The organism is Bacillus sp. 491mf, assembly GCF_900112415.1.
Lineage (GTDB): Bacteria > Bacillota > Bacilli > Bacillales > Bacillaceae_G > Bacillus_A.
The window spans coordinates 57672-170086 of the sequence record NZ_FOLV01000006.1 but is presented as its reverse complement, the minus strand read 5'-3'; the positions used below and the strand labels follow the sequence as shown (position 1 = coordinate 170086).

Genomic DNA, 112415 nt, shown 5'->3' with positions numbered 1-112415 from the left:
GAACAGCTCGCTTTCTTGAAAAGTTTTTTGTTTACTATGTTCTGTTGAGTGGATCGTGACTGAATACGTTTTTGATTTTGCGCCTTCTTTATAACAGCCTTCTTTAAAAGGGCATCGTTTACATTTTTCTATATCAAAGTAATAGGTATCTCTCTGATTTTTACCTGTATTTTTCTTTCCTTCTCGTGCTTTACGAATGGCCATATGCCCAGCTTTACACACGTACATGCCGGCATCCTTGTTAAACTCGAATTCATCTTCTTTTTGACGTGTGCCTTGTGTGATATTTGGATTTAATTTTGATACTAATTGTAATTTATGTTCGTTCGCATATTGAATATTCTCTTTTTCCGAATAAGCGGTATCTCCAATAATTGTATCGATTTTCATACCTGTTTCTTGACTCTTTTCAATCAATGTTTGAAGGTATTTTCCATCGCTTTTTTCACCCGTTGTAATTACGGCAGCTGTAATCATACGTTCTTCGTTCATCGCAATATGTGTTTTATATCCAAAGAAGGAGGAGTCGGCTGTTTTATGCCCAATTCGTGCATCAGGGTCTTGTGAAAATTGAAGGTGTTCTTGGTGATCTTCTACAATTTCCTTCAAATAGTTGAGTTTTTCTTTCACATTTGGATATTTACGAATCATTTCTTCTTTTTCTACCGCTTCAATAACTTTTTGACAATATTCAAGTTCATCACCTAATTCATTCGTCGTTGTTTTAGGTGGGAATTTTTCTTTCATTCCTTCATCAATTTGATAAACCGCTTTGCGGAGTAGTTTTGATTTCTCCATTAAAAATTCTTTCGGTGATTTTTGATTGAAGCGTGCTTTTGTATGTGTAGCATCAACAATAATGGATTTACTTTGAATCAAGTCCTTTTCCAGTGCAATTTCTACTGTTTTTTGGATGAGCATGTCAAGTAACCCTACATCTTTTAAACGAAGCTTGCGAAATTTCGTTAACGAACTAGGGTCGATCACCATATCTTCTGGCGCCATATCTAAGAAATATTTAAAAGACATATCATATTTTGAGCGTTCGACAACATCTACATCGGATAAATCAAAAATGGATTTCAACAATAAATATTTGAACATACGAACGGGCGGCACTGCATTGCGACCGTTATCGAGACAATATTTATTCTTTAATTCCTCTAACACAAAAGAAAAATCAACCATTTCATTAAATTGACGAAGCATATTATCTTTTGGCACGACGATATCGTAAATCGCCATGAATGGGCTAAGGTTAAGAGGTTGTTGTTTTGAAATCATCCGAGACACCACCTAGAGTTAGTACAACCATTATACATAAAAAAAGTGAAAGCTTCCTCGATTTCATCGGGGAAGCTTTCACTTTTTGAACTATGAGGACTTTTTCAGTGGCCTCGTCGGGGGCGTGGGTGTCCTGCGATTCTGAGCAAGCCGCTTCCGCTTTTTTAGGGAAGATAGATAGGTAGGGGATAACTGCCCGTAAAAGCCCGATTGGGCGGGCTAACCATCAGTGGGAGATGAAAAAACTCTCCACTGATGGAAATTTCACTTTATGACGATAAAGATAAAGAAGGAGAAAATTTCAAAATAGAGCGAGTTGTAGCTTTGAAATAAAGTTTCTTCAAAAATACCTCGCAAACTGTAAATCAGGAGTTTGTATTTGATACTTCTACAATACATACGAATCCTCATACAAACGAAGAGGATGAAATTAACGTCGAGGTAACTTTGAGATGAAATCCAAAAGTATTTATTTAATAAAATTAAGAAGCATAACTTCGCATTTTATGCAGGTTTATGCTTCTTTTTATGCAAGAATGTGTTTTTCAAAAGTTATGTAAAAAAGACTCTTGTTATTGTTTTTAAATTCTTATTGAAGATATCGCGTATTAAGTGGGTATAAATTTGTCATTTAATTTGCATTCAAACTCATGCATCAGAACTCATATTTTCGTTCCTGCTTTTTGGAAATATTTCATTACTTGTAACTGTACTTTTACTTGAAGAGTTCGTAATCACAAAAATCCCCCCCATAACCAATAGCATACCGAAAATATGATACCAGAAAAGAGGTTCATGTAAGATAAGGGCTGATAAAACGACGGTGCTTATCGGCATTAAAGCAGTAAATACTGCTGCGGTTCCCGCTGATACTACTTCTAATCCTTGGTTCATTAATAGAACTGCTAGCACAGTAATTACAATCCCCGTATATAGTACTAGCGACCATATCAATGGAGAGACAGTAAAAAAGTTAAAATGTAAGGACTGATACATTGCCAAAGGCAAAAATAATACGGCGCCTGTCAAACTCATAATTGTCGTTATTGTTAAAGGTCTTAAAGATGTGGAAATTAATTTTCCAAATGAAAAGAAAACTGCTTCTCCAATAACAGCGCAAAAGATTAGTATATTTCCTATTAATGAATGGGAGTTTTCATTAAAATTTAAAAACTGTCCAAAAACATTAATAGATAATGTACCTAAAATGGTTAAAAGAATTCCTCCTATTTTATGAATTCCTAGTTTTTCTTTTAGAAAAAAATAAGAGATTAAAGCCATTATTGCAGGTGTACAACTCATAATAATGCCGCTGTCTAAAGCTGTTGTTTTTCTTAGTCCATATAACGTGCATATGCTAAATAAGAACACACCTATAAAACTTTGAAGAAAAAATATGATGTAATCCTTTTTTACGAGTTTCGGCATTTTTTCTCCTTTATATAAAAATAAAGGAAGTAGTATGAGGCAAGCAATTAATAATCTAAGCTCAGAAGCAATAAATATGGGAAGTTCTTTAATAATGAATTTATTAACAACCACAAAGCTTCCAATTGCAATCATTGCAAATGAAATTTGAATATAAGCAAGTGTTTGTTTAGACATAAAGAATTCCTTTCTTAATAAATTTTCACTATTAAGGATTTTTATTTGTAATGTTGCTTGTTGTTGTTTTGATATTTAACTGTTTACATACGATTAAATTATTTTTGGATTTCTATAAGTTGGAAAATTCTTTCGCGTATATAAACCAAAAATTTCTAAAAATCATAACTAACCGTAGCATAATATAGCTTAGATTTGCAAAATAAAAAGTTGAATATAATTTGAGAAATTTATCCAGAGTAATTACTCATAAAACAGAAAAAATGTTATGTGGTTATATTTTAAAAAAACTCCTATTTTAGAATCGTATGTATATCCCTTTGTTTTATTTGAATGCTTTTATTTTCAATAGATTTTCTAGGTATTCACTTTAATGTTGAGAAAAATAATTATATTCAAAATATTTATTGACGATTCGTTTTACTAATAATACCATTAACAACGTGATAGGCAAGTTTCAAATTGGCAGCTAAACTTTATGAAATGGCAGTGTAGCCAAGTGGTAAGGCATAGGTCTGCAAAACCTAATTCCTTGGTTCAAATCCAAGCACTGCCTCTATCCATTTTAAGGGGGATAACATATGTCAAATTCAATTCATGTAAAAAAGAAAGGAATTCATCAATTAGTTGCATCAGAAGAAGAAATGATCAAATTAATCAGTGAAGAATTAAAAAATACCACTCAAGAAAAATTAGTAATTATGTCAGGACATTTTATGCTTTTCTTTAATGAAGAAACGAATAACTTAACTCCTGGAATTACCGAAGAGCAGAAAACAGACGTAATGAAAGAGAGAATTTCACGCAGAGTAGGTATATTCCCTATGTATACTTGGGATATTGGAATTCAGTTAGGGGAGCAATTTTATGAACAATTTAAAGACATTAAATTCCTGTTATTAATTAATGATTGGCAATATGTCCCTTCTACAAATGCAAGTGTTAGCGATCTTCGTAAAGAATTTTATGAAAGATATACAGAAATTCCAGAGGCTTACGTTACAAGTTTAGAAAAGAGTAAGTATTTTAATCAACAAAGTATTTTGTCTAGCCGAAAAAATCCAATCTTTTTTCCGGAAACTTGGCTTAAATATAGATTTCAAAAAAGCGCTAGTAAGCTAGTAAAAGAAGGAAAATTAGAAAAAAGAATGTTAAATGATCAAGACAATCAATCTGAAGTATCGTTTTTAGATGAAGATGGAAATTATAAAACATTAATTAGTTGCGGTGTAACTGGATGTGCAGGAGAAATTACAGAAATGATTGCTGAGGTATATAAAGCGGGTTATAGAGCATTGTTGTTATTCGCGCCTGGGGAGTGTTACCAGCCAGTACGTACAGGGATTGAAATTGCTCTTAATCTATATAATTTAACAGGTATGAAAGTTATCGTTGCAGATCCGGGAGGAAGCGGTGAAATGTCCAAGGAAGAAATCTATGAAAAGCCTATTAATTTCTCTGTGTTTTCTTCTTAATAAAGTGAAACTTTAATCAGTGGGGGTTTTCTTCATCCCCCACTGATTATTAGCCCTCACCAATCGGGCTTTTACGGGCAGTTTATCTCCCGCCTAATTTCTTAAGAAAAGCGGAAACGCCGGAGATTCTAGCCGCTAGAGCTGGACAATGCTTTTGCTGAATTTTGAGGCGGGAGTATTACTGCCCGTTAATGCGGGATAAAGGAGGACAATGTTTATGAGACAAGTGTACTTAGATTATGCTGCTACCACTCCATGTCATAATAAAGTGGTTGAAGTGATGGAGAAGTACATGAAAACAGAATTTGCAAATCCATCGTCTCAGCATGTGATGGGAAAAAAAGCACAGTATGCAGTTGATCAAGCGAAAAGTAAAATTGCCACTTCTATTGGTGCCGATAAAGAAGAAATAATATTTACTTCAGGTGCAACAGAAAGTAATAACTTGGCATTATTAGGAGCCATTGATTATTATGAACAAGAACCGGTAAATGTAATTCTCTCTCCTATAGATCATAAATCGATTCTAGGAGTCGGAAAAGAGTTACAAAGAAGAGGGATTATCGTAAAATATGTGGATATTAATCGTGATGGAACGATTTGTTTAGATTCATTGCGATACTTGTTAGATGATCATACAAGGGTTGTTAGTTTTGCATATGTTAATTCTGAAATTGGGACAATTCAGCCTATCAATGAAATCTCTGCTCTGTGCAGAAAGTATAAAACATTGATACATGTAGATGCTGTTCAAGCTTTTGGAAAAATACCAATCGATGTAAAAAAATTAGATATCGATGCTCTATCTTTATCGGGACATAAAATCTATGGACCAAAAGGCATAGGCGTTTTATATGTAAATGGACACAAACAGAAAGACTTCCGGCCTTTACTATTTGGTGGTGAACAAACATATTTACGCAGTGGGACATTACCGACTTCACTAATAGCTGGTCTGGGAGCAGCAAGTGATATTGCTATATTAGAACTAGAAGAAAATTATGAAAAGGTAAAGAGATTAAGAACAATTGTTGTAAAGCGAATTCAACAAGAAATACCTCATTCTTGCGTAAATGTATGCATGGAAAATAGTATACCTCATATTATAAATATAATGATTCCAAACATTAGTTCAGAAACACTTATAGCAGGTATGAGAACTGTTTCTATCTCTTCAGGATCTGCTTGTAACTCAAGTAGTTTAGAACCGTCATATGTGTTACAAGAGATTGGATTAACAAAAGAAGAAGCAAATAGTTCCATTCGTATATCAATTAGTCCATATTTAAGTGAAGAAGAAGTCTTGTACGCTGTTGATGAGATTGTAGCGAAGATTAACGATATTTATTGTGTACAACAGGGTTTTTAATAATACTATCAATGAGACTACGTTCTCAAAATAAAAAAGGAAGATTCCTTATGAAGTAAGGTTCTTCCTTTTTATTTGCTACAGATAATAGTACGTTATTTTAACCTTACCTGTATATAATTAAAAAAGAGAGATAAAGTGAAACTTTAATCAGTGGGGGTTTTCTTCATCCCCCACTGATTATTAGCCCTCACCAATCGGGCTTTTACGGGCAGTTTATCTCCCACCTAACTTCTTTGCTTTCGCTGAATTTTGAGGTGGGAGTATTACTGCCCGTTAATGCGGGATAAAACTCTAATCAGGGTATATTATTTTACTAACCCACTCCCAATAACATTCTCCCTGTGCCACAATCATTCTATCTAACCAGGTTTGAAAATCACATCGAAAATCAATTAATTCAATACCATTTAACATCATATATTTATCATTATTTTGTTGGCATCTTGCATTACTTATTACAATATATCCTCGATCTGGACAATTACCAATAGGATACCTATCTCCATGTAACTCTTTATCATAGCGTTTTAGAATTTCCATAAGCGAATAAAAATGAAATGCAGTTCCATATTCGTAAGAAAAGAAATAAGCTCCGTTATGCAATAATAAAAATTCTTTATAATCATTTGGCACAATCCAACCTGTTTCACGAATGAATGTATGTATTTCTTCCTGTGTGGCTGGTTCATTAAACGTACATTCAGCAGTATAATAATATCCGTTAAAAGATTGAACCACTATTTCGTCTTTTTCATTTAAACGACTTTTTAATGTATCAAGTGTATTTTTAACACTATACTCTTTCAAATTTTTACCTCCTTTCCTTTATTATAAAAATACTATTCATCACTTGGGTCAATATCTTTTGAGCTTTTATCATAGTATCCAGCAAACCATCCAGATATCTTACTATGTTCCGCTTCAGGAATTGGTAAAAAAATTATCTATATCATTTGTACCACCAAATTCTCTAGGTTTTATATGATGCATTTGTTTGTAACCAGGAATTTTCCCATCCCATATATAGTTTGGATTACCATATTTATAAATTCTCTTATTGCAGTGCCGCTTTCTGTGCCTCCGTACACAACTCTTTTATCAGCAGGTACTAGAACCCAATCAGTTCTAAGTCCATCAGATGCTTTTTTCTTAGATCATGGATCTTGGTAATCAGGCAATGGCCTTCCTGATCTATTCACTGCAACATAAGGTTCTGACCAATTAGTTGTTGCTGGGTTTTTAAAATCAGTTGTATAATATGCTACAGCTTGTCCAAAATAACTCCAAAATTTAGTTTCAGCTGGCACCTCTTCGAATTTTGAATTTCCTACACGAATTTCGGGGCCTGTCCATATAACACCTAAATTATCAAAGATATTATCGTGATACCAATGTCCAAAATAAGGATATGCAAAGTCTGTTACAATACTACATAAAGATTTCTTGATAAAATTCAAAATTGAGATTTTTTTATTTCTGGTAATATTTACATTATGGAAAAACCTCTTGGGAATAAAATGCTTTTTGAGCGAAAAATTCAATTATTCAATAAGTTTTTCCTAATAATAGGAATGTTTGCTTTGATAAATAGGAAATGAATTATATTAAAATTGACATGTTTGAAATGGAAGAATTATATCCGATTGATAAAAAAGATAAAAAATGTTAAAAGTGTACTTGTATTATAGGAAGTGTTATAGCGCTACAGAAATAGCGATTATGTTCGTTTACGCGAGAGAAGAAGTTTTTATACGATGGATAGTATGGATAAGGAGAGACGGTATGGAATATAAAGGGATGGCTTCGTTATGGCTTGGAACGAGTCAATCATTTAATCAGCTTCAAGAATATGTTGATACGGAATATACAGAAGATGGAGATAGTATAGATTCAAAATTTGGAGTCAATTTCGGTTTTGGTTACTATGATGAAGATAATATAGAAATTATGTTTTATGAGGAACCTAAAATACATATAGAAGAGATTTTACAGGATTTCTCTTATAGTGAGATTATTATTCCGAGATTTAAAGATTTAATGAAAAAGGTAAATGTAGGGGACAGTACGAATTCTGTTATATTACTGTATGATTTTCGTTACGATGCAGAGAGAGTAAAAGATACATATGAGGATCTAGAATTTATATTTGTTGGTGCTGTATCTTATTATTAATAGCTTTGAGGTGTTGAACAATGTGGAAAGTAAAATGAACAAAGAGGAACTTATTGAACTTGTAAAAAAGATCTATAATCTTGATTTACCAGAAACAGAACATAGCGAATATGTGAATGAATTCAATAATAGCGGTGTTCCACATCCGGCACCTAGTGATTTAATATTTTGGAATGATATAGAATTAACACCTGGAGAAGTAGTAGAAAGTGCATTAAGTTATAAGAAAGAAAAAGAATAACTGAAACAATTGGATAAGAAATTGTACTTGTTTTTATATGAGGCTGTGGGTAGGGGGAGAATGAGATGGAAAGTTCAAAAGTTGTATTATGTATACCTGGTTTATGGAAGAATAGAAGTGAACTTATTGAAGCGATTGTAAGAAAAAGCGAGGGATATATGTTCGCTGGGAATTATATTAGTAAACTAGGGGATCCGAGTATGTTTTTTGAAGTTGATATATATGAGCATGATGAACGAGTAGCAGAAGCTTTTGAAATTGCTGGATACAATTCATTTACTGAGGAAGACCTTGATTTTATTAGAAAACATTCTTTAACTCTGTATTTAATTGGGGACGGAGGTTCGATTGAAAAGATAAGAAAGTTAGTTGATGCTGCAAATGCACTTGTAAAATCTGGAGGACTTGGCGTGAAGGTTGAATCTTCAGGTACTGCAAATACAATTGAAAACTGGAATCGTATGTATCATACAGATGATGCGGTAGAATTATTTCAAGCTTTTGTGACAGTGATTGAAGAAGATGATTTTTACTATACATGTGGTATGCATTGCTTTGGGCTCCCGGATGTAATTACTTTTAAAGATCAAATAACGCCGCAATATGCTCAAGAATTAATGAACGTTTTTTGTTTGTATAATCTCATTGAAAAGCCTAGCCTAACGGATTATTCTACATTCAGCCTAGATGAAAATAATCCTCATTTTATATTGCAACATACGGAGTGTAGACATTTTGCAGAAGATGAACTGTTTTATAATCAGTATGGAATTTGGGCTTTAGTAAAAAAAGAGTAGTATAAAATGATTACGTATATTGCAGATAAATGAGTACAGGAGAACGTAAATGGAAAAGTTTATTAAAAATATCGGGGATAAAACTTTCATTACTCAGGCAGAAGAGTATTTAGCGGTGCAGGTAGAGGGGTTATTTCATTTTCTATCTGAGGTAGAAAATGATCGATTAATAGATGGGTTTTCTATGCAAGTTGGGTGGTCGATTTACTTTCTTGATCAAAGGGAAGATGGATATCATATTATTGTACATGATTATACAAAGAATCCATTTGAAGATATGACGGATGATTTAACAATTTCTTTATGGATTCTATTGAAACAAGTTCGTTGTGTAAAGCAATTAAAAGTTGAAGGGGAATTGCTGCGTTTTTGTGACAAAATTGTCGCTGCAAAAAATGTATTGCAGTTAGATGATATTTACTTAGAGAGAACAAAAAATTGTGAAACAGGTGACTCCGGTTGGTATATAGGCCCTGTTAATGATGAGGACAATACAGAAGAGTTAGAAGCGTTTTATGCATATGAACTTTTAAAGTTGAGGCCTTCTATTGTTCAAGTTTTAACATTGCCTGCTGAATACCTTGTAGTATTTGAAAAAGATCAAATAAAAGCAATTTTAGATGAAAATGATATTAATATTTGGGATGAAGTTGTCGATGTGTAATCTAGTATAGAAAATGGAAGCTATCATGTTACTACTCTTGGTACAGGGCGAATAGACGATAAAATATTAACTTTAAAACTACATTAGGATTTAGAAGACTCGTACACTTGTAAGAGTCTTTTTATTTATTATTGTACGAAATCATAATGAAAATCTTTAAGTAGAAATAACTTTATTATAAAACGACAGCATACCATAATTGAATTATGGAATGTTATAATTTAGGAGAATATGGTTTCATGATCTTACCATTTAAGTAAGAATTCAAATAGAGAGGTGAGTAGATGATGATTTCGTAAACGATCCAAATAATTTAGTAGTATGTGATTTTAATACAGTAGCCTAAATTGAACCAGTAATAGTAATATTGCTAAAGTTGAATTGTATTATCGTAGAGCAAAAGCTTTCATTTCATTTTAAGTGAGGTGGGGATTAATGATTTTAGATTTAAAAGGTGAATCCCAAATGGACCCTATTGTAGGTATGCTTTATTCTGTTGTAGATGGTAATTATAAGCGGTTAATATCCATTGTTGCAGGTATGTCACAGGAAGAATTAGATTATAAGGGGCCAAATCAGAAATATAACAGTACAGCACAATTAATAAGGCATTTGACATATGTAGATCTTAATTGGGCTTTTAGGATTAAAGGTGAGCTAGTACCAAAGCTTTTTGAAGATAAGTACGGACCTATGTTGGATAAAAATAATGAAATTCCATTGATTTATGGGGTTTCATTGGAAAGAATTCTATCGGATTATGATGAGGTATTCAACATGTTTAAATCTATTTGCTTACAGTTAACTGACAAACAATTGAATAAACTAGTTAATTATGAAAATGGAGCAACAGCAACTATCCGATGGGGCATTTGGCATATAGCAGATCATAATAGATATCATCAGGCTCACATTAATCAACTTCGCAAATGGTATAAAGAGGAGAAAGAGGGAATGATTAAGGAGCAAGTTTACTAAAATGCCATTAATTAGAAGGGAAAAGAAGCATACAACATACAATATGTCATGTTTGAAAAAGTAAATCTAGCACTATTTTCATACATTGAGGAATTTTATAACCGTAAGCGAATCCTTAGTAGCATTGGTTATAAAATTCCCCAAGCAATAGAAGTAGGTTAGATTTAACTATTTTGTGTCCGGAAAATTGGCTTAAAGGCAGTTTTCAACACTCATGTTACTTAAAAGTTAGACATACGCATGCAACAATTGATTATTGGTTCCACGTGCAAAACAATCGATGTAATCATATGTCCGAGAAACAGCTGCTGGGCTAGAGGCAATAATGGGACCACCAATTTCTTGCCACTCGGGCCACCATTGCCCATCCCAATGCCTAGTCCGTAATTTATTATCGCCTCCGCGCCCAAAAACATATAGTGAATCTCGTCCCCAGGACGAGATTGCGGGTGCACCGATGATAAAACCTCCAAGATCTTTTCAATCACTCCACCCATAACGATCAAAAGATTTATGATACACATGACCATCCATTCCACGTACAACACAGTCGATTAAATTTTCTGCCCGAGAAACAGCTGCTGGACCGGCGGAAAGGGTACCACCAAGATCTTCCCAGTCGCTCCAACTTGAACCATTCCTATACTTATGCCACAAATGATTATCGGTTCCGCGCCCAAAAACTTCTAGGTTGTTCATATGCTTGGACGTGACCGCAGGTGCATCAATGATAACTCCACCAAGGTCTTCCCATTGCCAGGTGACTCGCTGACTACTATTTCTGTAGTTCGATTTGGTTAGATAATATGGATATGATGCTGTTGGTTCAAAGAAATTTTGTCTTTTCAACGTTCATCACTTTTAATATCAAAATAGCTTGAAGGATTCATTTTGTTTATTGGTGGGCCCGCCCTGTCAATAAACAAAAAATAATTATAACATTAAAAAACATAATTAAATTATCGTTAACTATATTTCGGATATGTGCTACATTTAAGAAAAGAAAAAGTAGGAAAGGACTTATATCCATGAACCGAATTGCTATCGTGGCAGCATGGGAACCAGAGCTTACGTATTTACATAAATATTATCCAAGCTATCGGAAAGAAAAACGAGCAGCTTGGGAATTTCATTTTCATAATCTGAACGGCATTGAATTGATTTCTGTCATTACTGGAGTCGGGAAAGTACAATGTGCAAGCTGTGTTCAGCTTTTGATTAGTGAATTTCAACCTGAGCAGCTATTTATGACCGGAATTTGCGGCAGTTTATCAAACAAGGTGAAAAATGGTGATATTATTGTCGCTACTAAAGTGATGCAACATGATGTTACAGGAGCAGGAACGGGGATGGATCCGTTTGATTTGTATACAGGCAGAGCAGCAAGTATTCAACCTTCTAAACAATTGATAAAAGAAATGAAAAAGTTGCAATTAGTTTACAACTCTCATTATGGGACATTCGTTTCGGGTGACCAGCGTATTCGTAGTTCAGAAACGAGGGAACTACTTCAAACAGTATACGGAGCCCTTGCGGTCGATCAAGAAATTGCTGCATTTTCTTACGTTTGTTATGTGAATGAAAAACCATTTCTTTGCTTAAAAGCTGCTTCAGATCAAGCAAATGATAAAACAGTAGAAGAACAAAAAGTGTTCAAAATGTTAGCTTGTGAGAAGGCATGCGAATATATAGTTGCATTTTTACTGCATGTTACAAAAGAAATGAAAGTGTAGGGATTACACTTATAGTATTCCAACTATTTGTTAATAAGTTTTTTAGAAAAGTCATTTTGGGTGATGAAGATGAAAAATAGTATAAATTTTGTTGGTATAATTATAGTTTTTTTAATTATTTTCATGATTGTTTTAACATGGAAAATAGATACAAATAGTGAATTAACAAGATCTACAATGAAAACAAGTAATAGTGCAGTTTCTAAAGGGATAGATGGTTATATTTTACTTAAGGGAGATACCGTTTATTTCATTGAAGAGAAACATATAAAAGATGCTTACGATAGAAAACATTTGGAAGAACGATTAAAAAGAAAAATTCCCGCTGACGCTATTTTACACTTTAATAATGCAAGTATAGAAAAGGGATTACAAACAGGTGATAAAGTGGAAATATGGTATAGTGAAATACTTGAATCTTATCCTGCGAAGATACAGGTTACAAAGATAGAAAAGATTCAGGATTAAGAGATGGAGGATTGCATAGTGGGGAAGAGTTTATCAGAAATGTCACTTGAGGAATTGTGGGAACTATTTCCGATTATACTGAAGAAACATAATCCAATATGGAAAGATTGGTATTTACAAGAAGAAAAATTGCTTAGCGCTATAATTGGTAATCAATATATCGAACGAATAAATCATATAGGGAGTACTTCTGTTAACGGATTATTAGCAAAGCCAACGATAGATATTTTGCTTGAAATAACAGAAGACTGCGATTTGAAATTTTTAGTTAGTATGTTGGGGAAAAACGGATATATTATGGAAAAGCAATCACAAAAGCCAGCACCTCATATGATGTTTATGAAAGGTTATAACGAAAATGGATTTGCTGAAAAAGTATTTCATATTCATGTTCGGTATATAGGTAATTGGAATGAATTGTATTTTAGAGATTATTTACAACTACATAAAGATGTTGCCAAAGAATATGGTAACTTGAAAATGAGCTTAATAGATAAATATAAACATAACAGAGACGGATATACGGAAGCAAAAACAGAGTTTGTTAACAAATATACTGAAATTGCAAAAACGGAATTTAAAAATAAATATAATCCGAGCTAATGAACATTTTGTTTCAAATCAAGTTTTTTGATAAGTCTTTGATTACCTGATGAAGAATTCATTAAGTTACTGATTGTGACTTTTTGTTCACTTTTATTTCAAAGCTACAGTTACAAAAAGTGTATAATTTAAGAACAAACCAAATAGAAGTAATGGTTTTTTCACAGAATAAAGATGAAAAATAAAAAATTAATTTTAAAAAAGAATGAGGAATATATGCAACTAATCCAATGTACAAAAAAATTAGCTGATGAAATGAAAATAAAAGTACAGAAAGTAGATGCTGCTGATTTCAACCCACTATATTGTTGGCATGCGAATCTTTTTAAGATTGGCCGAAAAAAATGTGTAATGATTATGAATAATGCTACAAGATATCACTTTGTTATTTACGGGGTATTAAAGAAAGACTTGCAAAACTTAGATCTTTTATTTAAGAAGAATTTAACAACAATCTTATTATTAGATGGAATCGAACCTGAGATAATTGAACAATACTTAAATCAAGATTCAACTGTACAATATGCTGCAACAAATAATCGCAGTATTATTTCACAAATAAATGAGTCTATTTTCGCTGTAGATCATTATTTTTATCATGAATTAGTAGAAAAAAAGGAAGAGTTTATAGATTTAGCGGCAATGAATCAATGGCTGAACGATCAAATTATGCTGAAGTTACCGAAGTATCCAGTTGAAATGATGAGAGAGGCACTTGTAGTAAGATAGAAGTTATCCTATAAATTTGCAATACATTCAAAGAAGAGTTTACAGTATATCCACTGAAAAAATTGATTATTTTCACAAAATAGTTAGGCCTTTCCTAACCACGAACTATTGTTTGAATCTTTTCAAAAATAATACATTAGTCTTTTTGAAAAGAAATGCATTATAATGGATAAGACAGATTCTAGGTAAAGAGGTTATGGAAATGGACAAAGTATACAACGATTTATTGAATATATTAGATAATACTAAAATTAAAAAAGACGAACCGTTAAAAAAGTACACTTTCACTAAAACGGGTGGAAATGCGGATTATTTTGTTTTGCCTACTACGTATGAAGAGGTACAAGAAGTAATAAAATATGCAAGTCAAAATAATATCGATTTTACTATTTTAGGTAATGGTTCAAACTTAATTATTAAAGATGGCGGCATTAGAGGGATTGTACTGAATTTAACTAAATTAACTAATATCGCATTGAAAGATAATAAGATCATTGTTCAAAGCGGAGCAACTATTATTGATACTTCTAGATTTGCATTGGAAAATCATCTAACTGGTTTAGAATTTGCTTGTGGCATTCCAGGAACAGTTGGCGGAGCAGTATATATGAATGCAGGAGCATATGGTGGCGAAGTATCACATGTGATTGAAAGTGTATTAGTGTTAACTAGAAATGGCGAAATTCTGAATTTAACTAAAAATGACTTAGAATTAGAATACAGAAACAGTTCTATTTCTAGAGAAGGATATCTTGTGTTAGAAGCAACATTTGCTTTACAAGAAGGTGAATACAATATAATCAAAGAAAAGATGGATGAATTGACATTTTTGCGTGAATCAAAACAACCATTAGAATATCCTTCTTGTGGCAGTGTATTTAAACGTCCTCCAGGAATGTTTGCTGGTAAGTTAATACAAGATAGTGGATTGCAAGGAAAACAAATAGGTGGTGCCCAAGTATCTACTAAGCATGCTGGATTTATGGTGAATGTAGATGAAGCTACAGCAAGTGATTATGTAAACCTTATCCGATATGTGCAGGAAACGGTAAAATCTAAATTTAACGTAGAATTAGAAACTGAAGTTAAGATTATTGGAGAAGATTTAAAATCTAATTAGTAAACGTCTCTAGAAATGTTTTGGTAACTCGTGATAAAAAAGGCTAATTATGTACGAATAATAACGTAATTAAAAAATAATAAAATTATTTAACAAATAAAATAGTTATTTAAAAAGATGATATGAAATTGGATATTCATATCATCTTTTTATGTTGTCTAGTATACTGAATGTAAGGTTTTTGATTTTTTGTATTTTTCTACAATTTATTACGAAATAAGAGTGTATAATACATTCTCAAATGATAGAATTATTAACATACTGTAAAATGAAAGAGGTAAAAATAATGGAGACTTGTGCAGATGTTTTAATTGTTATCGATTTACAAAATGGTGTATGTTACAGTGGAGATCATTTATTTGATTTACAAAATTTACTCACTAAAGTAAATAATAGAATTACTTTATATAGAAAATTACATAAACCGATTATTTTTGTTCAACATTGTGATGAAGAATTAGTACCTGAAGAAGAACCATGGGCTATTAATGCCAATCTAGATGTTCAAGAGCTAGATTTTTTTGTAAGGAAGATACATGCAAATTCTTTTTACAAAACGAACTTAAAAAATCTTTTAGACCAATTAGCTGTACAGCGTATTGAATTTTGCGGTGCCCAAACAGAATACTGTATGGATGCTACAATTAAATTTGCTCATGGATTGGGATACGAAAATTTCATGGTACAGAAAGCAACTTCTACTTTGAATAATCCATTTATGTCTGCAAAAGAGACGATTGATTTTTATGAAAATATATGGAACCATAGATTTTTAAAATTGATAGGAGATGAATCTTAGAATGAACGATTGTATAAAGTGAAACTTTAATCAGTGGGGGTTTTCTTCATCCCCCACTGATTATTAGTTGAACCAATCGGGCTTTTACGGGCAGTTTATCTCCCACCTAACTTCTGAACGAGCCGCTAGAGCTGGACAATGCTTTCGCCGAACTTTGAGGGGGGAGTATTACTGCCCGTTAATGCGGGATAAAAATCGTAAAACGAGGATTCATCAGTGAAAATTAAACATCTTTATTCTTTTTATACACAAATTATTAATTAAAGAAGTACGTAAGAAATAGGAACAAATTAACTTAGGGTACTTGCTTATCTTGAGTGGTACATTAGTTACGATTTTATCGAATTTTGCTTTAAGAAGTGAGATATTACATTGTCAAGTTGGCAAAATGAAAAGTGTGCAACAAGAAGAGAGATACGAATGTATGTCTCTTTTCTTTATATACAATAGAGTATTTAAAACAAAAAGGGGATTGATTTGTTACATGCAAAAGCAAAATAAAATTGCAGTAATTGGTGGAGCTGGGAAAGCAGGCCGATACGTTGTGGAAAAAGCTTTAGAAGCAGGTTATCAAGTTCGAGTTCTGACAAGAAATCCAAAACAATTTAAGGCGTTTTATAAACATGTTGAAATTATAAAAGGTGATGTGAGAGATGTAGAAGTGATTCGAACTTTATTTAATGGTTGCCATACAGTAATTAGTACTCTAGGTAAACCGAAGAAAGAGTCATTCATTTTTAGCAGTGCAACCAATAATATTCTTACTGTAATGAATGAGTTACATATTTTAAGATATATTGTGGTCTCTGGTGGATCAGTCGATGTACCAGGAGATAAAAAGAGTTTTCTAAATAAAATGGGAGCAAGGATGTTTCGAATTCTTTTTCCAAATATGATGAAAGACAAGTATAAAGAGTTAAATCTGTTGTTAGAAAGTAACCTTGATTGGACATTTGTCCGTTTACCATTTGTAGTGGAAGGAGTAGCCACTGGTAGCATAAAAGAGAGTTTAAGAGATATTCCTGGTTTGAAGATTTATAATAGTGATATTGCTGATTTTCTTATTAAGCAAATTGCTAGTCCTTTATATATAAGAAAATGTCCTTTTATTGCGAATTAATGTGAACTGTATATTTTTGTATCTTCTTATATCCTTTTATTGTAAAATTTTATTAAGGATGGGAGGAATATATATGAAATTTGAAGATAATAGAGAACTAGGCATTCGGTTAGGTGCATTACTAGTGACAGAAGATCATAGATATTTGGTGATTAAGAAAAATGATCATTATTCTCTGCTTAATGTGGAAACGATGGAGTGCAGCATATTAGAAGTCGCTTTAGAGTATATTGAAGAAGTGATGGCAGAGGATTTGCAGGAAACAGTGAAGCATATTATTCCTGCTGAGCATTTGAAACTTGTTGCGAACAATATCGTATGAAAGGGTGTCTTGCACATGGTTAATACTGAATATTTCGTTATTGGAGATTTGGAAACGCTACAAAAACAATTTGAAGATTTATTACAAACAGAGATTCAATGTAGCGGGGAACTTGAAGAGTGGTTGAAGCGACAGTCGCGGCTTTTAGATGAAGTAGAAGAACAACTTAAACAACATTATATTCAATTTCAGTGTAACACTGATAACAAGCAAGCAAAAGAAGCTTTTGACTTTGATCAAAAGCATGTGCAGCCATTAGTGAAACGCTACAAAAGTTTACTAAACAATAAATACTATGAATCTCCATTCCGTATGGAGCTAGATCCTGAATTTTTTAGTTTGTTGAATAAAAAAATAGAAAATACGATTAGTTTGTTCAGTGAAAAAAATATAGTTTTAGAAATTGAAGAGGATGAGTTAGTGACGAAGTATTTTGAGATTACAGGTAACTTAACTGTAATGTGGGAAGGTAAAGAAAAGTCATTAAGCGACATGCGGGTGTATGTTCAAAATCCTGATCGTACGGTTAGAAAAAATGCAATGACTCTTATTCATGAAAGTATGTTATCCGTTGAAGATGATCTTCAAATCATAATGGATAAGTTAATTGTACTACGGCATCAAAAAGCTCAAAACGTTGGTTTGCAAAATTATCGCGATTATATGTTTAAAAAATATGAACGGTTTGATTATACGGCAGCGGATTGTCTTGAGTTAACAGAAGCAATGCGTCAATATGTTGTTCCGTTACAGAAGAAGCTTCAAGAAAAACAACAAAAAATATTGGGATTACATACTTTTAGACCTTGGGATATTAGAGCAGTTCCAATAAACGAGGAACCTTTACAACCAGTACAAAATGTAAACGAGTTAGTAAAAGGGTGTTTTCATATTTTAGAAAATGTTGATTCTCATTTTTCGGCATTACTACATGAAATGAAAGAAAAAAATCTCTTAGATTTAGAAAGTCGTAAAGGAAAAGCCCCAGGAGGTTTTTGTGAATCCTTACCTGCTTCAAAACAATCGTTTATTTTCATGAATTGTTGTAACACACAAGATGATGTCGTGGTACTGTTACATGAAATGGGTCATTGTATTCATCATGAACTTATGAAAGACATTGAACTAGAGCCATATCGAAATGTCCCAATGGAATCAGCAGAATTAGCCAGTACAACAATGGAACTCCTAACGATGGATTATTGGAATACATTTTACCCAGATCAAGAAGATTTCAAAAGAGCAAAGCGTGAGCAACTCCGATTGATGATACAATACTTACCTATAATTACTGTAGTCGATCAATTCCAGCATTGGATGTACGAAAATCCAAACCATACACATGCGGAAAGAAGAAGGAAATTCAAAGAACTAGCAAGAACATATGACTCTAACCTTGTGAATTGGGAAGGGTATGAAAATTGGCTAGAGACAAATTGGTTGTCTATTTTACATATTTTTGAGGTTCCATTCTACTACATTGAGTATGCAATTGCACAAATAGGCGCTCTGCAAATGTACAAGCAATATAAAGAAAATCCAAAACAAACTTTCATTCATTATAAAGAAGCGCTATCTTTAGGTAGTACAAAATCAGTAAAAGAAGTATATGAAGCGGCAGGTATTCGTTTTGACTTTTCGGCGCAAACAATTAAAGAGTTGATGGAGTTTGTGAAGAAAGAGTTGGAGCTACTTGAGGAAGAGGAATAAGGTGCAAGGGATTTGGACAAGTAGTTACGGGGGAAATGGTGTATTCAATAAGGAGGACATACTGTGACTACCAACTTAATAAAAAAGAAAAGTGGGAAAAGGCATTACAAATATTTCTTTTTGGTAGCCTATTATTTGTTGGCCTTATTGGATATGGGGTATATTGGGCGTTTTTTGATATGAATAGATTGCCAACTGGGGATTATCTTACAGAAAAAACATCTCCAGATGGAAACTACACTTTAAAAACTTACCTTACAAATGGGGGAGCCACGACTTCATTTGCTATAAGAGGCGAATTAGTATTTAACAACAGAAAAAATAAAGCGAAAAATATCTATTGGAACTATCGTGAGGAGACTGCAGATATTGAATGGATAGATAACGATACTGTAATTATTAACGGAAAAACCCTACATGTCCCTAATGAAAAATTTGATTTCAGAAATCAATAGTTAGATAGCTATTTTACTAGAACTAACTAATTCTATATACATATAAGTTAAAAAATGGCATAAAATCCCCTTTCTTATTAAAGGAAGGGGAGAGCATTTGGCCGTGTTTAGAAGCGGTCAGGGGCTATTCCATCACATGCGAAGTTGAAAATAAAAGGGGGATACGAGTACAGGTTATGTTGTATTCTGCATAGCAGCGACTTATATGACGGAAAATTAATATAGATTTATATAATTGAGACCTCTTACTTGAGGTCTTTTTTATGAACTTCTTAACAAGTCAATTGTAATATGATTGGATTTTTAACACTTTAAAAATGCATTGTCTCTACCTTTTCATCAAATGTTTTATTGTTTCCTTATTCAAGCTAATAGAACCAATATAGGCAAGTTCCTATCCTTTGAAAAAGTTCCATCTAGCTCTTTAAGTGACTGTGAAATATATTATCGCGCTGCATATGATATTTCTCTTTTCTCCACTTGAAAAAGATCTTCATTGTATTAGAGGCTTTCTTATACTCTTTTTAAGGTTAGGGAAGTGTTAGCAATACCATATTTTGATGTGGAATAAAATATTAACAGAGGCTGACACATTCATCATAACACTGTTAATAATGTGATTTTTTTCTAAAAATTAAATAGAAAACAACGAATATTCTGCGTTTTATTTCTAAAAATTAATAATATTTACAAAATTACAAAAACAACTTACATTTTAGTTGTACCAAAAAATCCAAGCTAAGAGGAGATGGTTGTATGTTCAAGAAGTTAGTAGTAGGAGCACTAGCAGCTGGTTTTGCATTAACTGGAGGGTTGGGAACGATATCAGCAAGTGCGGAAAAAGATAATACGATTAAATCTTTCGACTATGTAACTGTAGATGAAAAGAATGTAGATTCCGTGGCTAAATTGAATAATAAGTTCAACGAAGACATAAAAGTAACTATGGTTCTGCCTAAACAGAATAAAAATGGAGATTGGCTAGCATATGGGTTTACGAGCAGAGAAACATTGGAAGCTTTCATCGAAAAAGATAAACAAAGACTTAAAAATCAAATAAACCCTCTAGGTAGCGGCCCTGGAAGTACCGATTTCTATGAGCATGCAAATAAAGGTGGACAATATATTTATTGGAGTTCTGGCTTTAAAAACTTACCTTCTAGCTGGAATGACAGAATTTCTTCCATAAGTACGGCATCACCTTCTGCAAGTTATTCGACTACGCTATGGGAGCATACTTCAACTCAAGGGTATGGCAAAGGAGTCTTATTTAGACACTCCGATTGGTATGGTAAAACTGCAAATCTAGCTGCGGATTGGAACGATATAACTTCAGCAATTGAAATCAAGTAAGAGATTTCAATTGATCAGGTGAATAAGTTTCAGAATCACTATTCTCTCATCGATTTAGAAGAAATGAGAGAATAGTGATTTTTTTGTACAATAACAAACTACCTGGTAAAGGCCTGCGCTAAATTTTTTTGTTTCTTCTGGAACATTTTTTCTAAGCATTCAATTGGAATTTCCTTAATGTTGTAAATCCACAGTTTCTAGATAGTGACTCTAATAAAAAAATAAAATAGCTTCTCAGAAAACTTTTTACAAGTAAGCATTTAATAGGAAGTATATAGTAATCACATAATTATATTATGTGAACTTCATTCAGAATGAAAAGAGATATAAGTTTTAACTAACAATAAGAATCATAAGATTAATTGCTTGGAAATAATTAGCCTTTATCTTATTATAGTATTAAAAATATTGAGATTTTCGAGGTGGATAATTATGGAGTGCTTAATAGGGGATGTCAAAGTTCATTATGAAATTTATGGTTCTGGGAAACCGATAATCATGCTTCATGGTTTTACTCCTGATCATAGACTAATGTCAGGTTGTATGGAGCCTGTTTTTTCACAAAGAGAAGGTTGGAAACGAATTTATATCGATTTGCCGGGTATGGGAAAAACGGAGGGACACGCATCTATTCAAAACTCAGATGGAATGTTAGATCTTGTTTTAAAATTTATAGATACAATTATTCCAGATGAATCTTTTTTAATCGCAGGTGAATCGTACGGAGGTTACATAACTAGAGGTGTTATATCTAAAAGAAAGGAAAAAATAGATGGCGTTGCATTTATTTGTCCACTGATTATTCCGGATGCAAGTATGAGGCAGGTTCCACCGCATACGGTTATTTACCGAGATAATAAATTTTTATCTCAGTTAAATACGGAGGAACGTGAAAATTTCAGTTCGAAATTTGTTGTGCTTAACGAATATAATTGGCAGCGCTATCTTGAAGAGATTATTGCAGGTATTAAGTTAGCAGATGAGGCCTTTTTAACAAAAATATTGAAGCAATATGCTTTTTCGTTTGAGGTGGATAGCCAGATATCGCTGTATGAAAAACCAAGCCTTTTTTTATTGGGTAAACAGGATTCCGTAACAGGCTATAGAGACGCTTGGAATCTGCTTGATAAATATCCACGAGCCACTTTTGCAGTTTTAGATAAAGCAGGACATAACTTGCAGATCGAGCAAGATGCTTTATTTCATTCGCTAATAAATGAATGGTTAGATAGAGTAGAAGAAAAGTGATTATAGAAAGACTTATATATAAGTCCAACTTGACTTTCCAACAGACAATTCGTCGCCATGCAAAGCAAAAAGTAACCTGCTACTTTTTTTCTCTTTGTTTGAATATCGCATGTGGCAGAAAAAGGAACTGACCGCTTCTACGCATAGCCAGACACTCTCTACCATATAAAAAGAAAAGGGTTTTATGTCAGGTTTTTAATTTGAATTTATATATAATTAAAGGATACGGGATATAACATATTATCCATGATTAATATGTTATATCCTGTTACTAAGATTTTAGTGCGTTTACTTGATAAAGAGGTATCATCGATGCGAATCTACGTAAACGTCAAATATTCCCCACCTACTATTTGTAAATAACCCATGAGATAATCTCCTTACATACTTTATATGGAGTTTTTTTTATGAAAAGACACCGATTAAAGAAAGAATGGGAAACTTATATTCAAGACTATAAAAACAGTGGATTATCAAAAGTTGCCTGGTGTCAAAAACAGAACCTACCGGTTCATCGGCTATATTACTGGCTGCAAAAATTATCGCCTGAAACGGAAGCGCAAAATGTAAATGAGCGTGTGAATTGGCTTTCTATGAATGTCCCTGACGTAGAAGAAAACATACATGCTACGATTCGAATTCACATGCAAGAAGCAACCATTGAATTAGATACGCCTTTTACTCCGCAAGTGCGATCATGTATAGTGTGGTGGAAACCGCAAAAGAGAACAATCTAAGTCCCTATCATTATCTTCGTTATTTGTTTGAAACACTTCCCAACATCAATTTAAACAATAAAGAAGAAATTGATAAAGTCTTGCCGTGGTCAAAGGATTTACCATCTAGCTGTAGAGTGCCGAAAAAAAGTGAAGCAAACAAAAAATAACTCCAAAATCAACTTCTATTGTATATTTTGGAGTTCCTTGACGTTTACTTATTAACTGCAAGTATAGGAACGAAAATTGGTGGTGATGTAAATTACATCGCAAGAGAAATGGTAACTGAATTTATTCGACCTGTTTTTACTGGAGATACCATTACATGCGAAATAACTCTTACAAATGTTGAACAAATGGAAGGTTTTAAAAAGGTAGAAATAAAGTCAGTATATCGTAATCAAAATGGGAAAGAAGTAATGCTAGGGTCAAGTTATGGAATCATTCGAGACTGAACATTTTAAAATTGAAAATATGTTAATAAAATTTGTTGACATAAAAAATGATTAGGTGCCATACTATATATAATTATAATGCGGGCTAGTAAAGCTAGCCTATTTTCATCACTATATAATTAACTCCCTAATTATGTGTACTAAAAGTAACTGCTTAACGATTTAAAAGAAGAAAGAAGGTACATACATGAGCAATATGAAAGATTCGGAAAAAACGGAAGATGTTTATGTTGTTCCGCCTGCTGTTTCCGATACTAAAGTAATAAATTACAATGATGCGGTTCCTACACTTATACAATCTAAGCGTCAAATTGATCGTTATAATTTAGATATTGACGCCCAAGCTGTTCTCGTTGCGGTTAGGCTAATGGCAGCAGGAACTAAGCTTGGACATGCTACGGAGATTCATTTCTCTAGATTTGGTTTATCAACAGGACGCTATCGTTTACTGGCAGACCTTGAAGATAACGAAGGAGAAGCGTTACCTTCGCAATTAGCTGAACATTTAGGTGTGACACGTGCTACAGTGACAGGTCTAATTGATACCCTTGAGCGAGATGGCCTCGTATCCCGTCGACCTAGCTCAAAAGATGGGCGTCAAAAATCGGTCATTTTAACGGAGCAAGGAGCGAAGAAGCTTCGTGAAATGGCTCCAGAGCATTTCGCAAGGCTAGAAGCTATGGTCGGCTTACTTAGTATCGAGGAGCGCAGTGTATTTCTTGACCTGCTTGGCCGAGTGACAGAAGGCATCTCAGCACTTACGGATGAACTAGACGAATAGAAGAAACTTATGAACAACAGCTAAAAAGGGCTAGTAAAGCTAGCCTATTTTCATCCTCATATGGTTAGGTTCCTAATTATATGATGTGAATAGATTGCTAAATGATTTCAAAAAAGAAAGGAGGTGAATATATGAGGGACATGAAATATCTGAATAAAACAGAAGGTGTATATGCTATTACGAGTGTGGATTCCAATGTAAAGCCTTTTGTATTGTGGCGTGAAGTGTTGATGGCTTATGTTGCCCCTGCCATCATGGCAGGGATTGGGGGATTGATCACTGCCGACAAGGGTCTACAGATTGGGGCACTAACAACGATTGGAGGAACATCAGCCATAGTAGCCTGGATGTTTGGCCTTTGGTTACGAAGCCGAGGGATTCATAATCGCTGGATTATCGGTGCAAATCACTTAGTTGTTGTGGGGATTTTTACTTTGATAGGGACTATGTTTGGACTGTTCGCTGCGTGGTCGGCATCTTGTTTACTAGGGCCGTTTAATCATTTTATTTGGTTCGATCGGGTATGGATTGATTTTCCGCTATCTGCAATGATTGCGAGCACAATCATAACATGGCGATGGCGTCTTAATGTTAAAAAAATTTTTGTATTCAAAGGAGAGGACAGAAAATGATTGTCATTATTGGGGCATCGGGTACAATTGGTAGAGCACTTTTGAAACGTTTAGTTAATTTTGGTGTTCCTGTTCGAGCGCTGAGCAGGGATCCTGAGAAGGTATTTATGCAGATTGGCGATTTAGACCAGTCACTTATTGAAATCGTATCGGCTGATGCAACTGATCCTGAATCGCTGCGCCGTGCGTTTACAGGAGCAAGCCAGCTCTTCCTTGCGATGTCCAACAGTCCAAGACAAATTGAATTAGAGACTTCTATTATTCATATTGCCACGGAAGTCGGAATAGAGCACATCGTAAAGATATCCAGTCCAGTTTTTGACCGAAATGCTCCAGTGGCAGTAGCAGGTTGGCATCATGAAATTGAGAGAATTTTGTTCGAATCGGGTATTAAGCATACGGTGTTACGCCCGTATGCGTTTATGCAGAACTTACTGCGCTTCGCACCGACAATTATAGCCCAGAATGTTTTCTATGGTTCCATGGATGATATCGCATGTAACTTCATTGATTGCCGAGATATTGCAGATGTTGCTGCCGAAGCTTTGACTAACAGTAGGGTAACTGGCAAAGTATACACACTTACCGGTTCTGAGATATTCAGCTATCCACAGATTGCAAGTAAACTATCCGTTCTGCTGGGGAGGCCAATTCGCTATATCAACATGGATTCTCAAGTATTACGACGCAATCTAATCGAACATGAACATATGCCTCCTTGGCTCGCAAATCATATTGTGGAAATTCAGGCTATGTCGGTGGCGCTACCGGAAAAACCTATGGACACTGTGAAGCATTTGCTTGGTAGAGAGCCCCGCACGCTAGACGATTTTCTGTGTGAGTATGTAGAAAACTTCCGGTAATGGCGGAGTTTACCGAACCAAATAAAGAATTTTTTCTGAAAAGTTGTCGATGGCATTCAACCTTTTGGGATAATGAAAAAATAACACTGGTTATAACAGTATTATAGTCGGAATAATCTTTTAAACCTGCATTTTATCAACACGAAGAATTCTATACCCAAAAAAGGGTACGCCTTACAAATTCTATTGTACTAGAAAAAGTGAATGATTTCATGCATTATTATAATTACATGCGACCGTTTAAAAAATTAAACTACCTGTCCCCGATTGAGTATCGGGAACAGGTAGCATAGGTGTTTTATTCCTGTCTCATATCAGTGGTCCAGTTCATCGTAGACACCTCTTATATGTCGTGACAACTACTACGTTAAAACTTACGAGTTTGTACGAGTTCATTAATTTAATATACAATCCATGTGTTTATATTCGTCGCCCCGTAAAATGTCATTTCGCCTAAGCTCGTACTTCGTTTTCTATTCTATTATAATTGTATCTATTATCTTTCTTGATTAATTATCTTTTATATGTTAATTACCTTATTCTGATTAGTTATTATCATTTGTATATGAATATTCCGACTCCATTTTAGACCAATCTTCAATATTGCTTCCATCCTTAGTTAATTCAGCAATTAATTTTTTATCTCCGAATTTATCGCCTGTTATAATTTCCTCAGAATTATTCAATACATCATCTTTCACCAATGATTCTTTATATTTTTAATACAAATATGAGTCAGATGCAGAACCTTCTTCAACATTTCTAGCTTTCCCTACCCCCTTAGTTTCACTCTTAACAGCATCGACATTCCCGTTCACGAATCTACAACGTTAAGGATAATACGTTCCATTCTTACTTTCATTTCATCTAGTGAACTAGGATAACCTAAATCTGGCATTAAATCTGTAAATTGTTTGATGTCATCAGAATTATATTTTCTTATCTCCACTAAAGATCCCCTCCACATTTTTTCTCTAATTGTATCATTTTCAATAATTACAGGACCTTTAATCCACAAATAAAGGTTTGCTTACACAATGTTTTATTTGTGTTTTTGAGATAAAGCCACGGTTTGTATAAAAGATGCGACGTATGTGAAAATATTGTGATACTTTTTCCTTAGGTATTTATTTTTTAAAGAAACGTGGCAACTATTTCCAAAAAATAGCAATCTTTTTGTTGGATGTTAATGGGAAATTTTATAGATAATGTAACCTATTTTTGTTTCAACTATGTTAAAGTAAAGAGGGAGAAAATCCTATGAATAAAGGTAATAAGTTACTTTAACCAAGACTAATAAATACATTAAGCAGGAAGGGGCATATGAAAAGTATAATAAAATTAATAAAATTTGTCGGATTAATTGTTTTAACAGTATTAATCATAGCACTTTTTTTCCCAACATGGACTTCACATATAAAAGGTAATAACAGTATAAGTGTATTAGAACAAGTAGAGATAAATGGAAGTAGTCATGAAATTATGATACGTGGCAAAGATAAGGATAATCCAGTTATTATTTTTGTACATGGAGGACCTGGATGTCCAGAAATACCATATGCCGATAAGTACCAAGACTTATTGGAAAACAATTTTACGGTTGTAAATTACGATCAAAGAGCATTTGGAAAATCATATCACTTTTTTGAGGACTATTCTAATCTTTCAGCAGACTTACTGGTGAAGGACTTATTGGCCATGACGGATTATATATCGGAACGATTTGGAAAAGAAAAGGTAATTCTAATTGGTCATTCTTATGGTACATATATTGGAATGCAAGCTGCTTATAAAGCTCCTGAAAAATTTGAAGCATATATTGGTATTGGACAAATGAGTGATACCGTAGAAAGCGAGATTGACAGTTTGAACTACACCATTAATCAGGCTCAAAATAATGGTAATACGGATGATGTTTTATATTTACAAGGGTTAACTGAAAAAATCAAAAATGGCGATACATTTACCCCGCGAAATTATGTTAACAAATATGGTGGGGGTTCAAGGCTTATTGACAATCCTGATGGTAATAACATAGGTATGTTGTTTAGTAATGAGTATAACTTATTAGATGTAATTCGTTATAACTATGGAGTATCCTATTCGCAAACCAGTTTGTTAAAGGAAGTTTTAAATAAACCATTACCTACATTAGTAACAAAACTTGAAATACCGTGCTATTTTATCATGGGTAAATATGATTATATGACTTCCTCTAATGCAGCAAGAAAATATTTTGATATAGTTGAAGCTGATAAAAAAGAATTTATTCCCTTTGAGAAATCAGCTCATTATCCACAATTTGAAGAGAAGGAAAAGTTTAATAAATGGATGTGCGATACATTTTTAAAATAGATACACCAATTGTTCTCTATGATTATCAGCCGAAAAGGGCAGACGAATATCCAAACTTTGAATTTAATAAATAGATGAATAATGTATAAAGGAGCTCTACTCTCAATGGCAAGAAAATTATTAACACAAAGATTTCCGCTTTTAATTCCTATTAGAATTAGACAACGTAGGCTGTTTAAAAAAATAAGTGACGGTCTTGCAGGTCATAAATTTTCAAAAACATTTGAGCAAAATTCATTACCTTACAGGATTTATAAACATAAATCTTTGCTTATTAGAAAATTAGGTGATACGGATATGCAGCTGCAATATAACAAAATTACCAATCTGAAGCTAGCAATCTCCAAAATAAATCAGGTTGTAATTAAACCGGGAGAAACATTTTCATTTTGGCATCTTGTTGGAAATGCCAGTGAAAAGGCTGGATATAAAGAAGGAATTATTTTAATGAATGGCGAAGCGATAAAGGGAATAGGTGGAGGCCTCTGTCAGTTAGGAAATCTTCTCTACTGGATGTTTCTTCATTCAGAGTTGGAAACAGTGGAAAGATATCGTCATAGTTTCGATCCATTCCCAGACTATGGACGTGTGATTCCATTTGGAACAGGTGCCACTTTGATGAATGGTATTATTGATCTTAAATTGAGAAACAATTCAAATATTACCTATCAAGTTAATCTACATCTTGACGAAGAATACATATACGGAGAAATTAGAGCATCCCAGTATCCTCCATATAAGTATTCTATCGTCGAAGAAGATCATCGTTTTGTAAAAAAAGCAGATGGGCAAGTATATAGGCAAAATAAAATTTATAAAAAAATAGTTGATCGTGTCACAGGTAATTTAGTTGGCAAAGAGCTAGTCATGGAAAATGATTGCTTAGTAAAATATGAAGTAGATAATCAGAAAATTGTGGGTTCTTTATAGATAACGTTTTTTACTCTTCTAAAGATATTTAAAAAAACTGGATAAGTAATTTTAAAATAAAAGCCTCTAAGGCAAAAAATATGATTGAAATGGACTTTTCATTTACTCAGCTACATATGTATCAACTTGAAGTACCTATGATAATAGGTGCTTTTTATTATGTAGAATTTACATAATAAATGTGGGTTTATTAAAATAAACATTCAAGGTTGGTGGACTAAATTACAATAATGAAATGTAAGGGAAATGAATTTCTACATTGAAACAAAAGGGTTAAACTAACATTATAAGAATCGACTAAAAGATAAGGAGTGAGCACATGGTTTGGTTAACATTAATACTCGCATATGGAATGTTTTTATTATATTGTGTTCGCACTCTGAAGAAATGGACGAGTCTTTGGTATTGTGACGAAACAAACGAAGACAATCTAAATAAAATATTTTCCCGTCAGTTCAGTAACTTCAACAAAAAGAGTGTTAATCCTTCTTGGATCAACACCCCAATACTAAGCTAATTTTTAACATCTTACATATTTACGTTTGAAACCAATCCGCCCTCTATCAATTTCTTTATGAATACTTTCGTAAGCATTTAGGAAACTGCTTTTTTTCTTGTCCCGTTTTACTTCTACTGTACCTATTTCCTTTGCGCTCTCGACTGCCTTTTCATGTAGCGGCAAATATGAAATCCCTACGGTGTATAGAAAATTATTCATAGCGGATTTCGTTCGTTCTGGCGAATCATGAATCGTATTTTTCACAATTTCAACCATATTGGAAATTTTGCTTTCGGAAAATTCATTGTCTAGGCGATTCCCTAAAAGCCAGCAGTAGCAACTCCAGCCGGCTGACATTCTCAGTTCGTCACCGCTTGCAATCCATTTATCAGCAACGTCTTGTGCAAAATCTGATTCTGCTAAAGTTACTGCCACCACAAAATCAGACAGCATATAAAAATACGCCCCATCCATCCAACGATCAAAATCCGACTCACTCATAGCTTTTGGGTCTGCAATAATGCCTGCAAAGTACATTGCATCATAGTTACCTGTGGAATATAGTTCTTCAGCTAAACGTTGATTTATTTTTATTTTCTTTGCGATTGGTTTCATTGCACCTGTAGCTACGCCAAAAAGCGGCTCCTGCGCACCATTGGATATGTATATTTTTTTCGTTCCTTACCGAGGGCTTCAAGCTCCTGCATAACTGTTTCGAATTCCATAGTTTTGCACTTCCTTCCATACTTTAATTATAACTAAAAAAATAATTCACACATAAACTACTCCGTAATACTATATAGTAGTACTAAGTAATGCTAAGTAGATGCGAGGAGGAAATATGAAGGATTTAACTGAAATGCTTAAGGGAGTTCTTGAAGGAGTTGTACTTCAAAAGATTCAAACAGGTGAAACCTATGGGTATGAAATAACTAGGTATCTAAATGAGTTAGGTTTTGATGATATTGTGGAAGGAACTGTCTATACCATTCTTGTTCGAATAGAGAAAAAAGGACTCGTGAAGATTGAGAAGAAAAAATCTGAGCTTGGACCCGCGAGAAAATTCTACACACTAAATGCGAAAGGAGAACAAGAATTAAATGATTTTTGGCAACGCTGGTCATTTTTAGAAGAAAAAATGAATGAAATAAAGGAGCAAAAAAATGATTAAAAAAATGATTAAAGAAAAACGGGAATTTCGTGCATATCAAAAAAGAGTGAATGAATTACCTGGAGAATACAAAAAGGCTATGAAAGCAATTGAAAATTATATGTGGAACTTTGCTAAGGGATCAGGCATGTTGGAGCTATTAAAGAATATATTAGAGATGTTCGAGAATAGTGCCAGTGATGGATTAAGCGTACGAGATGTAGTAGGAAATGATATAGCAGAATTTGCAGACTCATTCCTAGCCGAGTTTCCAGAAGAAACATGGATTGACAAATTAAGAAAGAAATTAAGAGATTCTATTGAATAAAGGAGCGAGCCATGAATCCAACTGTGCTTGAAATCAAAAATGTAAAAAAGAGTTTTAAAGGGAATGAGGTTTTAAAAAATGTCAGTATCACTGTGAAGCAAGGCTCCATTTATGCCTTATTAGGGGCGAACGGTGCTGGGAAAAGTACCCTACTAAAAATTGTTACGGGGCTACTTAATAGTGATGGCGGCAAGGTGACCATTCATGATATTAATGTTGCTGACAATCCTATGGCGGTAAAAAAGTTATTTAGTTTTAGTTCACAGAATACCACAGTTGACGGTGTTCTTACTGGATATGAAAATCTTCATTTGATTGCAAAACTGCGACATGAACAAAATCCTAAAAAAGCTGTAGAAAGCCTGTTAGATAAGTTTGATCTGACTGAAGCCAAAGATAAAGCAGTTTCAACGTATTCAGGAGGAATGCGACGCCGCCTTGACTTAGCAATGAGTTTAGTTGGGAATCCAAAATTCATTTTTCTAGATGAACCTACCACAGGATTGGACCCTAAAAGCAGACAGGATCTTTGGGATACGATTAAAGAAATGAAGTCGCAAGGGAAAACAATTTTCTTAACGACCCAATATTTAGAGGAAGCAGATTATTTAGCCGATCAAATAGGTTTTTTACGTGAAGGTAAAATTGTTGCAGGAGGGACCCCAGATGAAATGAAACGTATTGCTGGAGCAGATAAATTACTACTTGTATTTAATCGAAATCAAGACGCTGAGAAAGCTTTAAAACTTTTAGAATCATATTCTCCTGTAAAAAGAGTAGATTATGAGATTTCCATTGATTTAACAGAGGAGATAACAACAACTTTAAACGTATTAAATGCCCTCACAACTGAAAATATTGAACTCAAGACCTTCAAAATGATAACCTCAACCCTTGATGATGTATTTATTACCCTTACGAAAGGAAGAAAATAATGCAAATCATACAGAGTTTTGGAGATACATTAGCACTTGCCAATAGAATTATTAAACATAATATGCGAAGTATCGACACGCTTATTACCGTTATTGCTATGCCAGTTATGATGTTATTAGGAATAGTTTATATATTTGGAGGAGCCATCCAAATTCAAGGAGTGTCTCAAGAGGATTATATAAATTATGTGCTTCCTGGAATCTTATTAATGACGATTGCCAGCGGATCAGCTTATACTTCATTACGAATTAACTTAGATAAAACATCAGGGATGTTTGACAGATTTAAGTCAATGCCTATATCAAAATCATCCGTATTAGGTGGCCACGTTTTAGCTTCTGTTATCTTTATGTCAGTTTCTATAATTGCAGTTTTAATAGTAGGTTTTTTAGCTGGATTTAGAAGTAATGCGACATTTTCTGAATGGCTTCTTGTAGGATTTTTAATTATTCTTTTTTCTCTTACATTAACATGGCTTTCAGTACCTTTTGCGTTGGCCGCCGGAAGTATTGAAGGAGCCAGTTCCTTCTCTTACATCTTACTGATGATGCTTTTTGTCAGTTCTGCATTTGTGCCTGTCGATGGAATGCCAAAGTTAGTTCGTCTCTTCGCAGAAAATCAACCAATGACGCCAATTATTCAAGCAATAAGAAATCTACTTCAATCACATGCTGCTGGAAATGATTTATGGATTTCAATTGGTTGGATGGTACTAATCATAATAATTTCATATATTTTTGGAATGAAAGTTTATAAGAGAGTATAAGTAATTAATAATATGTATTTCAATTTTTGTGGATTTGAAATAAAGTCGTACCGGTTATAAAAAAGATGTACTGTTTTGAAATTATCAAGACATAAATTCAAAAAAACTTAAAATATAAGGGGTCCAGCATATTATTTATGCATAATATGTTTGGCCCCTTATTCTTTGAGGATGATTTTGAAACTGAATTTGCATTGTATTTTTCTTTATTTGGATATAAGTAAATAAAGCCCCATAAACGTTCGTTTATGGGACCTATTAGATAGAATTCAACACTAAAAAAGTATCTAAAAACATGAAATATCAATATACTTTAAATTGAGTATTGGGGTCTGTGTAGCAATGAAACCAAATCACGCAACAAGTATTTACATTTTGTTGAATCTTCTCTTTGTTTATTTATGCGTTATTTTAGATAGTGTAACAAAGCTCTGTCATTGCAGCATTTACATCTTTTATAATGAGTAACATTTCCTCGTAGGGTGGGATAAATTCTTGACCAAATTCTATTGTAAAAGCATAAACTTTACTTTTATTTGAATCAATAATATGACGACTATAGGCGTAATCTTCCGAAGTTGCTGACGTTGCATATAGTTCTATTCCTTGTTGAACATTATAAGACTTACCACGTACAGCATGAAGAGCGTTATTCATTTGTGTGGCCAAATTGACTAAAGTATTTTGGTCTATACTAGATATATATTCTCGATACTCTGTATCGTTTGCTATTCCACGTTTTCCGTCAAAAATTGGATTATGGAAGTTTTGGTTCGGATCCGTTTCTTGATTATCATCGTCACCCTAAGGACATAATATCATTCCCCCATGACTATGGATATCCACATAATATTGAATATTAGGGTAAGTATCTAAGAGATACTTCACATTTTTTGTTTCAGGTTCCGAAAAAGGTACTGTGCCTTTATAAATCTCTTTTGCTGGATCATTCGATGTTCCGATTCCACTATTCCAGAGAAAATCAAAGTTCCGATTGATATCTACTCCGAAATTCTGACCACCTGTACTTGTATTTGGATTTCGATTTTTTCGCCACATTGTCTCTGCTGTCTGTGAATAATTTTTCCCATCTGGGTTTACATCAGGAAATACAAAAATGTCAAGTTTCTCCATAAAATTACGAATTTGGTCAAATGTATATGTTTTGTTCCCAAAGGTAAGTGGAGTGTGAGATTGATAAGCTGTAATTAACTGCCGTAAAAAGTTGATACATATATCGGAACCGCCCCATTCTCTGGCGTGCACACTACCTGTAAACAAAACTCCCGTTCTATTTGAATTGGTTCCAGCTTTTAAACATATAGCATGTGAAGTACGTCCTTCCCATGTTTGATTAGGAAGTTTAATCAAGGTTACTAAGTTTGGAAATTGGTTGGCTAGTTGTTTGAGTACAGTTTCTATCTCGTCTACTGTCATATAGCCTCCACGAACTGTTTCCGCTTCTGACATGAGATTAGAAGTAGCAAATCGATTGCCAGAAGATATTTCTTTTTTTCTGTCCTTGGTAATGGTATTCAAATCATCAATAACTTATATGTGATAACCAGCCTGTTTGACTTTATCAATTTGATTATCTGTTAGAATTCCGGGGACTTCATAGGAATCCGTGTCTATTTTCTTCGCTACACGATATTGTAAATCTAAATTGAATTTTTTTAACAAGAGTAATTTTTCGTGTGAATTACCACGTATACGAACAGAATATAAATTCATATATTCATCTCCTAATTACATTTTTGATACAGAAAATAATTTACGTATGTAGTATAGACATTGATTAGACTCAAAAAACATCCAATATATGTAATTTTAACAGAAATTATTTATATTCCACTACAAAATTCCACCCCTGTTAATTATAAAAAATTTCTGCGCTACATTATGTTGTTTGTAATTAACAGGGGGTGTTTTCGTTAGAAGATGATATGTACAAAAATTAAAACATTAGGTGACCGTCGATTTTTTAAGGTCTAGGAAAAAATTGGGTTGAAAAAGGAACAATGATGGTGTAAAATTACACTGAACAATACGCAAGTTACTTTTTAGGCGAGGGGAAGTGAATAAGGAGCTTATAATCGAAATCATTTCAACGAAAATAAAGTTAATTCGTACTGAAAAAGGTATACGCAGGATAAAATGGATGAAGTTCTCGGCATTTCAAAGAAAAAGCTTGTTCAAATCGAGAAGGGGAATACATAGATAAAAATATTTTATTAATGTTGTTAACTCTGACCTTATTATTAGGATGTGCTTATTTTATCCCAAAAACTTTTGCTAGGGATATAGGAAAAACAACTGCTAAAGATACATGAAAAGTAAATGGAATTATGTAAAAATAAATAATTACATATGAAGTACATTCCTAACATACCTACATTAGGAGGGTTTTCCCTTTCTTTGAGCGTACAGTAATGATTACATGTAGCATAATCTGTCACTCAATTAACCTGTTGTACGTTGGAAGGTGTGGAAACACCACTCTTGCTCTTAAACGGACTATGTTATGCAATTAAAAAGTCCTATTGTTCCTATGAAGTAGGATGCAGGGCTTTGTCTTATTATTATGTATCATTTAACAATTTTCGAAATACAATTTATCAACTAGAAGGAGATTATATATGTACATCTTGAGTCTACTTTGGATTTTCTTTATGCCTATTCTCGTATTATGTGGAATTTTTGGTGGGATTTTCCTAATTGTTACAGGGATTAAATATCGTAAATTATTCTCGGTTATAATGGGATTACTTACTCTTTCCTTTGTTGTGCTACCTTTTGTTTTTTGGGGTATGGGGATTGATGGAGAAAAAATTATTTCTATTCCAACCATTCTATACTGGATCCTATTCTCTTTAACAGGGTTATTAGCAGGATTCAATGGACTACAGGCAAAAATTAAAAGCATACGCAATATGGGATTTATTATTTTTACTACTGGAATATTAGGGGCTATTTTCTATTATTTAATGTCAGTATCTCATGATTCATTTTATATCAATTAGTTTTTTCTAAACTCATATCATCTACTACTTAATAAATATAATTAAAGGAAGTTGTAGCGTTATAAATACAAATAATGTATTACAACATAACGTTAATAAATGGAAAGAAGGATATTATGGAAGTTATTGAGCCAATAGACCCTTTTATTATGAAGTTGGTCATTATTCCACTGATAGTCATTGGATTAGGTGTTTTAGCATCTGTTCTTGTAAAAAAGATATTTATTGGCCCTTTAATAACATTATTTTTAAATGCTTTATATGAAATTTGGTATTTCAAACACTATTATCCTGAAAATGGATTTTTTTTGTCCTCTTGGAATATTATATTCCCTGTAATTTCATTAGTGATTTCTGGGGTTGCAGCAGCAATTCGAAACGAATAGACAAAATTAGGCTCTGTTGCAAAGTTTGAAAAAAATATAAACAGATTGGCAAATGAGGAAAAAGGATTAGGAGTATGTCTAGGTCAATTAAACCTAAACATACTCCTATATTTCTTAATGTACAATGCCTAATAGCGAATTATAGTACTCATCAACTTGTGAATGGCATAATAAAATAGATTTAGACACCCTTGCCACATTAATCCCATCGATAGATTCTTGCAATTTTATTACTATCTGAGAAGCATAATTGAAGTTGTGCTTAAATTGAAACAAAAAAACACATTTTTTCGTTTTGGGGTCGGTCTATTTTCTTAGCTTGATGGTGATGTAACGCTACTCCGTATTAAACTTTATTAATTTTTAGGCAGATGTTTAGTCGGTATTTATTCGTAAATTTGTTTGAATCGGTGAAAAAATAAAATGTGTAACAGTATGTGCAATTGGATTTACATTATCAATGAATTCCTCAGCTTGGGCGAAATTTTCAAATTGCATTTTTAACATATAACAAGCATTTCCTGCTATACGATAACAAAATTCTACGTTTGGAAGTTTCTCTATATAATTTTTAAATGATTTATAGTCTCCATTTTTAACCGTTGCTTCTATGATACATTGGATAGGTAAACCTAATTTCTCATAATCAACTTCTAAAGTATATCTTTTTATTATTCCAAATGATTCCATTTGTCTTACTCGTTCTGTTACGGAAGGTGAAGATAAATTAATTCTTCTGCCAATTTCACTCATTGATAACCGACTATTTTTATGTAATTCATCTATTATTTTTCTATCAATATTATCTATTTTCATTTTTAAAATAAATCCTCTTTTTTCGTTAATTATTTAAAATATTTTTCGTTAATTCGTTATTGATTTAATGTAATTTAATGATTTTATTTTCTATTATTAATATAACAAGGGGGGATTTTAAATGGCAAGAATTATTGAATCAAATTTCGGAGAAACACCATTTCAGAGACTGTTAGGGCATAACATAGAAGTGATGAAAGGGTGGTCTCAATTAGGAGATGTATTAGAAAAGGAGGGATTGCTATCTGCTGAGTTAAAGGAACAAGTAAGGAGAACGTTAGCACAAAGTAATGGTTGTGAGTATTGTAAAGCAAAAGGAAAACCTGAGTTTGATAAGTTTAATGAAAAAATATCTATGGCCGTAGGATTCGCAGAGGTATTTTTGAAGCAAAAGGGAGATATATCGAATGCAACTTTTGATATTTTGAGGGAATATTTTAGTGAAGATGAATTAAGTGAGCTTTGTGCATTTATTGCTTTTACGACTGCTTCGCAATATTTTGGAGCGATACTTAAATTAGAGGCACAAGAGTAGTTATAAAATAATGAATAGAGCAGCTAACATCGTTGAAAGCCTGTTTTGATTAAAGTCAAAACAGGCTTTTTCTTCTACAAACTAACATTTTTCTTCTTCGCGGACACAAATTTTTCATCTAAAAAATTTGTACCTAATACGCCGAGAATAATCATGATCGCTCCAATAATATGGTAATATGCGATCTCTTCATGTAAGAAGATTACACCAGCGAACATTGTAATTAAAGTAGACATATTGCTAAATACACTCATTTTTGATGCTTCTACAATGGATAAAGCATAATTTGATAAGAATGCTGTTAAGAGTGAGGATAGAATTCCTAAATATAAAATGGAAGCGAGAAATAACGGGCTTGTAAAGGGTTTAAAATATAGATGCATAGTTCCAGTTGCAATATGGTTCCCGATTGATAATGTATTAAAACAAATAAATCCAATTACAGTCATCATATACGTTACATCAATTAATCGAATTTGTTTTGTCATTTTTCGTGCTAGAACGTTATAACCAGCTGACGATAATGCTGATAGGAGAATCAGTATAACACCGGTAAAACTAGTAATATGAGAGCCTAGTCCTTTCATCGCAAAAATATAAATGACCCCAGATACGGATAAAAGAAGCGAAATCTTTTGCCAAATTGTTGTTCGCTCTTTTAAAAAGTAAGAGGCGCATACCATTGTGAAAATTGGAATGGTTGCTTGAATAATTCCTGCTTCCGAAGAAGATGTATACACTAATCCAAATGCTTGAAATGTAAAGAATAGTGCTGGATAAAAAATGGCAACAGGTAAAATAGAAAGCATATTTTTAAGTGTAACATTTAATTTGATAAAACCGAATAGTACTGGAATTGATGCGGTTAGAAAAGAAATAGTAAACCGATGAGCTAATGTATCTAGCGGCCCTGTAATGGTAAGGGTTAATTTTACAAACATAAATGAAAAACCAATAATAGATGTATAAAGAATTGCAGCGGCGTATGCTTTTTTTGTTTGAGTCATAGTCACACCTCGTATCATCAATTTTCTTACTGACCAGTATATGTAAATGGTAATGTTTTCTTGTGGGTGCTACAATACAAATATATACAATCTGTACCGGTACAAAAATATTAGGAGAGGGGTGTAAACGTGTATAAGTATGTAATTATTTTTAATGATTTAGAAAAGTTAATTCAAATTGGTGAATTTAAAGAAGGCGATAAATTACCTTCTATTCGCTCTTTAAGTGCCCGCTATCAATGCACGAAAAGTACCATTATTCGTGCCCTTCAAGAGTTAGAAAAAAGACATTTGATATACTCCGTTTTGAAAAGCGGATACTATGTTGTGAAAAAAACAAATGAAAATCATGCTAGGCATAGTAGTGTCATAGACTTTGCATCATCTGCACCTGATCCAGATATTTTTCCGTATTTAGATTTCCAGCATTGTATAAACAAAGCAATTGATACATATAAAAATGACTTGTTTATTTACGGGACTCCGAAAGGTTTGCCATCGTTAATTCGAATTGTTCAAAGACAACTAACAAACTATCAAGTATTTACGAATGAAGAAAATATTATTATAACATCAGGTGTGCAGCAGGCATTATCTTTGTTAACTTCTATTCCATTTCCAAATAAAAAGAAAACAATTCTAATTGAACAGCCCAGTTATCATTTGCTTATCGAATATTTAGAAACGCATGGTATACCTGTAATTGGTATCGAACGATCAGCCGAAGGAATCAACTTGATCGAATTAGAATATATATTTAAAACAGAAGATATTAAATTCTTTTATACAATGCCGAGATTTCAAAATCCATTAGGAACATCGTATTCTAAGAAAGAAAAGGAAGCTATCGTCCGTTTAGCAAAGAAGTATGATGTTTTTATTGTGGAGGATGATTATTTGGCAGATTTAGAAAGAGATGCTAAAGCAGATCCAATGTATAGTTATGATGATTCCGCCCATGTTATTTATTTGAAAAGTTACTCTAAAGTTATTTTTCCTGGGCTCCGCGTTGGTGTTGCTGTTATACCTGATTGTTTAACTGAAAGTTTCTTAACATATAAAAAATTACAAGATATTGATAGCTCGATGATTTCACAAGCAGCTCTAGAAATTTACATAAAAAGCGGGATGTTTGAACGGCATAAGCAAAAAATTCGTGCTTCCTATTATGAAAGATCCAAGAGGCTAGCTGCTTCTTTGAAAGAATGGAATAGTATGAACAAACAGCTGTTTCAATATCATGATGCCAATTTGCCGTGTGTGCATACCCACATCATTTTAAATAAGAAGGTTATCGTTCAACCGCTTATCCGAAAGTTGCTACAGAATAAAGTATTAGTAGATTCGATTGAGAAAAATTATTTATCTTCGTTTCCAAAAGAAAAAATATTGAAGTTGAATGTGTCGAATGTAAAAACAGAATGGATTGAAGAGGGAATATGTAAAATTATCGATGAAATGAAACGTATATAATTCAGAGGCAGGCTTATTTTAACTTTTTTACTAAACAATTTGGTTAATAAAGCTATTTTATCAATGTAGAGTTTGAACTCAAAAGACATCAAAAATGAGCGTACAGCAAATCGCTCTTTTTATTTCAATATTTCATTTTGTAGCGAAGGGAGGGCGAAGATACTAGACAAATAAATAAAGACACTCGAATTGAGTGCCTTCTCTTAGCAGCATCCGTATCCGTATCCGCCACCGCCATAACCGCCGCCCCAACAAGAGCAACCGATTATGATTAATAAGATAAATAACACAATTAGTAAGGCGAATCCACCCCGGAAGCCTCCACAACCACCGTCAAAACCCATACTACATTCCTCCTTTTGATAAGGAAACAAACAATAAGAGTCAAACTTGAAATAACACAGCGGATTTACATTACATTATGTGTTGTGGAGTTAAAGAGTGCATGTACATTGTCAATTGGAAATCGGCTTATTAAACAAAACAATTCTTTTAAACACCGTGAATCAAGTGTAATACAAAAAGAGTAAGATTACGTGTTCATTGATTGGAAATCTTTTAGTACGTTTTTTAACGTTTATAACATACTAAAAAATATAGGATTAATGTAATACGGTAAAGGAATAAATGAGATACCGCCAGTGAAACGGAAAAACCGCATGCTTCATTAATTGATTACTTTCTATATACTCGATTATACAATTCAAGAAGATCTGCAACAGGGATATTATTTATCTTCATACCTGTTATATCACTATGCTGTATTTCCACGTTCCTAAGATTACTATGAGTGATTTTACTACCTTTAAGATTGCATCTATTAAACGTAATTGGATTATCTTCATCTTCAAGATTTGTATCAGCGAAGCGAACCCCATCTAAAGTCACTAAAGCCATTTCGCTGTTAGAAAAATTTAAATCAGCAAATAATGTGTTTCTAAAATTTATATTGTGAAACTTTGAATGACTAAGATTACAGTTATTAATATGGCTGCTCATCATGTTACTGTTGCTAAAAGAACTCCCTTTTAGAGTTACTTGATAACACTCTGTCTTAGCCATATTACAGTTTTCATATTGGGTATCTGAAATATCCTTATTTTCAATTAAGTGTTCTACTTTCACTGAAGCGTCTATTCTCTTTATGTAACAATATTCATCTTCTGTTTTAAAGGTTGCTTTATATCCCACTTTTTCATAAAAGTAATGGTTTTTGATTTGTCTACTAGATGTTTCAAGATCCCAAGTTCTCACATTTGAAAACTCTTTTTCTATTAAAGTTATGACTTTTGATCCTATGCCTTTCTCTTGATAGCTAGGATCTACAAAAATACGGTCTATTCGCCCGAAAGACTGACCTGAAATCGTGACAATAATTCCACCCACAATCGTTTCGTTGTATATAATTTTGAAGCAATTTAACTCCTTGATCATATACTTAGTCATTTCAATTGAAGCATATCCTGGTGGTTGAATGTTATAGTCCGTTATGCGCCCTTTGTCTGGGAGCCATTTTTTTGCTTCTTCATTAAAGGTCTTTTTTGATATCTCTGTTAATGTTTCAGCTTCTATAATAGATGCTTTCTTAATCCTTATTGTTGCCATTTAAACGTCCCCTTTAGAATAAAGTAAATTACTTCCTCTTCCTCATATTACCATAAAAAGATATACTTTGGTTTTTAGTTGGTCTGATTGGATCGTTTAAACATCCTGTTTCTATTTTTATTGAGTATAAATTATGCTATGTAAAAATTACTAAAAATTATTTATGAACGAAACCAAACATCAAGATAATTTAGTCATTGTATTATGGGCGCATATTTTTATTGAAAAAGAGGATTTTTTAGTTCGATAACGAAATGAGATTAACAGATAAAGGGGGCGATATTATGAATATTACAGTGAAGAAAGTTATGGAAAACATGTGTAAAAATTATTAAGAAAAGGGGTTTTTCTATTGAAACAAGCTTTGCTTATTATTGATGTACAACAAGAATTAGTTGATGGTAATAATGAAACAAAAAGTGTGTTTAATAAAGAAGTATTATTAGATAACATTAATTTAGTTGTTAATAAGGCATTAGAGTCACACACTTTAATTGTCTTTATTAGGGATAAGGATGTTGCTGAAGGAAAAGGTCCCGGGTTTCAAATACACCCGAAAATAAATGTACCGGTAGATGCAAAGATATTTGATAAAGCAGCTACAAATGCCTTTTATGATACACCATTAATGGATTATTTAAAAGAAAACGAGATTGAACATCTTGTTATGATGGGATGTAAAACAGAACATTGTATTGACACGGCGGTTAGAACTGCAACGGTGAATCATTTTGACGTAACTTTAGTTGGGGATGGCCATTCAACGACAGATTCTTCAATTCTATCTGCTGAAAAGATAATCAGTCATCACAATAAAATACTTCATGGTCATTACAATGTTGATAATTTTTCTGTTGTTCGGACTACCGAAGAGGATTTGTTTCAACCAAATCATGACACTTACCGCTAAGTAGCCATTCATTCATTTAACTTGAAAAGTGCGACAAAAATTATTGATTTCTGGCAAACAGGCGTTATTGTTATAGTTTTAAATATGGTGAAGTAAAACATGTATAACCCTGTTCTAAAATTAGAACGGGATTATACGTGTTTAAGACAAAGGAGAAGAGAATTTTGAAAAATTCAACTCATTCTGTTATTGGGGAACTAAATCAGTTAATCGCTTTTGTTAATTCATTAGATGTAGTAAGTAAAAAGATATTTTTTAGTCCTATTTACGAAGGGAAATGGTCACCGGCTGCAATTATCGCTCATTTCATGTATTGGGATCGATATATATTAGAAGAACGCTTTGAGGGAATGATGAATGGGGAGTTACTTCAAAAATCTAACATGAATGTAGACAATATGAACAGATTGGCAAAGGAGTATGCACATTCAGGAATTAATAAGGTACAACTAATTCAAGAGGTCTGTAAAACAAGACAAAGATTATTTGATTTGTTAGTAGATAGAAATTTAGGGATTACTTTCAAAATAGGGTCAAATGAAATGACAGTAAATGAATATTTCAAAGGAATGGTGGAACATGACAACCATCATATTAAGCAAATTATGGAGTTTTTAAAACTTGTAGGAAATAAAATATAGTTATTATTATTGATGAAGTTAATGATAATGAAACATGAGGGGAAATATGAGTAAAAAAAGAAAAAGAAAACAAAAGAAATATAATCAAAGGCAGAAGAAAATTAGAATGCAAAAAATGGCCTCGGAAACCAATTCGTATAATAGAATAAAAAGATTGATAGCTAAAATAATATATGGAGTAATAGCAGCGTGTATATGGAGTGTGTTATTTATAGAAATTAAACCTACTAGTTTTTTGGATTCGATGCTGCTTTTTCTAGTAATGATAGTATTGTTATTTCTATATTTAGCATTGTTTGTACTGTTCGAGGAGGAAGATCGGATTAATAAGCAGACGAACAGAAGAAAAAAATCAAGAAATAGTTCTTCAGATTCATCGTGGGGATTTGGGGACAATGATAATAGGTGTGATAGTAGCAGTGATAGCGGATGTGGTAGTTCCGGAGATGGTGGGGGAGATGGCGGAGGAGATTAGAAGTTAGCTATCTCTCCACTATGTTAACTTAAAAAGAATGCCTCAAAGAACATAGTCTTTGAGGCATTTTCTTTCAACTCACTTTATCAAAGTTAAATCACTACATCGAAGTCAGTTGATTTCGGCTGAGAGGCCGATTTTTTCATAAGTACTTCCCATAAGTGTACAGATTTTTCCCACTCGGCTGTGGCATGCTCTTTTTGATACATGGCTTTTTCATAACTGAGAGTTAGTTGTTGCATATCAGTCGAGTTGTAAAGTATGTCGATGCGCAGTGCGTACTCTCGTAATGTTTGACTTTCATTACGGGGAATACCGATTCTTGCAAATTGTTTTAAAAGTGCATTGTAGGCTTTCGGATATACTGTATCACTTTTTCGGTATTTATAGAAATGGATTATAAAAAATGTAATCCATTTCATTCTAATAATAAAGAGAATATATCCCAGGATACTAATCGGTATCGCAAGGAGGAATACGTACCACCAAGAAAATCCATTATTAGAATTTGTGATTTTTTTAGTAGAGACTACATCTGTATCTTCTATTAAACTTTTGAGCCTTGCCTCATTGTTCCGCTTCTGTATTTGCCCGTTGTTAGAATTAGTTTCTTCCCTATTTTGTGAAGTAGATGCAGGAGTATTATTAATAAAATTATAGGGATTGGTAAATCCTTTTGTTGGTTCGAACGGAATCCATCCGTATCCCGGAAAGTATACTTCGACCCAAGAGTGTGCGTTATTGTTTGCAATTAAATAAACGTTATCACCTTCTAAGCCGGTAAATGTATTGTCAAGAGTTCCTTCTGTATAGCCTTTTACCCAACGAGCGGGAATCGAGGCGGCACGAAGTAAGACGATCATGGACGTCGAAAAATTATTACAGTAGCCGCTTTTTGTATCGAAAAGAAATTGATCTACATAATCTTGACCTTTAGCAGGCACCTTGACATTCATTGTTTCGTATACAAATGAATTGTTTGTGAAGTAATTTTCGATAGCTAATACTTTATCATATCGATTATCTCTATCATTGGTAAGGGTGGCAGCCAAGTCCTTTACTCGCTGTGGTAATGATTCGGGAAGTTGTGTGTACTTTGTTAGGAAGTAAGAACTTGTTTCATGACCTTCATTCGGTTTTACAGCTTTTAAATCTTCTATAGAAAACTGCGGAGTTTCATATGTTACTTTATACGAATTTATAGCAGTAGGAGAGTCTCCGTTAAACGTATAAATTTTTTCTGACAACGAGTCAACTCTGTATGATACATCAGTAGCAGCCTCAACTGATAGTAAACCTGCCGGATAAATTAGATGAGGGTAACTTTTTTGTATTGTAATTGATGCTGTAGATACTTCTGTTTTTGTATTTTGTTCATACCATTTCACGACGTCATTCTTCTTTTGAAAAGAAAGCTTTTTGGGATTTTCCGAAACTTCCCAGCCTTTTCCTGTATAAAAATCTTTTGTTTCCACTCTCCAATATTGTTTGTTTTGCGTTTGCGCTGTAAAAACAACTGTATTATCTGGCTGAAATGGCCCACCTAATTGCGAGTCATTTAAACCGTATCCGATTTTAGAAACTTCTTGTTTTTTACTGACTTCTGATGTGTTGAATTTCAAAAAATTTAACGGATTGGTCCATTGAGGACCGAATTTTGGAGCAAAGTATGCAACAGATGTTGATAATACAATAAATATCGCAAGAGGTCTAAGTAATTTTGTGAGATGTCTATCATAATGTTGTAATTGTTCACTTGCCTTTATCCGTTCAATTTGCAAAAGGCTCAGCATAAAAAAGCCGATGACAACCGTACGAATAATCGCATATTTTGAGTTGTATAAATAGAAGTTATGAAAAGTCGATATATAAATGATAGTCACAAATAGAAATAACAACCCACGTTTTTTATGAATCATCCAATAAGAGATGAGTGAAGATAAAAACCAAAATGATAGAAAAAATAACAATGTTGGGAAAACTGGAGAAATATCCAGTAAATTACCTTGAAAAAATAGGGACGTGTTTTGAGAAATATCAGTAAAGAATGCTGTCAGCCAAGATGGATTAAAAAAAGCTTTTTTATAATATAGAGAATTAATGATGATGAAGATTGTTACAATCTTTATCGGAATTTTCCATTTTATTTGAAAAAAAGGGAGAGTGAAGCAAATCCCTATAAATATTACAAAAATATCTAATCTACCTACATTTGTAATACCTATAAGCGGTCTTACCCACTCTAGTAAAAGAAGAAATCCGCATATATGTATAAAAAGTCTACTCATGTTCCGTTGATTTTCCGCTTGAAATATTGTCATTTGCTCACCTCAAAAAACACGTTCGTATAATGGTTTTCATGAACCACTTTTACAATTATTTTTCGTTTTTGTAGAGTTTCTAGCATACTTAGTTCTTGATGTGAAAGTTGGTTTGCTTTTTCTTTTACGACAAACACCATTAATTTTCTATTTCTTATTGCTGCACAATCAGCCGCTTTTTGAATATCGGGAGAAAGATCACTTGTTACAAGTAAAATTGTGATTGGCTGATACATTTTTCTTAATTCCATTTCTACACTTTTAGAGAACGGGAATATGCTGTCTGCTTGTACTTTCGCTAAATGACAAAAGATTTGTTGCAATTGAATATCTCCATTATCTAAGGGGAAAATCGTTCGCTCTTTGCCGACAGACACAAATGAGGCTGGTGAATTTTGCTTTAGAACAGCCTTCACAATCGAGGCGGTAAACGAAACGACTGATTCGAATAGAGGAGATGGAGTTCTGTCCATAAATATCATGATATTATTGCTACGCTGTTGCTCAAACTCTTTTGTCATAATATTATTTGTTCGTGCAGTTGTTTTCCAATCAATCCAAGAAAAACGATCACCAGGTATATAGTCTCTGACACCGACAGAGACTGTAGAGTCCTTTGCTAAATGTATATTTGCTGAAAGTGCTCCTTGTTCGAAATTATTTTCTAATTGTCGATACTTTATATCTACATATCGAGGATAGACTAAAAACGTATCAGAAACTGAAAAAGTTGTTTCTATTTTAGTAATACCAAATAGATCGCCTGTTTTTATACGTACGCTCGAAAAAGTGTGCTCTCCTCTAGGAATTGTGTCAATGACATATTGATACGAAATATGGCGCTTAAATCCAGGGAAGAGAATTACCTTATTCGCCTTTGTTTGTTTACAACTTGTAAAGTGTGGTGGTAGTTCATCTTCCACAATTAAATAAAGGATAGGAAAAGGAAGTTTTCTTTTTAGTGTAATCGTGCTTAAGAATGCTTCACCGGCCATGTATTCCTTTTGATTCGTTATTCGACTCACTTCAACGTCCCGTAATGCAAAGAAGGGAAGTAGTAATGAATAAAGGCAGAAAGGAATTGTACTGTAAAACAAAAACCAGCTTACAAAACCTCCCTGCAGCATGGCATACACAAATGTTAAGACAAGGCAGAAAGGGATTAGTAATAACTTTGCAACATGATAAACTGTTCCTAGTAGTCGTTTCATCAAAAATTCATCGTCCTTTGAGTTGGAACAGTGGTTCGAGCAACGATTTTTGCGATGATTTTTTCTCCCGTTATACCTTCAAATTTCGCTTCCATTTTTAAAATGAGTCTGTGAGCTAAAACGTAAGGAGCTAAAAATTTTACATCGTCTGGAATAACATAATTTCTGCCATGGATGAATGCATAAGCTTGTGAAGCTTTCATTAAAGCAATTGAGCCGCGTGGACTAGCACCTAGCTGTATAGAACTATAAGAACGAGTCTGATTAACAAGCTTTACAATGTAATGTTTAATTGATTTGTCTATGCTTACGTCCTGTACACATTGTTGTAAATTTAGTAATTCCTCTATTGTAGTAATAGCTTGTAAACGAGAGAGTGGATTTGCTTTTTGCATACGGTTCAAAATTTCAAATTCTTCTTCAGGTGTAGGATAGCCCATTTTTAACTTCAACATGAAACGATCGAGCTGAGCTTCCGGTAAAGGATATGTTCCTTCATATTCGACCGGATTTTGCGTAGCCATTACAAAGAACGGTTTTGGTAACGGTCTTGTGATGCCATCTATTGTGATATTGCCTTCCTCCATGCTTTCAAGTAAGGCAGATTGTGTCTTCGGTGATGTGCGATTAATTTCATCAGCAAGCACAAAATTCCCCATAATTGGTCCAGGTTTAAATTCAAATTGCAGTTCTTTTGGATTATAAATAGAAACACCTGTTACATCTGACGGCAGTAAATCAGGTGTGAATTGAATTCGCTTGTAATCGGCATCGATTGATTTAGAAAGAGCCCGTACTAGCATTGTTTTCCCGACACCGGGAACATCTTCTAATAATACATGACCTTCAGCTAAGAGAGCTGTCAAGGCTAGGATCGTTTCTTTTCGTTTTCCGACCATTAATGTTTCAATATTGTTGATTATTTTTTCTACAATGCGATGTAGTGAATCAAGCTGCGTCATCGGAATCCTCCTAATTTTATTATCGTTTTCTAGTTCATTCACTTTGATAGGTAGAATGTATGTTAATAATTTATCCAAAGTAAGAATCGGTTCCTTCGTTTTATTTCAGTAGAATAGTAATCTCGGAGGTAATCAGTATTTGTAATGTTGAGGGATTTAATTCTTACTATTATATTAAGTATAAATTGAAAGAGCACCTTCATTTTTGTTATGTGAAAGCCTCTGACTATGCATGGCAGTAACTTATGTGTCGAAAAATCAAAATGAATTTATATACTGTATACTTCTAGGTTATTTAGGGAAATCCTACTCTTAAAATTAAAAAAATTCAGTCTTTATTTTCTAGGTTAGATAGAGATGAATATTTTTCGGTAAAGCCTTCGATTTAAAGAAAAAGCTGTATAGTATTCCATCACTATACAGCCTTTTTCCAATTTAACTTGCGATCCTATTGTTGGAATTGTTTGTTTTTTCTACTTGTAAAAACCGCTTTGTTTCTGAAACAACAATCCCGCTTAATCCAATTAGCCCAATTAAATTAGGAATTGCCATTAGTCCATTTGCAATATCAGAAAATGTCCAAACGAGACCTAATTTTAAGTTTGCTCCAAACATGATTATACTGATAAAAATGAGACGATAGTAACGAACCGCATTATGGCCAAATAAATATTCAACGCATTTCTCGCCATAATATGACCAACCTAACATTGTTGAATATGCAAATAAAATAATCGCAATACCAAGGATTATACTTCCGGCGCTTCCAAATACAGTTTGAAATGCAAACGTCGTTGCTTCAACACCTGTTTTACCAGAATTCCAAGCACCTGTTGTAATAAGTACTAAACCAGTGATAGTACATACGACAAATGTATCAAGAAAAGTTCCCGTCATAGATACGAGTGCTTGTTTAGCGGGGGAATCAGTCTTTGCTGCTGCGGCAGCAATCGGTGCACTTCCAAGTCCGGCTTCGTTTGCGAACACACCTCGTGCCATCCCGATTTGAATAGCGGAAGCAACGGTTGCTCCGGCAAAGCCTCCAGCAGCTGCAGTGCCATGAAAAGCACCTGAGAAAATGAGCTGGAATGCTGTAGGAATTTGATCTATATGATAAAAAATAATAATAAGTCCAGCGATGATATAAAAGAAAGCTTTAATTGGAACAAAAAAACCAGTCACTTTTCCAATTTTTTTAACTCCGCCTAAAATAACAACTGCGATGAAAAGAGCTATTCCGATTCCTGTTACGACAGGGGATACGGAAAAATTAATTTTCATGGCCTCAGCCACTGAATTCGATTGAACCATATTTCCGATTCCAAATGAAGCTGTTGTTCCGAAAATAGCAAATAATGTAGCAAGCCATTTCTTTCCTAATCCATGTTCTAAATAATACATCGGACCACCAGAGTACTCCCCGTTAGTGCCATGCATGCGATATTTAACGGCAAGAATCGCTTCAGAATATTTTGTTGCCATTCCAAACAAGGCGGTAATCCACATCCAAAACACTGCACCAGGTCCCCCGATAGACACGGCGGTTGCAACGCCAGCTATATTGCCCATCCCGATAGTAGCAGACATGGCGGTCATTAACGCTTGGAAATGGCTAATATCTCCTTTAGATGAGTTGTCCTCTGATTTTCTGAATGCTAGCTTATGAGCATATAATAGTTTGGTAAATTGTAGGCCTCGTAGACGTACTGTAAGGAGGATTCCTGTCCCAACAAGCAGCACGAGTGTCGGCAGCCCCCATACGTAATGATTGATTACTTCTAATACTTGATTCACTGTTTCCATCTTTACTCTCCTTTAGAAAAAATAAAAAACCATTTCATGTAAACGAAATGGTCTCTGGAGATACAAGGAATAGAAAAATAAACCGATTCGGGAATCGGTATTTTCTGTCGCTTGTCTCTGTCCTTTTACCTGAGAGATTATCCGCTGTAATGGCGGATTTGCTCCTTCGGTGCCCTGTTTCCTTCATGTTGCTATGCAACAGAAGGGAGTCTCTCCAGAGATTCGTCCCCATACAGTTCTACTTGAATACAAGACCTGAGAGTTTCAAAGCTGTCCGACCAGCTTTTTGCCCCATCGGTAGATCAAAAGATCTTCTCCTGTATGGTTCATCCGAATGCTATGAAATTAACATGAGTAATTATAGTCATGGATTATATGGTAAGTCAAGAAAGAAATTTCTGTGTAAGAGTAACTACATTTTGAATTAGTGCTGTTTCATTTTACTATTTTGTAAATGCGGACACTTAGCAAGGATAGTTTGTATGAACAGTTCTTCATTTTCTGGTGACAATTTAACACTGCCAAGCAAAGCTTTTGGATAGTGGATTTCTACACCGTGAAATGCAGCTGCTAGGCGAAAACCGATAAGCATATCATCAGTTGGATGAACCCCTGTAATATTTTCATAGGGAACATTACAATAAAAAGGACCACATCTTGCATATAAACTCTTTTCTCGTAATTCATAACGAATGCCGAAAATAATCCATAGCATAAATAAATCAAATATTAAAATGAAACTAGGAATGATAAGCCAATCAACAGAGTTCAATGTTTTATCTAACAAAAGTGGAAGAGAGAGGAGTGTATTAGATAACAGGATAGTTCCAATCATCATATACCAATATCCTCGGTCTCGTCTTATTTTCCAATTCATTACACCACTTCCTTTATTGTGTGAGATGTTCTCCTAACAGAATTGAGGAATATTTTATTCATATACAAATATTACCACATTTCCGTGTGTATATTAAGAATATATTATTTTTATAGAAAAATAATGAAAATAAAGTAGTTTATGTTGAATTTAAATGGCAGAATGAAGAAGAAAGGGACTCGTTCTTGAAATGAAATGTAAGTAAATAATATGTAAAGGAGAAATATATGAAACCATTACAAGGGAAAGTTGCAGTAGTAGCAGGTGGAACACGCGGTGCTGGTAGAGGCATTGCGATGATGCTCGGTGAAGCTGGTGCTACTGTTTATGTGACAGGAAGAAGTACAAAAGGAAACTTATCATCAATGGGAAGAACGGAGACGATCGAAGAAACGGCTGAACTTGTAACGAAACAAGGTGGAAAAGGAATTGCTGTTCGCGTTGATCATACTGTGAAAGAAGAGGTTGAAGCTTTATTTGTAAAAATTGAAAAAGAGCAAAATGGACAGTTAGATATTTTAGTGAATGATGTATGGGGAGGCGATCCACTGACAGAGTGGAATGTCCCATTTTGGGAACATAATTTAGATAATGGAATTCAAATGCAAACAACCGCTGTACATTCTCATATTATAACAAGTCATTACGGTATCCCGCTTATGGTAAAAAATAAGAAAGGGCTCGTTATTGAGATTACAGATGGTGTTGATTACGAATATCGAGGGAATATGTTTTATAGCCTCGCTAAAATTTCCACAATTCATTTAGCTCAGGCAATGGCAAGAGACTTAGCTCCCTACAACATCACATCTGTTGCAGTAAGCCCCGGATTTTTACGCTCTGAAGCGATGTTAGATATATTCGGTGTGACCGAAAGTAATTGGCAAGAAGGAGCAAAAAAAGATCCGCATTTTATTGCATCAGAAACACCATTTTTTATTGGAAGAGCAATTGCCGCTTTAGCGAGCGATTCTAATGTTCATAAGAAAACGGGAAAAGCACTTAGTTCGTGGGAATTAGCAAGAGAATATAAATTTAAAGATATAGATGGAAGACAGCCTGACTGGGGAAAATATTTTGAAGAACATGTAAAACATACTTTATAAAGAGTTTTGATGAATGTAGGAAAGAATAAACATAAATTGTGTTTATTCTGTTTTATAGTTATTACATTCCGTTTTCGATATTTACAGGATTATAAGATTAATGAACATTGACATGTAACCAAAAGGTGTTATATTATATTGAAGTGAAACCAAAAGGTTGTATTTTGAAATTAAGAAAGAAGGAAAAGTAATATGAATACATTACAAGATATTAAGCAAACAATCGTGCTAGAAGCGCCTATTCAAAAAGTATGGGATACAGTATCAACTGCAGAAGGTATTGCATTATGGTTTATGCCAAATGATTTTCAACCAAAAGTAGGACATGAATTTCATATCCAATCTCCTTTTGGACCATCTCCATGTAAAGTATTAGAATTTGATGCTCCTCATCATCTTTCATTTGCATGGGATACAGATGGCTGGATCGTTTCATTCATTTTAAAAGATTTAGGCGATAAGACTGAATTTACACTTATTCATGGTGGCTGGAAAGAGCCTGACTTTATCCTTCCAAAGCCGAATGAGAAAAGTTCTGTTATTCGTGAGAATATGGCATTTGGTTGGATGGCCATCGTGAACGAAAAACTTAAAAAGGTTATTGAAGGCTAAATGTCTCCATCAGCTGAAAATTACGATGTATTCCAAGCGATTGCTGATCCAACTCGTAGAGAAGTACTTCGATTACTGGCTGAAAAAGAATTGCCTATTTCAGAAATAACATCTCATTTTCCGATTAGTCGAACAGCTGTTACAAAACATCTTCACATTCTTTCAGAGGCGAAGTTAGTTAGTGGAAAGAAGGTAGGAAGAGAAAAAATTTATCAGCTGCAACCAGAGCCTTTAAGAGAATTAAAGCAGTGGCTCTCGTTTTACGAACAATTTTGGAATAATAAACTCTCCATTTTGAAACATGTAGTTGAAAATGGGGAGAATAGTGTCTTGAAAATTGTTGAAACAAAATTGAATAGACAAGAGGAATAAAATCATTTTCTTCTATATGAAAAAGAGTATGTTTGGAACAATTCGTTTTGAACATACTCTTTTTCAATTGATAAACACGATTAAAATTAATTTGAAGATGGTAATACTGTGTATAAATTGCTGTAAAAGGAATGGACTATATGAATATTGTTCTTGAAAGCATGATATTAATTGTTACAGGTGTTATCGTTTTAAAATTTGCGGGAAGTAAGTCTCTTAGTCAAATGTCAAGAGCTGAAATTATTGTCATTGTAGGTATTGGACGCATTATAGTAGAACCGGTGTTAAGTAAGAAGGTAGGGACAACAATATTAACCGCGTGTACATTTTCTATTGTTTTACTGATCATTCATTATTTAGAAGTGAAATCACGAAAAGTGGAACGATTTCTAGATGGTAACAAGATTGTTATTATAAAAGATGGAAAAATCTTAAAGAATAACTTAAGCCGCGCTAAACTGACAGAGCAGCAATTATATATGCATTTACGGGTACAAGGAATTCATGACATTCAAACTTTACAGCAAGCAACTGCAGAACCAAACGGGCGCATTGGTTATCAATTAACCGCTCAAGCACAGCCGGTTACACGTGAAGTGTTGGAAAGGGTACTGCGGCAATATATTTCTAAAGAATAAGGAGTATTAATGTGTCTATTTTTGAAAATCTAAAATTATTTCATGTAGCTTTTGTAGTCCAACAATTAAATCTTGATTATTTAGCATGGAGTAACTGATACGCATATATTCGTGTTTCGGTTCATGAACAAAGCAAGCTGCTCCGGGTAAAAAAGAAATGTCAGCTTCATTTGCTTTTTTTAGTAATGTAAATGAATTCATTGAATTCGGAAGGGAAATCCATAAATTAAAGCCGCCTTTTGGTATTTGAAAATGAATTATACCTTTTAAGGAAGCAAGTATTTCTATTGTAGTATCACGACGTATTTGTAAGGCAGTTCGTAGTTTTGCTATATGATTCTTCATTCTTTCTGTCCGTAAAAAAGGTAAAATAGCTTTTTGCGTTAACTGCGGACTTCCTATATCCATTAATGCTTTTGTGGCATATAACCAATCAAATACAGGTCCTTCGGCTAGAATTGCTGCAATACGAATCCCAGGTGCTAACGTTTTGCTAAATCCTTTTAAATAAATCACATGACCATTTGTGTCGAAATATTTAAGGGGAGGCGGAAGTTTAACATCATCAAAATAAATCTCACTAAAAGAGTCATCTTCTATAATAAAAAAGTGATAAAGTTCTGCTAACTCTATAAGTTCTTTTCGTCTTTGTTCACTCATTAATATCCCAGTAGGGTTATGAAAGGCAGGATTTACGTATAACAAAACTGGTTTATTCTTTTGACATACCTCATCTAATAAATCAGAACGGATGCCTTGTTCATCAAGCGCAATGGAAATAACGTTGATTCCTTTGTTAACAAACACATCAATGGCTGCACCGTAGCACGGACTTTCTACAATTACCGTGTCCCCTGGTTTTAATAATGTTTGAGTGATTAAATCAATTCCTTGCTGGGCACCACTTGTAATTAATAAATAAACAGGATCAGCGTTCAATCCTTGATAGTCTTTTAAATATGTGCAAATTTCCATGCGAAGCTCTTCATCACCTTGTACAGGTCCGTATGTGGCTAAAATCATTTTGTCTTCGTCTAATATTTTTTGCATTTCGCCTGATAGAAACGGATTAGGTAAAAGGCGTGGGTAGAGAATGGCCTGAGAAAAATCATAATACTTTTTGTGGCGATTGATGATATATTGAGATCTTATTACATTAACAGCTTTCATATGTTGCCAGTCATAAGGAGCATGTATGTTTAGAGGCGTATTTCTTTTTCCTTTTATGTAAACCCCTTTTCCTGGTTGTATGTATACATAACCTTTTGACTCAAGATGTTTATATGCTTTACGAACCGTCAATATACTTATTTTTAAATCCTCTGCCATGGTACGTAGAGAAGGGAGAGCGTCTCCATCCGCTAACATGCCACCTTGAATACGCTGAACGATTTGCTCGCATATTTGCTGGTAGAACGGTATATTAGATTCTTTTCGGAGTACAATCTTCATTATCTCACCTAATCTTCTTTTTATTTTCATTTAAACTGAAAAAAACTTTATAATCAACATAAAATACATACAACTGTTATATAGCTTGATGTACTGTTATACACTGTTTCCTCTATACTCACTTCAAGAATGAAAAGGGGGAAGCAGCATGGTTATTTTTAATTATCTTCTTATTTGTGTCATTTTTGGGACGACATTTTTAACAATTAAAATAGGGATTGTAGCAGGGGCTCCGCCGCTTTTTTCAGCGGGTATTCGTTTCTTTCTCGCAGGCATAATTGTCATCATGTTTTTTATCGTGAAACAGAAGCAAGTCATACCATACCTTTTAACAAAAAGAATTATATTTGCTGGATTTTGTCTTACATTTATGACTTTTGCCACATTATATTGGGCAGAGCAGTACATCTCATCAGGATTAGCAGCTGTTCTTTCGGCTACAGGCCCAATGATGATTTTATTGCTTCAAACGAAACGAACGAAAATGAAATTGAGAAGGGAACAACTTTTTGCCCTTATACTTGCTCTTATAGGAGTTGTATGCATTTCTTTACCAGGGTTACAACAGCAATTTTCTTATACTTGGAGCATTGCTTGCCTTGTTATATTAGTAGGAGAATTTTTCTACGGAATGGGCACTATTCATTCAAAGGAAATTTTAGCAGATTTACTAGATGTCTCGCCATTTTTGATTAATGGTATTCAAATGTTATATGGAGGTCTATTACTAATTGTTTGTTCTCTCTTATTAGAACATCCGAATTTATCTGTCTTAACTACATGGAGCGTTCAATGGCCAATTCTGTATTTAATATTTATAGGTTCAATAGGTGGGCATGGCCTATACTATTGGCTATTATCCAAAACCAATCCTGTATTTCCATCTACTTGGCTTTATGTTTCGCCATTAATCGCTGTTATAATAGGCTATATGTTTTTAGATGAACCAATCAAACCAGTGATGGGAATTGGAGCTTTCTTCATATTAATCGGTGTTTTTATGGCGAATCGATCCACACTTGAGTTGTATTGGAAACATGGAAAGCTATTGAAAAAAGAGATGTAAGGTTTTTATATTTCATTCTTAAAAATGAAAGGACGTTTTCAGACTTATTGTCTGATTGACGTCCTTTTTTCGGTAAGAAAATATTGAATGCTGTCCCATTTTAAGGTCCGCTTTTGACAGAGATTGTCCCATCTACTAATGTATTATTTATAATGAAGATTGATAATTAAAAAGTCTTAATTATTATTGGATAAGAAGCTGAAGTGAATTCAAACTTGCAACATTCTTCATTACAAAGTGGTATGAATGGTACTTTAGACCACCATACCACTGGTTAAAGAAAATACATACGTTGTGGACCTTTTGAGATAGATATAGTTATGTAAAAATGATAACAAGGGGGCAAGGAAGTGTTTAATGATTTTAAAATTGTGGATGATCGTCCTGTGTATGTTCAATTAAAAGATTATTTAAAAAAGATGATTATGAAAGGACACTTACTGGAGCATCAAAAGCTTCCATCTACCCGAGAACTTAGTAAATTATTATCGGTCAGCAGAAATACTGTTCTGACTGCTTACGCGGATTTAGAGCAAGCTGGTCTAATATATGCAATAAAGGGAAAAGGAAATTTTGTAGGAGAAATTGAAACGTCCAAAACTCCATCCATCGAACTAAACTGGAAAGAAAAGATAAATGAAGCTACTTTGCTAGCTGATGAATTAGATTTAATGAAGCACGGCGTTCGTTGGGAAAAAGGTATGATTTCCTTCAATAGCATCGCTCCGGACGAAAAGCTGTTTGATGTTGAAAATTTTAAACGGGCTTTTCTGACTCGAATGTCTATTGAAGGAGACATCGTATTGAACTACGGATATGCCAAAGGCTATAAACCTCTAATTGATTACCTTCTTCACTATATGGAAATGAAAGGAGTAGACATTTCCAATAAAGATATTCTTATTACGAATGGATTCACCGAGGGCTTGGATATTTTATTGTCTTCTTTAGCTAAAAAATCTAGACGTATTATTTGTGAAAACCCTACTCATCATGCGGCACTAAAACTTTTTCGTTTACATGGATTTGATATACACGGGATAGAAATGAAGGATGATGGTATTGATATTGATCAAGTTGAGAAAAGCTTATCCGAAACGGACTTTGATTTTGCATACTTAATCCCGTCTTATCACAATCCGACTGGGATTGTCACATCCTCGGAAAAAAGAACTGAGATTATGAAACTTTTTTCAAAATATCGAATTCCTATCGTGGAGGATGGGTTTAATGAGGAATTACGTTATTCAGGTTCTCATTTAGCTCCTTTAATGACTTTTGCTGGACCTGGCAACAATGTTGTCTATATTAGCAGTTTTTCAAAAATTCTTTTTCCAGGGTTACGTGTTGGATGGATTTTAGCAGATAAGGAATTAATCCACTGTTTGGAAAGTGTGAAAAGGGCGCGAACGATTCATACATCAACACTGGATCAGGCAGTGCTTTATCAATATTTACATGATGGTTATTTCGAAAAATATTTAAAAAAGGCGAGGTCAGTTTATAAGAAAAAATATGAGCTAGCCGTTCATACTTGCAATCAATATATTCCTTTTAAAAGAATGACTGGAAATGGTGGACTACATCTTTTTATAGAATTAGAAAAAGGACTGGATTCACGTATGCTTTTGAAAAAATGCTATCAAAAGGGAGTTGTTTTTTCTCCAGGAGATGTTTTTTACTCAGATGGAGGAGGAAGTAATACATTTCGATTAGGATTCTCGCGGTTAAAAGAAGAGGATATTGTTCATGGAATTAAAATAATTGGTGATACCTTAAAAAATGAAAATTGGGAGTTGAAAAAATGAAAGTTGGCGTGATTATGGGAGGCGTATCTTCCGAAAGACAAGTGTCCCTCATGACTGGGGAAGAAATGATTGCACATTTGGATAATAGTAAGTACGAAGTTGTTCCTATTAGACTTAATGACAAAAAAGAGCTTGTTGAAAAGATAAGCAATCTTGATATTGCGCTGTTAGCACTTCATGGAAAATACGGAGAAGACGGCACGATTCAAGGTACACTAGAAACTCTCGGCGTTCCATATACCGGAAGTAACATGCTATCAAGCGGTATTTGTATGGATAAAAATATGTCAAAAAAAATGATTCGTTATGAGGGTATTCAAACACCGGATTGGCTTCATATTTCAAATATGGAAGAGCTTCAACTTGAAGAAATAGACAAAATGGGATATCCATTAGTTGTAAAACCAAATTCAGGTGGTTCTAGTGTAGGAGTAAAAATCGTATATGATAAGGATGCTTTATTATCCTCGCTTGTGGAGGTATTCAAATGGGATTCTGAAATTGTAATTGAAAAATATATAAAGGGCGAAGAAATTACTTGTTCCATTTTAGACGGAAAACTTTTACCGATTATTTCAATTCAACATACGGCGGAGTTTTTTGACTATCATGCAAAATACGATGATGCGGCTACGATTGAAGAGATTGTAGAACTTCCAGTCACAACTCAAAAACGTGTCGCTGAGGCTGCAATGGCATGCTATAAGGCATTAAAATGCAGTGTTTATGCTAGAGTTGATATGATTATAAAAGATGGAATCCCATATGTCATGGAAGTGAATACATTGCCAGGGATGACAAAAAATAGCTTACTACCAAAAAGCGCTCAAGCGGTGGGAATCTCTTATAGCAAGCTATTGGATATGATTATTGAAGTCTCTTTACAGACTAGGAGAAACGAAGGTTTTTAAACTAGAAATAGAATGGAAAGCAACTATTGAGTTAGGAGTTTAGACCGATGAGTTCGAGATATGGAAGAGATACAATTGTTGAAGTGAATTTAGATGCTGTAAAACATAATGTGAGTGAATTTAAAAAGCGTGTGAACGATGAAAATATTACAATGATGGCAGCTGTCAAAGCGAATGGGTATGGCCATGGAGCAGTTCAAGTGGCGAAAGCAGCAATTGAAGCAGGAATTCATCAACTTGCTGTTGCATTTGTAGATGAAGGAATTGAACTGCGCGAGGCAGGAGTGACTGTACCGATTTTAGTTTTAGGCTATACGTCGGTTGAAGCTGTTAAAGATGCTATTGAGTATAATATCATGATAACGGTATATAGAATAGAGGATTTAAAGGGTATCAATGATATTGCTAATCAGCTTGAAAAGAGCGCACGCATTCAAGTGAAAATCGATACAGGAATGAGCCGTATTGGTCTACAAGAAGATGAAGTCTTGCTGTTTTTAGAAGAACTAAAAAACATGAAACATATAGAAGTAGAAGGTATGTTTACACATTACTCTACAGCTGATGAAGCTGATAAAACATATACAAATATGCAAACGGGTTTATTTGAGCAAGCTGTAAATACAGCAAAAGAGCTAGGAATTCATCTTCCTTATATTCACAGTTCAAACAGTGCTGGATCAATGGAGCTTGGTAATACATTTCAAAATATGGTTCGTGTTGGAATTGGGATTTATGGTATGTATCCTTCAAAAGAGGTAGATCATACAGCCGTGTCTTTAAAGCCCGCATTATCATTAAAGTCGAAAGTAGCTCATATTAAGCAAGCGAAAAAAAATCGTGGTGTAAGTTATGGGAATACGTACGTAACAACGGGTGAGGAATGGATTGCGACTGTACCAATTGGATATGCGGATGGTTACAATCGTCAATTATCTAATAAAGGATATGCGTTGATTAACGGAATTCGTGTGCCTGTTATTGGTCGTATTTGTATGGATCAATTAATGCTGGATGTTACAAAGGCATTGCCTGTACATGTTGGTGATGAAGTAGTTTTTTATGGAAGTCAAGGCAAGGAATCGCTTAATGTAGATGAGATTGCAGATACATTAGGTACGATTAACTATGAGGTTACTTGTATGTTAAGTAGAAGGATACCTCGTATCTATATAAAAGATGATAAGCCAATTGAAATAATAAACGAACTACGAAAAAGTCTATAATACAGATAAGGACGTCTTAAGACATATTGTCTTATGGACGTCCTTTTTTCGGTAATACAATATTGAATGATGTACCTTCCGAAAGTTCGCTTTCGACAGAAATTGTGCCATTATGAGCAAGTACAAGTTTATAGACAATCGCCATTCCAAGTCCAGTACCTTCAGAGGAAGAATCAGTTGTTGTTCCACGGTAATATTGTTGAAATAGATTTTCTAGCATATGAGAGGACATGCCAACGCCATTGTCCATAATATGGATTACTACATTTTTGTCATCGTCAGAAAGTGTTGTGTATATATCGGTGTGTTCAGGATTGTGTAAAATTGAATTCATTAAAATGTTTTGTAAGATACGCTGCATAAATTTATAATCAAATTCAGCGTGAATGACAGGTGTTTTCGTTTTAAAGTGAAGACTATAGTTCGTCGCTTGTGGATCGTGACTAATATCGGCAACAACTCGTTTTGTAAATTCAACTAAATCTTGATTCGCCTTATTTAACGGTAACTTACCTTCAGTGCAATTTAATTGTAAGACGAGGCTTAAATCTTGAATTAATTCTTCCATATGTTTTCCTTTATCATCAATTTCTTGGATAAAAGATTGAACCTCTTCTTTTGACCACTCATACTGATCATTTAATAAAAGTGCCGAATACCCCTTAATATATGTTAGTGGTGTTTTTAAATCATGCGAAATACCAGCAATCCATTCTTGTTTGGCGTGCTCTATTTTTTCTCTTTCTATTTCAGAAGCTTGTAATTTTCCAGATAATATTTGGAGCTGTTGAAGTACCTCTTGATATAGTAGATAACGCTTACGAAGTTTTCCTTTTCGTGTATAAACTCTTTGCAAATCTATAGGTTGCTTATAGTTTTCTTGTGAGAGTTGATGGATCCAAGTCATTATGAATCCAATTGGACCACCAAAATACCATCCAAATAAGACAATGCAAATAATTGTACTAATAACAAAAATCCCGGCTACAAACAAACCTTCAGTGTTTTCATTAACAATGATACCGAACAGCGGAAGAATACCTTCAACAATAATGACAATGCAAAAACCGGTTACAAGCATCCAAAGAATAAGTCCTATTGCTAAATGGAATGTAAATCGAGTTTTTATTCGCATATAAGTGCCTCATTTGGAGGAATAAATTTATAGCCAATTCCTCGTAAATTTACAATGATTTTTGGTTTGCGTGTATCATCCCCAAGTTTTTTTCGCAGTTTGGATATATGGATCGTGACGGTTTTTTCTTCTCCAAAAACATCGTTTCCCCATACAAATTCGTAAAGCTGAGCAGTCGTGAAAATACGATTCGGATTTTTGCAAAAGAAATGTAGTAATTCCAGTTCTTTTGCTGTGCATTCTACCGAATAGTTTTTAACTGTTAATGTCGCAGATTCAGGATTAAAAGTGAAGTAGTCATAATTGTATAAAGTACTTTGTTGTTGTGAACTCTCATACATTTTTTGACGACGAAGGATGACTTTAATTCGAGCTATTACTTCTAAAGGATTAAAAGGTTTTGTAATATAATCATCTCCGCCTATTCCTAAACCGGTCAATTTATCGAAGTCAGTCGAGCGCGCACTAATAAAAATGATGGGTGTATTTGTATTTTTTCGAATTTCCGTACATAGTTCAAATCCACTTATATCTGGGAGCATGATATCAAGCAAAATAATATCATATACATTTTCTTTGATACGTTGCAGCGCATCTTTGCCTGTTGAGGTAGTTTCTATATGAATGAAATTCTCTTTCCTTAGTATTATTTCTAATAATTTCAATATACCAACTTCGTCATCTATTACTAATATTTTTGCAGATTCCATTTCAAATTCCCCTCATTTCAAATTCATCATATCAATTTATTTTCTGTAGATGTGTATCCTAATAAAAAAATATTACAAGCATTTTCCATAGAGTTTACTTTGATTTTACTTTCATTCGTTATGCTTATTTTAACATATCGATATAAAGTAGGAGGGATAATGAGTGGAAACTATTATTAAAATTAACAAATTAAGTAAGTCGTTTAAGGGAACTGAAACGGTTTCTAATGTCAATATGAAAATTAACAGAGGAGAAATTTATGGTTTTCTAGGACCAAATGGGGCTGGAAAAACAACTATTATGAAGATGATCTTAAATTTAGTAAAACCATCTTCAGGTGAAATCATTGTATTAAATCAGCCTGTTTTACCAACATCTTATCAATATTTAGAAAAAATAGGCAGCATCATTGAATACCCAGTGTTTTATGATCGGTTAACAGCAAAGGGAAATTTAGAATTTCACTGTGAATACATCGGATATCATGATGAAAGAGCGGTGGGTGAAGCTTTAGAAATTGTTGGACTTAAAGAGGTGGCAAATAAAAAAATTCATGAATTTTCGTTAGGGATGAAGCAACGATTAGGGATTGCGCGGGCGATTGTTACGAAACCAGAAATTTTAATCCTTGATGAACCTATCAATGGACTTGATCCAATTGGTATTAAAGACATTCGAGAGCTCTTATTACATTTAAAAAAGGAATACGGAATTACCATTTTAATTTCAAGTCATATTGTCTCAGAAATTGAATCTATTGCAGATACTATAGGCATTATTAATCAGGGTAAATTATTAAAAGAAGTAAAAATGGAAGAAATCAGAAAAGAAAATATCGAATATCTTGAAATCGAAGTAGACAATTTCAAGAAAACGACACAGGTGTTGGAAGATAAATTGGGAATTAAAAAGTATGAAATAGTGAACCAAAATACGATTCGGATTTTTGAACAAGCCATTTCTCAATATCAAATTAATAAAGAATTGATATTGAATGACGTCATAGTAAAGAGAATTGAAAGAAAACAACACAATTTAGAAGAGTACTTTTTAAACCTTATTAATGGAGGCGGTCAACATGTTTAAGATTATGAAACTAGAATGGAAAAAACATCACTTATCTAGTTATTTTAAAGGACTAATAATTTGTATTGTAGGGATTTTTGTTGCTGTCGGTCTTATGGCAGTGGGTTCTAAAGGTGAGAGTGAGGTAATGTTTCCAGATTATGCCGGATTCATGGCTTTAACGAATATTCTTATTCGAATAACATTTATCATTTTTTCAAGTGTAATTTTATCGCGTTTAGTCATTGATGAATATAAAAGCAAAACGATTCAATTCGTGTTTACTTATCCACTACAACGGAAAAAAATATTGCAAGCTAAATTATCAATTGTATTTGCATTTTGCTTTTTTAGCATAATTTTCACTACTTTTATTATTAGTATGTTAACTTTTTTCTTAAACCCAATTATAGGATTCTTCGAAACACCTGTTAGTATAAATGAAATAATTACTACAATTCCAACTACTTTTATTCATGCATTTATGATGGCAGGAGTAAGCCTAATTCCTTTATATTTTGGTATGAGAAAAAAGTCAACTGCTACAACAATTACTTCAGCTGTATTGATTGGGTTTTTGATAAACTCAACTGTTTCTAATGGCGGTAGTTCGACTAGTTTATTCGAATTTATTGGAGTGCCAATTGCATTCTGTCTACTTGGTCTAATCATTGGCTATCTTTCTTATCATAAAATTGACAAAATCGATGTTGCTTAAACAAAGAAGAGATGGAATAATATTCAAATTCAATAAGGGATGGGGAATAAAAATTGAAAAAAATAATACTAGCTTCTACTGCATTACTTGTAACTGGCGGATTCGTTTTTAGCTTCAAAGAAGTAGAAGGAAAGAGTTTTGAAAAAGAAAAATCCTTTGAAGCAAATAGTATTGAAGAAGTAGAGATAAACAACGAATCTTGGGATATTAAGTTCAAAAATACGAAGTCAAAAAAGATAACAATCGAAGTTGAAGGAAAACAAAAGGACAAGAAGAAAGATCCCGTAACAATTAAAAATGATGGGAAGAAAATTGAAATTAATCAGAAAGACCAAAAGGGATTACTTGAAGGATTCAGCTTTGGGAAGAAAGGTACTATCTATATTTCTATTCCAAAGAATGAAATAGATACGATTACATTGAATAATCGTTTCGGTGATATAAAAATGAATGATATAGCGACTAAAAATATTGTAATTTCAAACGAATCTGGTGCTGAAAAAATTGAAGGACTGTCAGCAGATAAGGGTAAATTCACATCAAAAGATGGGGAATTAAGTTTGAAGGATAGTTCGTTACAGGAATTAACAGTAGTTTCTACTACTGGTGATAATTATATTTCAAATGTGACTAGTCCTAAAATAAAAGTTACCTCAACAGATGGTGAAGTATCAATTAAAAATGCAAAAGAAGAAAAATCATTGTTTGTAGAAACAAAATCAGGAGATATCGCTGTATCTTATAAAGAAGCTCCGACTTCATTAATGCTTATTGCTAATAGTCTTTCATCTGATACAACAGTTAATTTAGGTAGTTTTAAGAAAAAAAGAGATACTGAAAAATCAAAAGAAGGAACCATTGGTGATGCAGCGAATAAATTAGAGGTTTTAAGTAAAGAAGGAACTATAAAGATAAATTAACATATTTGCTGATTTGAAATAAAGCTTGGCCCAAAATATTAATTGCATTTGGAAACAAACAATAAGAACCCATTTTGAACAAAATTTTAAATGGGTTCTTATTGTTCAAATCATATTTAAGTTTTATAAAAAAGTTCGATTATTTTCTTTGTTCTTTTTTGTTGAACTTACATTCCAATGATAAAAAAATTTAATTTTCTTTTTTTGATTGTGTTCTTAGATAATGAAGTATCTCCCTTGATGCAAACTCAATAAAGCCGCTGATAAAATCTAACTTATCCTCTGCTAAAAAGGGAGTATAACCTTGAGGATTGCCAACATAGCCTTTGGGAGCAATCGATTTAGTTCTTTCGCCTCCTTTTTGCCACTCTTCCTGATCTTCCTTACTTAATAGCCTTGGGGATAGTTCCTTGATTTTTTCTTGCTTTACCAAATCAGGAAAATATTTTAGAAATCGTGCTGTTCCCTGCGCTCCTGCGTGAAAATCTGGAAAGTGAGGAGGGGGCTCGAACGAATCAAAGGAAAAATCGATATCAAAAATCAAAAATTCTTCTTGATCTTTTGTGATCCCTAGCTGATTCGCTAACAAATTAGCAATAACCGAACGAACATCAATATTTAGTGTTTGCCTTGTCTTTCTAATTGCTCCTATCAGCGCATCACCATGCTGTTGATCTCCGTGTATATCAATGACAAATATATGCTTTGCTCCCCATCTGAATAGGGATTCCCACATATCGAATAAGACTGCATGTACGGTTTGTAGGCTGTAATTAAGGGGAATAACTTAATTATATAGTTAGAAATTCACCTTCTATAATCATTATTCCTTTTGCATACCTTGTTCTGTTAATATTCAATTAGAAAAGAAAAATTTCGTATTAAATCTGAAATAAAACGAAAAACATGTATTTGCAGTTAGAGAGATTATATCTAATATGAGAGCGGATGACGAAAAACTTAAGTTTGCAGCTGACCATTATGAAAAGATTTTTCGATCCATTAAGAATATTCTCTATTATCGTTTTGGGGAAGAATGTGTTTCTTAACTTGATAGCGATGTGGCGGGAACCCTAAATCAGCATCTCCAAAACAAGGAGACGTGCAGAATTAAAAAGAACAGACTTTTCTTTTTTGAAAAGTCTGTTCAAAAATAAATAAATTTAAGTAATTACCATCCAAGCCAAACAGTGCCTTGGTGCCATGAACCATCTGTATTTACTAGAGTTACAACATAGTTTCCTGCTTTCATAGGACCAAAGTAGTTATAAACATAATTGCCACCACTCATTGGTCCTCCTGTTACAGTATGGGTTACGGTGTTTCCTGATGATAAACTTTTTACTACAACTTTAAAATTAAAATTTTTATTGTTTTGAATAGCTACTCCAATAGTTCCGTTGGTTGCTACAGATACAGTTTTTTGCACTTGAATTGATGTAGAAAAATTATACTTACCGGAATATCCCCAATCAAATGCTGCAGCTGCTTTATCTCCAATAAGATTATTTTTATCAGAAAAATTTGGTGCAAATGGTCTTTCGGCTTCATTTGTATTTTCAACTATACTTTCAATTCTATCTGAAATATACTGTTGGTTTTCTGAATAAGCTGTTTCAGTTGCTTTATTCGGAGAACTCACAGGTTTTACTGTATCAGCTGATGCTGCACCAATCCCCCCAGTTAATGCAATACCTGTCGCTAATGCCCCAACTACTAATTTCTTGAACATAAAAAATCCCCCTTTAATAGTTTTGTAACTTATACCCCAAATGTATCATCTTTTTAAAAAAAGTAAATATTTAGAATTTATAGAAATATTTATTTCATTATTAGAAATATTCAGTCTTAATTTTATCAAAATTTATTGAAAAAATATCCATTCATAAATTACTGTAAAATAATAAAATTTTCGTTTTGGGGACACTTTAAATTACTAGCTTGATGGGCATGTGGCGGTACCTCTTATAATAACTTTTCCCTCTTTATTTTCTGCATGATTCCATTCAACTTGTATTTCGAATGTTCCATCTGTAGCGTTGGAATAAAGTTTGATAATATATGCTATAAAGCTCTATCTCTTATTTCCTTTATGATAAACTCAACAATTTTATCAGGAGAAAATGTTCCGTCTATTACAGCATCTGAATTGGGTTTTATTGTAGTTTCCATTTCTAAATAAGCTATTCTTCCATACTTCAGATAAAAACTTAAATCATTGTGTATTTCTGTCATTGTATTATTTTTGTAATCCCTAATTAAACGTCTGGCCATTGCTACATCTAAAGGAGTGTCAATATAAATTGAAAGATCAATAAGTTTTTTCATTCTATCATTCTTATATGAGAACGGATAGTCAAGCAATATGTATGAGGGTGCTTCCTTAGAATTTATTAAATAATCAATATCAGAGAGCATAGGTTCCAAATTCCATTGGTTATAATCAGATCCTTCTTTCACCCAATTAATTAAATCTTCTGGTGAATCTTCAAAGTCATAATCATCAAAGAACAATTCTTTTGAATTCTTCAATTTATGGCTTAATTTCTTTGTTATTGTAGTTTTTCCTCCACCAGACACAGCTGCAATTGAAATGATTTTTGGCCTTATTGTCATTATAAAAACCTCCTATCTATCTGTATAACTCCTTAATCTTACCCAAGTGCTTAAAACAAATATTTCAAAATTATGGAGTTATCTCAAATTTTTTAGTTCATTAAAGAGACACTTACCATACTTAGGAAAAGCGCCCTCAATAAGCCTTACTTCATTAAATGACCCGATTGTTGAATAGAATGACGCACATTTTTTAAAACAACTTTATTATCACTTTACAAAATTCGCGTTTTGTTGACGGTCATGGAGAAATTTCGTATAAAAGATCATGAATGGAAATAAAAACAGCTTTTGACCCATTTTTACACGTATCTCGGCTGAATCCCATGAAACGCTAATTGTATGATAACTAGAAGTAAAAGGATGATACATTTTAAATCGACACAGGGAAAGATTTGAAAAAGAAATGTAAGGGATATTACAAAAGAAACCCTCTTATATATCGATGTTTTTTTACGATAAATAAGAGGGTTTTGTATAAAATGTTAATTCACTTTCTTAATAAATCCTTTATAGTGACGTTTCACAAGCTGGCTTTCTAACGTTTTCATCGTTTCTAGTGCAACACCGACGATAATGAGTAAGCTTGTCCCGCCAATTTGAGCAGAAGCTGGCAGGTCAGAAATTTTTGTGAATATAATCGGCAAAATAGAGATTGACCCTAAAAAGATTGCGCCGATAAAAGTTAATCGATATAAGATTTTTGTTACATATTTCTCTGTCATGATTCCTGGGCGAATGCCTGGAACATACCCATTTTGCTTCTTCAAGTTTTCAGCCATTTGTTCAGGGTTTACTTGAACGAACGCATAAAAATATGTAAATGCAATAATGAGTCCAAGGTATAAGCACATTCCAATTGGGTGCCCAGAATCAAAATTTGTATTGATCCATTTGGACACTGCAGAGCTTGGAAATAGCTGCGCAATTGTTCGCGGCGTCATTAAAAATGCGGAAGCAAAGATAACAGGGATGACACCTGCACTATTTACCTTAAGAGGTAAGTGTGTATTTTTTGCTCCTTGATACGGAGTGTTCCCATTAGAAGCTTTTGCATATTGAATAGGAATTTTCCGATTTGCTTGTTGTATGTAAATGACACCAACGATGATAGCTAAAACAACTAAAATAATTAATGCAATTTTTATAATATGCATAAAGAGTTGATCTCCAGCACTATGAATTTGTTGTAAGTATATTTGATTCATAATACTTGGAATTCCTGCCACAAGCCCGGCAAAAATAATAATTGAAATTCCGTTACCGACTCCATTTGCTGTAATTTGTTCGCCTAGCCACATTAAAAATGCAGTACCAGCAGTTAATACGGTAGCAATTAATAAGTAGGTTTTCCAACCTGGATCCGTTATTAATTGTCCACTTGCCATATTGTTAAAGCCAATAGACATTCCTATCGACTGAATGAATGCAAGAACAATTGTAAAGTAGCGGGTAAATTGAGCTGATTTTTTACGGCCCATTTCACCTTGCTTTGCCCACTCTGCAAATTTAGGAACGACATCCATCTGTAATAACTGCACGATGATGGAAGCTGTAATATACGGTGTAATGCCTACTGCGAAAATTGAAAAGTTTTGTAAGGCACCTCCGCCAAATACATTGAGCATTCCTAAAATATTTGTTTGATCATGTAGTTTTAATACCTCAGCATTAGTATGAGGAACTGGAATGAATGTGCCAATTCGAAAAACGATTAACATCGCTAAAGTAAAAAGGATTTTGCTCCTGATCTCAGTTACTCTCATAAAGTTTGAAATTGTACGAAACATGATTTCGCCTCCTATTTGTTTACCAGTTATGTAAAGTAAAACTAGCTTTTATATCCTCACGTATAAACTGTAAACCTCCTTCCGATTAAAATTCATTATGACAAATGGATTTTCAAACAGTTTACGGATATAAAATAGAGCGATGTTTATGTTTTCGTAACAACTTGTTAACCATAATATAACTATAAAACAAATATTTGTACAGAGGGAAGGATAAAAAGATACATACAAGGGATTTTTACTAGATTATAGATGAAATAAATTGTTATAATTTTCTTAAAAAGGGGTTCACTTTATGGAATTTCAGTTATCTAATATAGATGGGGAAGAGTTAACGATTGCAAAGATTCAAGAAGCAATGGAAGCTGGTAAGTTAACATCAAGAGAACTTGTTATTTATTATTTGTATCGAATTGCAAAGTATGATAAAGCAGGACCTAATATAAACGCTATACTTGAAATGAATCCGGATGTGATTTTCCTTGCTGAATCATTGGATTATGAGCGAAAGAAAAAAGGAAAACGAGGACCTCTTCATGGGATTCCAGTTTTATTGAAAGATAATATAGAAACAGGAGATAAAATGCATACAAGTGCTGGTATGCTTGCTTTAGAAAATCATGTGAGTCAAAAAGATGCGTTTCTAGTGAAAAAGCTTCGAGACGCAGGAGCTATTATTTTAGGAAAAACGAATATGACAGAATTAGCTAATGGCATGTCTCTAAAAATGTGGGCTGGATATAGCGCAAGAGGAGGTCAAACTTTGAATCCTTATGGTCCTGGAGAATTTTTTGTAGGTGGGTCCAGTTCTGGTTCCGCTGCTGCAGTTGCTGCAAACTTTACAGTATTATCAGTTGGTACAGAGACTGATGCCTCTATTTTAAGTCCAGCAATACAAAATTCAGTAGTTGGTATTAAACCGACTGTTGGACTTATTAGTAGATCTGGCATCATTCCGTTTACGTATTCACAAGATACTGCAGGGCCCATTGCTCGAACTGTAGAAGATGCTGCGCTTTTATTAAGTGTACTGAGCGGCAAAGATGAACTAGACCCAGCAACTTATCGCTGTGAAGAAGATGCTGTACAAGATTATACGGCATTTTTAGATAAGAGTGGGTTAAAGGGAGCGCGCATTGGTGTGTTTCAGCAAGTTTCTGAAGAGAATTTTCTACCAGGTGAGTTCGATGAAAAATTATTCTTTAATGTAATTCACATTCTAAAAAAAGAGGGAGCAGAAGTCATAGAGAATATTGAAATTCCTTCTTTTCATAGAAAATGGAGTTATGAAGTGCCAACGTATGAGATAAAACATAGTTTAGGAAATTATTTGTATCAACTACCATCACAGGCTCCTGTTCATAATGATCATGAATTAATAGAATTTAATAATAAACTTGGTGATAAAGCATTAAAGTACGGACAAAATATGCTTGAATATAGAGAGTCTTTACCAAATACATTAAGTAATTCGGAATACATAATGGCGAGATTAGAAGATCTTTATTATTCACAAAATGAAGGAATAGATTTTGCGCTTCAAACATATAACCTAGATGCCATTTTATTCCCCGCCTATGCCGGAGCTACTCTTTCTGCAAAAGCAGGTTATCCATCAATTGCTTTACCAGCAGGATATATGGAAAACGGGCGTCCATTTGGCATTACTTTTGCTGGAACGACATTTACTGAAGGGACTTTAATTAAGATTGCTTATGCTTTTGAGCAAGCAACAAGATTTCGGAAACCTCCTAGTTTTATAGAGAAAATATAGTTGTTTTTGATGTAAGAAAAGCAGAACTGATGAATAAAAAATATGTACGGGTAGTGATATAGTGAAGATTGGTAAATTTGGAGAAGTCAATAAATTAAGTATCGATACAATTAGGCATTATATGGACTTAGGATTGATTGTACCTGAAAAGAAGGGCGGGCATTATTTTTTTGATGAGCGCTGTCAAAATGATTTAGAGACTATTTTAGAATTTAAAGGGATGGGCTTTAGTTTAAACGAGATTAAACAATTTTTTCTATATAAAAATTTTGGGGAACTTACGGATTATGAACATGATTCGTACTATCAATCTTTATTTATGGATAAATATAAGCGGGTTGAGCAGGAAATAAATAATTTAGTAGAAATAAAGGACAATTTAAAGACGAAATTAGATGAAATATCAGCGAAATCTAAAGGTTCAAGATTAATGACGGGAATTGATTTAAAAGTACTTGATTTGCTGAAATGTTTAAGGTGTAGCGAAAAACTTATTATTCAAGATGGGATCATTCATAGAAATCAAATTATGGAAGGAAAGTTAATTTGCGATTGTGGTGAAGAATATCTTGTTGAATCAGGTATTTTAAAGGTTGGTAATTCATGTCAAGCAACTACTAGCCCCCATCTTGAAGAATTTGTCCTTGAATATATACATGAAACTGATCCAGCTTATTTGGAAAATATCCAAAAAGTTGGAGGATGGTCAAAGAGGAAACTCGGTCAATTAGACTTAAATAATAAAGTATTACTTGAGTTAGGATCCGGAGTTGGTTTTTTTCTGCGAAATATTTTTCGGGATTTACCGGAAAGTTGCTTGTATATTGCTGTTGATCGCAACTTAGAGCGGCATCGACTTTTAAAAGGTGTATTAGAGAGAACAGGTTTAAAGAGAAACATGCTCTTTATTTGCGCTGATTTCTTACATATACCTTTACAGGATCACTCTGTCGATGTCGTGATTGATTATTCAGGTACTAGTAATTACAGCTTCGAACATGAGGAGTTTTTGCTTCGTGAAGTGGATTTTCTATTCAAGCCTAATTGTTACATATTGGGATCATATATTGCTTTTAAAAATTTTAGCATCAAAAGCAAAATCGAAGCTAGATTTAGAGACAACTTTATAGCTAGAAAAATTAAGGAAAACATCAACGGTTTAGAGTATATAGCTCTTGAGGAAAGGACTTCAAAATATATTGATAGAGGTGGAAAGTACGAAAATTTCTTTGTGCAGGGGGAAGAAATTTATTCATATTCATTTTTTGGTAAAAGATAGGGTTAACCCTATCTTTTTTCATTTTCCTTTAAAAATTTATGGATTATACCTATTGCTATTGGGTTCACTCGGCAGCTTAACCTTATTGTATAAAAAGTTAAGTGAGGTGGAGGATTAATGGAAGCACTACAAATGAGTGTAAGTAATGAAAAGAACAAAAAAGAAATGAAAAACCTATTTCTTTATTCTACAGGAAAAACTGTATCGATATTTGGTACAGCTATTTATAACTTTGCGTTAGGATTATACGTTTTAAAGCAGACGGGCTCGGCATTAAGCTTTGCAGTTACTCTTATATTAGGAATTATTCCGATGGTTATCATCAATCCGTTTGCTGGGGTGATTGTGGATAAGGTCAATAAAAAGACGTTAGTCGTTTGTATGGATCTTCTTAGCGGAATCTTGTTGGTTTCGGTTTATATATTATGTATGAAATATGAATTGAATTTACTCATCATTTACGTCACTACCTTCCTTTTGACGGTGTTTACTACTTTCTTTGGAATAGGTTTAGAAGCTGCGAAGCCAAACATTGTATCTGAAAAAATGTTGATGAATATTAATTCCATTGGTAAAATAATCGACTCAATCTCTTCAATTATGGGACCTATGTTAGGCGGAATTGTTTTTGCAATCTTTGATATGAGAACTTTTATTATCATAAATGGAATTTCTTTTATCCTTTCCGGACTATCGATGATGTTTATTCATTTTAAGCTTTTTAATTCCCAATCAGATAAAGATCATTCGGCTGAGAAAATTCATTTGATTAGAGATATAAAAGATGGATTTAACTTTCTATTTGAAAGAAAGAGTATTAAAAGCATGTTTATGATCTTAATATTAATTAATTTTTTTCTCGGCTTTTCTGTGACTGTTCCATTACCGTATATGATTAATACAGTCCTAAAGCTAGGGTCAAAAGAGTTTGGTATGATCCAAGGGGCTTTTCCAGTGGGGATGATTCTAGGAGCTTTATTGGTAAAGAAAATTACAGAAAGAATTTCCTATTCCATTCTTTTAAAATATATTAGCATTGCTTTATCGATTCTTATGATTTTATTAGGAGTTCCAGTTATGCTGAAAAGCTTACAATTGAACTCTATCGTTTTTACCTGTTATTTCATTGCTGTCTTGTTCTTGTTTGGGTTGTTCATAGCGCTAATTGATATCCCTCTCGCTTATTTTATGCAAAAAGAGATTCCAGATGAATATAGAGGTAGAGTACTAAGCATTGGCATTAGTATCGCGAAAATCATGCTTCCTATAGCGATGATTTCATCAGGAGCTCTATTAAATATTCTTCCTTCTTATGTCATGCCTATTGCAGGAGGCGTGTTATTCTTTCTATTAAATGTGCGTTCAATGAATAAGGAGAACTTTGAACTAACTTCAAAAAATATAAGTGTTTAATTTGTTATAGCGCGGATTATTGCGTAATAAAAGCAGCGTTATAGTTGAAAAAAACTCCTCTTCCAGTATACTGAATAAAGAAATTTATCTTAAAGGTAAAAGTGTGTTTGATCATTTATAGATCAAATTTCTGAAACGTATAAAAGAATGAAAAAGGAAAAGGTGTTATTAATGAAAACGTATATTGTAGTTGGGGCTGGGATTCTCGGAACATCTACTGCCTATCATCTTGCAAAAGAAGGAGCTCGTGTTACATTGGTTGATCGTCAAGATTTAGGGCAGGCAACGGATGCAGCAGCAGGAATTGTCTGTCCTTGGCTATCACAGCGCCGGAACAAAGCTTGGTATCAAATGGCGAAAGGTGGAGCTCGTTACTATGCTTCTTTAATTGAACAATTAGAAGCAGATGGTGAAACAGATACTGGTTATAAACGTGTAGGTGCAATTAGTCTCCATACAGAAGAGAAAAAATTAGATCAGATGGAGGAACGAGCGTATAAACGACGTGATGATGCTCCGGAGATTGGGGAAATTACACGTTTATCACCAGCTGAAACAAAAGAGCTTTTCCCACCATTATCAGTAGAATATAGTGCTGTATATATTAGCGGTGCTGCGCGTGTGAACGGTAGAGCACTTCGTCAGGCTCTTGTAAATGCAGCAAAGAAACATGGTGCTGTATATATGAAAGGAAATGCATCATTAGTTCATGAAGACAATCGAGTTATTGGTATTGAAGTAAATGGTGAAACGTTAACAGCTGACCAGGTAATTATAACTGCGGGTGCGTGGGCAAATGAGTTATTACAACCTCTTGGCGTTAATTTCTTAGTTACATTCCAGAAAGCGCAAATTGTTCATCTTCATGTACCAGACGTGAATACAGACAATTGGCCAGTTGTAATGCCGCCAAATGACCAATATATTCTTGCTTTTGAAGGTGGCCGTGTAGTAGTAGGCGCAACGCATGAAAATGACACTGGATTTGATTACAGAGTAACAGCCGGTGGATTACATGAAGTTTTTGATAAAGCACTATCTGTTGCTCCTGGTTTATCGAATAGCACGATGATGGAAACGAGAGTTGGATATAGACCGTTTACACCAGGATTTCTACCGGTAATTGGTGAATTACCTAACTTTGAAGGCATACTCGTTGCCAATGGACTTGGAGCTTCTGGGTTAACGGCAGGACCTTTTCTAGGTTCTGAACTTGCGAAACTTGCTCTTGGAGAACCGACTGAGCTGGATCTTAGTTATTATGATGTGGCAGGGGCAATTGAACAACTAAAGAATTAGAGAATACATATAGGGATAGCGCTACATGCCCATCAGCCTAAAAAATAAAATAATTGTAACGACTCAGCCATACATTTCATTTAGAAGTTTGGTAAGGGGTAATATTCCAGTGAAAATACGCTTACCTAGAGAAAGTTATTTTCGTTTTTCAGCATATAGATTGCTGCCATGAAGATAAAGTGAAATTTTCATCAGTGACGCTTTTCTCACTGATGGAAAGCTCTCACCAATCGGGCTTTTACGGGCAGTTGCCCCCATCTATCTTCTTCGTTTTTCTCTCAATCTTGAAGTTGGGGGCTTACTGTTTGTTAATGCGGGATAAAAACGGACCTACACCTAGGAGGCCACTGAAAAAGGAGTCCATCACCTACTATATACAGGTGATGGACTCCTTTTCACTTTCAATATACTGATAAAATATGTCTTATTTTTTCGAAACAATCACTTTTTCAGTGCCTCCACACCTTGCTGCTTTTCTTTGTTTTAAAACTTTGCGCGTGACAGGAAAAGGCCTTGACCGCTCCTATACATAGCCAGTCCTTCTCGACCATTTAAAAAAATGCTTTTCTGCCTTTTTTCATAGAATGACTGAGTAGTTACAAAATTTAAAGTGATGGATGTAACGGTACCCCTAAACGTAGTTTCTTACTTATTAGTTAAACTGGACATTTCAACAGATTTTTGTGTACAACGTTTCATAGCTGAAATGATAGCTGTTCGTAAGCCTTTTTCCTCTAATGTTGCTACAGCTTCTATTGTCGTTCCACCTGGAGAACAAACCATATCTTTAAGTGTGCCTGGATGTATTCCTGTTTCAAGTACCATTTTTGCAGAACCTAATACAGCTTGAGCTGCGAACTTATATGCTTGAGTTCTTGGCATACCATCTAGTACAGCCGCATCTGCCATGGCTTCTATAAACATATATACATATGCTGGAGAAGAACCACTTACAGATGTTACAACATCCATTAATTTTTCATTTACGATCTCTGTTTGGCCAAAACTATTAAATATATTTAGTATGTCTTCTAGATCTTTTTCTGTAACCATTTCATTCGCACATAACGCAGACATTCCTTCTCCGACAAGAGCAGGTGTATTTGGCATTACTCTAACAACTTTTAACTTTTTGCCGAAAGCATTCTCAGTACTCTTAATACTTTTTCCAGCAGCAATCGTTACGACTATTACATCGTTTTTTATCTGCTCTTTTATTTGGTTAATTACTGATGAGTATAGGTCTGGTTTGATTGATAAAATTAAAATATCAGCATTGTTAGCTACTTCATTGTTGTCAGTAGTTGTAGTTATGTCATATTTTTCACTAGCATTTTTTAAATGAATGACACTTATATCTGAACAAATTATCTTATCTGAAGAAACTATATTTTTGTTAATCATTCCACCTATCATAGCGATACCCATATTTCCGCATCCGATGAATCCTATTTGTTTGTTCATAATAACTCGCTCTTGCTCCTTTTATTATAAATTTTATTGGCTTGAAATTATTATTCTGAAAAAATAATATCCCGTACAGAAGAAATAAACATTATAAACTATATCGAGAGTAGTATAAAAAAACATTTTAAGAGAGTACGTTACTTTTTGCAATACAAAAAATATATAGAAATTACTTATTAACCGGAATTAAACTTGTCACCTTCCTTATTTTCTAAAATATCTCTTGACATAAAAATGCGTTATATTGCATACTATATAAAAATTAAAGTGAAAATCGTTGAAGGGAACTAGTACATATATCTTCTTACGTAAGAGAGTGGAATTCGCAGGCTGAAAGATTCCTCGTATAGAAATTATCGAACCTATCCCTGAGTCCTAGACGAAAGTTTAGGCGTATGCCTGCGTTACAGGCGACAAGCGGATATAGATTTATATCAATGAAGGTGGTACCGCGGAACAATGACCGTTTCGTCCTTTTTTTAAGGACGGGGCGGTCTTTTTTATTTGGCTCTTTATTGCGAGATAGGCATCATTGGTGAGGGGTTCTTTGCTGCAAAGTGCACGTGGTAGAAGAATAGTTTGTCTCCATTTGAAAAAAAGAAGTAGCACAATTCACAAAAAATTTTTATTTTAGACTAGGAGGTACAAAAGTGAAAAAACAACGAATAGTCGTAAAAATTGGAAGCAGTTCCTTGGCAGCAAATCATGGTGGTATCTCTAGCGAACAGCTTTCAGATCACGTCGCCGCATTGGCAAGGCTGAAGCAGGAAGGACATGAAATCGTGCTGATTACATCTGGGGCCGTCGCCGCAGGTTTTTCCGCTCTCGGGTATCCCGGCCGACCTGTGACAATTAAGGGGAAGCAGGCTGCCGCCGCTGTCGGACAAAGTCTTTTGATGCAGGCGTATACGGAGGAATTCCGCAAATATGAGATTGTTACCGCGCAGCTTCTGCTGACAAGAAGCGATTTTTCCAGAAAAGAACAATACAGCAATGCCTACGCCACTTTATCGGAGCTACTAAACCGCTCCGCTCTTCCTATAATCAACGAAAACGATTCCATTTCTTTGGAGGAGCTGACGTTTGGTGATAATGACATGCTGTCAGCTTTAGTAAGCGGGCTTGTCTCGGCGGATATGCTTATGATTTTTACGGATGTGAACGGTTTGTATGACCAGAACCCCCAGAAAAATCCGGATGCGAAAAAGTATTACTTTCTACCTGAAGTTACGGAAGAAATCACTTTTCTTGCTGGAGATGCTGGTTCAAAACTTGGTACCGGCGGCATGAAATCGAAAATCGATGCAGCAAAGACGGCACTATCTCTCGGTGTGAGTGTATTCATCGGAACCGGACGTGGACAAGAGAAATTTTTAGATGTGTTGAAGGGGAAAGGTGATGGAACGTATATCGGCAATGCGCCTCAAAAAGTGATCAAGATGAACAAACAATGGATCGCGCTTCATTCGCTTGTCAGCGGACAAATTGAAGTGGATGCCGGAGCAGCCACTGCCATCATTCAGCGTGGAAAAAGTCTTCTGCCTGCCGGTGTTACTGATGTGCTTGGGATCTTTCAAGCCGGCGAAGTAGTGGAGGTCATCACACAAGAGGGACGCGTAATAGGGAAAGGACAGTGCAGATATAGTGCAGAGGAATTGCGAGAACTAAAAGGTATGCAGAGCCACGACATTCAAGCGCGAGGTGAAAGGCATAGCTACGAGGTCATTCATAGGGATAATTGGATTTCATTTTAAGAATAGAGAGATGGATCGTTCAAGTGAAGAATAATCTATGCAGGAGAGTCGTGGATGGTAGTGTCTAGTTGGCGGAGTTGGACACGTTTCAAATTTTATACTTTTTATCTCTAAAAGGAGGAAACGAAAATGAATGAAGTGTTAGCAAAGGGACAAAAAGCGAAACAGATTGCAGGAGAGCTTGTGACCAAATCGACGGATGAAAAAAATAAGGCACTGGCGGCTGTCGCTGAGCAATTGATAGTAGAGACATCTTATATTTTGGAGGAGAACAAACGGGATATCGAACAAGGGAAAGCGAAAGGAATGTCCGCTTCTCTTCTTGACCGCCTCATGCTGAATGAGCAGCGCATTATTGATATGACAGAGGGTATTCGGCAGCTGATTGATCTATGCGATCCTGTCGGAGAATGTGTAGCTGCATGGGAACGGCCGAACGGATTGTCTATTCAAGAAATGCGCGTGCCGCTTGGTGTTGTCGGAATGATTTACGAGGCGCGGCCGAACGTGACGGTAGATGCGGCTACAATTTGCTTGAAAACAGGTAACGCAGTGATCCTGCGTGGTAGTTCTTCCGCTTCTTATTCCAACAAAGCCATCGTCGCTGTCATTCATCGTGCGCTCAAACAAACGAGCTTACCTCCAGAAAGCGTCCAGCTCATTGAAGATAATTCACGAGACAGCGCAAAGCAGCTGTTTACATTGAACGAGTACTTGGATGTTCTTATTCCAAGAGGTGGCAAGCAACTGATTGATACTGTAGTGAGAGAAGCGTCTGTTCCTGTATTGGAAACAGGTGCGGGAAATTGTCACATGTTCATTGATGAAACAGCGGAAAAACAGATGGCATTCGATATGATCGTAAACGCTAAAACACAGCGTCCTTCTGTATGTAATGCGATTGAAACAATTATACTTCATGAAAATTGGGCGCAGCGATTTGGTGCCGAGCTGTTTTCTTTTTTGAAGGGAAGAGGAGTGGAACTGCGCGGAGATAAGAAAGCACTAGCAATTGATTCTTCTCTTATACCCGCCTCAGAAGGAGACTGGGAAACAGAGTTTTTATCTCTTACGTTGGCAGTCAGAATCGTTTCCTCTGTTGAAGAAGCAATTCGCCACATCAATACTTATGGCTCCATGCATTCCGAAGCGATCATTACAGAGAACGAGGAAAATGTCAGCAAATTTTTCACATCCGTCGATGCCGCAGCGCTCTATCATAATGCTTCGACACGCTTTACTGACGGTTTTGAATTTGGCTTCGGCGCAGAAATTGGTATCAGCACGCAAAAGCTGCACGCTCGTGGACCGATGGGACTACCTGCATTGACTTCCACAAAATATGTGATTCGTGGGAATGGGCAGATTCGGGAATAAGAAGTAGAAGGCCATTTGCAAAGCTCCTCTTGTTGTATTTTCGCTTTTAGTTTCTATCACTTTTTTTAGTATTAAAGTGGTTTCTAGAGAACTCAAACAATGTTGATAGCAACTTTTTGCTATGGTTTAGCAACTCATATAACAAAGCGTTATCTTAAAGAAATATCCATGTTTCAAATTTCTTTAGGTACATTATTAGTCGGTAGCATATGTAGTGGTATCATAGTTCTATTTTTAGAAGAACCAATTCAAATTTTAACTAAAATATCATGGCATCATATAGGCGCATTAATTGGAATAGGTACATTTGGATCAGGTATAGCCTATTTACTTTACTTTTACTTAATTCAAAAAGGGAGTCCAAACTTCGCTTCCATATCTACATACTTAGTGCCAGTATCAGCTATTTTCTGGGGATATATTCTTTTAAATGAAAATATAAGTTGGAGATTAATCATTGGGTTAGTTTTTATACTCATGGGAGTTTATATAACTAGTCGTAAAATCAAATTAAGTATTCCTGTTAAAGGTATACAAAAAGAGTCCTAACTAATTAGGGCTTTTTCTTACTTTCGAAAGTAAACTTTTGAATAGTAGCATTAGGAAAAATGTATTACGCCCTATTACAAAAAATCTTATCGGGTAGTACCACATCATTATCTAGCTAATAAAACAAAATCCCCCTTAAAATGAAAAATGCGCTATTCTTTCTGTAGAATCATAGGAAAGGATGGTGTTTTTGTATGTCTATTATATACACATGGGATAACATTATAATGGTTTTTTTTACATAATTGTGATACTATTTTCTTTTATAACAAAAGAGGACGTGACTACATATGATTAAAATTGAAATACCAGCACCAGGCGTTACGATTACACAGCGCAAACAAGTAATTAAAGGTGATGAACCGATCATTACTCCTATTAATGGATTTATTGATTTTCACCTGATTCCAAGAGATAAAGGCGGCATTTTTATGTTTTATAATAATAATGATGAGCTTCTGTTTGTTGGAAAAGCACGTAAATTACGCCAAAGAATTAAAAAGCATTTTGAAGATAATGTTTCACCAGTGAAAGCATACAGAGATGAAGTATATCGAATTGATGCATGTATCGTAGAAGATCCAATGGAACGGGAAATTTACGAAACATATATTATTAATGAGCTACAAGCGAAATATAATGTAGATAAAGTATTTTTTAAATAAAAAATACTGAAATAAAATGGCCTCAGCATATTGCTGAGGCCATTTTATTTGGCATTTATTCGCAATGTTAGTTTTTCGCAAGATTTAGTTGTCAAGAAACGCCATACTTATTCAATATGAGAATCTATTAAAAATGAATAACTTCACATAACTAAAAAAATACAAACATATACTGGTACAAGCAAACTTGAAAGGAGACAATCATGAATTGGTTAGAGGCCTTTATTTTAGGAATTATTCAAGGATTAACGGAATTTTTGCCAATTAGCAGTACTGGTCATTTGTATTTAGGGAGACACCTTTTTGGTTTAGATGAGGCAGGTCTTTTTTTAGATACGATGCTTCATATAGGGACGTTAATAGCAGTTTTTATTTACTATAAAAAAGAATTTCTGTATTTAATCAAAAATCCATTCTCAAAGTTAACGTATTTATTAATGATCGGAACAATTCCTGCAGTGGTAATTGGTTTATTGTTTAAAGATTTCTTTGAAGAAATTTCAAAAACGGGTATTACAGTCGGATGGGAATTTTTAGTGACGGGTTTATTCTTATACATGGCAGAGAAACAAAAAAGCGGACGGAAGAAGATGGACGATATTACATATAAAGACGCATTTATTATCGGTTCATTTCAAGCTGTTGCGATTTTCCCTGCAATTTCAAGGTCGGGGATGACGATTGTTGCTGCGTTATGGAGAAAGTTAGACCGTGAAACAGCAGCTTATTTCTCCTTTTTATTATCGACACCTGCAATTGTTGGAGCAATTATTTTACAGTCATTTGATGTTTTCCAAGGGAAAGCTGAAGAAATTTCTAATACGTCACTTATCGTTGGTACGCTATCGGCAGCGTTTTTTGGATATATTGCAGTTACCTGGATGATTCAATATTTAAAACATCATTCTCTTAAAATGTTTGCGTATTATGTATGGGCTCTTGGCATTTTAATTCTTACTTTACAATTTTCTGGTGTCTTTTAAGGGTGAAAGATTATGAAAAAATATGAGCGTTTATTTTATGGAGGATTTTTGCCGGAATTGTCTATGGATTAATTACGTACGCAGTCCTCGTTATGAAGGATAAAAATGAATGAATACATCACTGAAAATCAAAATCTTGTATTATCGTTATGATACAGGATTTTTTTAGTTTGTTATAAGTTTTAACATAAATAGTAAAATAGGTGAAAAATTCAGGAGGGATTGTTTTGGAGACTGCAATTGTAATCGGAGGAAGCATTGCTGGAAAACTTGCTGCAAAAGCTTTATCACATTATTTTCAGCAAGTAATCGTTTTAGAAATGGGAGAGGAATGGACAGAAAAGACTCCTAGAAAGAGAGTTCCGCAAAGTTATCATCCCCATGTTTTATTAAAGGGTGGAGAAGAAGCAATTGAGAAATTATTTCCTGGCATTTCGGAGCAATTAATTGAAGATGGAGGTATTGTAAATAACTTTACGGGGGATTTAAGGTGGCATCATTTTGGTTTATGGAAGAAACCTTTTGTTGGAGAATTGAAAATGGTCCAACAGAGTCGGCCGATGCTCGAGTGGCATTTGCAAAGAAGAATCAGTGAAGTTTCTAATATTAGCACGAAATATGAAACAAAGGTGAAACAATTACTAATAGATCAGCAGCAGAACAAAATTCTCGGAGTGAAAATACAATGTTTGAAAACAGGAAAAGAAGAGGAACTTCATGCAAATGTAGTTGTTGATGCAAGCGGATTTGGTTCTAAAAATATAGATTGGTTACAAACACATGGTATAGGGGTGAAAGAAGAAAAAGTATGGATTCAGTTATTTTATGCAACGAAATTAGTTTGTCTAAAGCATAAAGAACGTCCTGACTGGTGTAATTTACTTGTTTCCCCTAGTTTTCCTGAAAACCCATATGGTGCATTTATTCAAACCATTGAAGATAATCGTTATTTAGTTACGTTTAGTGGTTACGCCAATGAGACTGCACCACAAACTGATAAAGAATTTCTTATCTTTGCACATAAATTACCTATTCCAGATGTGCTTGGTTTTCTTACACAAGCAGAATCGATTACAGATATAAAAATACATAAGATTCCTTGTCAAGTACGGCGACGTTTTGATTTAGCGAGAAATATTCCCGAAGGTTTCTTAGTCATTGGAGATGCTCATTGCCGTTTTGACCCTGTGTTTGGGCAAGGAATTTCTGTCGCGGCAATGGAAGCAGTAGAATTGCAGCGATGCCTGCAGCAAGGAAATCCGCTAGAAAAAGGATTTACTAGAAAATTTTATAAGCGAATAGCTAAGATTATTGCAACGCCGTGGGATATGACTACTACAGAATCATTTCGTCATCCAAAGATTAAAGGAAGTAAACCTATTATGCAGCCTTTTCAACAGTGGTATACGAAAAAAATATATCAACTTTCCGCAAGCAATTCAGAAGTTTATATTCGATTAGTTCGAGTTATGAATCTCATACGTAGCCCCTTACATCTGTTTCATCCAAAAGTATTGTTTGCTGTATTTACAAATCGAGGGAAATAACCTTTCACTAGCAGGATTTTATGAATAAATAGCAAAATGTATATAGTTGATAAATTTTGAAAAGGAATGGTTAACGTATGGAACTTTATTTAGAAAAATTAAGGGAACAAGATGCAGAAGAATTGTTTGATTTTGAATGTAGTAATAGGGCTTTTTTTGAGAAGACAGTACCAAGCCGTGGTGAGGATTACTATACATTTGAAACGTTTCACAAGATATTTTATGAATTATTACAAGAGCAATTTGAAGGTATTTCATATTTTCATCTCATAAGGAATCATGAAGGAACAATTGTTGGTCGAATTAATTTAGTAGACATTGAGAAAGAAAAAGAATTGGGTTATCTTGGATATAGAATAGGAGAAAAATATGCTGGTAAGGGCATTGCTTCTAAAGGTGTAAAACTCCTTTTAGATAAAGTTGCAAATTATCACGTTACGGAAATTCATGCGAAAACAACAATTGATAACGTTGCTTCTCAAAAAGTATTAGAAAAGAGTCATTTTTCACGTATTTCAATTGGTGAAAACGTAGATCAAACTGATTTTATTCATTACGTTTGGAGATATACTAATTAAAACAAAAAGGAGAGCAATACATTTATGGACTTACGTTACCCGATTGGTCATTTCACTTATGATGAAACGATTACACAAGAAACGATTGAAAATTGGATTAAGCAAATTGAAAACCTTCCAAATGAATTAACAGAGGTAATAAAAGATTTAAATAAAAATCAGTTAGATACGCCATATCGTCCTGATGGATGGACAGTGCGCCAAGTTGTTCATCATATTGCAGATAGTCATATGAATAGTTATATTCGTTTTAAATTGGCGCTAACAGAACATAATCCAACGATTAAACCATATATGGAAGAGAGATGGGCAGATTTTCCGGATTCTGAACTTCCAGTAGATATATCTTTAGCACTTTTAGAATCGTTACATAAGAGATGGGTTACTTTGCTAAAATCGATGAAATCTAGTGATTTTGAAAAGACGTTTCATCATCCTGAATCAGGGACTAATAAACTAGATGCAACAATTGGACTTTATGCATGGCACGGCCGTCATCATACAGCGCACATTACTTCTCTTCGAAATCGATTAGGATGGTAATAATCTTATAGATTATAAATAAGATTGTAGTAATTTGCTATTAAATAAGGAATAGATTTTGATTTTTTATAGCATAACCATTTTTAAAAATAAACGAAGCATCATATTATATAATTATCCATGTAAGCAATACAGAAACAAAGGGGATGCACATATTGCTTGAGAAACATAATGATCCAAATATAAAGCATGATATTAGTTTTAATAGTTTGCAGGCTGACTGCGAGAATTGCTTCGGTTTATGTTGCGTTGCACTGCCTTTTGCTGCTTCTGCAGATTTTGCAATTAATAAAGACGGTGGAACGCCATGCAAAAATCTCCAAGCGGATTTTCGGTGCAGCATTCATAAAAATCTTAGACAACAAGGGTTTAAGGGGTGTACAGTTTTTGAGTGTTTCGGTGCAGGACAAAAAGTTTCGCAAGTGACTTTTGAGGGCGTTGATTGGAAAGAAAGCACCGAAACGAAAAAGAAAATGTTTGCTGTGTTCCCAATAATGCAGCAACTTCATGAGATGCTCTCGTATTTGACGGAAGCCTTAAAGTTGGAAGCAACCCATTCGATTCACAGCAAGCTGAGACGTGCACTTGACGAAATGGAACGACTTTCCCAACTTAGTCCTGATTTACTTTTAGAACTAGACGTTCCATCACACCGAGCGAATGTAAATGAGTTACTTTTACAGACAAGTGAACTCGTGTGGATGGAATCACGACGCCAGCGTAAGGGTCCTCAAAAAAACAAGCGAATCAATCATCGAAGTGCGATTCTAATGGGCGCTAATCTTAAAGGAGCAGACTTTAGAGGAGCTAATTTAAGGGGAGCAGACTTGATTGCTGCTAACCTACGAGGAGCAGATTTGCGAGCAGCTGACTTAATCGGTGCGGATTTACGAGATGCTGATCTTAGTGGAGCAGATCTCACAGGAAGTATCTTTCTTACTCAAGTGCAGATTAATTCGGCGAAGGGAGATGCTCATACAAAATTACCTCGTATGCTTACTCGTCCAGCGCATTGGTCTAATTAAGACGAATAAACGAATTGAACAAATGAAAACGAGAATATAAATAACCAAAGCTCCGTTTCACAGCGGAACTTTGGTTATTTAATTATGTTCCGGTTTAATAAATTTAAGAGCTAATATAGCTCCTAAAAGAGCAAGGGAAATGGAAAGATAGAAGATATAATTATCTGGTCCCTTCATTAATAAAGCAAATAAAGGCGGACCAGCCGCTACACCTACAAAACGCATCGAACTATAAAGAGATGTGATAGATCCCCTTTGTTCTTTTTCTACACCTTCTGTTACTAAAGCATCTAGGCTTGGAAGAGCCACTCCGATTCCGATACCACTTATCACAAGACTAATGATAATAATATAAATACTTTTAAAGAATATCGGAATTGTTAATGTTATTCCTAATAAGAAAAATCCAATACATATACACCATTTCATAACACCTTTTTTATCTCCAATCTTTTTTCCCGTTATATAAGAAGTAAGGGAGAGAGAAGCTAAAGGAATTGCTAGTACAAGACCTTTCCACACGCCTTCTAAGTGATAGCGTTTTTCTAAAAGTGAGGACAAATAAAAAAGAATACCAAATAAAATAAACATTATAATGCCACCCAGTAAAAAAATAGGAAGTAGCCAACGTCCTTTTTCCATTAAGATACCTTTTACATTTTTTAAAAAGACTTTTAATGGAGGCGCTTCTTTAGTGTGTTCCGGTGGTTTAACAAGAAATATAATTAAAACAATTGAAACGATGCACAAAATAGGGATAAACCAAAAAGGCAGAAACCAGACAAATGAAGCTAATAAAGAGCCTAAAATTGGGCTTAAAACTTTCCCTAATGTATTGGATGTTTCCACGAGTCCTAGACCAGAACTGACTTGTTCTTCATCTTGAAACATATCACCTACACAGGGAATAACAACAGGCATGGCACCAGCTGAACCGATTCCTTGAATGATTCTTCCGATTAAAATCCACGTATAAGGATTGTCTACCTTCCATGATACCCAACCAGTAAGAGCGCCCCCAATAGCTGCTATAAATAGGCTAGGAATAATTACTTTTTTTCTTCCCCATTTATCAGACAAATATCCAGCTACAGGAATCAAAACAATAGCGACGATGGAATAAATGGTAATAATAAGAGATACTTGTAAGTCAGTAATATTCAATTTTTTTTCGATTAATGGAAGGACTGGAATTAACATGGAGTTTCCAAGTGTCATAACTAATGGAACAGATGAAAGAGCCCATAAACTCCATTTGTCCTTTCGATCTATATTTATAAGTACTCACTCCTTAATCAAATGCATGTAGTCTTTAAAAATCTACACATGTTCTGCAAAAATAAATGATTCAATTTAATTAAAATTATTTACCTTTTATTAAATCTGTATGCAAATTGTTGGTTTGAAATAAAAACTCATTATTTAAGCTTTTTCAAAAAGTTCATCTGATTAATTAACAAAAGAAAAGTAAATTATTGATTCACTATAAATTAGAATAACATTGACTTAGTTGGGTTAATCATAATAAGGAAATCCGTATTTTTTATAACGTGTAAAAGGAGGATTTTGATTTTGGATACAGCAGAAAATACACTATCTATTTTTGCTTTAGGTGGTGTAAATGAAATAGGAAAAAATATGTATGTAGTACAATACGCAGATGATATCGTCATAATTGATTGTGGTTCGAAATTCCCTGATGAAAGTTTATTAGGAATTGATTTAATTATCCCAGATATTACATACTTGCAGGAGAATAAAGATAAGATCCGAGCATTAGTCGTAACTCATGGACACGAAGATCATATTGGCGGTATACCATATTTATTAAAACAATTGAATGTACCAATTTATGCAACACGTTTAACGCTAGGTTTAATTGAAGTTAAATTAAAAGAACATGGATTAAAACACGTAACTGATTTATTTGTTATTGACTCTGAATCGTTAATTGAACTTGGCCAAATAAGCCTGTCTTTTTTCAAAACGAATCACAGCATTCCCGATTGTCTTGGCATTGCTTTTCATACACCTGAAGGTACGGTGGTGCATACAGGAGACTTTAAGTTTGATTTGACTCCTATTAATAATCAATATCCTGATATTCATAAAATGGCGAAAATAGGCGAAAGCGGTGTTTTAGCTTTACTATCTGAAAGTACAAATGCAGAGCGCTCTGGATTTACTCCGTCGGAACGGTTGGTAGGTAACCATATTGAAGAAGCATTTTTCAAAGCTTCTAGAAAAGTTATACTTTCTACCTTTGCTTCTAATGTTAATCGCGTACAACAAGTGGTAGATGCTGCTATTAAAACAAATCGAAAGCTTGCTTTGCTCGGAAGGAGTATGGTAAACGTCGTAACAGTTGCATTAGAACAAGGATATTTGAATATTCCAGAGGGAATGTTAATTGAAGCGCATGAAATTAATCAAATGGAGCCAGAAAAGGTAGCGATTCTTTGTACGGGTAGCCAAGGTGAGCCGATGGCCGCTTTAGCCCGTTTAGCTAGCGGAAGTTATAGACAGGTAGATATCCTTCCCAAAGATACGGTTATTATCGCTGCGACTCCTATACCAGGAAATGAACGTAGTGTATCACGAATTGTAGACAACTTATTTTTATTAGGGGCTAATGTGATTTATGGATCAGGGAGTTCAACAGGGATGCACGTTTCTGGACACGCTTATCAAGAAGAACTAAAGTTAATGCTTACATTAATGAAACCGAAATATTTCATTCCAATTCATGGTGAATTTAGAATGTTGCATCATCATCGTCTTTTAGCGGAATCTGTCGGTGTTGAGAAAGACAACATTTATGTTATGAATAACGGGGATGTTGTTGACATAAGAAATCAAGTGGCTTATCAAACTAGACGAATACCTGCAGGAAATGTATATGTAGATGGATTAGGTATTGGAGATGTCGGAAATATTATTTTGCGTGACCGCAAACAGCTTGCTGAGGACGGTATGCTTGTTATAGTCATAACTCTTAGTAAAACAGAGGGGAAAATGATTTCTAGTCCAGACATTATTTCACGTGGATTTGTATATATGCGTGATTCGGAAGACTTCATGAAGAAAATTAATCAATTAGTTACAACAACCATCCACAATTTACAAAAGAAGGACATTAACAATTGGAATGTTGTAAAAAAGCAGACAAGAGAAACACTTGGGCGATTTTTATACGAACAGACAAAAAGAAAACCGATGATTCTGCCGATAATCATTGAAGTTTAGACGAAATTAAGTAGTGTAATTTTATTTCACTTAAAGGGATAGATTAAGATGATGGAATACAAAAACAGACTATCATAGAAAAGTCTGTTTTTGTATTTTTAATCAAATATATTGTATGTTGTTCCAAAAATAACGGGGTTAATACTTTTTGTTTTGTATAAAAATACAAAAACGTTATTTCGTTGTATATGCTACGAGCGCCTTTTGAATGCTGTAAATACTATCGTCTTTTCTAAATTCTTTCGTAATCGGAGTAGACATACTTGATACCCAAATTTTTAATTCAGCATCTAAATCAAAGTGACCAGCTGTTTCGATGCTAAATTGTGTAATACTTTTATATGGAATAGAATGATATTCCGTTTTTTTACCAGTCATACCTTGCTTATCTACTAAAATCAGACGACGATTTGTAAATACGATTAAATCGCGAATTAATTTATAAGCGTGTTCTACTTGCTCATCGTCTAACATAATCGCTTGTAGATCACGTTCTACGCTACTTATATCTGCATCAGATGCATTTCCTAAAAAACCGCTAAATAAACTCATTATGAATTCCTCCTTTAGGAATAATCAATTCTTATTTTACCATGCTGTTTTATATGGAGAGAAGATACACTTCTTACTTTTTTGTATAAGGTTTTATACGAAAAGACAATATTATTACCAGTTTAATTCTCCAACATAAGGTTGAATAAATTTTCCGGAACTCTCTTGTTCATTGTTTAAAATCCATAAATATATATTATTCGCCCCTTGAAATGAAGGTGTATCAGCGTCATGTGCAGCCATTGCTGTTTTTAGTTGTCCAGGGTGAATTGCAGTAACTGAGATGCCCCAGTTATTAATACTTTCATTTTATATGCCTCCTAGTAAGGGTATAAGATAAATTTCTACCTGCGCACAGTATTTCCTTTATCTCTGCGAGTCATTGTTTGGTACAATATGAAAATACAAAAACTTATAAATTAGAGGGAAAATACATGAACAATGTTGGGCTAGTTTTAGAAGGCGGAGGAATGAAAGGGCTTTATACAGCAGGTGTATTAGAATTTTTTATGGAACAAAATTTATATTTTCCGTATGTAATTGGTGTTTCAGCAGGAGCTTGTATGGCTGCTACGTATTTATCACGTCAAAAAGGACGAAATAAGAAAGTAAATACAGAACTTGTAAGTGATCCACGCTACATCTCATTTCGAAATTTTTTACGAAAACGTGAATTGTTTGGCATGGATTTTTTATTTGATGAAGTACCTAATAAAATTGTACCATTTGACTTTCAAACGTTTCATGATGGAGCAGAACAGTTTGTTATTGGTACAACGGATTGTGAAACAGGAGAAGCTATGTATTACAATAAGCATGAACATGGAGATGATATTTTAAAAATTATCCGTGCATCAAGTTCTGTGCCATTCATTGCGCCGGTAGTTCAATATGATAATAAAAAGCTACTTGATGGAGGAATAACTGATCCAATTCCAATTCAGAAAGCGCAGGATGATGGATATCAAAAAAATGTTGTAATTATGACAAAGCCAGCAGGATATAAAAAAGAGTCTAATAAGCTTTCTTCCATTGCAAAATGGTTATACAGGCATTATCCAAATGTAGCAGATCGTCTTACTCAGCATTCTGAAATATATAACAATGCTATATCGTATCTTTACTCAAAAGGACAAAAAGAAAATTTCTTTGTCATACAACCAAGTGTGCAATTACCTGTAAGTGGTTTGGAGCGTAATCAAGAAAGATTAGTGCATTTATATGAACTTGGTTATAACGATGCGAAAAATCAATTTGAGCAGTTGAAAGAATGGCTTAAATAAGCTGTGAATGAAAGAACGTTTGAAATATGAGTTAGTAGCAGACGTAATGTTACAAAGGTGAAGGTGATTATTGTTCAATCTAATTTCATTTACCGTATTTTTACAACAAAAAAATAAATCTTTATCAAGATATACATCTATATGCAACTGAAAAAGGAATTTGACTACTCATATTAGAATTTAGTATCTGCTGTGTAAAAAAGGAGGACTATGATATGAAAACTCAATTTCACCACATTGTAAGAGGAATACTTATAAAAGACGGAAAACTTTTAGTAGCACATTATAAAGGGCATCATTGTTTTTTACCAGGAGGACACATTGAATTAGGTGAATCAGTTGAAAATGCACTTATACGCGAATGGAAAGAAGAAATAGGTACTTCTTGTTCAATCGAAAAATTTCTTGGTGTGATTGAAAATCAGTGGAGAGACGGAGACACTTTGCATTATGAAATTAATCATGTATTCAAAGTAAATAGTGAACAATTGAAAGTGGAAACACCTCCTAAATCTAGGGAATCTCATCTGGATTTTCATTGGATTGCACCTACTGAAGAAAATTTAAAAAGATATAATGTAATGCCGGAAAGTGCCGTGCAAATATTAATGAAAAAAGTTCAAGAACATGATATAGAAACATGTTGGGTTAGCACACTTTAATTTTTGATTTAAATCCGTAAAGGCGATGAGAACATGATAATATACGCAATGGTTGCTGTAGGGGAAAATAATGTAATTGGAAAAGACAACGATCTTCCTTGGAGACTCCCGAATGATTGGGCATATTTGAGACGAATTACTATGGGACATTCTATCATTCTAGGAAGAAAGAATTATGAATCAATAGGAAAACCTTTAGATGGACGTAAAAACATCGTCCTAACAACAAATAAAGACTTTAAAGCTGAAGGCTGTCATATAGCTTATTCGATCGAAGACGCTCTTTCTAAATGTGAAGGAGAAGAAGTATTTATTCTTGGGGGAGAAGAGATCTATCGACAATTCCTTCCTTACACTCAAAAGTTGTACATAACTAAGATTCACGCTCCTTTTGAAGGAGATCGTTTTTTCCCAACGATTGAGTATTTGTCGTGGAAAGAATTATCAGTCGAAAAAGGAAGAAAAGACGAAAAGAACCATTATGATTATTACTTTCATGTATTTGAGAAAATAAAATGATTTCGTGAAGAACTATCGATAATTAGGGGTATGTTAAAAAAGGTGTTTTCTAGACAGGAAAACACCTTTTTAAATACTTTATTCTATATAGTCCTAAATATAAATTTTGTTCACAAAATAGACACTATACACACAGTAAATAACAAGGGAACAATCAATCTATTATTGAAATAAGTATTGAGTTAGAAAGAGAAAAGGGAGGTAAAAGATGAAGGAACTAACGAGTCCGATTATGCATGATTTGGCGAAGCGGTTAAACCAAGGGGACCATTATGCTCTTACATTGTTTTTAAAGAGCATAAAAAAACATGAAACACCTATTGTGGAGACTTGTCCAATTGATGATGAGTACAATCTTGTTACATATATTTGGTTAGGTGATGAACAAACCGAAAATGCATTTGTATTTGGAAGTTTTCCTGGTTGGGATATAGAAGCGAATGAAATGGATAAGCTCTTACATACAAACGTATGGTTTAAAACGTTTCGAACGAAAGAAACGTTTGCTTCGACGTATTATTTTTCTATTAATGATAACTTTGAACAAAATTGGGTAAAACGAAGTGAAAATTATAAGCATGATCCATTGAATTCTAAAATATTTGGGCATGAAGCAGAACCAATGTCTTTTTTAGAATTAGGCCTATCAACGCAAAGTGATAAAACAAAGCAACAAACTCACATTCCAAAAGGAAAAGTAGAAACGCATCAGTTCTATAGTTCAATTTTAAAGAATGAACGACAAATTTGGATATATACTCCACATAATTACTCACCTGAACAATCTTCTTATGACCTTCTTATCATGTTTGATGGCAAATCTATGCTGCAGACGTTATCAGCAGCTACAACACTAGATCATCTTATACATACAAAAGAAATTCCTCCGTGTATTCTAATTGGTATTGATCATGTAGATCGATTTACAGAACTCACACTTTATAAGGAAATGAATATGTTTTTAACAAAAGAACTACTTCCTTGGATTCAAGAAAGATATCACGTTCATGCAGATCCATATCATACAACAATTGGTGGATTCAGTCTTGGTGGTTTAGCAGCTTTTTATGCAGCGTTGCAATATCCAGATATCTTTGGAAATGTTTTATCGATGTCTGGCTCTGTACATCGGAAAAAAGAAAACTACAATGGAGCACACCATTGGATTGAAAATCAATTTAAAAGAAGCAGCAGATTACCATTACAAATTTATATGGGTGCTGGGCAGTTAGAAAATAAACCATTGTTAGAAGCAAATAGAAGCTTATCACAAGTACTTAAAGAAAAGGGATATCAAAGTACCTATACTGAATTCCTTGGTGGTCATGATGTGCTGTGGTGGCACAAACAGCTTGCTGATGGATTAGTAGCCTTACAACAATTAAAAATACCTATGAAATAATAAAAAGGGAGGAGAAAACATATGAAAGATCGAGAAAAAGAATTAGATAAAGCATTAAAGAAACAAGAAATTTTAGCTAAAGATGAGAAAGTATGGTCATATACGTACGAAGATCATATTAGTTCGATTATTAAAAGATCGCAAAAAGAAGGCGTATTTGATGACTTAGTAGGAAAAGGAAAACCACTGCAAATTGATAAAAATTTATCTTATAATCCAGAAAAACAACTATATAAAACAATGAAAGATAATCATATTTTGCCGGGGTGGATTGAGCTTTCGAAAGAGATTGATACCTTAAAGGAGAAGTTGCATACATGCACGGATAAGGAAGAAGCTAGTGCATTGATTGAATTGATTAATAAAAAGATTCATGAGTACAATTTAACTTGTCCGCCGTCAGCACAAAAAATGAAGATAAGTAAACCGAGCTAATAAGAAATTCTCCCAAATATAACAAGGGAGAATTTCTTTTATTTTATAATTGTATTATGTTAACTAAGAAGTAGGAATTGAGCAAAGAAAAGTAGGTTAGAACCGAATCATGAAAAATTGTTATGCACAAAAGTTTTTGTATATATTTGGTAAATAAGATATAAATGTTGAATAAAAAACAAAATGAAAGTTTACAAATAAAGTTTTAAGTGTGATCCAATAAAAATTTTTTATAACAATGACGATTAAACGTAAAATTTCTGCGGCAGTGTGCAACGAATTGCTGTGTGAAATTTTTTTGCTGGTATTTAAATTTATAAAATTTTAAACCGATATGTAAATATGTTATGGATTGTTTCAAAAATCTCTGTTTCATCTCAAAATGTATAGTTTACTTAGTTATAGAGATAGAAAACACTTTTATTTTACAACTGCCCATAATTTATATTATGTAAACTGTAAAAGAATTAACTAAAATTAAATTAGTGACTGGCACCGCTCCATATCTCTCTACTCTTACGATGCAAAAATTCCAATTCTTTTTATTTGTTTGCTATTCAGGTTTGCTACTGTGACTCAGAGAAAAAAGATCGGCACGTTATTAGTGTGTCGATCTTTTTTTGCTAACTAAAGTAGCAATTATTGAATTTTGTTGAGTATCTCAGTTAGATGTTCAAATTGTTTTTTAAAGTCGACATCTTTTTTAAGCCAGCTGTGAAATGTTGCTTTTTGGATTCCGATACTTTCACAGCAGTTTTCAATTGAATTGTATTGCTGGTATTTATTAAGAAAATCTTCTTTTCTTTTAGTAACAGCAGTTTTGGTTCTTTTTAGCTTTCTATCTTGTAATTGTTCTAAATTTAACGTTTCTTGTTGAAACACTTCGTATTTTCTTTGTAAATATAATTCTTTATCTTTGTAAATCCAATCAGAAAAAAGTTTAATTGTTCTTCTACCGCCTAAAATTACACGATAGTGTGTATTTGTGTTGGTGAAATTTGGATCAAAATTTTGTTCACATAAGATTTTACATAAAGATTCCATAAAACCATGCGAACCACCCACAAAGCTTACAATATATTTTGATAGTTTACATAACCATCTCCATCAAAATAACCTCTAATAAAATGATGTAAGAATTCTTCCGGAACATACGGGAATTGTATGTCGTTTGATTTACAAGGAGTTATACCGTGTATATCTATTAAGTCATATTTCATGATTTTGCTATTTAAGTTTAACATATATACACCAGTATTTTTGTTTATACATAAAGGATGGTTTGAATTTATTTCTTTTTTAATATCTTCTAATATCTCTTTTTCTTTTTGAGAAAAGCTAACTGTATGACAGTTCTTGATTATTACACCGTCAGCGACGAAAAACCCTAAAATATATGCCATGTTGTTAGACCAAGTTTTAAAGTAATCTTCGTTTAAATCATATTTGCGCTTCCAACTTCCACGTGCTCTCTTTTCGACATTATTATCTGTTAGGACCATACGAATGTATCTAGGAGTAACGTTAGCTAAATTAGCGATGTCTGATGTGCTAGAACCCTCTAAATATAACTTAATCATTTCGCTCTTTTCCATTGTACATTTAGATCTTCCTCTGCCCTTTCTACACATTAGAATTTATCCCCTTTCAACAGATATAAATTGAGTACACCTTCTTCTATATCATATGAAAGAACTTATGTTCTGTCTATTGAGAATAAAAAAGATTTCTAACAAAATAAATTATTTCATGCCTACCTTTTTAAGTAAAATAAGAATATTTTAAGTGTAACATTCCTATTCTTTTATAATGTGGTAAAGCTGAACCATGTCTACTTTTGAAAGAATTTTGGGAACGGGATAGAGCGGGTTCGCCTCTTTTAAAGCCCGGTTTACCATAACAGGAATATCTTTATCAAGTATGCAGCTGACCTTTTTGGGTATACTCATGTCTTCATTGAGTTTCCTTATTGCATCTATAAACTTTTTTGACTTTTGTTCATCGGTGTCTGATGAATTACTGATTCCAATTAAATCCGCTAGTTCAGCTAACGGTTTATATACTGATTTTCCATAATACTCCAAAACATAAGGCAAGATTATAGCGTTAGCTAATCCATGAGGAACGGAATAAAATCCTCCTAATGTATGTGCAATAGCATGAACATATCCAACATATGCACGAGTAAACGCTACACCGGCTAAATATGACGCTTTCTGCATGTTTTTGCGTGCGTTAATATTTGAACCATTTATATAGGATTCATAAAGCTTATTAAATATCAATTGAACCGCCTCTCTACTGTTCTGTTTTGTTTCTTCTGTATTACTTTTTCCAATGTATGCCTCAACCGCATGTGTCAAAGCGTCCATTCCAGTAGTTGATGTTATATGAGGAGGTAGTTTAACGGTAAGCGTTGGATCCAGTACAGCTAATTGCGGGATAAGTGCATGGATGATCTTTTTACTTTTGTATTCATCTGCTGATTACTAGGAGTATATTTCCGTAAAAAAGGAGAATGGATTCAGAAGGTTTTTCAATACTTATAAGTCTGCTAAAAAAGAGTCTGTTAAATCAACGGCTGCTTCTGGATTCATTTGTTCTATGGTTTTTATCGATTTGTTTTCCATTCTTTTTCTAAAAGTGGTAAGTCTAATAAACCCTCATTTTGAATGTGTTAGTTCATTTTTCAGTTCTTTGTGAACTACACCCCAGTACTCGTCTCCTTCTTCAGTGAGTTGGTATGCTGTTTTACCATCTTCCTTAGGAGATGACTTCTTTCCTGTACGAACGTCTTTTATTAATGAGAATGCTTTCTTATACTTTACCATTGCTTTTTCAATAACCTTTTGTTGGTCTACATATTCACTAGGTGGGTCAATTACTAAAAACTTATCAGTTACCTTATCGAATCTTTCGATACCATCTAAGACATCCTGGTTTGTTTTCTTACCATTATAGTATCCTGTTGCAATATCAGCGAAACCTTTAAATTCTTTGTCTAACTCTTCACCTAAGTCTACTACATATTGCGGATAGTTCTCTGCTGAAATCTTTATTTTTTGGATATCTTTTTCTTTTACTTCAGTCTTTGTTTCTTTTGAAGTCTTACTTTCTACCCCACAACCACTTAACAACATCATTACTACGGGTATTGAAAGACCTATAAGTTTCTTTCCTTTCACATCTTACACCCCTTTGTATTGTTGATTTAATTAATCAGTTTGTTTTATTCCCAATACTCTTTGTTGCTTTTATCAAAGTTTGAAGTCTAACATACTTGCTTGACCCCTATCTTCAAATAACATCTGTAAGTTTGGCTTTTTCATCTCCAGTATACTTCCTTAATAAAAAGGGACTAGGTTTCTACGCCTAATCCTCTTACTTTCTTATATTACTGTTTCATGAAGCGATACATTATTTATGCTTTACATTTCTAGTTGTAGTTTCTGGTCCGCCGTTGTATAGTTGTAAAAAGTTTTCATTGTAGTTTTGTATCTTATAAAATATGTTTCTCTTTTTATGGCTAACGAATACCCAGTTTGTTACTTGTTTAGTGATATGAAGTTCTAACATCACACTTTCTCTATCATATTCCCACGTACCTTCTATTATGTTTCTCTTACTTGGATAGTCGTCTTCTGTGTACATCTCAAACGTCTTAGGATTCCCGTCTTTTAATACAAATGTTGTTATAAACTTATCTTTGCGTATGATACCCCAATTCCCTATTAACTCTGTACCATCTACTATGTCTTTCTTCATTTTTTCATAGTCTATTACATTTTCTGTTTTCGTATTTTTAAAGTCTTCAGAGTCTAGATAACCACCTTTTGTCATTGTAATATCTGTCTTCAACTCATTATATACGGTAGTCCAATAACCATCACCGTCTTGTAAATAAGGTTTCATTTTTTCAAGGACTTCTCTACTTATCTCTTTATCGTTTACCTTGTCTTGCGAATACAAGTCTCTAACAATAGAGAATGCTGTTCTATAAGATGAGGTTGATTTCTTTATATTCTTCTGTATGTCTTCGTATTTATTAGGAGGGTCAATAGAATCAAATTTCGTTAAAACTTTATCTACCCTTTTTAACTCATCTAACACTTTTTTACTTGATTGCTTGTTCTTTACTGTTGGAATAAAAGTCTCATATGCTTTTGTAAATTCAGTACCTAAATCTAATACGTATTCAGCGTATTCCTCTTCTGAAACCCTTACTTTTTGATTCCCTTTTTCGTTTACTTCAGTCTTTGTTTCTTTTGAAGTCTTATTTTCTACCCCACAACTACTTAATAATATCATTACGGGTATTGCAAAACCTACAAGTTTCTTCACTTCCACAACTTACACCCCTTTAATTAATCAGTCTCTCCTTATCCGTTCACCTTTTCATTTTGCCAATATTGCTCACTAATGATCTCGGCTAGTGCTTCAACAGAGTTGTTTAGTTCTTCCATAGTGTTATCTACCCCACCGATTTCAATTAGCAATGAATTAGAGGATAAATCTTGATTATATACACCATTACCATTGTAATAGTACTTTGGAAATATCCCTCTACTGATACCTGTATATTTCTGCTCTAAAGCAGTGTTTATTTTCTTTACCAATTCCATATTTTGTTGCTTATTTTTATTTTCCATACCTACTATAAAAAACAATCTTGCATATGACTTACCATTTATTATTTTTGTTGTTTGCTTCTTACGGGCATCATCACGATGTAGATCAATTAAGTACTTAATATCTTTATTTTGAGCTAAAGTAGCTTGTACAATTTGTCGAGATCCTTTGTAAGCTGTTTCCCAATTCAATCCTTTTGTAGCTAGATACTCACTCATATTGGTTGAATCGTGCACTACAGGAATGTTCTTTGCTTCTAAAAGTTCTCTTAGTTTATTTCCTAATAACGACACATTAACTTCAGGACTAGAGGCTTCGTTTAGTTTCGTTGCACCAGGAATTAATGGTAAAAATGATTCCCAACTATGCGAATGATAAACTAATACAGAGTGCGTTCCTTTAGGTGATGAGGTTTTATTTTCAGTTGTGGAGTGCTTTTTTAGTTCATCCAGTTTGCTAGTATCAACTTCTCGTTTTTTTGTAATGTCTTCCATGGGAATGCTAGATTCATTTGGAATATTAGTGAAATCTGTCCCCTCTCCGGCCACTAAAATTCCAAAGTAGTATTTTGACAGTCCAGGAATTTCACGACTAACTAATGTTCGAATATCCTGTAGTTTTATATCACTTATTGAAGAAAACAACAATGAGCCAAACGAATCTCTCTTATTTTCTAAAAAGTAATCATGAGCAAAATATCTATTTTCTGATTCAAATGCGTGCATATAACCATTGAGAGAAAACTTACCTAACCATTGGTTTATATAATAAAATTTAAAACTTTGCAGGCTTGTAGCAATAATAGTAGCAAGAATAGTAGATAATAAGACGGATAATATAAGCAAAGTTATGATTTTATTCATTTTGACAGTCTTTATAAATATAGAATTTCTTTTCATTTTCTCCTCCCTTCTAGAAAATAAATATGCTAGAATGTGGAAAAAAGACTAGTTCTCTTTTAAAGACGGAGAATTTAAAAGAAATTTGTCCTTTTATCTAAGTTTTTAATTGCTTGTTGTATAGGGTTTTTATGTTCATTATATATTGTTTTATTTTTAAGTATCATACAAAGTCTTGCTTCTCCAAAGAATGAAACTTACTGCTTTATTTCTTTGCAGCATTCTTTTTGACCATAAAATATAATTTTACTATTATGTTTTTTGGTGATTATTTCCATGAAAATGGTACAGCTAGAAGGATTTCAAAATTTTGAATCGAAGACATTAATTAATACATATGGATTGGAGTGATAACAATGATGAATATTAATAACACTTTCACATTGAAAATAGAGGTAGATACTTTATAAAGGGAGGAACATTATTTGCTACGTACGTCTGAAACTACACAAAAACTTTTTGATGATTGGGCGCGAACAATGGAAGATGCGAAACAACGAATTTTGATAACATTGGTATGAAGTGTGTGAAGCATTACATTTAAACAGGTTATCACTAATGTTATAATTTATCTATTTCAATACATTTAAAACTACTCATAAGTAGGATTATACGAATTAAGGATTGTTAAGAAATATATATTTAATGGAGAGAGTTACAATGAATAATGAAATATTGAATGATTTGATTTTATCTGTAAATAGTAAGGATCTTCATGTTCTGAATGTAGTTGTTAGGAAAAATGGAAATATAATTGCAAAACATGATTTTGAAGAAGAAAAGCCTGCTCTTTTATATTCAGTAAGCAAAACATTTACATCAATGGCAGTCGGTATTGCCATTAGAGAGGGTTACTTTAAAATTAATGACCATGTTATAGATTTTTTCTCAGATATTCAACATGACCCAATGAATGAATACCTAAAAGAGATGACTATTCATGATTTGCTTTGCATGGGAACTGGACATGCAGAATGCCCAGTTATGAAGGCTGATTGGAGTAGTGGTCAGGAATGGGATATTTCACAATTATTCTTTGATGAACCGATTGTATTTAAACCAGGTACTCATTTTACATATAACAATGCCGCAACCTATATGCTTTCCAAAATAATAAGTATTACTACAGGAAGTAACTTGGATGAATACTTAGATAGAAGAATATTTAAACATTTAGACATACCAAAACCTAAATGGGATACATGTCCAAAAGGAATTCCACAGGGATTCTCAGGTTTATATTTAACAGCAGAACAATTATCCAGATTCGGGCAATTAGTTCTCGATAAAGGTGTCTGGAAAGGTAAGCAACTGATTCCTTCAAGTTACATTGAACAAGCAACATCTGTCCAAATAAAGACCAACGATTTTAATCCTTATTTTGCTACGGCAGACCATCATCAAGGATACGGCTATCAAATATGGATGAACTCTTGCTCTCATTCATATCGCATGGATGGTTTATATGGTCAATATGTTGTAATGCTGCCAGATAAAAATGCAGTTATAACATATATTTCAAATGAACCACAAAATATGGTGAGTGTTCTTGAACTTACATGGGAGACATTAATCGATAAACTATAATCTTATCGAGGATTATGTGTTGTTATGTTAATACGCATTCTTCAAAGATATTTTCTTGTTCAAGTAAACAAGCTTTGAGTAATGAAAAAAGCCTAATTTCTTCGCATTAAATTGAGAAATTAGGCTTTTTAATATTGAAATTTCCTTAACGTTGTAAATTCGCATTTTCCTGACGCTACCCCATTTTGGTATTTTTAATTGCACTTTGCTACTTTCCAATTTAGCTACCCCCATATTATATGAATAGTCTTATCCTTCATAAATACAATGGTCTATTTAATATGTACTCAACATTTTTGTTACTGTAAAACCAAATATGTTTGATTTTCTTGATCGAGCTTTTTTATTATGTCATTTTTAATTAATTCATCAGTTACTTTTGTATAGAAAAAGTGATACCACCATATAAAAAACTCTTCATATGTTATTTCTTTAGCGTAAGAACTTGATAAGTAATATCTTTTCAGATACTGTTCATTTTCCTGAAATAAAGTGATAAGATCTTCGCTAATTGTACTAGCAATCTCATCTAGTATTATTAAGTCAGCTGTTTTGAATAATGGAGTCATAGGTTTTGAGTCCTTGTGTAATCCTACTTTTTCATAGAATAAATGAAGTGGTACATCTATTTGTGTGTTCGAAGAAACAAATTTTTGAACTAGTTGTTTTTTAAATTGATTAACATCGAGTACGGGCTGTTGAAAGTATTCTTCTAACATCTCTTTATTAGCAGTTATTAGATTAGTTGTTGTATATCTTTTATTTCCATAGAGACAAATTTGAATTTCACCTAAGTCTAAATAATGATTTCCATATATCCCAAAAGCTTCTTCGTTTATTTTTTCTTTTTCTTGAATGGAATAGTAATACCTTTTATTGTTTCTAAGAGGTCGCTCACTTTTTAAATAATTATTCTCCACATTATTGATTTGTCCAAAATCCAATAAAATACCGCTATATAGTAAGAGACTGCAAGTTTCTATGGATAATTGTTTAAATGTATCAATTTTTTGGCAAAGAGTAATGATTTGTTTTGAATGTTTTTCAATGATTTGAAGTGTTGGTGTAATTAGAGGTTCACACAGGTTGTATAACTCTTTTCCTTCATGAGCTGTTATTACCATACATGCAGGAAAATAACTACCTTTTCTTTCTTTTAATAACCCTTCTTTCAATAACGTATTGATATGTCGATCTAGCTCTATTGTAGTCCAATTCAGTTCTTTCTTTATACTTTGTATGTCTATGCATGAGCGGATCATTATAAGTAAATAATGGAGTCGTGATTCAGATATATCAATACTTGGAAAGTTGTCTCCAGATGAAATCATTTTTATTTCATAATCCGTATGTGTTATTTTCTCTTGAAAATGAATATGAGATGACACTTTATTTCCCCCTTTCTTAGTAATACTTTGATTTTCTTATAAAATTTTTCTCTGTTTTATAATGCCTAATACAATTGGAATACCTAAACCGCTAATTGTTAGCGGTAAAAACCATTTTCCAAAACCACTACCCCACCCCAATCCAATAAAAGCGGATTCAAATACAATGAAAGAAAAGATAATTAAACAGATGTTTTTTAATTGATTAATTATTTTTCGACTTATTAAATAAAACTGTCTTGCATTCGATTCATTAAATCTTTCAGGATAATTATGTGATTCTGGGTGTTTTTCTAAAATTTTCATTAACAATATAATAAATAATCCAATACCAGGTAAAATTAATAATTGCCATTTTGAATCCATACGATCCACTTCACCAAGACCATTAAAATGTGTAGGTACTTTTTCAGGTAATTGATTCCAAACAGATATTAAGAAGATTATAGAACCGATATAAAATAAAAAACCTATTATGTCCCAAATCCATTCACTTTTTGTTTTTGGAATCTTAATTTTAGGCCTATCTAGCATATTTAACATATAATCACTCCCTTACATAATCATAGCATTTTTATTAAAAAAGCCTGTAATATTCAAAAAAATATAAGAATGGAATAATAAGAAAAAATGAAATATAATATTGCCTCTAACATGGGCATACTACACTTATTCTAATTAGGAGGTGCTCCATGAAAAATCAATCGAACGACTCTCATCGCACTGGAGATGAGAGATTCAACACAGCTGGACCTACTACTGATGAAGCAACTACGGGTTATGTTCGGGCGAAAGATACTTCTCAGTCCAAAGGGGAATCTAGCAGCGAATTATCAAGTAAAAAAGATGTTCTATAGTTATTAATGAATTTTTTAGTGGATATTCTAGAAAGATTTATGCAAAAAGCATGGTAATTTACCATGCTTTTTGGGTGCGTTTTATGAACTAGTTTTACTTAATAATGCACCGATAGCACCGCTAAATCCAGGATCTTTAAAGAAAATAGGATTTTTATTGTTCTGTAGTGTATAACCGCTTATGATATCTTTTAACGGTTCATTATTTGATAAAGTAGATCCGATATAAACAATATTATCTATGCTTTGCGCCTCTGCAATTTGAAGACTTAAAGTTGTAATAACCTCTCCAACAAGCCCTTGAACAGTTGCGATTAAATCTGATTTATTATTAACCCCTTTATTAATGGCAGCATTTCCAAAGTTACTGGCAGTTAGATCTCCATCAATAGGAGATTTTATTTCGCTATAAATATCACTAACTTTTATATCTAAGTTTGTCCTAGAACCAGTTTTTGAATATTTTACGATTTCATCAAAATTTTCGATACCAGTTAATAGTGTAGATAACCCTTTCAATGTGCCACCACCTATTCCAGTTCCGCCTATACGATTGTATGTATTTCCGAACATTATATGTATGGAAGTACCTGTTCCAATATTGGCAACTACATAATTCTCAAGGGAATAATTACTTTTATGCAGTAGATAATTAACCCCTCTACATGTAGCATCGAACTCTAGAATATAATGAATATACTGTTTCCCTAAAATAAGCTTTTTTAACTGTTCAGCTTTGCCGCCAGTAATACATATTTCATTTATTAAATCATTCGTATTAATCCACCTTGCTACTTTTTCAAGTTCATTGGAAGAAAATTGATGAAGTTGTAATTCATTATCCTTATCAAAATAAGCAATTTTGGTTAATGTGCCTCCAACATCGATACCGACAGTTCCTTGCATTTGTTCACTCGCTCCTTATTTAGATTCACTCGCTCCTTATTTAGATTCATTCGTGTGCTTACTATATGAATTTAATGATACTTTCCTGTATATTAGATTGTCATTTGGGCTTTCTTTATTATTTTACTTTATTTTGGGAATTTTTCCAATTTTGAATGTTATACATACCATACTTTCTATTTTGAGCTACTAGAATTACATTGAAATAAAAGTATGGAGATAACATGAATATATACAAACAAAAAGAATGCACATATTAGATGTATCTATATGCGCATTCTTTATTGGGCTTGTTATTGAATTAATCTATATCGTTAATGAAGAAGTATTATTTACTTCGTATTATTGCTCTTTATTATTTCCACCAATCATCAAACATAGTTGTAGGAAGTTGTCGTTTATGTTCTGTAACTAAATATCGTTTTTCAATTGCTTCTGCTACTTCTTTAGATACTTGCTTTCCTTCTAAATAATCATCTAGTTCTTCATAAGAAATTCCTAGCTCTGTTTCATCTGCTTGTTGTGGTTTATTATCTAATAAATCAGCTGTTGGAACTTTTAAATACAATCTTTCAGAAGCACCTAAAGCTTTTAATAGTTCTCTTCCTTGTCTTTTTGTTAATCCCGATAACGGAAGAATGTCGGCGCCGCCATCTCCGTATTTCGTGTAGAAACCTGTAATAGCTTCTGCTGCGTGGTCTGTACCGATGACAAGTAGACCATTTTGCCCACCAACTGCGTATTGTGAAATCATTCGAACTCGTGCTTTTACATTTCCTTTATTGAAATCTGTAAGCTCTTCTTTTGCATCTTTTTCATATTGCTCTGCGAAAGCGTCTACTGTAGTTTTAATATCAAGTGCAAGTTCTTCATCTGCTTGAATGAATTGTAATGCTGCTTGTGCATCATCTTCATCTTTTTGAACTCCGTACGGTAGGCGAATAGCTACAAATTTTACATTATGTCCTTCGGTTCTCAATTCTTCTACCGCTAGTTGAGCGAGTCTTCCAGCCAATGTTGAATCTTGACCACCGCTAATTCCTAAAACGAATCCTTTTGCTCCTGTTTTAAGTACATACTCCTTTAAAAAATCGACTCTTTTTCGAATTTCTTGATTAGGATCAATGACTGCTGACACATTTAAGTCTGACATGATTTTTTGTTGTAAATTTGTCATTTCAAAATCTTCCCTTTCAGTTTTTTTGCGTTTTATATGATATGTAATCTCTATTATTGATACAAACCTTGTTCTTTAATGTAATAGTAGCAGCTATCCGGAAGTAGGTAACGCGGTTCACCGCCCTTAGAAAATTCTTCGCGTATATATGTAGAGCTAATTTCCATAGCTAATCCTTTATCGATTAATTGAAACCTACCATCGTCATAATTACGAAGGAGAGCAGATCGACTAATCGTTTGGAGCATATCGATACCATTGCGAGCCATAACGATAAAATTATTTTCACTAATCAATTCTTTATCCATCTTCCATTTTCCATCAGCGATATCTACTAAAAGGTCTGCACCCATGATAAAGAATAATTCCGCTTCTTTAAATATAGTCCTAAAATGCTTCATTGTATAGTATGTATAATGTTCGCCTGGTAATACGTTTAATTCATGAGTGTCCAGAATGAACTTCGGGTTATCTTGTATGGCTAAACTAATCATCTTAGTACGATGATCCCCGGTCGTCTTTATTTTCTTATCAATGCGCATGTTTGTAGAAGGTAAAAAGATAATGTAATCTAGTTTTTTACGATGCGCTACAGTTGAAGCAGTCCACAAATGAACATTTGTAATGGGATCAAATGATGAACCGTATATCCCAATTCGTCGCCCTTTTTTAAACAGCTCACTAATATCTTTTTCTGGATTCAATTTTTGAAGATACTCCATACTTTTCGTTGATTCGATTTCATTTATTTTCATTTTCAATCATCTCCGCAACTTTTTGTTTTACTTCCTCAATATTCTTCATTTTGTTGTCCCAACACTTTTGACTAAGGTCCATAGGATATTCTTCTGGATTTAATCCACGTTTATATTCATCCCAAAGTAAATCTAAGTTTTCTTTTGTGAATTGCTGGATTTCCTGCAGTGATGGAGATTGATATACACATTCACCCTCTAAGAAAATATCGTGATGCAGCTCTTTAGCCTCAAAGTTAGTTACAAATTTACTAATGAATGTATGCGTTGGATGAAACATTTTTAATCGATCTTTTTCAGCTGGTTTTTCTGTCTCTAACGCGATGTAATCTCCTTCTGATTTTTTGTTTATCGTATTAATAATACGGTACACTTTCTTAAGACCCGGAGTAGTTACTTTTTCTGGATTGGAACTGATTTTAATTGTATCCACCATTTCACCGTTCTTATCTTCGATGGAAACAAGTTTGTAAACGGCCCCAAGTGCAGGAGAATCAAATGCTGTAATTAATTTTGTTCCAATTCCCCAAATATCAATTTTCGCTCCTTGTGATTTTAAATGAGTGATCGTTTTTTCGTCTAAATCATTAGATGCAATAATTTTTGTTTCTGTATATCCGGCAGCATCTAACATTTTTCTTGCTTCTTTAGATAAATAAGCTAAATCTCCACTATCTAATCGAATTCCCTTAAAGTTAATTTGATCGCCGAGTTCTTTGGCAACTTTAATAGCATTTGGTACCCCTGATTTTAATGTATCATAAGTGTCTACTAAAAATACGCAATCCTTATGTCTACGAGCGTATTTATGAAAAGCTGTGTATTCATCGCGGTATGCTTGAACCATTGCATGTGCATGTGTACCAACTACGGGAATTCCAAACAATTTCCCAGCACGTACATTAGATGTAGCTTCAAAACCACCGATATATGCAGCTCTTGTACCCCAAATCGCTGCATCCATTTCATGAGCCCGGCGAGTTCCAAATTCCATTGCAGTTTGTTCTCCTACTACTTGTTTCATCCGCGAAGCTTTCGTTGCAATCAATGTTTGGTAATTTACAATGTTTAGAATAGCTGTTTCAATGAGTTGGGCTTCTACTAAAGGTGCCTCTATTCGAAGTATTGGTTCATTCCCAAAAACTAATTCTCCTTCTTTCATTGAGCGGACAGTTCCGGTAAACTTTATCCCTTTTAAAAACTTCAAAAAATCCTCTTGATACCCTAATTCATCGCGAAGATATGCAATATCACTTTCAGTAAATCGGAAATTTTTTAAGTAATGTATGATTCTTTCTAAACCAGCGAAGACAGCGTACCCATTTCCGAATGGAAGTTTTCGAAAGAATACCTCAAATACAGCTTTACAATTATGCATTTTATCTTCCCAGTACGTTTCCGCCATATTTATTTGATAAAGATCAGTATGTAGTGCTAAGCTATCATCTGTATATGTATGATTCATTATAAATTCCTCCCGGTATGTAAACATATATTTTATTCTCGATAATATTTAACAATTAACAAATTGTTAAATATTTATTTTAAAAAAATTAATATCTAGCCGTGTATATTGGTTGTACTATGTCCATCTCTACAAAACGATATAATTGTGCGGACTTTTTCGATGTTCGTTGAGTCGTTTGACCCGTAATTTCTTGAATAAACGGCAACGTTTTTATTTTTCTCGCGAATGCCTGTCCACTCTTAATTGCTGGATCCTCAGTAACAGTTAACAATACGGCTTGTAACTCAGAATATGTGAAACTCTTTGGTAAGAAGTTTTTTGCGACAGTTGTTTGAAGTAAATCAATTGTAATGACTTTGATTGCTTCACTTATGATCTGATAATGATCAAAAGCTAAATCTAATTTCAAGACTTCATCAATTGAAAATAATGTAACTTCTGCAGCATCGTCATTTGCTTGACGTTTTTCTAAATAATACTCTGGTACAATCGCATAATGGGCGTTAGAAATAATCCAACCACGTGGATCACGGCCAGGTTTATCATATACACCATAATGCTTAATATGTATACCTTCTACACCTGTTTCTTCCTCTAACTCTCGCTTTGCTGCTTCAAACGCTGTTTCATCCTCCTGTACAAAGCCGCCAGGTAACGCCCATTTCCCTGCTTCAATATTAGGTTTTCCTTCTGCATTTGTTAATGCCCGTTTTATCAGCATTAATTTCAGAGCCATAACAGGAGGTTTATGTTCTTCTTTTTCTTCAGTAACAATAGTAAATACTGCAATATCTGATGTATATCCATCAGGTGTGTGATATTTTTTTACATCATATTGTTTTAGAGCTTCTTGGTTTGACATTTGTCCCCCTCCTAAACGGTTAGTATTTCTCTTTACGTATTTCTTTCTTCTTAATAATTAACAATACGTTAATTATTAATTACAATTATGCACGAATTATTTTTAATTGTCCATAAAAACTTTAAAAAAATTCTGTTCAGTTACAACTCTATGCTTGAGACGTGATTGGATGCTTTATATGTATAGGAAAGTCCTCATTACTAGCGGATTTTACAAATAATACTTCACTTCCATTAAAGATACTACTTTCTATTTGAATATTTTCATAGTCTGGGGTGTAATGAAATACTATTTTTTTCGTAGAATGATCAGCAATTTTTGTTAAAATGTGCTGAATTTCAAGTCCTCTTTTACTAACAATATCAAAAATATGAATTTGTTCTAGTTCTCTTTTAAATATAACAATCACATCTTCAGGTTCAAGATAGTAAATATCATGAGGAAAAACATGTAGACAGTAAAACATAAATATGTGTTGTGCATTTTTTGTGCTAAATATTTGAGAAACAGGAACTCTTTTGGTTGCAAATTCATATATGAAATGTCTATCTTTTATGTTAGTTATATCTAATTTATGAATATTTGTATTTAAACTCTCTTTTAAAGAGAAATCCATTGAAAATTCATATTCATTAACTGCTTTGAAACCAAATTTCGGATAAAAATCTAAGACATTTTTATTTGCGAATAGATATATAAAATCATAGGTTCCATCGTATTCTTCTAAAACTTTATTCATTAAAGCAGCCGAAAGCCCTTGATTTCGATAATTTGGATGTGTCATAACGGTGCCAATTTGTATGGCCTTCTTGTTTTTACCATCTATCACTAAGTCAAGAACGTTAACTGAAACATTAGCTATTACTGTGTCTTCATGAACATAAGAAAAAGGAATATATCGATTATTCCAGAATCCTTTTAGATAATACTCCTCAAAGCTTATACCGAATATATTATTAGTAAGTTCACAATAACTTTTTCTAAGAGCTTCATTATGCTTATAATCTTTTATAAAATATAGTTGACTCATTTAATCGTTCTCCCTTTATTTTGTTATCTTTATTATAGCAAGGAAATTAATACTTAAAGGGATAAATATTCCATGTAATTGTAAACGCTCCTTTTCAGCAATCATTATCAATTTCCCACTTACATAACTGACACCAGTAAATTTAAATTTCGTTTTATAAGCATCACACTCCTTGTATATTAACTGCTTTTTAAGAATATAATTTCAATACGTATTATTAGAAATTTATTGCATGTTTTAAAGCTTCTTTTTTATAGGGAATACATAACTTTGGTAGATCGCATGGTCTAAGATGAATTAATGAGTACTATCTCAATTGATGTACATAGTATGTAAATATTTTCTTTTTATTGGAGGGATTCCATAATGGTTGATAATATACAACAAATAATTCAAGAACATAGACAATTTTTCCATAATGATCATACAAGAAGTCTTCACTTCCGTCTTGAACAACTAAAAAAACTAAAAAACTCTATTCAAAAATATGAAAATCAAGTGCTGAGCGCATTATATCAAGATTTACACAAAAGTGAGTTTGAATCATATGCTGCAGAAATTGGTTTCGCATATAACAGTATTAACTTTATAATGAAATATCTAAAAAAATGGATGAAGCCTCAAAAAGTAAAAACACCTATTCATTTTGCACCTTCCAAAAGCTACATAATAAAAGAACCATATGGTACAGTGCTCATTGTTGGACCTTTTAATTATCCATTTCAATCATTAATTGAACCTCTAATTGGGGCAATTGCGGCAGGAAATTGTGTAGTTCTTAAGCCTTCAGAAAATGCACCCAATGTTTCAGCTGTAATGAACAAAATAATAAGTGAAACGTTTGATAAGCAATATATTCGTGTAATTGAAGGAGATAGAGAAATAACTTCTTTATTGATTCATGCACCATTTGACCATATCTTTTTTACTGGTAGCGTTCCAGTTGGAAAAATTGTCATGGAAGCTGCGGCGAAAAACCTTGTACCAGTAACATTAGAGCTTGGTGGAAAAGGGCCAGCTATTGTCGATGAAACAGCTAACCTTGATATAGCAGCCAAACGTATTATCTGGGGAAAATTCATAAATGCCGGGCAATCTTGTATAGCGCCTGATTACGTTATTGCACACAAATCTATCAAGGGAAAACTGGTTTCAAAAATGAAAGAAGTTATCACAAGTTTTTATGGATCAGATGTATCAAAAAGCAATGATTATGGTCGAATTGTCAATGAGAGACAGTTTGATAGACTTCTTTCTATATTAGAACAAGACCAAAATCATATACTATTTGGTGGGAATTCATCTAGAGGTCATTTATATATTGAACCAACACTTCTTGAAGTAGAATCATGGGATGATGCAGCTATGAAAGAAGAAATTTTCGGACCAATTTTACCAATTATGGAGTACAGTAATTTAGATGGGGTCATTCACATGATTAACAACTATCCCAAACCGTTAGCTTTATATGTGTTTACTGAAAGTAAAAATGTTGAAAGACAAGTATTAGGACGAGTTTCTTTTGGAGGAGGATGCGTCAATGATACAATGTCACACATGGCTAATCTCCATTTGCCTTTTGGTGGAGTAGGAAGTGCAGGGTTCGGTGCCTATCATGGCAAACATAGTTTTGATACTTTTACACATCATAAAAGCATTTTAAAGAAAAGCTCAAGGGTAGACTTTGGATTGGTATTTCCACCGTACAGGAATAAAATTAAAATTTTGCGAAAGATTTTTAAGTAATAGATTGTTGATTTTTGGATTTTAGGGAGTCCGGTTACAGGGAAAAAGCCAATCTCTAAAAAAATGACTTTATGGCATATTGAGAAAGAAATATAATACATCGCCAGATTCTTATTCAGACGGTATCCCTATTTTAAGATAATCTGTAACTTCTTATCTAAGTACAAACGAAAAAGGAGAATGCTATGTATTGGCTTAGCGTTTTGTCACAAGAGTCATATAAACTTCACGATTATTTTAAAACATTTTCTTATTCTAAAAAACTCGTGCTCACTGCCATTTTTTCCGCACTTGCAGCGATCCTGCAGTCAACCGGAAACCTTCTTCCAGGGATCGGATATCTCATTAGTCCTTTTGCTACTGCTCCTATTTTAATTTGTACTATTGTATCGATTCCCTTTGGAATTCAAAGTTATGTTTTAACCTTTCTTTTACTGGTTCTGATCCAACCCGGTGAATCTTTTGTTTTTCCGTTCACAACAGGAATAGTAGGTTTAGGAATTGGATTATCTCTTTTTAGTTTAAAAAGACGAATCAACATTATCGTTTTTACATCATTCTTATTGCTAGGTGGAATCTGTTTCCTTCTCTATATTCTCCATTTCCCTGTTTTAGGTCCAGTCGTCAGTACATCAATTTCATTAAAAATCATAGGATATATTTATATTTTTTCTTTTGTGTACAGCTGGATATGGGTAGAATTGAGCCGGGTATTCTTTAAGAAATGTTATAAACTGATAGGAATAAGTAGATAACGAGTAAAGCCGACCTCCTTAATATTGTGATGGTCGGCTTATATATTTAAACCATTTCCTCAAGATTCATTGAGAGCCATTAAAATTATTAACTACATCTTTTCATTGGGAACCAAATTTTACAATTGATTCTATCATTTGTTCCCAATCTTCACTATGAATCTCATGCCCTGATCCTTCAAGAGTCACTAATTCAGCATGGGGAATGGCTTTCGCAAGAGCAAGTCCATGCTCGTATGGCAGAGCTGGATCTTCTGTTCCGTGAATAATGAGTACCGGTATGCTGATTTCTCTCATCCTATCGTAATAATCACCTCCACCTTGCAGCATGGCATGATTAAATCTACTTGGAAGTTGTTTAGCGCGGATCACTTCTCTTTTCGCCAGTTTATATATTCTTTCCCTCTCATAAGGTTTGGAACCGGCTAAAGTTTTCCATACACCCGCAATATAGGAAACAGCCGCTTCTTGATTTGACCAATCTACTGAAGTACTCTTTGCATGGTAATTTAGGATATTCTCATCCATCGGAGGAAGTTTTTCCATCTCAGTCCCGAACACACTTGATGCAATTAAAGTAAGCGTAAATATACGATTCGGATATCTCAAGGCAAGAATTTGACCAATCAAACCACCTAAAGACATTCCAACGACATGAGCTCGCTTTATGGAATAAGCATCCAGAACTCCAACTGCATCAGTAGCCATGTCTAATATTGTGTAGTTGGAAGTACCAGGTTCATAAGTAGTCGATCTCCCGAGATCACGATGATCGTATCGAATGACAAATCTTCCTTGATCAGCGAGGCGGAGACAGAAGTCCTTATCCCACCAATCTAATGAAGACATAGCTCCCATGATTAAAAGTACAACAGGGTCCTTAGGATTTCCAAAACTTTCTGTACAAATCTCTACTTTATTTATTTTCAGTATTCGTTCAACCATGTTCCCCCTCCTTTAACATTAATTACCTACTATTATAAGATATCAGGATGTATTAGGTCATGTATGTTAGCTTTTAAATATTTCTCAAATTTTATTAATCATGAAGACTCTGAACCGCTTGTTTTGTCTTCTTTTTAAGATATATTATTCTTGTTCCATCATCGCTTCCTTTGGTACACCGAAGAAATAGGTTACGATAAACCCACCGA

General features: G+C 33.8%; 111 protein-coding genes, 1 tRNA gene, 8 pseudogenes, 1 riboswitch and 1 other annotated feature (1 of these 122 only partly in view). Of the genes and pseudogenes, 76 read left to right on the top strand and 44 right to left on the bottom strand.

Annotated elements, in window-relative coordinates; all coding sequences use genetic code 11:
* Together BM211_RS09120 and BM211_RS09115 are read right to left on the bottom strand one after the other, a co-directional pair.
* Positions 1 to 1284: IS1182 family transposase (locus BM211_RS09120; protein WP_090996552.1), on the bottom strand; the 1284-nt coding region annotated here is incomplete at its 3' end.
* Positions 1285 to 1932: 648 nt separating this feature from the next.
* Positions 1933 to 2889 (bottom strand): DMT family transporter, encoded by a 957-nt coding sequence (locus tag BM211_RS09115; protein ID WP_090996549.1) that lies wholly within the window; start codon positions 2887 to 2889, stop codon positions 1933 to 1935.
* Between the two features lie 485 nt (positions 2890 to 3374).
* Here BM211_RS09115 and BM211_RS09110 point away from each other — a divergent pair.
* The 3 genes from BM211_RS09110 to BM211_RS09100 all read left to right on the top strand — a co-directional run bounded on the left by BM211_RS09110 (position 3375) and on the right by BM211_RS09100 (position 5733).
* A tRNA-Cys gene (locus BM211_RS09110) sits at positions 3375 to 3445 on the top strand.
* Between the two features lie 25 nt (positions 3446 to 3470).
* Positions 3471 to 4364: an LPD16 domain-containing protein gene (locus BM211_RS09105; protein ID WP_051957247.1), complete on the top strand. Its 894-nt coding sequence runs from the start codon at positions 3471 to 3473 to the stop codon at positions 4362 to 4364.
* 217 nt (positions 4365 to 4581) lie between these two features.
* On the top strand, positions 4582 to 5733 hold the full coding sequence (locus BM211_RS09100; protein ID WP_035431432.1) for a cysteine desulfurase family protein: 1152 nt from the start codon (positions 4582 to 4584) through the stop codon (positions 5731 to 5733).
* Positions 5734 to 6027: 294 nt separating this feature from the next.
* Here BM211_RS09100 and BM211_RS09095 read toward each other — a convergent pair whose 3' ends face one another.
* On the bottom strand, positions 6028 to 6543 hold the full coding sequence (locus BM211_RS09095; protein ID WP_090996547.1) for an SMI1/KNR4 family protein: 516 nt from the start codon (positions 6541 to 6543) through the stop codon (positions 6028 to 6030).
* Between the two features lie 347 nt (positions 6544 to 6890).
* A complete protein-coding gene (locus BM211_RS09090; RefSeq protein WP_141771611.1) occupies positions 6891 to 7193 on the bottom strand; it encodes a hypothetical protein in 303 nt (100 codons plus the stop codon).
* A gap of 325 nt (positions 7194 to 7518) precedes the next feature.
* Between BM211_RS09090 and BM211_RS09085 the strand changes: the two genes are divergently transcribed.
* The 6 genes and pseudogenes from BM211_RS09085 to BM211_RS27030 all read left to right on the top strand — a co-directional run.
* The gene (locus BM211_RS09085; protein ID WP_035431425.1) at positions 7519 to 7908 is read left to right on the top strand and encodes an immunity 22 family protein; all 390 of its coding nucleotides are present in this window, start codon (positions 7519 to 7521) and stop codon (positions 7906 to 7908) included.
* A 22-nt stretch (positions 7909 to 7930) separates the two neighbouring features.
* Complete coding sequence (locus tag BM211_RS09080) at positions 7931 to 8149, top strand: bacteriocin immunity protein (RefSeq protein ID WP_090996543.1); 219 nt, start codon at positions 7931 to 7933, stop codon at positions 8147 to 8149.
* Between the two features lie 65 nt (positions 8150 to 8214).
* A complete protein-coding gene (locus BM211_RS09075; protein ID WP_035431423.1) occupies positions 8215 to 8946 on the top strand; it encodes a DUF4261 domain-containing protein in 732 nt (243 codons plus the stop codon).
* Positions 8947 to 8995: 49 nt separating this feature from the next.
* Positions 8996 to 9610 (top strand): immunity protein Imm33 domain-containing protein, encoded by a 615-nt coding sequence (locus BM211_RS09070; protein WP_035431421.1) that lies wholly within the window; start codon positions 8996 to 8998, stop codon positions 9608 to 9610.
* A 435-nt stretch (positions 9611 to 10045) separates the two neighbouring features.
* Entirely contained in the window at positions 10046 to 10588 is a 543-nt protein-coding gene (locus BM211_RS09065; RefSeq protein ID WP_177206905.1) for a DinB family protein, read from the top strand.
* 30 nt (positions 10589 to 10618) lie between these two features.
* Positions 10619 to 10750, top strand: a pseudogene (locus BM211_RS27030) (IS3 family transposase); the annotation flags it as partial.
* Positions 10751 to 11068: 318 nt separating this feature from the next.
* On the opposite strand, the gene BM211_RS25875 reads toward BM211_RS27030, so the two are convergent.
* Positions 11069 to 11287 carry a DUF8189 domain-containing protein gene (locus BM211_RS25875; RefSeq protein WP_141771610.1) on the bottom strand — a complete coding sequence of 73 codons (219 nt, stop codon included), beginning with the start codon at positions 11285 to 11287 and terminating at the stop codon, positions 11069 to 11071.
* 329 nt (positions 11288 to 11616) lie between these two features.
* Between BM211_RS25875 and mtnN the strand changes: the two genes are divergently transcribed.
* From mtnN to BM211_RS27490, 19 genes and pseudogenes are all read left to right on the top strand, one after another.
* Complete coding sequence (gene mtnN / locus BM211_RS09050) at positions 11617 to 12321, top strand: 5'-methylthioadenosine/S-adenosylhomocysteine nucleosidase (RefSeq protein ID WP_035431419.1); 705 nt, start codon at positions 11617 to 11619, stop codon at positions 12319 to 12321.
* Between the two features lie 69 nt (positions 12322 to 12390).
* Positions 12391 to 12789, top strand: coding sequence for a DUF3221 domain-containing protein (locus BM211_RS09045; RefSeq protein WP_035431417.1), 399 nt, complete (start codon positions 12391 to 12393; stop codon positions 12787 to 12789).
* A gap of 18 nt (positions 12790 to 12807) precedes the next feature.
* The gene (locus tag BM211_RS09040; RefSeq protein WP_035431414.1) at positions 12808 to 13392 is read left to right on the top strand and encodes a GrpB family protein; all 585 of its coding nucleotides are present in this window, start codon (positions 12808 to 12810) and stop codon (positions 13390 to 13392) included.
* Positions 13393 to 13566: 174 nt separating this feature from the next.
* Entirely contained in the window at positions 13567 to 14121 is a 555-nt protein-coding gene (locus BM211_RS09035) for a DUF6933 domain-containing protein (RefSeq protein ID WP_256217057.1), read from the top strand.
* 196 nt (positions 14122 to 14317) lie between these two features.
* Positions 14318 to 15241: a UDP-N-acetylmuramate dehydrogenase gene (gene murB, locus BM211_RS09030; protein ID WP_035431411.1), complete on the top strand. Its 924-nt coding sequence runs from the start codon at positions 14318 to 14320 to the stop codon at positions 15239 to 15241.
* A 286-nt stretch (positions 15242 to 15527) separates the two neighbouring features.
* Positions 15528 to 16040, top strand: coding sequence for a cysteine hydrolase family protein (locus BM211_RS09025; protein WP_035431409.1), 513 nt, complete (start codon positions 15528 to 15530; stop codon positions 16038 to 16040).
* 484 nt (positions 16041 to 16524) lie between these two features.
* A complete protein-coding gene (locus tag BM211_RS09020; protein WP_035431407.1) occupies positions 16525 to 17160 on the top strand; it encodes an NAD(P)-dependent oxidoreductase in 636 nt (211 codons plus the stop codon).
* Between the two features lie 73 nt (positions 17161 to 17233).
* Positions 17234 to 17482: a hypothetical protein gene (locus tag BM211_RS09015; protein WP_035431405.1), complete on the top strand. Its 249-nt coding sequence runs from the start codon at positions 17234 to 17236 to the stop codon at positions 17480 to 17482.
* A gap of 15 nt (positions 17483 to 17497) precedes the next feature.
* Positions 17498 to 19192, top strand: a complete 1695-nt coding sequence (locus BM211_RS09010) for a M3 family oligoendopeptidase (RefSeq protein ID WP_035431403.1) — start codon at positions 17498 to 17500, stop codon at positions 19190 to 19192.
* Between the two features lie 35 nt (positions 19193 to 19227).
* Positions 19228 to 19647 carry a DUF5412 domain-containing protein gene (locus BM211_RS09005; RefSeq protein WP_035431401.1) on the top strand — a complete coding sequence of 140 codons (420 nt, stop codon included), beginning with the start codon at positions 19228 to 19230 and terminating at the stop codon, positions 19645 to 19647.
* 756 nt (positions 19648 to 20403) lie between these two features.
* Complete coding sequence (locus BM211_RS09000) at positions 20404 to 21000, top strand: hypothetical protein (RefSeq protein ID WP_035431399.1); 597 nt, start codon at positions 20404 to 20406, stop codon at positions 20998 to 21000.
* A gap of 429 nt (positions 21001 to 21429) precedes the next feature.
* Positions 21430 to 22248 carry an alpha/beta fold hydrolase gene (locus BM211_RS08995; RefSeq protein ID WP_371261865.1) on the top strand — a complete coding sequence of 273 codons (819 nt, stop codon included), beginning with the start codon at positions 21430 to 21432 and terminating at the stop codon, positions 22246 to 22248.
* A gap of 407 nt (positions 22249 to 22655) precedes the next feature.
* Positions 22656 to 22985, top strand: coding sequence for an IS66 family insertion sequence element accessory protein TnpA (locus BM211_RS08990; protein ID WP_090996537.1), 330 nt, complete (start codon positions 22656 to 22658; stop codon positions 22983 to 22985).
* Positions 22946 to 23134, top strand: coding sequence for a transposase domain-containing protein (locus tag BM211_RS08985; protein ID WP_256217056.1), 189 nt, complete (start codon positions 22946 to 22948; stop codon positions 23132 to 23134). The genes BM211_RS08990 and BM211_RS08985 overlap by 40 nt, the downstream gene beginning before the upstream one ends.
* Before the next feature lie 48 nt (positions 23135 to 23182).
* Positions 23183 to 23419, top strand: a pseudogene (locus BM211_RS08980) (MaoC family dehydratase N-terminal domain-containing protein); the annotation flags it as partial.
* 187 nt (positions 23420 to 23606) lie between these two features.
* Positions 23607 to 24200, top strand: coding sequence for a MarR family winged helix-turn-helix transcriptional regulator (locus BM211_RS08975; protein ID WP_371261863.1), 594 nt, complete (start codon positions 23607 to 23609; stop codon positions 24198 to 24200).
* Positions 24201 to 24331: 131 nt separating this feature from the next.
* Complete coding sequence (locus BM211_RS08970; RefSeq protein WP_090996532.1) at positions 24332 to 24832, top strand: hypothetical protein; 501 nt, start codon at positions 24332 to 24334, stop codon at positions 24830 to 24832.
* Positions 24829 to 25695: an SDR family oxidoreductase gene (locus tag BM211_RS08965; protein ID WP_035431392.1), complete on the top strand. Its 867-nt coding sequence runs from the start codon at positions 24829 to 24831 to the stop codon at positions 25693 to 25695. Before BM211_RS08970 ends, BM211_RS08965 begins: the two co-directional genes overlap by 4 nt.
* Before the next feature lie 155 nt (positions 25696 to 25850).
* Positions 25851 to 25988, top strand: a pseudogene (locus tag BM211_RS27490) (IS3 family transposase); the annotation flags it as partial.
* 252 nt (positions 25989 to 26240) lie between these two features.
* Here BM211_RS27490 and BM211_RS08955 read toward each other — a convergent pair.
* Positions 26241 to 26396: a hypothetical protein gene (locus BM211_RS08955; protein ID WP_197059926.1), complete on the bottom strand. Its 156-nt coding sequence runs from the start codon at positions 26394 to 26396 to the stop codon at positions 26241 to 26243.
* Between the two features lie 128 nt (positions 26397 to 26524).
* Positions 26525 to 26644 (bottom strand): annotated as a pseudogene (locus BM211_RS27485) (GNAT family N-acetyltransferase); the annotation flags it as partial.
* Between the two features lie 374 nt (positions 26645 to 27018).
* On the opposite strand from BM211_RS27485, the gene BM211_RS08945 reads away from it, so the two are divergent.
* On the top strand, positions 27019 to 28050 hold the full coding sequence (locus tag BM211_RS08945; RefSeq protein WP_090996529.1) for an alpha/beta fold hydrolase: 1032 nt from the start codon (positions 27019 to 27021) through the stop codon (positions 28048 to 28050).
* 105 nt (positions 28051 to 28155) lie between these two features.
* Positions 28156 to 28980 (top strand): VanW family protein, encoded by an 825-nt coding sequence (locus BM211_RS08940; protein WP_090996527.1) that lies wholly within the window; start codon positions 28156 to 28158, stop codon positions 28978 to 28980.
* Positions 28981 to 29500: 520 nt separating this feature from the next.
* On the opposite strand, the pseudogene BM211_RS08930 reads toward BM211_RS08940, so the two are convergent.
* Positions 29501 to 30204, bottom strand: a pseudogene (locus tag BM211_RS08930) (DNA alkylation repair protein).
* Between the two features lie 116 nt (positions 30205 to 30320).
* On the opposite strand from BM211_RS08930, the gene BM211_RS08925 reads away from it, so the two are divergent.
* The 4 genes from BM211_RS08925 to BM211_RS08910 are packed head-to-tail and all read left to right on the top strand — an operon-like array spanning position 30321 to position 32659.
* Complete coding sequence (locus BM211_RS08925) at positions 30321 to 30650, top strand: PadR family transcriptional regulator (protein ID WP_035431384.1); 330 nt, start codon at positions 30321 to 30323, stop codon at positions 30648 to 30650.
* A complete protein-coding gene (locus tag BM211_RS08920; protein WP_090996521.1) occupies positions 30643 to 30957 on the top strand; it encodes a DUF1048 domain-containing protein in 315 nt (104 codons plus the stop codon). The genes BM211_RS08925 and BM211_RS08920 overlap by 8 nt, the downstream gene beginning before the upstream one ends.
* A gap of 11 nt (positions 30958 to 30968) precedes the next feature.
* A complete protein-coding gene (locus tag BM211_RS08915) occupies positions 30969 to 31892 on the top strand; it encodes an ABC transporter ATP-binding protein (protein ID WP_090996518.1) in 924 nt (307 codons plus the stop codon).
* Positions 31892 to 32659 (top strand): ABC transporter permease, encoded by a 768-nt coding sequence (locus tag BM211_RS08910; RefSeq protein WP_090996516.1) that lies wholly within the window; start codon positions 31892 to 31894, stop codon positions 32657 to 32659. The genes BM211_RS08915 and BM211_RS08910 overlap by 1 nt, the downstream gene beginning before the upstream one ends.
* Positions 32660 to 33070: 411 nt before the next feature.
* Here BM211_RS08910 and BM211_RS08905 read toward each other — a convergent pair.
* Positions 33071 to 34096 (bottom strand): annotated as a pseudogene (locus tag BM211_RS08905) (M14 family metallopeptidase).
* A gap of 640 nt (positions 34097 to 34736) precedes the next feature.
* Between BM211_RS08905 and BM211_RS25865 the strand changes: the two are divergent.
* From BM211_RS25865 to BM211_RS08895, 3 genes and pseudogenes are all read left to right on the top strand, one after another.
* A pseudogene (locus BM211_RS25865) lies at positions 34737 to 34876 on the top strand (transcriptional regulator); the annotation flags it as partial.
* Positions 34877 to 35304: 428 nt separating this feature from the next.
* Complete coding sequence (locus BM211_RS08900; protein ID WP_035431467.1) at positions 35305 to 35682, top strand: hypothetical protein; 378 nt, start codon at positions 35305 to 35307, stop codon at positions 35680 to 35682.
* Positions 35683 to 35798: 116 nt separating this feature from the next.
* Complete coding sequence (locus BM211_RS08895) at positions 35799 to 36068, top strand: hypothetical protein (protein ID WP_090996513.1); 270 nt, start codon at positions 35799 to 35801, stop codon at positions 36066 to 36068.
* Between the two features lie 375 nt (positions 36069 to 36443).
* Here BM211_RS08895 and BM211_RS08890 read toward each other — a convergent pair whose 3' ends face one another.
* Positions 36444 to 36884 carry an Lrp/AsnC family transcriptional regulator gene (locus tag BM211_RS08890; RefSeq protein ID WP_035431376.1) on the bottom strand — a complete coding sequence of 147 codons (441 nt, stop codon included), beginning with the start codon at positions 36882 to 36884 and terminating at the stop codon, positions 36444 to 36446.
* A 121-nt stretch (positions 36885 to 37005) separates the two neighbouring features.
* Here BM211_RS08890 and BM211_RS08885 point away from each other — a divergent pair, with 121 nt between their 5' ends.
* On the top strand, positions 37006 to 37419 hold the full coding sequence (locus tag BM211_RS08885) for a carboxymuconolactone decarboxylase family protein (RefSeq protein WP_090996510.1): 414 nt from the start codon (positions 37006 to 37008) through the stop codon (positions 37417 to 37419).
* A gap of 74 nt (positions 37420 to 37493) precedes the next feature.
* Here BM211_RS08885 and BM211_RS08880 read toward each other — a convergent pair whose 3' ends face one another.
* Positions 37494 to 38426 (bottom strand): DMT family transporter, encoded by a 933-nt coding sequence (locus BM211_RS08880; RefSeq protein ID WP_035431372.1) that lies wholly within the window; start codon positions 38424 to 38426, stop codon positions 37494 to 37496.
* 129 nt (positions 38427 to 38555) lie between these two features.
* On the opposite strand from BM211_RS08880, the gene BM211_RS08875 reads away from it, so the two are divergent.
* Positions 38556 to 39899 carry an aminotransferase-like domain-containing protein gene (locus BM211_RS08875; protein ID WP_035431370.1) on the top strand — a complete coding sequence of 448 codons (1344 nt, stop codon included), beginning with the start codon at positions 38556 to 38558 and terminating at the stop codon, positions 39897 to 39899.
* Positions 39900 to 40102: 203 nt separating this feature from the next.
* On the opposite strand, the gene BM211_RS08870 is transcribed toward BM211_RS08875, so the two are convergent.
* Positions 40103 to 40243, bottom strand: a complete 141-nt coding sequence (locus BM211_RS08870) for a YjcZ family sporulation protein (protein ID WP_081904810.1) — start codon at positions 40241 to 40243, stop codon at positions 40103 to 40105.
* Between the two features lie 331 nt (positions 40244 to 40574).
* A complete protein-coding gene (locus BM211_RS08865) occupies positions 40575 to 41504 on the bottom strand; it encodes a GNAT family N-acetyltransferase (protein ID WP_090996506.1) in 930 nt (309 codons plus the stop codon).
* A 352-nt stretch (positions 41505 to 41856) separates the two neighbouring features.
* Here BM211_RS08865 and BM211_RS08860 point away from each other — a divergent pair, with 352 nt between their 5' ends.
* From BM211_RS08860 to BM211_RS27020, 3 genes are all read left to right on the top strand, one after another.
* Positions 41857 to 42414 carry an isochorismatase family protein gene (locus BM211_RS08860; protein ID WP_035431366.1) on the top strand — a complete coding sequence of 186 codons (558 nt, stop codon included), beginning with the start codon at positions 41857 to 41859 and terminating at the stop codon, positions 42412 to 42414.
* Between the two features lie 164 nt (positions 42415 to 42578).
* Positions 42579 to 43055, top strand: coding sequence for a DinB family protein (locus BM211_RS08855; protein WP_090996503.1), 477 nt, complete (start codon positions 42579 to 42581; stop codon positions 43053 to 43055).
* Between the two features lie 46 nt (positions 43056 to 43101).
* On the top strand, positions 43102 to 43530 hold the full coding sequence (locus BM211_RS27020) for a hypothetical protein (RefSeq protein ID WP_231559681.1): 429 nt from the start codon (positions 43102 to 43104) through the stop codon (positions 43528 to 43530).
* A gap of 92 nt (positions 43531 to 43622) precedes the next feature.
* Here BM211_RS27020 and BM211_RS08845 read toward each other — a convergent pair whose 3' ends face one another.
* From BM211_RS08845 to BM211_RS08825, 5 genes are all read right to left on the bottom strand, one after another.
* The gene (locus BM211_RS08845; protein ID WP_090996500.1) at positions 43623 to 45851 is read right to left on the bottom strand and encodes a transglutaminase TgpA family protein; all 2229 of its coding nucleotides are present in this window, start codon (positions 45849 to 45851) and stop codon (positions 43623 to 43625) included.
* Positions 45848 to 47062: a DUF58 domain-containing protein gene (locus BM211_RS08840; protein ID WP_090996497.1), complete on the bottom strand. Its 1215-nt coding sequence runs from the start codon at positions 47060 to 47062 to the stop codon at positions 45848 to 45850. Before BM211_RS08840 ends, BM211_RS08845 begins: the two co-directional genes overlap by 4 nt.
* Positions 47062 to 48024, bottom strand: coding sequence for an AAA family ATPase (locus BM211_RS08835; protein ID WP_090996493.1), 963 nt, complete (start codon positions 48022 to 48024; stop codon positions 47062 to 47064). Before BM211_RS08835 ends, BM211_RS08840 begins: the two co-directional genes overlap by 1 nt.
* A 435-nt stretch (positions 48025 to 48459) precedes the next feature.
* Complete coding sequence (locus tag BM211_RS08830; protein WP_090996490.1) at positions 48460 to 49827, bottom strand: alanine/glycine:cation symporter family protein; 1368 nt, start codon at positions 49825 to 49827, stop codon at positions 48460 to 48462.
* Between the two features lie 107 nt (positions 49828 to 49934).
* Positions 49935 to 50055, bottom strand: a riboswitch (glycine riboswitch).
* Positions 50056 to 50251: 196 nt separating this feature from the next.
* The gene (locus BM211_RS08825; protein WP_035431354.1) at positions 50252 to 50704 is read right to left on the bottom strand and encodes a PH domain-containing protein; all 453 of its coding nucleotides are present in this window, start codon (positions 50702 to 50704) and stop codon (positions 50252 to 50254) included.
* 227 nt (positions 50705 to 50931) lie between these two features.
* Between BM211_RS08825 and BM211_RS08820 the strand changes: the two genes are divergently transcribed.
* The 4 genes from BM211_RS08820 (at position 50932) to BM211_RS08805 (ending at position 53432) form a co-directional block, all read left to right on the top strand.
* Positions 50932 to 51810, top strand: a complete 879-nt coding sequence (locus BM211_RS08820; protein ID WP_090996487.1) for an SDR family oxidoreductase — start codon at positions 50932 to 50934, stop codon at positions 51808 to 51810.
* A 192-nt stretch (positions 51811 to 52002) separates the two neighbouring features.
* Positions 52003 to 52422 carry an SRPBCC family protein gene (locus BM211_RS08815; RefSeq protein WP_035431349.1) on the top strand — a complete coding sequence of 140 codons (420 nt, stop codon included), beginning with the start codon at positions 52003 to 52005 and terminating at the stop codon, positions 52420 to 52422.
* Complete coding sequence (locus tag BM211_RS08810; protein WP_035431347.1) at positions 52423 to 52794, top strand: ArsR/SmtB family transcription factor; 372 nt, start codon at positions 52423 to 52425, stop codon at positions 52792 to 52794. It begins immediately after the preceding gene.
* Positions 52795 to 52934: 140 nt separating this feature from the next.
* On the top strand, positions 52935 to 53432 hold the full coding sequence (locus BM211_RS08805) for a DUF421 domain-containing protein (RefSeq protein WP_035431345.1): 498 nt from the start codon (positions 52935 to 52937) through the stop codon (positions 53430 to 53432).
* A gap of 15 nt (positions 53433 to 53447) precedes the next feature.
* Here the strand turns inward: BM211_RS08805 and BM211_RS08800 are convergent, their stop codons facing one another.
* A complete protein-coding gene (locus tag BM211_RS08800; RefSeq protein WP_090996484.1) occupies positions 53448 to 54884 on the bottom strand; it encodes a MocR-like pyridoxine biosynthesis transcription factor PdxR in 1437 nt (478 codons plus the stop codon).
* Between the two features lie 148 nt (positions 54885 to 55032).
* Here BM211_RS08800 and BM211_RS08795 point away from each other — a divergent pair, with 148 nt between their 5' ends.
* The 4 genes from BM211_RS08795 (at position 55033) to alr (ending at position 59895) form a co-directional block, all read left to right on the top strand.
* Positions 55033 to 55950 carry a DMT family transporter gene (locus BM211_RS08795; RefSeq protein ID WP_035431341.1) on the top strand — a complete coding sequence of 306 codons (918 nt, stop codon included), beginning with the start codon at positions 55033 to 55035 and terminating at the stop codon, positions 55948 to 55950.
* 350 nt (positions 55951 to 56300) lie between these two features.
* Positions 56301 to 57758, top strand: a complete 1458-nt coding sequence (locus tag BM211_RS08790; protein WP_090996481.1) for a MocR-like pyridoxine biosynthesis transcription factor PdxR — start codon at positions 56301 to 56303, stop codon at positions 57756 to 57758.
* Positions 57755 to 58669: a D-alanine--D-alanine ligase gene (locus BM211_RS08785; protein ID WP_090996478.1), complete on the top strand. Its 915-nt coding sequence runs from the start codon at positions 57755 to 57757 to the stop codon at positions 58667 to 58669. The genes BM211_RS08790 and BM211_RS08785 overlap by 4 nt, the downstream gene beginning before the upstream one ends.
* Positions 58670 to 58716: 47 nt before the next feature.
* Positions 58717 to 59895: an alanine racemase gene (gene alr / locus BM211_RS08780; RefSeq protein ID WP_090996475.1), complete on the top strand. Its 1179-nt coding sequence runs from the start codon at positions 58717 to 58719 to the stop codon at positions 59893 to 59895.
* Between the two features lie 31 nt (positions 59896 to 59926).
* Here the strand turns inward: alr and BM211_RS08775 are convergent, their stop codons facing one another.
* On the bottom strand, positions 59927 to 61030 hold the full coding sequence (locus BM211_RS08775; RefSeq protein WP_090996472.1) for a sensor histidine kinase: 1104 nt from the start codon (positions 61028 to 61030) through the stop codon (positions 59927 to 59929).
* The gene (locus tag BM211_RS08770; RefSeq protein ID WP_090996469.1) at positions 61021 to 61740 is read right to left on the bottom strand and encodes a response regulator transcription factor; all 720 of its coding nucleotides are present in this window, start codon (positions 61738 to 61740) and stop codon (positions 61021 to 61023) included. The genes BM211_RS08775 and BM211_RS08770 overlap by 10 nt, the downstream gene beginning before the upstream one ends.
* A 163-nt stretch (positions 61741 to 61903) precedes the next feature.
* Here BM211_RS08770 and BM211_RS08765 point away from each other — a divergent pair, with 163 nt between their 5' ends.
* The 3 genes from BM211_RS08765 to BM211_RS08755 are packed head-to-tail and all read left to right on the top strand — an operon-like array spanning position 61904 to position 64444.
* Complete coding sequence (locus tag BM211_RS08765; protein ID WP_090996466.1) at positions 61904 to 62827, top strand: ABC transporter ATP-binding protein; 924 nt, start codon at positions 61904 to 61906, stop codon at positions 62825 to 62827.
* A complete protein-coding gene (locus BM211_RS08760) occupies positions 62820 to 63524 on the top strand; it encodes an ABC transporter permease (protein ID WP_090996464.1) in 705 nt (234 codons plus the stop codon). The genes BM211_RS08765 and BM211_RS08760 overlap by 8 nt, the downstream gene beginning before the upstream one ends.
* 53 nt (positions 63525 to 63577) lie before the next feature.
* Complete coding sequence (locus BM211_RS08755; protein ID WP_090996462.1) at positions 63578 to 64444, top strand: DUF4097 family beta strand repeat-containing protein; 867 nt, start codon at positions 63578 to 63580, stop codon at positions 64442 to 64444.
* A 190-nt stretch (positions 64445 to 64634) separates the two neighbouring features.
* Here the strand turns inward: BM211_RS08755 and BM211_RS08750 are convergent, their stop codons facing one another.
* From BM211_RS08750 to secY, 4 genes are all read right to left on the bottom strand, one after another.
* On the bottom strand, positions 64635 to 65228 hold the full coding sequence (locus BM211_RS08750; protein WP_256217058.1) for a creatininase family protein: 594 nt from the start codon (positions 65226 to 65228) through the stop codon (positions 64635 to 64637).
* Between the two features lie 387 nt (positions 65229 to 65615).
* On the bottom strand, positions 65616 to 66176 hold the full coding sequence (locus BM211_RS08745; RefSeq protein WP_090996457.1) for a hypothetical protein: 561 nt from the start codon (positions 66174 to 66176) through the stop codon (positions 65616 to 65618).
* Positions 66177 to 66508: 332 nt separating this feature from the next.
* Entirely contained in the window at positions 66509 to 67060 is a 552-nt protein-coding gene (locus tag BM211_RS08740; protein WP_090996454.1) for a nucleoside/nucleotide kinase family protein, read from the bottom strand.
* A gap of 485 nt (positions 67061 to 67545) precedes the next feature.
* Positions 67546 to 68850 carry a preprotein translocase subunit SecY gene (gene secY, locus BM211_RS08735; RefSeq protein ID WP_035431321.1) on the bottom strand — a complete coding sequence of 435 codons (1305 nt, stop codon included), beginning with the start codon at positions 68848 to 68850 and terminating at the stop codon, positions 67546 to 67548.
* 295 nt (positions 68851 to 69145) lie between these two features.
* On the opposite strand from secY, the gene BM211_RS08730 reads away from it, so the two are divergent.
* The 4 genes from BM211_RS08730 to BM211_RS08715 all read left to right on the top strand — a co-directional run bounded on the left by BM211_RS08730 (position 69146) and on the right by BM211_RS08715 (position 74615).
* A complete protein-coding gene (locus BM211_RS08730) occupies positions 69146 to 70624 on the top strand; it encodes an amidase family protein (RefSeq protein ID WP_090996451.1) in 1479 nt (492 codons plus the stop codon).
* Between the two features lie 61 nt (positions 70625 to 70685).
* Entirely contained in the window at positions 70686 to 71903 is a 1218-nt protein-coding gene (locus BM211_RS08725) for a MerR family transcriptional regulator (RefSeq protein WP_035431318.1), read from the top strand.
* A gap of 117 nt (positions 71904 to 72020) precedes the next feature.
* Positions 72021 to 73316: an MFS transporter gene (locus BM211_RS08720; RefSeq protein ID WP_035431317.1), complete on the top strand. Its 1296-nt coding sequence runs from the start codon at positions 72021 to 72023 to the stop codon at positions 73314 to 73316.
* A gap of 171 nt (positions 73317 to 73487) precedes the next feature.
* Positions 73488 to 74615, top strand: a complete 1128-nt coding sequence (locus tag BM211_RS08715; RefSeq protein ID WP_035431316.1) for an NAD(P)/FAD-dependent oxidoreductase — start codon at positions 73488 to 73490, stop codon at positions 74613 to 74615.
* Positions 74616 to 75260: 645 nt separating this feature from the next.
* On the opposite strand, the gene proC is transcribed toward BM211_RS08715, so the two are convergent.
* A complete protein-coding gene (proC, locus tag BM211_RS08710) occupies positions 75261 to 76079 on the bottom strand; it encodes a pyrroline-5-carboxylate reductase (protein WP_035431315.1) in 819 nt (272 codons plus the stop codon).
* A 271-nt stretch (positions 76080 to 76350) separates the two neighbouring features.
* Positions 76351 to 76561, top strand: a binding site (T-box leader).
* Between the two features lie 171 nt (positions 76562 to 76732).
* On the opposite strand from proC, the gene proB reads away from it, so the two are divergent.
* From proB to BM211_RS08665, 9 genes are all read left to right on the top strand, one after another.
* Positions 76733 to 77836 (top strand): glutamate 5-kinase, encoded by a 1104-nt coding sequence (proB, locus tag BM211_RS08705; protein WP_090996448.1) that lies wholly within the window; start codon positions 76733 to 76735, stop codon positions 77834 to 77836.
* A 129-nt stretch (positions 77837 to 77965) separates the two neighbouring features.
* Positions 77966 to 79213 carry a glutamate-5-semialdehyde dehydrogenase gene (locus BM211_RS08700; protein WP_090996445.1) on the top strand — a complete coding sequence of 416 codons (1248 nt, stop codon included), beginning with the start codon at positions 77966 to 77968 and terminating at the stop codon, positions 79211 to 79213.
* Between the two features lie 99 nt (positions 79214 to 79312).
* Positions 79313 to 79762, top strand: coding sequence for a DMT family transporter (locus tag BM211_RS08695; RefSeq protein ID WP_256217054.1), 450 nt, complete (start codon positions 79313 to 79315; stop codon positions 79760 to 79762).
* Positions 79763 to 80052: 290 nt separating this feature from the next.
* On the top strand, positions 80053 to 80427 hold the full coding sequence (locus BM211_RS08690) for a nucleotide excision repair endonuclease (RefSeq protein WP_090996442.1): 375 nt from the start codon (positions 80053 to 80055) through the stop codon (positions 80425 to 80427).
* 203 nt (positions 80428 to 80630) lie between these two features.
* Entirely contained in the window at positions 80631 to 81410 is a 780-nt protein-coding gene (locus BM211_RS08685; RefSeq protein WP_090996439.1) for an undecaprenyl-diphosphate phosphatase, read from the top strand.
* Positions 81411 to 81637: 227 nt separating this feature from the next.
* Positions 81638 to 82957, top strand: a complete 1320-nt coding sequence (locus BM211_RS08680) for an NAD(P)/FAD-dependent oxidoreductase (RefSeq protein WP_371261862.1) — start codon at positions 81638 to 81640, stop codon at positions 82955 to 82957.
* Between the two features lie 77 nt (positions 82958 to 83034).
* Positions 83035 to 83535, top strand: a complete 501-nt coding sequence (locus BM211_RS08675; protein WP_090996436.1) for a GNAT family N-acetyltransferase — start codon at positions 83035 to 83037, stop codon at positions 83533 to 83535.
* 24 nt (positions 83536 to 83559) lie between these two features.
* A complete protein-coding gene (locus BM211_RS08670; protein ID WP_090996433.1) occupies positions 83560 to 84078 on the top strand; it encodes a YfiT family bacillithiol transferase in 519 nt (172 codons plus the stop codon).
* Positions 84079 to 84224: 146 nt separating this feature from the next.
* A complete protein-coding gene (locus tag BM211_RS08665; protein ID WP_090996431.1) occupies positions 84225 to 85103 on the top strand; it encodes a pentapeptide repeat-containing protein in 879 nt (292 codons plus the stop codon).
* A 78-nt stretch (positions 85104 to 85181) separates the two neighbouring features.
* On the opposite strand, the gene BM211_RS08660 is transcribed toward BM211_RS08665, so the two are convergent.
* The gene (locus tag BM211_RS08660; RefSeq protein ID WP_051957242.1) at positions 85182 to 86375 is read right to left on the bottom strand and encodes a bacillibactin exporter BcbE; all 1194 of its coding nucleotides are present in this window, start codon (positions 86373 to 86375) and stop codon (positions 85182 to 85184) included.
* Between the two features lie 300 nt (positions 86376 to 86675).
* Between BM211_RS08660 and BM211_RS08655 the strand changes: the two genes are divergently transcribed.
* Positions 86676 to 88349, top strand: a complete 1674-nt coding sequence (locus BM211_RS08655) for a ribonuclease J (protein ID WP_090996425.1) — start codon at positions 86676 to 86678, stop codon at positions 88347 to 88349.
* Between the two features lie 174 nt (positions 88350 to 88523).
* On the opposite strand, the gene BM211_RS08650 is transcribed toward BM211_RS08655, so the two are convergent.
* Both BM211_RS08650 and BM211_RS27015 read right to left on the bottom strand, forming a co-directional pair.
* Positions 88524 to 88901 carry a PH domain-containing protein gene (locus BM211_RS08650; protein ID WP_035431290.1) on the bottom strand — a complete coding sequence of 126 codons (378 nt, stop codon included), beginning with the start codon at positions 88899 to 88901 and terminating at the stop codon, positions 88524 to 88526.
* Between the two features lie 114 nt (positions 88902 to 89015).
* On the bottom strand, positions 89016 to 89144 hold the full coding sequence (locus BM211_RS27015; RefSeq protein WP_256217052.1) for a hypothetical protein: 129 nt from the start codon (positions 89142 to 89144) through the stop codon (positions 89016 to 89018).
* Between the two features lie 191 nt (positions 89145 to 89335).
* Between BM211_RS27015 and BM211_RS08645 the strand changes: the two genes are divergently transcribed.
* From BM211_RS08645 to BM211_RS27010, 5 genes are all read left to right on the top strand, one after another.
* A complete protein-coding gene (locus BM211_RS08645; protein ID WP_035431288.1) occupies positions 89336 to 90184 on the top strand; it encodes a patatin-like phospholipase family protein in 849 nt (282 codons plus the stop codon).
* A 215-nt stretch (positions 90185 to 90399) separates the two neighbouring features.
* Positions 90400 to 90846 (top strand): NUDIX domain-containing protein, encoded by a 447-nt coding sequence (locus BM211_RS08640; protein ID WP_035431286.1) that lies wholly within the window; start codon positions 90400 to 90402, stop codon positions 90844 to 90846.
* 33 nt (positions 90847 to 90879) lie between these two features.
* Positions 90880 to 91365 carry a dihydrofolate reductase gene (locus BM211_RS08635; RefSeq protein WP_090996422.1) on the top strand — a complete coding sequence of 162 codons (486 nt, stop codon included), beginning with the start codon at positions 90880 to 90882 and terminating at the stop codon, positions 91363 to 91365.
* A 208-nt stretch (positions 91366 to 91573) separates the two neighbouring features.
* Positions 91574 to 92767, top strand: a complete 1194-nt coding sequence (locus BM211_RS08630) for an alpha/beta hydrolase (RefSeq protein WP_256217051.1) — start codon at positions 91574 to 91576, stop codon at positions 92765 to 92767.
* A gap of 21 nt (positions 92768 to 92788) precedes the next feature.
* On the top strand, positions 92789 to 93202 hold the full coding sequence (locus BM211_RS27010) for a DnaJ family domain-containing protein (protein WP_035431278.1): 414 nt from the start codon (positions 92789 to 92791) through the stop codon (positions 93200 to 93202).
* A gap of 639 nt (positions 93203 to 93841) precedes the next feature.
* Here BM211_RS27010 and BM211_RS27005 read toward each other — a convergent pair.
* From BM211_RS27005 to spoIIP, 5 genes and pseudogenes are all read right to left on the bottom strand, one after another.
* Positions 93842 to 94833, bottom strand: a pseudogene (locus BM211_RS27005) (LAGLIDADG family homing endonuclease).
* Positions 94834 to 94998: 165 nt separating this feature from the next.
* Entirely contained in the window at positions 94999 to 95661 is a 663-nt protein-coding gene (locus BM211_RS08620) for a dehydroquinate synthase/iron-containing alcohol dehydrogenase family protein (protein ID WP_371261864.1), read from the bottom strand.
* Positions 95662 to 95865: 204 nt separating this feature from the next.
* The gene (locus BM211_RS08615) at positions 95866 to 96387 is read right to left on the bottom strand and encodes a DUF7018 domain-containing (lipo)protein (RefSeq protein ID WP_090996419.1); all 522 of its coding nucleotides are present in this window, start codon (positions 96385 to 96387) and stop codon (positions 95866 to 95868) included.
* A gap of 232 nt (positions 96388 to 96619) precedes the next feature.
* Positions 96620 to 97549 carry a DUF3994 domain-containing protein gene (locus tag BM211_RS08610; protein ID WP_090996416.1) on the bottom strand — a complete coding sequence of 310 codons (930 nt, stop codon included), beginning with the start codon at positions 97547 to 97549 and terminating at the stop codon, positions 96620 to 96622.
* Positions 97550 to 97581: 32 nt separating this feature from the next.
* The gene (gene spoIIP / locus BM211_RS08605; RefSeq protein WP_090996413.1) at positions 97582 to 98730 is read right to left on the bottom strand and encodes a stage II sporulation protein P; all 1149 of its coding nucleotides are present in this window, start codon (positions 98728 to 98730) and stop codon (positions 97582 to 97584) included.
* Between the two features lie 660 nt (positions 98731 to 99390).
* Here spoIIP and BM211_RS08600 point away from each other — a divergent pair.
* On the top strand, positions 99391 to 100317 hold the full coding sequence (locus tag BM211_RS08600) for a serine hydrolase domain-containing protein (RefSeq protein ID WP_090996411.1): 927 nt from the start codon (positions 99391 to 99393) through the stop codon (positions 100315 to 100317).
* A gap of 299 nt (positions 100318 to 100616) precedes the next feature.
* On the opposite strand, the gene BM211_RS08590 is transcribed toward BM211_RS08600, so the two are convergent.
* Entirely contained in the window at positions 100617 to 101648 is a 1032-nt protein-coding gene (locus BM211_RS08590) for a hypothetical protein (RefSeq protein WP_090996564.1), read from the bottom strand.
* Positions 101649 to 101741: 93 nt separating this feature from the next.
* A complete protein-coding gene (locus BM211_RS08585) occupies positions 101742 to 102248 on the bottom strand; it encodes a DUF1648 domain-containing protein (protein WP_090996405.1) in 507 nt (168 codons plus the stop codon).
* Positions 102249 to 102397: 149 nt separating this feature from the next.
* Between BM211_RS08585 and BM211_RS26400 the strand changes: the two genes are divergently transcribed.
* The gene (locus tag BM211_RS26400) at positions 102398 to 102562 is read left to right on the top strand and encodes a hypothetical protein (RefSeq protein ID WP_177206902.1); all 165 of its coding nucleotides are present in this window, start codon (positions 102398 to 102400) and stop codon (positions 102560 to 102562) included.
* 81 nt (positions 102563 to 102643) lie between these two features.
* On the opposite strand, the gene coaW is transcribed toward BM211_RS26400, so the two are convergent.
* The 6 genes from coaW to BM211_RS08555 form a co-directional block, all read right to left on the bottom strand.
* Positions 102644 to 103468 (bottom strand): type II pantothenate kinase, encoded by an 825-nt coding sequence (gene coaW / locus BM211_RS08580; RefSeq protein WP_090996402.1) that lies wholly within the window; start codon positions 103466 to 103468, stop codon positions 102644 to 102646.
* Positions 103469 to 103823: 355 nt separating this feature from the next.
* Complete coding sequence (gene nadE / locus BM211_RS08575) at positions 103824 to 104645, bottom strand: ammonia-dependent NAD(+) synthetase (protein WP_090996399.1); 822 nt, start codon at positions 104643 to 104645, stop codon at positions 103824 to 103826.
* A 53-nt stretch (positions 104646 to 104698) separates the two neighbouring features.
* On the bottom strand, positions 104699 to 105400 hold the full coding sequence (nadD, locus tag BM211_RS08570; protein ID WP_090996396.1) for a nicotinate (nicotinamide) nucleotide adenylyltransferase: 702 nt from the start codon (positions 105398 to 105400) through the stop codon (positions 104699 to 104701).
* Positions 105387 to 106865 carry a nicotinate phosphoribosyltransferase gene (locus BM211_RS08565; protein WP_090996393.1) on the bottom strand — a complete coding sequence of 493 codons (1479 nt, stop codon included), beginning with the start codon at positions 106863 to 106865 and terminating at the stop codon, positions 105387 to 105389. Before BM211_RS08565 ends, nadD begins: the two co-directional genes overlap by 14 nt.
* An 88-nt stretch (positions 106866 to 106953) precedes the next feature.
* On the bottom strand, positions 106954 to 107730 hold the full coding sequence (locus BM211_RS08560; RefSeq protein ID WP_035431248.1) for an NUDIX domain-containing protein: 777 nt from the start codon (positions 107728 to 107730) through the stop codon (positions 106954 to 106956).
* Positions 107731 to 107878: 148 nt separating this feature from the next.
* A complete protein-coding gene (locus tag BM211_RS08555; protein ID WP_035431245.1) occupies positions 107879 to 108760 on the bottom strand; it encodes a GNAT family N-acetyltransferase in 882 nt (293 codons plus the stop codon).
* A 366-nt stretch (positions 108761 to 109126) separates the two neighbouring features.
* Here BM211_RS08555 and BM211_RS08550 point away from each other — a divergent pair, with 366 nt between their 5' ends.
* The gene (locus BM211_RS08550; protein ID WP_090996390.1) at positions 109127 to 110506 is read left to right on the top strand and encodes an aldehyde dehydrogenase; all 1380 of its coding nucleotides are present in this window, start codon (positions 109127 to 109129) and stop codon (positions 110504 to 110506) included.
* A gap of 185 nt (positions 110507 to 110691) precedes the next feature.
* Positions 110692 to 111261: a hypothetical protein gene (locus BM211_RS08545; RefSeq protein WP_090996388.1), complete on the top strand. Its 570-nt coding sequence runs from the start codon at positions 110692 to 110694 to the stop codon at positions 111259 to 111261.
* Between the two features lie 102 nt (positions 111262 to 111363).
* On the opposite strand, the gene BM211_RS08540 is transcribed toward BM211_RS08545, so the two are convergent.
* On the bottom strand, positions 111364 to 112206 hold the full coding sequence (locus BM211_RS08540; RefSeq protein ID WP_090996385.1) for a CBF family alpha/beta fold macrolide esterase: 843 nt from the start codon (positions 112204 to 112206) through the stop codon (positions 111364 to 111366).
* A 144-nt stretch (positions 112207 to 112350) separates the two neighbouring features.
* Positions 112351 to 112415, bottom strand: partial view of a PTS transporter subunit EIIC gene (locus BM211_RS08535; protein WP_090996382.1) — the 3' end only. 1354 nt of this gene lie beyond the right edge of the window; 65 of the gene's 1419 nt are visible here — the last part of the coding sequence; the start codon falls outside the window, past its right edge — the gene reads right to left on this strand; its stop codon occupies positions 112351 to 112353.

What these genes read in the sequence shown, in the direction of transcription:
- BM211_RS09115 (WP_090996549.1), bottom strand. Translation starts at nt 2,889, where the DNA reads ATGTCTAAACAAACACTTGCTTATATTCAAATTTCATTTGCAATGATT.
- BM211_RS09105 (WP_051957247.1), top strand. Translation starts at nt 3,471, where the DNA reads ATGTCAAATTCAATTCATGTAAAAAAGAAAGGAATTCATCAATTAGTT.
- BM211_RS09100 (WP_035431432.1), top strand. Translation starts at nt 4,582, where the DNA reads ATGAGACAAGTGTACTTAGATTATGCTGCTACCACTCCATGTCATAAT.
- BM211_RS09085 (WP_035431425.1), top strand. Translation starts at nt 7,519, where the DNA reads ATGGAATATAAAGGGATGGCTTCGTTATGGCTTGGAACGAGTCAATCA.
- BM211_RS09075 (WP_035431423.1), top strand. Translation starts at nt 8,215, where the DNA reads ATGGAAAGTTCAAAAGTTGTATTATGTATACCTGGTTTATGGAAGAAT.
- BM211_RS09070 (WP_035431421.1), top strand. Translation starts at nt 8,996, where the DNA reads ATGGAAAAGTTTATTAAAAATATCGGGGATAAAACTTTCATTACTCAG.
- BM211_RS09065 (WP_177206905.1), top strand. Translation starts at nt 10,046, where the DNA reads ATGATTTTAGATTTAAAAGGTGAATCCCAAATGGACCCTATTGTAGGT.
- BM211_RS25875 (WP_141771610.1), bottom strand. Translation starts at nt 11,287, where the DNA reads ATGAACAACCTAGAAGTTTTTGGGCGCGGAACCGATAATCATTTGTGG.
- mtnN (WP_035431419.1), top strand. Translation starts at nt 11,617, where the DNA reads ATGAACCGAATTGCTATCGTGGCAGCATGGGAACCAGAGCTTACGTAT.
- BM211_RS09045 (WP_035431417.1), top strand. Translation starts at nt 12,391, where the DNA reads ATGAAAAATAGTATAAATTTTGTTGGTATAATTATAGTTTTTTTAATT.
- BM211_RS09035 (WP_256217057.1), top strand. Translation starts at nt 13,567, where the DNA reads ATGAAAAATAAAAAATTAATTTTAAAAAAGAATGAGGAATATATGCAA.
- murB (WP_035431411.1), top strand. Translation starts at nt 14,318, where the DNA reads ATGGAAATGGACAAAGTATACAACGATTTATTGAATATATTAGATAAT.
- BM211_RS09025 (WP_035431409.1), top strand. Translation starts at nt 15,528, where the DNA reads ATGGAGACTTGTGCAGATGTTTTAATTGTTATCGATTTACAAAATGGT.
- BM211_RS09020 (WP_035431407.1), top strand. Translation starts at nt 16,525, where the DNA reads ATGCAAAAGCAAAATAAAATTGCAGTAATTGGTGGAGCTGGGAAAGCA.
- BM211_RS09015 (WP_035431405.1), top strand. Translation starts at nt 17,234, where the DNA reads ATGAAATTTGAAGATAATAGAGAACTAGGCATTCGGTTAGGTGCATTA.
- BM211_RS09010 (WP_035431403.1), top strand. Translation starts at nt 17,498, where the DNA reads ATGGTTAATACTGAATATTTCGTTATTGGAGATTTGGAAACGCTACAA.
- BM211_RS09005 (WP_035431401.1), top strand. Translation starts at nt 19,228, where the DNA reads ATGGTGTATTCAATAAGGAGGACATACTGTGACTACCAACTTAATAAA.
- BM211_RS09000 (WP_035431399.1), top strand. Translation starts at nt 20,404, where the DNA reads ATGTTCAAGAAGTTAGTAGTAGGAGCACTAGCAGCTGGTTTTGCATTA.
- BM211_RS08990 (WP_090996537.1), top strand. Translation starts at nt 22,656, where the DNA reads ATGAAAAGACACCGATTAAAGAAAGAATGGGAAACTTATATTCAAGAC.
- BM211_RS08985 (WP_256217056.1), top strand. Translation starts at nt 22,946, where the DNA reads ATGTATAGTGTGGTGGAAACCGCAAAAGAGAACAATCTAAGTCCCTAT.
- BM211_RS08975 (WP_371261863.1), top strand. Translation starts at nt 23,607, where the DNA reads ATGAGCAATATGAAAGATTCGGAAAAAACGGAAGATGTTTATGTTGTT.
- BM211_RS08970 (WP_090996532.1), top strand. Translation starts at nt 24,332, where the DNA reads ATGAGGGACATGAAATATCTGAATAAAACAGAAGGTGTATATGCTATT.
- BM211_RS08965 (WP_035431392.1), top strand. Translation starts at nt 24,829, where the DNA reads ATGATTGTCATTATTGGGGCATCGGGTACAATTGGTAGAGCACTTTTG.
- BM211_RS08945 (WP_090996529.1), top strand. Translation starts at nt 27,019, where the DNA reads ATGAAAAGTATAATAAAATTAATAAAATTTGTCGGATTAATTGTTTTA.
- BM211_RS08940 (WP_090996527.1), top strand. Translation starts at nt 28,156, where the DNA reads ATGGCAAGAAAATTATTAACACAAAGATTTCCGCTTTTAATTCCTATT.
- BM211_RS08925 (WP_035431384.1), top strand. Translation starts at nt 30,321, where the DNA reads ATGAAGGATTTAACTGAAATGCTTAAGGGAGTTCTTGAAGGAGTTGTA.
- BM211_RS08920 (WP_090996521.1), top strand. Translation starts at nt 30,643, where the DNA reads ATGATTAAAAAAATGATTAAAGAAAAACGGGAATTTCGTGCATATCAA.
- BM211_RS08915 (WP_090996518.1), top strand. Translation starts at nt 30,969, where the DNA reads ATGAATCCAACTGTGCTTGAAATCAAAAATGTAAAAAAGAGTTTTAAA.
- BM211_RS08910 (WP_090996516.1), top strand. Translation starts at nt 31,892, where the DNA reads ATGCAAATCATACAGAGTTTTGGAGATACATTAGCACTTGCCAATAGA.
- BM211_RS08895 (WP_090996513.1), top strand. Translation starts at nt 35,799, where the DNA reads ATGGAAGTTATTGAGCCAATAGACCCTTTTATTATGAAGTTGGTCATT.
- BM211_RS08890 (WP_035431376.1), bottom strand. Translation starts at nt 36,884, where the DNA reads ATGAAAATAGATAATATTGATAGAAAAATAATAGATGAATTACATAAA.
- BM211_RS08885 (WP_090996510.1), top strand. Translation starts at nt 37,006, where the DNA reads ATGGCAAGAATTATTGAATCAAATTTCGGAGAAACACCATTTCAGAGA.
- BM211_RS08880 (WP_035431372.1), bottom strand. Translation starts at nt 38,426, where the DNA reads ATGACTCAAACAAAAAAAGCATACGCCGCTGCAATTCTTTATACATCT.
- BM211_RS08870 (WP_081904810.1), bottom strand. Translation starts at nt 40,243, where the DNA reads ATGGGTTTTGACGGTGGTTGTGGAGGCTTCCGGGGTGGATTCGCCTTA.
- BM211_RS08865 (WP_090996506.1), bottom strand. Translation starts at nt 41,504, where the DNA reads ATGGCAACAATAAGGATTAAGAAAGCATCTATTATAGAAGCTGAAACA.
- BM211_RS27020 (WP_231559681.1), top strand. Translation starts at nt 43,102, where the DNA reads ATGAGTAAAAAAAGAAAAAGAAAACAAAAGAAATATAATCAAAGGCAG.
- BM211_RS08845 (WP_090996500.1), bottom strand. Translation starts at nt 45,851, where the DNA reads ATGACAATATTTCAAGCGGAAAATCAACGGAACATGAGTAGACTTTTT.
- BM211_RS08840 (WP_090996497.1), bottom strand. Translation starts at nt 47,062, where the DNA reads ATGAAACGACTACTAGGAACAGTTTATCATGTTGCAAAGTTATTACTA.
- BM211_RS08835 (WP_090996493.1), bottom strand. Translation starts at nt 48,024, where the DNA reads ATGACGCAGCTTGATTCACTACATCGCATTGTAGAAAAAATAATCAAC.
- BM211_RS08830 (WP_090996490.1), bottom strand. Translation starts at nt 49,827, where the DNA reads ATGGAAACAGTGAATCAAGTATTAGAAGTAATCAATCATTACGTATGG.
- BM211_RS08825 (WP_035431354.1), bottom strand. Translation starts at nt 50,704, where the DNA reads ATGAATTGGAAAATAAGACGAGACCGAGGATATTGGTATATGATGATT.
- BM211_RS08820 (WP_090996487.1), top strand. Translation starts at nt 50,932, where the DNA reads ATGAAACCATTACAAGGGAAAGTTGCAGTAGTAGCAGGTGGAACACGC.
- BM211_RS08815 (WP_035431349.1), top strand. Translation starts at nt 52,003, where the DNA reads ATGAATACATTACAAGATATTAAGCAAACAATCGTGCTAGAAGCGCCT.
- BM211_RS08810 (WP_035431347.1), top strand. Translation starts at nt 52,423, where the DNA reads ATGTCTCCATCAGCTGAAAATTACGATGTATTCCAAGCGATTGCTGAT.
- BM211_RS08805 (WP_035431345.1), top strand. Translation starts at nt 52,935, where the DNA reads ATGAATATTGTTCTTGAAAGCATGATATTAATTGTTACAGGTGTTATC.
- BM211_RS08800 (WP_090996484.1), bottom strand. Translation starts at nt 54,884, where the DNA reads ATGAAGATTGTACTCCGAAAAGAATCTAATATACCGTTCTACCAGCAA.
- BM211_RS08795 (WP_035431341.1), top strand. Translation starts at nt 55,033, where the DNA reads ATGGTTATTTTTAATTATCTTCTTATTTGTGTCATTTTTGGGACGACA.
- BM211_RS08785 (WP_090996478.1), top strand. Translation starts at nt 57,755, where the DNA reads ATGAAAGTTGGCGTGATTATGGGAGGCGTATCTTCCGAAAGACAAGTG.
- alr (WP_090996475.1), top strand. Translation starts at nt 58,717, where the DNA reads ATGAGTTCGAGATATGGAAGAGATACAATTGTTGAAGTGAATTTAGAT.
- BM211_RS08775 (WP_090996472.1), bottom strand. Translation starts at nt 61,030, where the DNA reads ATGCGAATAAAAACTCGATTTACATTCCATTTAGCAATAGGACTTATT.
- BM211_RS08770 (WP_090996469.1), bottom strand. Translation starts at nt 61,740, where the DNA reads ATGGAATCTGCAAAAATATTAGTAATAGATGACGAAGTTGGTATATTG.
- BM211_RS08760 (WP_090996464.1), top strand. Translation starts at nt 62,820, where the DNA reads ATGTTTAAGATTATGAAACTAGAATGGAAAAAACATCACTTATCTAGT.
- BM211_RS08745 (WP_090996457.1), bottom strand. Translation starts at nt 66,176, where the DNA reads ATGTTCAAGAAATTAGTAGTTGGGGCATTAGCGACAGGTATTGCATTA.
- BM211_RS08740 (WP_090996454.1), bottom strand. Translation starts at nt 67,060, where the DNA reads ATGACAATAAGGCCAAAAATCATTTCAATTGCAGCTGTGTCTGGTGGA.
- secY (WP_035431321.1), bottom strand. Translation starts at nt 68,850, where the DNA reads ATGTTTCGTACAATTTCAAACTTTATGAGAGTAACTGAGATCAGGAGC.
- BM211_RS08730 (WP_090996451.1), top strand. Translation starts at nt 69,146, where the DNA reads ATGGAATTTCAGTTATCTAATATAGATGGGGAAGAGTTAACGATTGCA.
- BM211_RS08720 (WP_035431317.1), top strand. Translation starts at nt 72,021, where the DNA reads ATGGAAGCACTACAAATGAGTGTAAGTAATGAAAAGAACAAAAAAGAA.
- BM211_RS08715 (WP_035431316.1), top strand. Translation starts at nt 73,488, where the DNA reads ATGAAAACGTATATTGTAGTTGGGGCTGGGATTCTCGGAACATCTACT.
- proC (WP_035431315.1), bottom strand. Translation starts at nt 76,079, where the DNA reads ATGAACAAACAAATAGGATTCATCGGATGCGGAAATATGGGTATCGCT.
- BM211_RS08700 (WP_090996445.1), top strand. Translation starts at nt 77,966, where the DNA reads ATGAATGAAGTGTTAGCAAAGGGACAAAAAGCGAAACAGATTGCAGGA.
- BM211_RS08695 (WP_256217054.1), top strand. Translation starts at nt 79,313, where the DNA reads ATGTTGATAGCAACTTTTTGCTATGGTTTAGCAACTCATATAACAAAG.
- BM211_RS08690 (WP_090996442.1), top strand. Translation starts at nt 80,053, where the DNA reads ATGATTAAAATTGAAATACCAGCACCAGGCGTTACGATTACACAGCGC.
- BM211_RS08685 (WP_090996439.1), top strand. Translation starts at nt 80,631, where the DNA reads ATGAATTGGTTAGAGGCCTTTATTTTAGGAATTATTCAAGGATTAACG.
- BM211_RS08675 (WP_090996436.1), top strand. Translation starts at nt 83,035, where the DNA reads ATGGAACTTTATTTAGAAAAATTAAGGGAACAAGATGCAGAAGAATTG.
- BM211_RS08670 (WP_090996433.1), top strand. Translation starts at nt 83,560, where the DNA reads ATGGACTTACGTTACCCGATTGGTCATTTCACTTATGATGAAACGATT.
- BM211_RS08665 (WP_090996431.1), top strand. Translation starts at nt 84,225, where the DNA reads ATGCACATATTGCTTGAGAAACATAATGATCCAAATATAAAGCATGAT.
- BM211_RS08650 (WP_035431290.1), bottom strand. Translation starts at nt 88,901, where the DNA reads ATGAGTTTATTTAGCGGTTTTTTAGGAAATGCATCTGATGCAGATATA.
- BM211_RS27015 (WP_256217052.1), bottom strand. Translation starts at nt 89,144, where the DNA reads ATGGCTGCACATGACGCTGATACACCTTCATTTCAAGGGGCGAATAAT.
- BM211_RS08645 (WP_035431288.1), top strand. Translation starts at nt 89,336, where the DNA reads ATGAACAATGTTGGGCTAGTTTTAGAAGGCGGAGGAATGAAAGGGCTT.
- BM211_RS08640 (WP_035431286.1), top strand. Translation starts at nt 90,400, where the DNA reads ATGAAAACTCAATTTCACCACATTGTAAGAGGAATACTTATAAAAGAC.
- BM211_RS08635 (WP_090996422.1), top strand. Translation starts at nt 90,880, where the DNA reads ATGATAATATACGCAATGGTTGCTGTAGGGGAAAATAATGTAATTGGA.
- BM211_RS08630 (WP_256217051.1), top strand. Translation starts at nt 91,574, where the DNA reads ATGAAGGAACTAACGAGTCCGATTATGCATGATTTGGCGAAGCGGTTA.
- BM211_RS27010 (WP_035431278.1), top strand. Translation starts at nt 92,789, where the DNA reads ATGAAAGATCGAGAAAAAGAATTAGATAAAGCATTAAAGAAACAAGAA.
- spoIIP (WP_090996413.1), bottom strand. Translation starts at nt 98,730, where the DNA reads ATGAAAAGAAATTCTATATTTATAAAGACTGTCAAAATGAATAAAATC.
- BM211_RS08600 (WP_090996411.1), top strand. Translation starts at nt 99,391, where the DNA reads ATGAATAATGAAATATTGAATGATTTGATTTTATCTGTAAATAGTAAG.
- BM211_RS08590 (WP_090996564.1), bottom strand. Translation starts at nt 101,648, where the DNA reads ATGATTTCATCTGGAGACAACTTTCCAAGTATTGATATATCTGAATCA.
- BM211_RS08585 (WP_090996405.1), bottom strand. Translation starts at nt 102,248, where the DNA reads ATGTTAAATATGCTAGATAGGCCTAAAATTAAGATTCCAAAAACAAAA.
- BM211_RS26400 (WP_177206902.1), top strand. Translation starts at nt 102,398, where the DNA reads ATGAAAAATCAATCGAACGACTCTCATCGCACTGGAGATGAGAGATTC.
- coaW (WP_090996402.1), bottom strand. Translation starts at nt 103,468, where the DNA reads ATGCAAGGAACTGTCGGTATCGATGTTGGAGGCACATTAACCAAAATT.
- nadE (WP_090996399.1), bottom strand. Translation starts at nt 104,645, where the DNA reads ATGACAAATTTACAACAAAAAATCATGTCAGACTTAAATGTGTCAGCA.
- nadD (WP_090996396.1), bottom strand. Translation starts at nt 105,400, where the DNA reads ATGAAAATAAATGAAATCGAATCAACGAAAAGTATGGAGTATCTTCAA.
- BM211_RS08565 (WP_090996393.1), bottom strand. Translation starts at nt 106,865, where the DNA reads ATGAATCATACATATACAGATGATAGCTTAGCACTACATACTGATCTT.
- BM211_RS08560 (WP_035431248.1), bottom strand. Translation starts at nt 107,730, where the DNA reads ATGTCAAACCAAGAAGCTCTAAAACAATATGATGTAAAAAAATATCAC.
- BM211_RS08555 (WP_035431245.1), bottom strand. Translation starts at nt 108,760, where the DNA reads ATGAGTCAACTATATTTTATAAAAGATTATAAGCATAATGAAGCTCTT.
- BM211_RS08550 (WP_090996390.1), top strand. Translation starts at nt 109,127, where the DNA reads ATGGTTGATAATATACAACAAATAATTCAAGAACATAGACAATTTTTC.
- BM211_RS08545 (WP_090996388.1), top strand. Translation starts at nt 110,692, where the DNA reads ATGTATTGGCTTAGCGTTTTGTCACAAGAGTCATATAAACTTCACGAT.
- BM211_RS08540 (WP_090996385.1), bottom strand. Translation starts at nt 112,206, where the DNA reads ATGGTTGAACGAATACTGAAAATAAATAAAGTAGAGATTTGTACAGAA.